Origin of the sequence: Pseudoruegeria sp. SHC-113 (assembly GCF_025376885.1) — a bacterium.
Classification (GTDB): Bacteria; Pseudomonadota; Alphaproteobacteria; order Rhodobacterales; family Rhodobacteraceae; genus Pseudoruegeria.
Genome location: NZ_JAHUBR010000001.1, coordinates 1,834,251 through 1,947,112 on the forward strand (window position 1 = coordinate 1,834,251; position 112,862 = coordinate 1,947,112).

Annotated in this window: 101 protein-coding genes and 4 tRNA genes (1 of these 105 only partly in view); 65 read left to right on the forward strand and 40 right to left on the reverse strand. The window is 64.5% G+C overall.

What is annotated here, in order from left to right:
* The first annotated feature begins 111 nt into the window (after positions 1 to 111).
* The 5 genes from KVX96_RS09135 (at position 112) to ureC (ending at position 4,096) form a co-directional block, all read left to right on the forward strand.
* Positions 112 to 933, forward strand: coding sequence for an urease accessory protein UreD (locus tag KVX96_RS09135; protein ID WP_261194088.1), 822 nt, complete (start codon positions 112 to 114; stop codon positions 931 to 933).
* 10 nt (positions 934 to 943) lie between these two features.
* Positions 944 to 1,246: an urease subunit gamma gene (locus tag KVX96_RS09140; RefSeq protein WP_261194089.1), complete on the forward strand. Its 303-nt coding sequence runs from the start codon at positions 944 to 946 to the stop codon at positions 1,244 to 1,246.
* Positions 1,247 to 1,348: 102 nt separating this feature from the next.
* Positions 1,349 to 1,654 carry an urease subunit beta gene (locus KVX96_RS09145; RefSeq protein WP_261194090.1) on the forward strand — a complete coding sequence of 102 codons (306 nt, stop codon included), beginning with the start codon at positions 1,349 to 1,351 and terminating at the stop codon, positions 1,652 to 1,654.
* A gap of 36 nt (positions 1,655 to 1,690) precedes the next feature.
* Entirely contained in the window at positions 1,691 to 2,275 is a 585-nt protein-coding gene (locus tag KVX96_RS09150; RefSeq protein ID WP_261194092.1) for a hypothetical protein, read from the forward strand.
* A gap of 111 nt (positions 2,276 to 2,386) precedes the next feature.
* Positions 2,387 to 4,096 carry an urease subunit alpha gene (gene ureC, locus KVX96_RS09155; protein ID WP_261194093.1) on the forward strand — a complete coding sequence of 570 codons (1,710 nt, stop codon included), beginning with the start codon at positions 2,387 to 2,389 and terminating at the stop codon, positions 4,094 to 4,096.
* Positions 4,097 to 4,221: 125 nt separating this feature from the next.
* Here the strand turns inward: ureC and KVX96_RS09160 are convergent, their stop codons facing one another.
* Entirely contained in the window at positions 4,222 to 6,147 is a 1,926-nt protein-coding gene (locus KVX96_RS09160) for a DUF3604 domain-containing protein (RefSeq protein ID WP_261194094.1), read from the reverse strand.
* A gap of 233 nt (positions 6,148 to 6,380) precedes the next feature.
* Here KVX96_RS09160 and KVX96_RS09165 point away from each other — a divergent pair, with 233 nt between their 5' ends.
* From KVX96_RS09165 to ureG, 5 genes are all read left to right on the forward strand, one after another.
* Entirely contained in the window at positions 6,381 to 6,605 is a 225-nt protein-coding gene (locus KVX96_RS09165) for a hypothetical protein (RefSeq protein ID WP_261194095.1), read from the forward strand.
* Positions 6,606 to 6,742: 137 nt separating this feature from the next.
* Positions 6,743 to 6,964, forward strand: coding sequence for a hypothetical protein (locus KVX96_RS09170; protein ID WP_261194096.1), 222 nt, complete (start codon positions 6,743 to 6,745; stop codon positions 6,962 to 6,964).
* A 188-nt stretch (positions 6,965 to 7,152) separates the two neighbouring features.
* Complete coding sequence (locus tag KVX96_RS09175; protein WP_261194097.1) at positions 7,153 to 7,644, forward strand: urease accessory protein UreE; 492 nt, start codon at positions 7,153 to 7,155, stop codon at positions 7,642 to 7,644.
* 13 nt (positions 7,645 to 7,657) lie between these two features.
* Positions 7,658 to 8,281, forward strand: coding sequence for an urease accessory protein UreF (locus KVX96_RS09180; RefSeq protein ID WP_261195415.1), 624 nt, complete (start codon positions 7,658 to 7,660; stop codon positions 8,279 to 8,281).
* A gap of 35 nt (positions 8,282 to 8,316) precedes the next feature.
* Positions 8,317 to 8,928 carry an urease accessory protein UreG gene (ureG, locus tag KVX96_RS09185; protein WP_261194098.1) on the forward strand — a complete coding sequence of 204 codons (612 nt, stop codon included), beginning with the start codon at positions 8,317 to 8,319 and terminating at the stop codon, positions 8,926 to 8,928.
* A 185-nt stretch (positions 8,929 to 9,113) separates the two neighbouring features.
* Here ureG and KVX96_RS09190 read toward each other — a convergent pair whose 3' ends face one another.
* Together KVX96_RS09190 and KVX96_RS09195 are read right to left on the reverse strand one after the other, a co-directional pair.
* Positions 9,114 to 10,079, reverse strand: coding sequence for a phosphoadenosine phosphosulfate reductase (locus KVX96_RS09190; RefSeq protein ID WP_261194099.1), 966 nt, complete (start codon positions 10,077 to 10,079; stop codon positions 9,114 to 9,116).
* Positions 10,080 to 10,285: 206 nt separating this feature from the next.
* Complete coding sequence (locus KVX96_RS09195) at positions 10,286 to 11,353, reverse strand: glycosyltransferase family 2 protein (protein WP_261194100.1); 1,068 nt, start codon at positions 11,351 to 11,353, stop codon at positions 10,286 to 10,288.
* Between the two features lie 128 nt (positions 11,354 to 11,481).
* Between KVX96_RS09195 and KVX96_RS09200 the strand changes: the two genes are divergently transcribed.
* The 7 genes from KVX96_RS09200 (at position 11,482) to KVX96_RS09230 (ending at position 19,724) form a co-directional block, all read left to right on the forward strand.
* Positions 11,482 to 12,393 (forward strand): AAA family ATPase, encoded by a 912-nt coding sequence (locus tag KVX96_RS09200; RefSeq protein WP_261194102.1) that lies wholly within the window; start codon positions 11,482 to 11,484, stop codon positions 12,391 to 12,393.
* A gap of 3 nt (positions 12,394 to 12,396) precedes the next feature.
* Positions 12,397 to 13,656: a vWA domain-containing protein gene (locus KVX96_RS09205; RefSeq protein ID WP_261194103.1), complete on the forward strand. Its 1,260-nt coding sequence runs from the start codon at positions 12,397 to 12,399 to the stop codon at positions 13,654 to 13,656.
* 12 nt (positions 13,657 to 13,668) lie between these two features.
* Entirely contained in the window at positions 13,669 to 14,661 is a 993-nt protein-coding gene (locus KVX96_RS09210) for an XdhC family protein (protein ID WP_261194105.1), read from the forward strand.
* The gene (locus tag KVX96_RS09215; protein WP_261194106.1) at positions 14,658 to 15,659 is read left to right on the forward strand and encodes a molybdopterin-binding protein; all 1,002 of its coding nucleotides are present in this window, start codon (positions 14,658 to 14,660) and stop codon (positions 15,657 to 15,659) included. The genes KVX96_RS09210 and KVX96_RS09215 overlap by 4 nt, the downstream gene beginning before the upstream one ends.
* A gap of 220 nt (positions 15,660 to 15,879) precedes the next feature.
* Positions 15,880 to 16,365 (forward strand): (2Fe-2S)-binding protein, encoded by a 486-nt coding sequence (locus KVX96_RS09220; protein ID WP_261194108.1) that lies wholly within the window; start codon positions 15,880 to 15,882, stop codon positions 16,363 to 16,365.
* Between the two features lie 95 nt (positions 16,366 to 16,460).
* The gene (locus tag KVX96_RS09225; protein ID WP_261194109.1) at positions 16,461 to 18,824 is read left to right on the forward strand and encodes a xanthine dehydrogenase family protein molybdopterin-binding subunit; all 2,364 of its coding nucleotides are present in this window, start codon (positions 16,461 to 16,463) and stop codon (positions 18,822 to 18,824) included.
* Positions 18,825 to 18,929: 105 nt separating this feature from the next.
* The gene (locus KVX96_RS09230) at positions 18,930 to 19,724 is read left to right on the forward strand and encodes an FAD binding domain-containing protein (protein ID WP_261194110.1); all 795 of its coding nucleotides are present in this window, start codon (positions 18,930 to 18,932) and stop codon (positions 19,722 to 19,724) included.
* A gap of 73 nt (positions 19,725 to 19,797) precedes the next feature.
* Here KVX96_RS09230 and infC read toward each other — a convergent pair whose 3' ends face one another.
* On the reverse strand, positions 19,798 to 20,343 hold the full coding sequence (gene infC, locus KVX96_RS09235) for a translation initiation factor IF-3 (protein WP_261195416.1): 546 nt from the start codon (positions 20,341 to 20,343) through the stop codon (positions 19,798 to 19,800).
* Positions 20,344 to 20,555: 212 nt separating this feature from the next.
* Between infC and KVX96_RS09240 the strand changes: the two genes are divergently transcribed.
* Entirely contained in the window at positions 20,556 to 21,248 is a 693-nt protein-coding gene (locus KVX96_RS09240; protein ID WP_261194111.1) for a hypothetical protein, read from the forward strand.
* Between the two features lie 150 nt (positions 21,249 to 21,398).
* Here the strand turns inward: KVX96_RS09240 and KVX96_RS09245 are convergent, their stop codons facing one another.
* From KVX96_RS09245 to cysG, 6 genes are all read right to left on the reverse strand, one after another.
* Complete coding sequence (locus tag KVX96_RS09245) at positions 21,399 to 22,247, reverse strand: ferredoxin--NADP reductase (protein ID WP_261194112.1); 849 nt, start codon at positions 22,245 to 22,247, stop codon at positions 21,399 to 21,401.
* Between the two features lie 76 nt (positions 22,248 to 22,323).
* Positions 22,324 to 22,743 carry a DUF934 domain-containing protein gene (locus tag KVX96_RS09250; protein ID WP_261194113.1) on the reverse strand — a complete coding sequence of 140 codons (420 nt, stop codon included), beginning with the start codon at positions 22,741 to 22,743 and terminating at the stop codon, positions 22,324 to 22,326.
* Complete coding sequence (locus KVX96_RS09255) at positions 22,740 to 23,495, reverse strand: phosphoadenylyl-sulfate reductase (RefSeq protein WP_261194114.1); 756 nt, start codon at positions 23,493 to 23,495, stop codon at positions 22,740 to 22,742. The genes KVX96_RS09250 and KVX96_RS09255 overlap by 4 nt, the downstream gene beginning before the upstream one ends.
* Positions 23,485 to 25,155, reverse strand: a complete 1,671-nt coding sequence (locus KVX96_RS09260) for a nitrite/sulfite reductase (protein ID WP_261194115.1) — start codon at positions 25,153 to 25,155, stop codon at positions 23,485 to 23,487. The genes KVX96_RS09255 and KVX96_RS09260 overlap by 11 nt, the downstream gene beginning before the upstream one ends.
* Positions 25,155 to 25,463: a DUF2849 domain-containing protein gene (locus KVX96_RS09265; RefSeq protein ID WP_261194116.1), complete on the reverse strand. Its 309-nt coding sequence runs from the start codon at positions 25,461 to 25,463 to the stop codon at positions 25,155 to 25,157. The genes KVX96_RS09260 and KVX96_RS09265 overlap by 1 nt, the downstream gene beginning before the upstream one ends.
* Complete coding sequence (gene cysG, locus KVX96_RS09270) at positions 25,463 to 26,860, reverse strand: siroheme synthase CysG (protein ID WP_261195417.1); 1,398 nt, start codon at positions 26,858 to 26,860, stop codon at positions 25,463 to 25,465. The genes KVX96_RS09265 and cysG overlap by 1 nt, the downstream gene beginning before the upstream one ends.
* Positions 26,861 to 27,002: 142 nt before the next feature.
* Here cysG and KVX96_RS09275 point away from each other — a divergent pair, with 142 nt between their 5' ends.
* Positions 27,003 to 27,464, forward strand: coding sequence for an Lrp/AsnC family transcriptional regulator (locus tag KVX96_RS09275; protein ID WP_261194117.1), 462 nt, complete (start codon positions 27,003 to 27,005; stop codon positions 27,462 to 27,464).
* A 96-nt stretch (positions 27,465 to 27,560) separates the two neighbouring features.
* Here KVX96_RS09275 and KVX96_RS09280 read toward each other — a convergent pair whose 3' ends face one another.
* Positions 27,561 to 28,733, reverse strand: a complete 1,173-nt coding sequence (locus KVX96_RS09280; protein ID WP_261195419.1) for a cytochrome P450 — start codon at positions 28,731 to 28,733, stop codon at positions 27,561 to 27,563.
* A gap of 79 nt (positions 28,734 to 28,812) precedes the next feature.
* On the opposite strand from KVX96_RS09280, the gene KVX96_RS09285 reads away from it, so the two are divergent.
* From KVX96_RS09285 to KVX96_RS09310, 6 genes are all read left to right on the forward strand, one after another.
* Positions 28,813 to 30,600, forward strand: a complete 1,788-nt coding sequence (locus KVX96_RS09285) for a sensor histidine kinase (RefSeq protein ID WP_261194119.1) — start codon at positions 28,813 to 28,815, stop codon at positions 30,598 to 30,600.
* Complete coding sequence (locus KVX96_RS09290) at positions 30,597 to 31,820, forward strand: sigma-54-dependent transcriptional regulator (RefSeq protein WP_261194120.1); 1,224 nt, start codon at positions 30,597 to 30,599, stop codon at positions 31,818 to 31,820. The genes KVX96_RS09285 and KVX96_RS09290 overlap by 4 nt, the downstream gene beginning before the upstream one ends.
* 275 nt (positions 31,821 to 32,095) lie before the next feature.
* Positions 32,096 to 33,103, forward strand: coding sequence for a DctP family TRAP transporter solute-binding subunit (locus KVX96_RS09295; RefSeq protein ID WP_261194122.1), 1,008 nt, complete (start codon positions 32,096 to 32,098; stop codon positions 33,101 to 33,103).
* A gap of 85 nt (positions 33,104 to 33,188) precedes the next feature.
* Positions 33,189 to 33,875 (forward strand): TRAP transporter small permease, encoded by a 687-nt coding sequence (locus KVX96_RS09300; protein WP_261194124.1) that lies wholly within the window; start codon positions 33,189 to 33,191, stop codon positions 33,873 to 33,875.
* A 3-nt stretch (positions 33,876 to 33,878) separates the two neighbouring features.
* Complete coding sequence (locus KVX96_RS09305) at positions 33,879 to 35,273, forward strand: TRAP transporter large permease (protein WP_261194125.1); 1,395 nt, start codon at positions 33,879 to 33,881, stop codon at positions 35,271 to 35,273.
* Between the two features lie 144 nt (positions 35,274 to 35,417).
* A complete protein-coding gene (locus KVX96_RS09310) occupies positions 35,418 to 37,304 on the forward strand; it encodes an SLC13 family permease (RefSeq protein ID WP_261194127.1) in 1,887 nt (628 codons plus the stop codon).
* A 138-nt stretch (positions 37,305 to 37,442) separates the two neighbouring features.
* On the opposite strand, the gene tpiA is transcribed toward KVX96_RS09310, so the two are convergent.
* The 5 genes from tpiA to KVX96_RS09335 form a co-directional block, all read right to left on the reverse strand.
* A complete protein-coding gene (gene tpiA / locus KVX96_RS09315; protein WP_261194129.1) occupies positions 37,443 to 38,192 on the reverse strand; it encodes a triose-phosphate isomerase in 750 nt (249 codons plus the stop codon).
* Positions 38,193 to 38,254: 62 nt separating this feature from the next.
* Positions 38,255 to 38,641, reverse strand: a complete 387-nt coding sequence (locus tag KVX96_RS09320; protein ID WP_261195420.1) for a HesB/IscA family protein — start codon at positions 38,639 to 38,641, stop codon at positions 38,255 to 38,257.
* 35 nt (positions 38,642 to 38,676) lie between these two features.
* Positions 38,677 to 39,399, reverse strand: a complete 723-nt coding sequence (locus KVX96_RS09325) for a DUF3307 domain-containing protein (RefSeq protein ID WP_261194130.1) — start codon at positions 39,397 to 39,399, stop codon at positions 38,677 to 38,679.
* A 139-nt stretch (positions 39,400 to 39,538) separates the two neighbouring features.
* Positions 39,539 to 40,177, reverse strand: coding sequence for a hypothetical protein (locus tag KVX96_RS09330; RefSeq protein ID WP_261194131.1), 639 nt, complete (start codon positions 40,175 to 40,177; stop codon positions 39,539 to 39,541).
* Between the two features lie 58 nt (positions 40,178 to 40,235).
* Complete coding sequence (locus tag KVX96_RS09335; RefSeq protein WP_261194132.1) at positions 40,236 to 40,598, reverse strand: SUF system Fe-S cluster assembly protein; 363 nt, start codon at positions 40,596 to 40,598, stop codon at positions 40,236 to 40,238.
* Between the two features lie 138 nt (positions 40,599 to 40,736).
* On the opposite strand from KVX96_RS09335, the gene tgt reads away from it, so the two are divergent.
* Positions 40,737 to 41,864: a tRNA guanosine(34) transglycosylase Tgt gene (gene tgt, locus KVX96_RS09340; protein ID WP_261194133.1), complete on the forward strand. Its 1,128-nt coding sequence runs from the start codon at positions 40,737 to 40,739 to the stop codon at positions 41,862 to 41,864.
* Between the two features lie 37 nt (positions 41,865 to 41,901).
* On the opposite strand, the gene KVX96_RS09345 is transcribed toward tgt, so the two are convergent.
* The gene (locus KVX96_RS09345; protein ID WP_261194134.1) at positions 41,902 to 42,936 is read right to left on the reverse strand and encodes a Hint domain-containing protein; all 1,035 of its coding nucleotides are present in this window, start codon (positions 42,934 to 42,936) and stop codon (positions 41,902 to 41,904) included.
* Between the two features lie 272 nt (positions 42,937 to 43,208).
* Here KVX96_RS09345 and lon point away from each other — a divergent pair, with 272 nt between their 5' ends.
* The 3 genes from lon (at position 43,209) to KVX96_RS09360 (ending at position 46,180) form a co-directional block, all read left to right on the forward strand.
* Positions 43,209 to 45,614 carry an endopeptidase La gene (lon, locus tag KVX96_RS09350; RefSeq protein ID WP_261194135.1) on the forward strand — a complete coding sequence of 802 codons (2,406 nt, stop codon included), beginning with the start codon at positions 43,209 to 43,211 and terminating at the stop codon, positions 45,612 to 45,614.
* A gap of 163 nt (positions 45,615 to 45,777) precedes the next feature.
* Entirely contained in the window at positions 45,778 to 46,086 is a 309-nt protein-coding gene (locus KVX96_RS09355; RefSeq protein ID WP_261194136.1) for an HU family DNA-binding protein, read from the forward strand.
* A gap of 19 nt (positions 46,087 to 46,105) precedes the next feature.
* A tRNA-Val gene (locus tag KVX96_RS09360) sits at positions 46,106 to 46,180 on the forward strand.
* Positions 46,181 to 46,261: 81 nt separating this feature from the next.
* Here KVX96_RS09360 and KVX96_RS09365 read toward each other — a convergent pair.
* On the reverse strand, positions 46,262 to 47,299 hold the full coding sequence (locus tag KVX96_RS09365) for an ACP S-malonyltransferase (RefSeq protein ID WP_261194137.1): 1,038 nt from the start codon (positions 47,297 to 47,299) through the stop codon (positions 46,262 to 46,264).
* Between the two features lies 1 nt (position 47,300).
* On the reverse strand, positions 47,301 to 49,481 hold the full coding sequence (locus KVX96_RS09370; RefSeq protein ID WP_261194138.1) for a thiamine pyrophosphate-dependent enzyme: 2,181 nt from the start codon (positions 49,479 to 49,481) through the stop codon (positions 47,301 to 47,303).
* A gap of 174 nt (positions 49,482 to 49,655) precedes the next feature.
* Here KVX96_RS09370 and KVX96_RS09375 point away from each other — a divergent pair.
* Positions 49,656 to 49,731: transfer RNA gene (locus tag KVX96_RS09375), tRNA-Val, on the forward strand.
* Between the two features lie 55 nt (positions 49,732 to 49,786).
* Here KVX96_RS09375 and KVX96_RS09380 read toward each other — a convergent pair.
* Positions 49,787 to 50,008: a hypothetical protein gene (locus tag KVX96_RS09380; protein ID WP_261194139.1), complete on the reverse strand. Its 222-nt coding sequence runs from the start codon at positions 50,006 to 50,008 to the stop codon at positions 49,787 to 49,789.
* Positions 50,009 to 50,277: 269 nt separating this feature from the next.
* Between KVX96_RS09380 and KVX96_RS09385 the strand changes: the two genes are divergently transcribed.
* The 5 genes from KVX96_RS09385 to KVX96_RS09405 all read left to right on the forward strand — a co-directional run bounded on the left by KVX96_RS09385 (position 50,278) and on the right by KVX96_RS09405 (position 52,438).
* Positions 50,278 to 51,234, forward strand: coding sequence for a pirin family protein (locus KVX96_RS09385; protein WP_261194140.1), 957 nt, complete (start codon positions 50,278 to 50,280; stop codon positions 51,232 to 51,234).
* 154 nt (positions 51,235 to 51,388) lie between these two features.
* Positions 51,389 to 51,465, forward strand: a tRNA-Asp gene (locus KVX96_RS09390).
* 35 nt (positions 51,466 to 51,500) lie between these two features.
* Positions 51,501 to 51,577 (forward strand) — tRNA-Asp (locus KVX96_RS09395).
* A gap of 155 nt (positions 51,578 to 51,732) precedes the next feature.
* Complete coding sequence (locus KVX96_RS09400; RefSeq protein ID WP_409977121.1) at positions 51,733 to 52,068, forward strand: acyl-CoA thioesterase; 336 nt, start codon at positions 51,733 to 51,735, stop codon at positions 52,066 to 52,068.
* Between the two features lie 127 nt (positions 52,069 to 52,195).
* Positions 52,196 to 52,438 (forward strand): GlsB/YeaQ/YmgE family stress response membrane protein, encoded by a 243-nt coding sequence (locus KVX96_RS09405; RefSeq protein WP_261194142.1) that lies wholly within the window; start codon positions 52,196 to 52,198, stop codon positions 52,436 to 52,438.
* Between the two features lie 69 nt (positions 52,439 to 52,507).
* Here the strand turns inward: KVX96_RS09405 and KVX96_RS09410 are convergent, their stop codons facing one another.
* Complete coding sequence (locus KVX96_RS09410; RefSeq protein ID WP_261194144.1) at positions 52,508 to 53,881, reverse strand: dipeptidase; 1,374 nt, start codon at positions 53,879 to 53,881, stop codon at positions 52,508 to 52,510.
* Positions 53,882 to 54,034: 153 nt separating this feature from the next.
* Between KVX96_RS09410 and KVX96_RS09415 the strand changes: the two genes are divergently transcribed.
* From KVX96_RS09415 to KVX96_RS09435, 5 genes are all read left to right on the forward strand, one after another.
* Complete coding sequence (locus KVX96_RS09415) at positions 54,035 to 54,625, forward strand: 5-aminolevulic acid synthase (RefSeq protein WP_261194145.1); 591 nt, start codon at positions 54,035 to 54,037, stop codon at positions 54,623 to 54,625.
* A gap of 108 nt (positions 54,626 to 54,733) precedes the next feature.
* Complete coding sequence (gene hemA / locus KVX96_RS09420; protein ID WP_261194147.1) at positions 54,734 to 55,957, forward strand: 5-aminolevulinate synthase; 1,224 nt, start codon at positions 54,734 to 54,736, stop codon at positions 55,955 to 55,957.
* Between the two features lie 108 nt (positions 55,958 to 56,065).
* Positions 56,066 to 57,301, forward strand: coding sequence for a helix-turn-helix domain-containing protein (locus KVX96_RS09425; protein ID WP_261194149.1), 1,236 nt, complete (start codon positions 56,066 to 56,068; stop codon positions 57,299 to 57,301).
* A 102-nt stretch (positions 57,302 to 57,403) separates the two neighbouring features.
* A complete protein-coding gene (gene ispG, locus KVX96_RS09430) occupies positions 57,404 to 58,540 on the forward strand; it encodes a flavodoxin-dependent (E)-4-hydroxy-3-methylbut-2-enyl-diphosphate synthase (protein ID WP_261194150.1) in 1,137 nt (378 codons plus the stop codon).
* Between the two features lie 79 nt (positions 58,541 to 58,619).
* Positions 58,620 to 60,284 (forward strand): alpha/beta hydrolase, encoded by a 1,665-nt coding sequence (locus KVX96_RS09435; RefSeq protein ID WP_261194151.1) that lies wholly within the window; start codon positions 58,620 to 58,622, stop codon positions 60,282 to 60,284.
* 56 nt (positions 60,285 to 60,340) lie between these two features.
* Here KVX96_RS09435 and KVX96_RS09440 read toward each other — a convergent pair whose 3' ends face one another.
* Both KVX96_RS09440 and KVX96_RS09445 read right to left on the reverse strand, forming a co-directional pair.
* Positions 60,341 to 61,105, reverse strand: coding sequence for a DsbA family protein (locus KVX96_RS09440; RefSeq protein ID WP_261194152.1), 765 nt, complete (start codon positions 61,103 to 61,105; stop codon positions 60,341 to 60,343).
* A gap of 4 nt (positions 61,106 to 61,109) precedes the next feature.
* Positions 61,110 to 62,462, reverse strand: a complete 1,353-nt coding sequence (locus KVX96_RS09445; protein WP_261194153.1) for a M48 family metalloprotease — start codon at positions 62,460 to 62,462, stop codon at positions 61,110 to 61,112.
* 65 nt (positions 62,463 to 62,527) lie between these two features.
* Between KVX96_RS09445 and KVX96_RS09450 the strand changes: the two genes are divergently transcribed.
* The 6 genes from KVX96_RS09450 to KVX96_RS09475 all read left to right on the forward strand — a co-directional run bounded on the left by KVX96_RS09450 (position 62,528) and on the right by KVX96_RS09475 (position 70,790).
* Entirely contained in the window at positions 62,528 to 63,679 is a 1,152-nt protein-coding gene (locus KVX96_RS09450) for a pyridoxal phosphate-dependent aminotransferase (protein WP_261194154.1), read from the forward strand.
* A gap of 36 nt (positions 63,680 to 63,715) precedes the next feature.
* Positions 63,716 to 64,963 carry an N-acetylmuramoyl-L-alanine amidase gene (locus KVX96_RS09455; RefSeq protein ID WP_409977099.1) on the forward strand — a complete coding sequence of 416 codons (1,248 nt, stop codon included), beginning with the start codon at positions 63,716 to 63,718 and terminating at the stop codon, positions 64,961 to 64,963.
* A gap of 168 nt (positions 64,964 to 65,131) precedes the next feature.
* Positions 65,132 to 67,693 carry a penicillin-binding protein 1A gene (locus KVX96_RS09460; protein WP_409977100.1) on the forward strand — a complete coding sequence of 854 codons (2,562 nt, stop codon included), beginning with the start codon at positions 65,132 to 65,134 and terminating at the stop codon, positions 67,691 to 67,693.
* 77 nt (positions 67,694 to 67,770) lie between these two features.
* Positions 67,771 to 68,895 carry a peptide chain release factor 2 gene (gene prfB / locus KVX96_RS09465; RefSeq protein ID WP_261194155.1) on the forward strand — a complete coding sequence of 375 codons (1,125 nt, stop codon included), beginning with the start codon at positions 67,771 to 67,773 and terminating at the stop codon, positions 68,893 to 68,895.
* Positions 68,896 to 68,979: 84 nt separating this feature from the next.
* Entirely contained in the window at positions 68,980 to 69,762 is a 783-nt protein-coding gene (locus tag KVX96_RS09470) for a DUF2189 domain-containing protein (RefSeq protein ID WP_261194156.1), read from the forward strand.
* Between the two features lie 122 nt (positions 69,763 to 69,884).
* Positions 69,885 to 70,790, forward strand: a complete 906-nt coding sequence (locus KVX96_RS09475) for a LysR family transcriptional regulator (protein ID WP_261194157.1) — start codon at positions 69,885 to 69,887, stop codon at positions 70,788 to 70,790.
* Positions 70,791 to 70,973: 183 nt separating this feature from the next.
* Here KVX96_RS09475 and KVX96_RS09480 read toward each other — a convergent pair whose 3' ends face one another.
* From KVX96_RS09480 to bcp, 4 genes are all read right to left on the reverse strand, one after another.
* Positions 70,974 to 71,459 (reverse strand): polymer-forming cytoskeletal protein, encoded by a 486-nt coding sequence (locus KVX96_RS09480; protein WP_261194158.1) that lies wholly within the window; start codon positions 71,457 to 71,459, stop codon positions 70,974 to 70,976.
* A complete protein-coding gene (locus KVX96_RS09485; RefSeq protein ID WP_261194160.1) occupies positions 71,449 to 72,771 on the reverse strand; it encodes a M23 family metallopeptidase in 1,323 nt (440 codons plus the stop codon). Before KVX96_RS09485 ends, KVX96_RS09480 begins: the two co-directional genes overlap by 11 nt.
* Positions 72,772 to 72,984: 213 nt before the next feature.
* The gene (locus KVX96_RS09490; protein ID WP_261194161.1) at positions 72,985 to 73,818 is read right to left on the reverse strand and encodes a ferritin-like domain-containing protein; all 834 of its coding nucleotides are present in this window, start codon (positions 73,816 to 73,818) and stop codon (positions 72,985 to 72,987) included.
* A complete protein-coding gene (bcp, locus tag KVX96_RS09495; protein WP_261194162.1) occupies positions 73,815 to 74,276 on the reverse strand; it encodes a thioredoxin-dependent thiol peroxidase in 462 nt (153 codons plus the stop codon). The genes KVX96_RS09490 and bcp overlap by 4 nt, the downstream gene beginning before the upstream one ends.
* Before the next feature lie 89 nt (positions 74,277 to 74,365).
* Here bcp and KVX96_RS09500 point away from each other — a divergent pair, with 89 nt between their 5' ends.
* From KVX96_RS09500 to KVX96_RS09525, 6 genes are all read left to right on the forward strand, one after another.
* Positions 74,366 to 77,659, forward strand: a complete 3,294-nt coding sequence (locus tag KVX96_RS09500) for a DUF3971 domain-containing protein (RefSeq protein ID WP_261194163.1) — start codon at positions 74,366 to 74,368, stop codon at positions 77,657 to 77,659.
* A gap of 8 nt (positions 77,660 to 77,667) precedes the next feature.
* Positions 77,668 to 78,726 (forward strand): tRNA preQ1(34) S-adenosylmethionine ribosyltransferase-isomerase QueA, encoded by a 1,059-nt coding sequence (queA, locus tag KVX96_RS09505; protein ID WP_261195426.1) that lies wholly within the window; start codon positions 77,668 to 77,670, stop codon positions 78,724 to 78,726.
* A gap of 81 nt (positions 78,727 to 78,807) precedes the next feature.
* Positions 78,808 to 80,091 (forward strand): MFS transporter, encoded by a 1,284-nt coding sequence (locus tag KVX96_RS09510; protein ID WP_261194164.1) that lies wholly within the window; start codon positions 78,808 to 78,810, stop codon positions 80,089 to 80,091.
* A gap of 76 nt (positions 80,092 to 80,167) precedes the next feature.
* On the forward strand, positions 80,168 to 80,740 hold the full coding sequence (locus KVX96_RS09515; RefSeq protein WP_261194165.1) for a DUF924 family protein: 573 nt from the start codon (positions 80,168 to 80,170) through the stop codon (positions 80,738 to 80,740).
* A 119-nt stretch (positions 80,741 to 80,859) separates the two neighbouring features.
* Complete coding sequence (gene lpdA, locus KVX96_RS09520; RefSeq protein ID WP_261194166.1) at positions 80,860 to 82,254, forward strand: dihydrolipoyl dehydrogenase; 1,395 nt, start codon at positions 80,860 to 80,862, stop codon at positions 82,252 to 82,254.
* 193 nt (positions 82,255 to 82,447) lie between these two features.
* Positions 82,448 to 82,882: a hypothetical protein gene (locus KVX96_RS09525; RefSeq protein WP_261194167.1), complete on the forward strand. Its 435-nt coding sequence runs from the start codon at positions 82,448 to 82,450 to the stop codon at positions 82,880 to 82,882.
* Between the two features lie 179 nt (positions 82,883 to 83,061).
* On the opposite strand, the gene KVX96_RS09530 is transcribed toward KVX96_RS09525, so the two are convergent.
* Positions 83,062 to 85,248 carry a VWA domain-containing protein gene (locus KVX96_RS09530; protein WP_261194168.1) on the reverse strand — a complete coding sequence of 729 codons (2,187 nt, stop codon included), beginning with the start codon at positions 85,246 to 85,248 and terminating at the stop codon, positions 83,062 to 83,064.
* A 273-nt stretch (positions 85,249 to 85,521) separates the two neighbouring features.
* Between KVX96_RS09530 and uvrA the strand changes: the two genes are divergently transcribed.
* Entirely contained in the window at positions 85,522 to 88,389 is a 2,868-nt protein-coding gene (gene uvrA / locus KVX96_RS09535; RefSeq protein WP_261194169.1) for an excinuclease ABC subunit UvrA, read from the forward strand.
* A 1-nt stretch (position 88,390) separates the two neighbouring features.
* On the opposite strand, the gene KVX96_RS09540 is transcribed toward uvrA, so the two are convergent.
* The 6 genes from KVX96_RS09540 to KVX96_RS09565 form a co-directional block, all read right to left on the reverse strand.
* Entirely contained in the window at positions 88,391 to 89,977 is a 1,587-nt protein-coding gene (locus KVX96_RS09540) for a Hint domain-containing protein (protein ID WP_261194170.1), read from the reverse strand.
* 230 nt (positions 89,978 to 90,207) lie between these two features.
* Positions 90,208 to 91,080, reverse strand: coding sequence for a 3-hydroxyisobutyrate dehydrogenase (mmsB, locus tag KVX96_RS09545; RefSeq protein ID WP_261194171.1), 873 nt, complete (start codon positions 91,078 to 91,080; stop codon positions 90,208 to 90,210).
* Positions 91,081 to 92,112: a 3-hydroxyisobutyryl-CoA hydrolase gene (locus tag KVX96_RS09550; RefSeq protein ID WP_261194172.1), complete on the reverse strand. Its 1,032-nt coding sequence runs from the start codon at positions 92,110 to 92,112 to the stop codon at positions 91,081 to 91,083. It abuts the gene before it with no gap.
* Positions 92,109 to 93,254, reverse strand: coding sequence for an acyl-CoA dehydrogenase family protein (locus KVX96_RS09555; RefSeq protein WP_261194173.1), 1,146 nt, complete (start codon positions 93,252 to 93,254; stop codon positions 92,109 to 92,111). The genes KVX96_RS09550 and KVX96_RS09555 overlap by 4 nt, the downstream gene beginning before the upstream one ends.
* 60 nt (positions 93,255 to 93,314) lie before the next feature.
* The gene (locus tag KVX96_RS09560) at positions 93,315 to 94,451 is read right to left on the reverse strand and encodes a carboxylate-amine ligase (protein ID WP_261194174.1); all 1,137 of its coding nucleotides are present in this window, start codon (positions 94,449 to 94,451) and stop codon (positions 93,315 to 93,317) included.
* Positions 94,452 to 94,657: 206 nt separating this feature from the next.
* The gene (locus KVX96_RS09565; protein ID WP_261194175.1) at positions 94,658 to 96,160 is read right to left on the reverse strand and encodes a CoA-acylating methylmalonate-semialdehyde dehydrogenase; all 1,503 of its coding nucleotides are present in this window, start codon (positions 96,158 to 96,160) and stop codon (positions 94,658 to 94,660) included.
* A 116-nt stretch (positions 96,161 to 96,276) separates the two neighbouring features.
* Here KVX96_RS09565 and KVX96_RS09570 point away from each other — a divergent pair, with 116 nt between their 5' ends.
* From KVX96_RS09570 to coaD, 3 genes are all read left to right on the forward strand, one after another.
* On the forward strand, positions 96,277 to 97,167 hold the full coding sequence (locus tag KVX96_RS09570; protein ID WP_261195428.1) for a LysR family transcriptional regulator: 891 nt from the start codon (positions 96,277 to 96,279) through the stop codon (positions 97,165 to 97,167).
* 63 nt (positions 97,168 to 97,230) lie between these two features.
* Positions 97,231 to 97,668, forward strand: a complete 438-nt coding sequence (locus KVX96_RS09575) for a CBS domain-containing protein (RefSeq protein ID WP_261194176.1) — start codon at positions 97,231 to 97,233, stop codon at positions 97,666 to 97,668.
* Positions 97,669 to 97,766: 98 nt separating this feature from the next.
* Positions 97,767 to 98,261 carry a pantetheine-phosphate adenylyltransferase gene (coaD, locus tag KVX96_RS09580; RefSeq protein WP_261194177.1) on the forward strand — a complete coding sequence of 165 codons (495 nt, stop codon included), beginning with the start codon at positions 97,767 to 97,769 and terminating at the stop codon, positions 98,259 to 98,261.
* Between the two features lie 78 nt (positions 98,262 to 98,339).
* Here the strand turns inward: coaD and KVX96_RS09585 are convergent, their stop codons facing one another.
* From KVX96_RS09585 to KVX96_RS09595, 3 genes are read right to left on the reverse strand one after another with little or no spacing between them, the layout of a single operon-like run.
* Positions 98,340 to 98,984 (reverse strand): DUF1638 domain-containing protein, encoded by a 645-nt coding sequence (locus tag KVX96_RS09585; protein WP_261194179.1) that lies wholly within the window; start codon positions 98,982 to 98,984, stop codon positions 98,340 to 98,342.
* Complete coding sequence (locus tag KVX96_RS09590; protein ID WP_261194180.1) at positions 98,965 to 99,174, reverse strand: hypothetical protein; 210 nt, start codon at positions 99,172 to 99,174, stop codon at positions 98,965 to 98,967. Before KVX96_RS09590 ends, KVX96_RS09585 begins: the two co-directional genes overlap by 20 nt.
* 59 nt (positions 99,175 to 99,233) lie before the next feature.
* On the reverse strand, positions 99,234 to 99,938 hold the full coding sequence (locus KVX96_RS09595; protein ID WP_261194181.1) for a corrinoid protein: 705 nt from the start codon (positions 99,936 to 99,938) through the stop codon (positions 99,234 to 99,236).
* A 184-nt stretch (positions 99,939 to 100,122) separates the two neighbouring features.
* Here KVX96_RS09595 and KVX96_RS09600 point away from each other — a divergent pair, with 184 nt between their 5' ends.
* Positions 100,123 to 101,232 (forward strand): PA0069 family radical SAM protein, encoded by a 1,110-nt coding sequence (locus tag KVX96_RS09600; protein WP_261194182.1) that lies wholly within the window; start codon positions 100,123 to 100,125, stop codon positions 101,230 to 101,232.
* A gap of 5 nt (positions 101,233 to 101,237) precedes the next feature.
* Here KVX96_RS09600 and bmt read toward each other — a convergent pair whose 3' ends face one another.
* Together bmt and KVX96_RS09610 are read right to left on the reverse strand one after the other, a co-directional pair.
* Positions 101,238 to 102,254, reverse strand: coding sequence for a betaine--homocysteine S-methyltransferase (gene bmt / locus KVX96_RS09605; protein ID WP_261194183.1), 1,017 nt, complete (start codon positions 102,252 to 102,254; stop codon positions 101,238 to 101,240).
* Between the two features lie 197 nt (positions 102,255 to 102,451).
* A complete protein-coding gene (locus tag KVX96_RS09610) occupies positions 102,452 to 102,766 on the reverse strand; it encodes a DUF1476 domain-containing protein (protein WP_261194184.1) in 315 nt (104 codons plus the stop codon).
* A gap of 164 nt (positions 102,767 to 102,930) precedes the next feature.
* Between KVX96_RS09610 and purC the strand changes: the two genes are divergently transcribed.
* The 7 genes from purC (at position 102,931) to KVX96_RS09645 (ending at position 112,044) form a co-directional block, all read left to right on the forward strand.
* The gene (purC, locus tag KVX96_RS09615) at positions 102,931 to 103,692 is read left to right on the forward strand and encodes a phosphoribosylaminoimidazolesuccinocarboxamide synthase (RefSeq protein ID WP_261194185.1); all 762 of its coding nucleotides are present in this window, start codon (positions 102,931 to 102,933) and stop codon (positions 103,690 to 103,692) included.
* 71 nt (positions 103,693 to 103,763) lie between these two features.
* Complete coding sequence (gene purS / locus KVX96_RS09620; protein WP_261194186.1) at positions 103,764 to 104,003, forward strand: phosphoribosylformylglycinamidine synthase subunit PurS; 240 nt, start codon at positions 103,764 to 103,766, stop codon at positions 104,001 to 104,003.
* Positions 104,003 to 105,040 carry a zinc-dependent alcohol dehydrogenase family protein gene (locus KVX96_RS09625; RefSeq protein ID WP_261194187.1) on the forward strand — a complete coding sequence of 346 codons (1,038 nt, stop codon included), beginning with the start codon at positions 104,003 to 104,005 and terminating at the stop codon, positions 105,038 to 105,040. The genes purS and KVX96_RS09625 overlap by 1 nt, the downstream gene beginning before the upstream one ends.
* A gap of 68 nt (positions 105,041 to 105,108) precedes the next feature.
* A complete protein-coding gene (purQ, locus tag KVX96_RS09630; RefSeq protein WP_261194188.1) occupies positions 105,109 to 105,777 on the forward strand; it encodes a phosphoribosylformylglycinamidine synthase subunit PurQ in 669 nt (222 codons plus the stop codon).
* A gap of 45 nt (positions 105,778 to 105,822) precedes the next feature.
* Positions 105,823 to 107,580 carry an ATP-binding protein gene (locus KVX96_RS09635; protein ID WP_261194189.1) on the forward strand — a complete coding sequence of 586 codons (1,758 nt, stop codon included), beginning with the start codon at positions 105,823 to 105,825 and terminating at the stop codon, positions 107,578 to 107,580.
* 6 nt (positions 107,581 to 107,586) lie between these two features.
* The gene (locus KVX96_RS09640) at positions 107,587 to 108,918 is read left to right on the forward strand and encodes a sigma-54-dependent transcriptional regulator (RefSeq protein WP_261194190.1); all 1,332 of its coding nucleotides are present in this window, start codon (positions 107,587 to 107,589) and stop codon (positions 108,916 to 108,918) included.
* Between the two features lie 441 nt (positions 108,919 to 109,359).
* Positions 109,360 to 112,044: a ribonuclease E/G gene (locus KVX96_RS09645; RefSeq protein WP_261194191.1), complete on the forward strand. Its 2,685-nt coding sequence runs from the start codon at positions 109,360 to 109,362 to the stop codon at positions 112,042 to 112,044.
* An 86-nt stretch (positions 112,045 to 112,130) separates the two neighbouring features.
* Here KVX96_RS09645 and KVX96_RS09650 read toward each other — a convergent pair whose 3' ends face one another.
* A complete protein-coding gene (locus KVX96_RS09650) occupies positions 112,131 to 112,358 on the reverse strand; it encodes a sulfurtransferase TusA family protein (protein ID WP_261194192.1) in 228 nt (75 codons plus the stop codon).
* 114 nt (positions 112,359 to 112,472) lie between these two features.
* On the opposite strand from KVX96_RS09650, the gene KVX96_RS09655 reads away from it, so the two are divergent.
* On the forward strand, positions 112,473 to 112,862 hold the 5' portion of the coding sequence (locus KVX96_RS09655) for a cytochrome c biogenesis CcdA family protein (protein ID WP_261194193.1). The gene runs 363 nt beyond the window's last position; only the first 390 of its 753 coding nucleotides appear in the window; it begins with the start codon at positions 112,473 to 112,475; its stop codon lies beyond the right edge, outside the window.

Sequence of the window (112,862 nt, forward strand, 5' to 3'; positions counted from 1 at the left end):
CAATGGCGCAGATTTTCCGCATGCTGCGTCGCGGCAGTGTCACATTGGCCTTGTTTCCTGTGCCTCGGCAAGCCTAGCTTGCAGGCGAACCGGGGAGATGAGGCGAAAGCCATGCTCGATAGCAGCCAGATCCGAATGCAGCGCGCGGCGGGCCGTGCGGAGGTGGCGATTGCCGCCAAGGGCGGGCGCAATGCGCTGTGCCGCCTGCATCAGTCCGGCTCGGCCAAGGCGTTTCTGCCCAAGGTCCATGCGCCCGTGCCCGAGGTGGTGTTCCTGAACACGTCCGGCGGCGTCACCGGCGGCGATCGGATCGGCTACCGGCTGGAAGTTGGCGCGGGCGCGCAGGTGATTGCCACCACGCAGACCGCCGAACGCGCCTACCAGAGCAGCGCCGACGTGGGCGAGGTGACGGTGGAGCTTTCCGTCGGCGCAGGCGGCACGCTGGAGTGGCTGCCGCAGGAAACCATCCTGTTTGACCGCTCCGCCATGACCCGCCGCACCACGGTGGATCTGGCCGCGGACGCGCGCTTTTTGATGCTGGAAACCGTGGTGCTGGGCCGTACGGCCATGGGCGAGGTGATCGAGGATTTGAGCTTCTTCGATCTGCGCCACATCCGCCGTGAGGGCCGCCCGGTGCTGGTGGAGCCCGTCCAGATCGATGCCGCAGCCCTGGGGATGCGCAACCACCCGGCAGTGTTTGGCGGCGCGGTGGTACTGGCCTCTCTGATCTATGTCGGCGAAGGTGCCGAGGATATGCTGGGCCGGATCGGCCCCTTGCCCGAAAGTGCGGAAGTTGCGATTGCGGCCTCCGCCTGGGAGGGCAAATGCGTGCTGCGCTTTCTCGCCAGCGACGCCTGGCCCTTGCGCCGGGCGCTGGCGGATGTGCTCAATCGGATCCGGGGCAGGGCGTTGCCGCGGGTCTGGCAAATGTGAAGGAACGGAAATGAACCTGACGCCGAGAGAGAAAGACAAGCTTCTGGTGAGCCTTGCGGCCATGGTGGCGCGCGGGCGGCTCGCGCGCGGCGTGAAGCTGAACCACCCCGAGGCCATCGCGCTGATCACCGACTACGTGGTGGAAGGCGCGCGGGATGGCCGCTCGGTGGCCGATCTCATGGAGGCCGGGGCCGAGGTGGTGCGCGCGGAGCAATGCATGGACGGGATCGCCGAGATGATCCACGACGTACAGGTCGAGGCGACCTTTCCCGACGGCACCAAGCTTGTCACCGTTCACCATCCGATCCGCTAGGAGGCCCCGCATGTTCAAACTTTTCGCCACGGTCCACGCCTTCTTCGCGCCGCTGCCCGCGCTGCACCCGATCCCCGTTGAAACCAAACGGGAGCCGCGCCGATGATCCCCGGAGAAGTCTTCACCGCGCAGGGCGATATCCTCCTGAACGAAGGGGCTGAGGCGATCACGCTGACGGTCGCAAACACCGGCGACCGCCCGGTGCAGGTGGGCAGCCACTACCATTTTGCCGAGACAAACAGCGGGCTGTCGTTTGATCGCGACGCGGCGCGCGGGATGCGGCTTGATATTGCCGCCGGCACCGCGGTGCGGTTTGAGCCCGGCCAGACGCGTGAGGTGCAGTTGGTGCCCTTCGGCGGTGCGCGCAAAGTTTACGGCTTTAATCAGAAGGTTATGGGCGCGCTTTAAAGCGGCGCGGTCCCGGTTTTTGAAGAGGAGAGCAAAATGTCCCGAATGATGACCCCGGTCGAGTTCTGGAAGAACAGCGTGGATCTGTGGTGCATTGCCACCGAAGCCCAGATCGAGATCGCGCGGCAGATGATGCAGGTGACGGGGCTTTGGTCGCCCTCGTTCGGACAGGGCGAAAGCCTTGCCAAGAGCCTCTCGCGCAAGCCCGCACGGGCCAAACCTGCGCCCGTTAAGGCTCCTGCGAAAGCGGCGGTGAAAGCGCCGAAGCCGGTGGTTGCAGCGGCTCCGGTTGTCGCCAAGGCCCCGGCGGCACAGGTCGCGTCGCCTAAGGCCGAAGCCCCTGCGCAATCGCCCAAGGTTGCGCCCTTTCCGGAAGCCGAACTGAAGCCGACGCCCAAGCGCCGCGCCAAGCCCAAGGCAGAGGCCAAACCGGCCGCGCCTGCTCAGGTCGCAACGCCTGTTGAGGCAAAGCCTGCCGCTCCTGCCGCTCCGGCACCTGCCGCGCCCGCGCCCAAAGCCGAGGCGAAACCGGCGGCCAAACCGGCCCCCGTGAGGGCGCGCAAACGCAAGACCCCAGCGAAGGCCGCCAAAGCCCCGGCGAAGCCGGCCCCGAAAGGCTGAACCAGCCGCACCCGGAACGGCGCGCCTTTGGCCCGGCGCGCTTTCTGGCTCTAAAATACCCCGCCGCCCGGCTCGCTCCGGGCGGTGTCATGCAAGAACACAGGTCTAACCATGCCCACCAGAATTTCCCGCGACGCCTATGCCGACATGTATGGCCCCACCACCGGCGACCGCCTGCGCCTTGCGGATACCGATCTGATCATCGAGGTGGAGCGCGATCTGACCACCTATGGCGAAGAGGTGAAATTCGGCGGCGGCAAGGTGATCCGCGACGGCATGGGTCAGGCGCAGACGACACGCGCGGAAGGCGTGGTGGACACCGTCATCACCAACGCGCTGATCCTTGACACAACCGGCATCTACAAGGCCGATGTGGGCCTGAAGGATGGCCGCATCGCCGCCATCGGCAAAGCGGGCAACCCGGATACGCAGCCCGGCGTGGACATCATCGTCGGCCCCGGCACCGAGGCCATTGCGGGCGAAGGGCGGATCCTGACAGCGGGCGGGTTTGACAGCCATATCCATTACATCTGCCCGCAGCAGATCGAGGACGCGCTGCATTCGGGCCTCACCACGATGCTGGGCGGCGGCACCGGCCCGGCCCATGGCACGCTGGCCACCACCTGCACGCCCGGCCCGTGGCACACGATGCGGATGATGCAGGCGGCGGATGCCTTCCCGATGAACCTCGCCTTCGCGGGCAAGGGCAACGCGAGCCTGCCCGCGGCGCTGGAAGAGCAGATCAAGGCCGGGGCCTGTGCGTTGAAGCTGCACGAGGATTGGGGCACCACGCCGGGCGCGATCGATTGCTGCCTGTCGGTGGCCGATGCGATGGATGTGCAGGTGATGATCCACACCGACACGCTCAACGAAAGCGGCTTCGTGGAGAACACCGTGGCCGCCATGAAGGGGCGCACCATCCACGCCTTCCACACCGAAGGGGCAGGGGGCGGCCATGCGCCCGACATCATCAAGGTGGTGGGCGAAAACCACGTGTTGCCGTCGTCCACCAACCCGACGCGCCCCTATACGGTGAACACCATTGAAGAGCATCTGGACATGCTCATGGTTTGCCATCACCTCGACAAGGCGATCCCCGAGGATGTTGCTTTCGCCGAGAGCCGTATCCGGCGCGAGACCATCGCCGCGGAAGACATCCTGCACGACATGGGCGCGTTTTCGATCATCGCATCCGACAGCCAGGCCATGGGCCGGGTCGGCGAGGTGATCATCCGCACCTGGCAGACGGCGCATAAGATGAAGGTGCAGCGGGGCCGGCTTTCGGAGGAGAGCGGCAATAACGACAACGTCCGCGTGAAGCGCTACGTGGCGAAATACACGATCAACCCGGCGATTGCCCACGGGATCAGCCGCCATATCGGCTCCATCGAAGTGGGGAAACGCGCGGATCTGGTGATGTGGAACCCGGCCTTCTTCGGCGTGAAACCCGAGATGGTGCTGCTGGGCGGCACGATTGCTTGCGCCCAGATGGGCGATCCCAACGCCTCGATCCCCACGCCGCAGCCGGTTTACTCGCGGCCCATGTGGGGCGCGTTCGGGCGCTCGGTGGAGCAGTCGGCGGTGATCTTCACCTCGGCGGCGGCTGTGGCAGAAGGGGTGCGTGGGGCCTACGGGCTCGCCAAGCAGACATTGGCGGTGGAGAACACGCGCAACATCGGCAAGGCGGATATGGTGATGAACAGCGCCACGCCGGAGATCGAGGTGAATCCGGAAACCTACGAAGTGCGCGCCAACGGGGAACTGCTGGTCTGTGAACCGGCGAGCGAACTGCCAATGGCGCAGCGGTATTTCATGTTCTGATTTGCGCCCGCGAGGCACGTGCAACCTTAGAACTGGCGTTGCGCCCGCACCGGGGCGGGAAGCGAAGCGCCCGCCCATGGGGCGGGGCGGGCGCTGCCAAAACTTCGTTTTGGCTTTTTATCTTCTTACCCTTCCGGCGCGTACCAGATTGGCGAGGTATAGGCGCGTTCCTGACCGATGGTCACCGCCTCTTCCGGGATCTCCGCGCCAAGGCGCACCTTGTCATAAAGCACCCAGCGCGGGGTCGGGATTTCGAGGATCCGCGCGTAATAGAAGGCGTGCTGGCTGGCATCGAACTCCGGGTCCGTCCAGACTGTTGCCAGCTCCGAAGCGCCGATGGTGTTGGTGTAATTGGCGGCCTCTTCATCTACGGTATTGCCCACGGCGGGCAGCTTGCCATCGGTATCCGGCGCGCGGTCGCCGGACCACGCCACGTCGTACACCTTCTCATGCAACTCGCCTTCGCTGTCCATCCAGCCTTTCACGATCTGGATGCGATCAAGGTTCGCCCCGATGGGATCGCGCAGGGCGTAGACCATGAAGCTCGGCGCGTCCGAGGTCGCGCTGCGCAGATCGGCCCCCATCGGCACGCCCTTCTCATAGCCCGCGAAGGCCGGCGCGCGGGAGCGCAGATCGTTGTCGGTAAACTCCCAGCCGCCGAAGAAGCGCACCGTGATGCGCGGGCCCGTGGTGGCGTAAACCTCTCGCCGCCACATCGCGTCCCAGATCGCCTCACGTGTGTTCTCCGTGGCCCAGACACCGGTATATCCCGATGCCACCAGCGACCAGCCGGGAAACTCGCCCTGATCGGTCTTGGAGAATGGGTGTTCGATCCGCGTCTTGCTGGGCTCAACGGAGGCCGATTTGCTCCAGAAGTTGTCGCTGTCGGCGGTGGTGAGCGAGGTATGGCTGTCCGTCGCGCCGGAGAAGCCGAAGCGGTAAGGGTTGATGCCCAGCTTTTCCTGCAGCTTGAAGCCCACTTTCAACGCCTCGCGGGCATATTCGCGGGGTAGCATCTCTTCGGTTTTTGCGGCTGACAGATCGAGGTTGCCGGCGTCCCATGTCTCGTAGTCGGCGAATTCATCGTCCGGGCTCAGCACCGGGTGGGTCTCACCGTCGCCCTTGATCTGGGTGATTTCGTAGAGCGGCTCCCAGCGGGCGCGCAGCATGGCGTAGTTTTCGTCGACCTTGCCACCGGCGTAGGTGTCCTCCGTGGGGAACATCCAGCCGTTGGAGAGGTTGCCGTTGTGGGCCAGCGCCAGCGCCTTGCCGCCGGTCTTGTCTTCATAATCCTGCATCCACTGGTAGAGATCCAGCGGATCGGTGGAGCCGACGGGCGGCAGGGTGACCATGGGCACCACCTGCTCGGCGCGACGTCCGCTGTCGCGCAGGATGACATTGCGGTGCAGGTTGTTGCCCTGCGGCACGCTTGTCCACTCATAGGCGATGAAGGCGGTGAAGGCGCCGGGCTCATTGTAGCGCTCTGCGGCGTCGATCACCTGCTGCCAGACATTGGCAAAGGCGGTGGAGCCGGGCGAATAGGCGGTCACAAGCTCTTCGTCGATCGTCATCTGGCTGAAGTTTGTGATCAGATCGAGCGCCGCATTTGCGGCCGCCTCGCCACCCTTCTGGAACTCGGTGTACCAGCCGTTGCCCTGTTCGTTCTCCACGATGGCCGGGGCGCCGGCCTGCAGATCGGTGGCGAACCCCATGAAATCGGAGTGATCGGTGAGCGCCATCCAATCCAGCGGACGGCTCAGGCGCACGGGCAGGCCGGTGGAGGAGGTGACTTCCTCGCCGCGCGCAAAGCGCCAGGCCTCATCGGGGCCGAGCGTGTTGCCGAAGAGGCCCGCATCCGGCGAAAGCGCGGTGTGCAGGTGGGTGTCGCCCCAGAACACCTGCGACGGAAAGCTGCGCTGCGCGTAAGGCGAATAGGCTTTGCCGGGATAGAGCCCTTCCAGCGATTCCTTGGTGGGTTTGAACTGCGCCTGCACCGCCGGGGCAAGGGCGAGCAGGATTGCCGCAAGGGCGGTTGTGCGATGGTAATTCATGGCAGGCTCCCGGTTGTTAATATTCACATTTTTGAAGAGCCTAGCGCAGGATTGGCAAATCTCCAAATCTGGTTTCCGGGTCATCTGGTAAGCTGATCTATCCGTTCGGTTAGGGGGTGCCGGTGGTGAAGCCTTGCGTGGCCTGCATGGCGGCCTTGCAAAACTGGCCGTTGCCTCATTTTTAGGCGGAAATATAACCGCCGTAGTTTTGAAAAGTACGCAAGGTGCGCCGCATGGCCTACGCAAACACCACCCAAGCCTCCGTGGGCACCGCGCCCGCCACCGTTTTCGGCGTGATCGCCGATGCCATCTCGGCCTTCTTCCTGCGCGCCGAGGCCTTCGCCGACGAGGCCGATGCAGAGCGCCGGATCCACCTGCTCAACAGCGTGTCCGACGAAACGCTGGGCCGCATGGGCCTGGAGCGCGGCGACATCCGAGCCTACGTGCTGGGCCACTGAGCCCGGTTTAGGCTGACGCCGCGACAGCCTTGCGCGCCGTGCAAGGCAGCCTTGCTGACCTATTCGTTGTGGTGGCGCTAACAGCGTGCCAGAGTGGGGGCAGGGGAGGAAACAACGTATCCTGCGAGGTTTCCAACATGGCACACGCCGCAACACATTCCGACACCGCTTCCTTTGCCGCTGGCCTTTCCGCGCTGTTCAGCCGTCTGGGCGCTGCCCTGATGCGCGCCGCCGAGAACCGCTCCCGCGTGGAGCAGATGGAGCGTCTGAACGCGAAATCCGACGAAGAGCTTGCCGCCCTCGGCCTGCGCCGCGAAGACATCGCCCGCTATGTCTTCCGCGATATGATGTTTATCTGAGCATCTGCACGAAAACGCGCCCCGAGCCGCTGGCTCCGGGCGCTTTACGCTGGCCCTTGGCCGAAAATGCTGCCTAGACTGCGCCCGAATTTAAGGCGCTGGCTCAATTAGGCAGCGCTTGGCACGGCAAGAAGGGGCAGCGGCATGGGCAAATTCGAGACAGGCGCACGCGCGGGGGCGGCACGGCCATGAGCCTTCCGGTTGCCCAGGGCCACAGCCACCCGCCGCTCAAAGCCGCTCCCTTTGCCACGGTCGCGCTGACCTATGAGGGCCGCCTGCTGCGCCGCCGCCGCCTTGAGGCCGATGACGGCACCGCCTTCCTTGTCGATTTCCCCTCCACCGCCAGCCTGAACGCAGGCGATGCTTTCGTGCTGGAGGATGGCCGGATGATCGAGGTGCAGGCCGCGCCGGAATCACTGCTGGAAGTGCGCGGCGATCTTGTGCGGCTGGCCTGGCACATCGGCAACCGCCACACCCCTTGCGAGATCGGCAGCGAATGCTTGTGGATTCAAGACGATCACGTGCTCGCCAAGATGCTGGAGACGCTCGGCGCCGAAGTGAAACCGGTGTCGCGCGCGTTTTGCCCGGAAGGCGGGGCCTATGGCCACGGGCGCACCTTCGGCCACAGCCACGGGCCGGACGGGGCGCATGATCACAGCCACAGTCATTCCCACGGGTAAGCCCGCGCCACCGATGACCCCGGATCTTCTGAAACTCACGCAATGGCTCTCCCCGGCGTTTCCGGTGGGGGGCTTTGCCTATTCTCACGGGCTGGAGCAGGCCATCGAGGCAGGCCATGTACGCGATGCGGCGAGCTTGCAGAGCTGGCTGCTGGCGCTTCTGCGCCTTGGCACCGGGCGGATGGATGCGGCTCTGATCGGGCGCGCCATGGTGGGCGAAGACGTGGCCGATCTGGCCCGCGCACTGGCGGCCTCGAAAGAGCGGCTGGAGGAGGCCGAGGCGCAAGGCACGGCTTTTGCGCAGACGGTCTCGGCGCTTCTTCCCAGTGCCGTCGCGCCCGCGTCCCTGCCGGTAGCCGTGGGCGTGGCCGCGCGCCAGTTGAGCCTGCCGCCCGAGCAGGTCGCCGCGCTTTACCTGCACGCCTTCACGGCCAATCTGGTCAGCGCGGGCGTGCGCTTCATCCCCCTTGGGCAGACGGCCGGCCAGCAGGTGCTGGCGGCGCTCCATGAGGAGATCACGCGCATCGCGACTGAGGCCGTCACGCGCGATCCTTTGAGCTTTGGTAGCGCAGTACAGGGCGCGGACATGGCGGCGATGAAACATGAAACACAAGAGGTGCGGCTGTTCAAATCCTGAACGGCGCGCCCGAAGACGAGAAGAAGGCAGCAGACATGGCCAGCAAGAACGGACCTCTCCGCGTCGGCATCGGCGGCCCCGTGGGCGCGGGAAAGACCACCCTCACCGAGCAGCTCTGCCGGGCGCTGAGCGCGGAGTACTCCGTGGCGGTGATCACCAATGACATCTACACCCGCGAGGACGCCGAATACCTGATGCGCGCACAGGCGCTCCCCTTGGAACGGATCCGGGGCGTGGAAACCGGCGGCTGCCCCCATACGGCGATCCGCGAGGATGCCTCGATCAACCTCGCCGCCGTGGCCGAACTGAGCGCGGAATTTCCCGATCTGGATGTGGTGCTGATCGAGAGCGGCGGCGACAATCTGGCCGCAACCTTCAGCCCCGAGCTGGCCGATCTGACGCTCTACGTGATCGACACCGCCGCCGGGCAGGACATCCCGCGCAAGAAAGGGCCGGGGCTGGCGCGCTCCGATCTGTTGATCATCAACAAGACCGATCTCGCGCCCTATGTGGGCGTGGACGTGGCGCAGCTGGAAAGCGACGCCCGCACCGCGCGCGGGCCACGCCCCTTCGTGATGGGGGCGCTGAAGAGCGGCAAGGGCGTTTCACAGGTGGTGGATTTCCTGAAGGAACAGGGCGGGCTTTAGGCGCTGTTACTAGAGGCCCTACCTCGACTCTGCCTTTTGCCCAACAGGTACTGTTGGGCCGCGCCGTCCCGCCTCGTCAAACCGCAGGTTTGCCTCCGGCAAAACGGGGCGGCGCGATTGCGCCACCCCTCGGGACGGCGCTACCGTTCCAAATCGTTCCAAGCAAATGCTCTTCTGAAGCCCGTTCAAGCCTCTTCGGGCTGCTCCAGCGAGCGGCCAGAGGCGGCCAGCACGTTGCGCGCCCAGCGGTAGTGCTTGCGCACCGCGTCCACGCTGCCGGTGGCCTCCTTCATGGCTTCCGCCGCATAGGCCGTCATCAGGGGCTTGTCGCCCCGGCGTGCGGCCTCGGTGAGCTTTTCGAGGTAAGGCCCATGGGCGCGGCGGGCGCGCAGCAGGCGGTGGATGCTGTCGGCGCTGAAATCGCCTTTCGCGGCGGCGCGGATCATCGGGGTGAGGATCTCCATCGCCTGCAGGCTCTCCTGCACGTCGGGGCCCATGTGGCGGCAACGGATCTGCTGCACATGGGGCCGTGTGAACAGCGCCGCATGCATCGCATCGAAGGGCTGCGCCGGATCATGCATCACGAAGACCTTCCCAGCCCCTTCCACCATATCCGGCGCGTAGCCGTAGCGATCGGTGAAGGAGAGCCGGCGCTGCGCCTTGAAGCGCGTGTCCCAGGCGGTGACCTGCGGATCCAGCGTCGCCTGCGGCTGCAGGCTGATCACCGTGGCCCCCGGCGCTGCCACCGAGAAGGCCGCCGCCGCATAGCCGCAGGCCCCGGCGCCATAAAAGATCACGCGGTCGAAATCCTCGAAGAAGCCATCGTCCACCAGCCGATCAAAATAGCCGTAGACATAGCGATCCCGGAACCATGTTTCCTCATGGGCGAGGATGCAGAGCTGCGACCAGTCGGTGCCTTCCACGAGGTGGAAGCCCAAGGGCTGCGCGTCCGGCGATGTTTTCGCGATCGACTCGATGGTTTCGAACGTCACCAGCAAGGTGGGGGATTCATCGGTAAAAATGGCCGAATGCTTCGGCCCAAGCGGCTGAAAATAGCCGCGCTCCTCGCCGATATCGTCGATGCGTTCGAGCCACGCATCCCGATCGGCGAGCGAAAGGTTTTCGCTCATACTCACAGTTTCATCGTCCATAGGTTCAACGCCCTAAACTCGTAAAATCCCAACAGTCACTAAATTGCACATCCCTATCCTTACCACGTATTGGGGCGAAAATGGGATGGCGTGCGCCCGTTCTCATGTCGGTGTTTCGCCTCGGGAAACAACCGGCGGCGTAGGGGGCGAAAATCACAGGCCTCGGGGGCAATTAACCTTTTGGCAGACCGGCAGCTGCCCAAAGCCTATGCGCTGGCCTCGCCCTGTGCGGCGCGGGCCAGGGCGGCGCGGTGCAGGTTGTAGATCGATTCGGCATCTGCGCGCGGCAGCACGGGCGTGTCGGGCGCGAGCAGCAGACGGGAGAAGAAATAGATCACGTCCTGCGTCTGCAGGTGCGTGGCGATCTTGGCGCGATGGGCCGCCACGCAAGCGGCGTGCGCGGCCTCGACACCGGGCAGGGCGGCCAGTTCGCCCCGCGCCGTGCGCGTTGCCGGGGCCATGCGCTGGATGCGCGTATCTTCCTCGGTGTTGAAATTGCGCTCCACCCAATAGGCGAGGTCGATGTCGCGGTCGGTGTGGTTGGGCAGGCCCCGCGCGCGTTTCACCAGGAAGCTTTCCGCCGAGCGCAGGGAGTAGTGGTTGAGCCGCGCCAGAGCGCCCGTCCCGGTGAGCGGATGCAGCGAAATGCGGGATTCCGCCTTGGCATAGAGCGCGGGCAGGGGCTTTGCTCCGCCGTCGCACCAATTCGCCGCGGCGTGCTGTTTGGATTTGCGGAATTTCGGGCGGTGCACGCCGAGCTTCTGCACCTTGGGCGCGTTGCGCAGCAGGGTTTTGAAATAGGTGGCGTTGAGCGGAAAGGGGCAGGACTCCGGCGCGGCGCGCTGGAATTGCTCGGTGACCGGGCGGTCCTCAAACGCGCGCACGCCGTTGTTGCCGAAAAAGCGCCACGGAAGGGCGATGGCGTCGGTGCTGTCCGGGCAGGCGCGGGTCAGATCGGGCAGGCCGTTGAGCGGCTCGGCAAGACTCACGTATTCGTCGCAGTCGGACACGAGGATCCAGTCGGCGGCCTCCCGCAGCGGGTGATCCCAGGCCGCTTTCAGCGCCTGCCACTGGGGCGTTTTCTTGCCCGTCACCTCTTGCGGCACATGCACCACGCCCGCAGGCGCGAGGCTGTCGAGCAGCGCTTCGGTGCCATCGGAGCAATCGTTGCTGTAGATCAGGAAATCCGTGACCCCGGCAGCGCGGTGATGGGCGATCCAGTCCAGCAGGAAGGGGCCTTCGTCGCGGACGGTGGTGATGATCAGGATGCGCACGGTGGGGAATGATCCGGTTCCTGTTGGCTTTCCATAGGGGTAGCGGCTGGTGTGCCGGCACGCAATGGCGGCCTGCACGCTTGACGTGGGCGGGGCGAAGTGCAGCTATGAGCGGTGAGGAGGCAGTCATGGCGGCAGATATTTCATCCATCGACGCGGTTCAGGCCGCGCTTGGCAGTCAGGAGTACGTCTGCGGGCGGGATCTGGCCACGGTGGCCTTCCTTGCACTCAAGCTGGGGCGGCCCCTGTTTCTGGAAGGCGAGGCGGGCGTGGGCAAGACGGAGATCGCCAAGGCGCTTTCGGCCGCGCTGGGGCGCAAGCTGATCCGGCTGCAATGCTACGAGGGGCTGGATGCGGCGAGCGCGGTTTACGAGTGGAACTTCCCGGCCCAGATGGTGGCGATCCGCACGGCGGAGGCCTCCGGTGGGGCCGAGCGCAACGCGCTGCAGGCCGAGCTGTTTTCTTCCGACTATCTGATCGAACGCCCGCTGCTGCAGGCCATGCGCCCGCAGGAGGGTGGCGCGCCTGTACTGCTGATCGATGAACTGGACCGTACTGATGAGCCTTTCGAGGCCTTCCTGCTCGAAGCGCTTTCCGACTTTCAGGTCACGATCCCCGAGCTTGGCACCATCGCGGCAGCTGAGCCGCCCATCGTCATCCTCACCTCCAACCGCACCCGCGAAGTGCACGACGCGCTCAAGCGCCGCTGCCTCTATCACTGGGTGGATTACCCGGATTTCGAGCGCGAACTCGCGATCCTGAAAGCCCGTGCGCCGGAGGCCACCGAGACCTTAAGCCGTGAGATCGTCGCCTTCGTGCAGCGCCTGCGCACCGAGGATCTGTTCAAGAAGCCCGGCGTGGCCGAAACCATCGACTGGGCCAAATGCCTTCTTGCGCTGGACGTGATCTCGCTCAGCCCCGAGGTGATCGCCGACACGCTAGGCGCGATCCTGAAGTATCAGGACGACATCCAGAAGCTGCAGGGCTCCGAGGCCAAGCGGCTGCTGGAGGAAACCCGCGCCGCGCTGGAGCCCGCGTAAGCCTTGGCCGAGCATATCCCGCTTGAGATCCCCGAGGAGGGGCGGCTGGCGGAAAACATCCTCTGGTTCGCGCGCGCCTTGCGCAAGGCGGGCCTGCCTGTCGGCCCCGGGCGCACGGTGGATGCGGTCCGCGCGGTGGAGGCGGCGGGCTTCACCGACAAACGCGATTTCTACTGGGTGCTGCACGCATGCTTCGTCTCCCGCCCCGAACACCGCGCCACCTTCGCGCAGGTCTTCCGCCTGTTCTGGCGTGATCCGCGCTTCATGGAGCACATGATGGCGATGATGCTGCCCGCCATTCGCGGCGTGCAGGAGGAACGCAGCGCCCGCTCGGCCGAGAAACGCGCCGCCGAGGCGCTTCTGGACGGGATGCAGCCTGAGATCGAGACGCCTGAAAACGAGGGCGGCGAAGAGATCGAAATCGATGCGCGGGTGACGATGTCGGCGCAGGAACGGCTGCGCACGCTGGATTTTGAGCAGATGTCCACCGCCGAGATGGCCGAAGCCAAACGCATGATTGCCCGGCTCAAGCTGCCGGTGCAGCCCATCGCTTCGCGCCGCACGCAGGCTGCGCTGCACGGGCGGCGAGCGGATTGGCGCGGGACCATGCGGCAGGCCATGCGCAAGGGTGGGGAGATCCAGCGGCTTTCGCTGAAAGAGCCGCGCATCCGCTGGCCCAACCTCGTGGTGCTCTGTGATATTTCCGGCAGCATGTCGTCCTACTCCCGCGCGGTGCTGCATTTCCTGCATGCGGTGTCGAACCAGAAGGGCGCGGGCTGGGCGAAGGTTCATGCCTTCACCTTCGGCACGCGGCTCACCAACATCACCCGCCATCTGGCCACGCGCGACGTGGATGCTGGGCTGAAAGCGGCCGGCGCGGAAGCGCAGGATTGGGAAGGCGGCACCCGCATCGGGGCCTGTCTGCATGACTTCAACCGCGATTGGTCCCGCCGGGTGATGGGGCAGGGCGCGGTGGTGCTGCTGATCACCGATGGGCTGGACCGGGACGATCCGGAGGCTTTGGCTAAAGAGATGGAGCGGCTGCAACTTTCGGCGCGGCGGCTGATCTGGCTCAACCCGCTGCTGCGCTGGGAGGGCTTTGCGCCCAAGGCGCGCGGGATCGCCGCCATGCTGCCGCGGGTGGATAGTTTCCGCGCCGGGCACAACATTGCCTCGCTGGAGGCCCTTGGCGAAGCGCTCAGCCGGAGCGATGATACCGGGGAGAAAGCGCGGCTGATGGCCCTGTTGCAGGGCCGCGCGTAAGGAGGGGGCGCCATGAGCAAGACAGAGACATTCGACGATATCCCCGAAACTGCCCTGCGCTGGCATCGGGACGGCCGCCGCGCCGCTTTGGCCACGGTGGTGGAAACATGGGGCAGCGCGCCGCGCCCCGTGGGCAGCCAGCTGGCGATCAGCGGTGAAGGGGAGATCGCGGGATCGGTCTCGGGCGGCTGCGTGGAAGGGGCCGTGGTGGTGGAGGCGCTGGAAGCGCTGGACACCGGCGAGACGCTGCTGCTGGAATACGGCGTGAGCGATGATGAGGCCTTCGCCGTGGGGCTGGCCTGCGGCGGGCGCATCCGGGTGATGGTGGAGCCCATTGGCGCAGCCTTGCCTGAAAGCCTGCTGGCGGATCTGGTCGCCGCCCGCGCCGCGCGCCGACCGGTGGCCTATGCCGTGAACACCGCCGATTGGGGCCGGGGGCTGTCTGATGCCAGCGACGCGAGCTTGGGCGAGGCCATCGCGGCGCGCTTCCGCTCGGATAAATCGGGCTTTGAGGAAGAGGTCTTCCTTGCCATCCACAACCCGCCCCTGCGTATGGTGGTGGTTGGCGCGGTGCATATCGCCCAGCCGCTGATGGTGATGGCGCGGCTTGCGGGCTATGACGCGGTGCTGGTGGATCCGCGCCCCGCCTTCGGAGCGCAAGCCCGCTTCCCCGGCGAGGTGATCCTTGATGACTGGCCCGATGAAGCCCTCACAGCCCACGGGCTCGATGCCCGCACCGCCGTGGTGACGCTGACCCATGATCCCAAGCTCGATGACCCGGCCATCCGCGTGGCGCTGGCCTCAAACGTCTTCTATCTGGGCTGCCTCGGCTCCACCCGCACCCACGCCAAACGCGTGGCGCGGCTGACCGAAGAGGGCTTCACCGAAGCGCAGATCGCCCGTATCCACGCCCCCGTCGGGCTCAACATCGGCGCGAAATCCCCGGCCGAGATTGCCATATCGATCATGGCCGAGATCACCGCCCGCCTGAGGCAGGTGCCATGAAGTTTGGCACGGTTCCTCTGTCCGAGGCCGAGGGCGCGATCCTGTCGCATTCGCTGGCCGGAGCCACCCGCCGTTTGCGAAAAGGGGTGACGCTCACTGCGGACGACATCGCGGAGCTTGCCGGGGCCGGCCACAGCGAGATCACCGTGGCCCGGCTGGAGCCCGGCGATCTGCATGAAGACGCCGCCGCCGAGCGCTTCGCCGCCGCGCTGGTGCCAGACCCGGAGGCAGCGCGTCTGCGGCTGGCCAAGCCATTCACGGGCCGTGTGAACATCTACGCCACGCAGAACGGTGTAGCCGAGATCGATGAGGCTTCTATCCATCGGGCCAACGCGGTGGACCCGATGATTTCCGTGGCCACCGTCGCGCCTTGGGCGCGGATGCGCGAAGGCGGCATGGTGGCGACGGTGAAGATCATCTCCTACGCCGTGCCGGAGAAAGCGCTGCGGCAGGCGGCGCTGCAATCCATCGCCGCCCTGCGCCTGAGGCCTCCGGCTTACACAACGGCGAGCTTGATTGTTACCGAAACCACGCCGGGGCAGGCGGAGGGCGAGCAGAAGGGCGTGGAGGCGATCCGCGCGCGGCTGTCCGCCTTGGACGTGGAATTGATTGAAGTGATCCCGGCCGCCCACGAAACGCAAGCCATTGCCGGGGCTTTGCGGGCAGCGACGGGGGAGAGCCTGTTCATCCTCACGGCCTCCGCCACCTCTGATCCGCGCGATGTGGCCCCGGAAGGGCTGCGGCAGGCGGGCGGGCAGGTGGAGCGCTTCGGGATGCCGGTGGATCCGGGCAACCTGTTGTTTCTTGGGGCACTTTCCGGTCGGCCCGTGGTGGGACTGCCGGGCTGCGTACGCTCTCCGGTGCTGAATGGCGCGGATTGGGTGATGGAGCGGCTGCTGTGCGGTGTGCCGGTGAGCAGCGCCGATATTGCGCGCATGGGCGTGGGTGGCCTGCTGAAGGAAATCCCCAGTCGCCCGCAGCCGCGCGAGCGGAAATAGGCAAAAACGGACCGCCCGGCGGGAACCGCCGGGCATCGCCCGTCCGCCCCGTCAAACCGGAGGTTTGCCTTCGGCAAAACGGACGGGCGATACCCGGCTTGCTGTTCTGCACAGCCTGAAAACCTTCCCATGCTACCACCCTGAATAGAAACGGTTCTCAAACCGCTCTCCCCGTGCTTTACTCGCCGCAGCCAAGTGAATTTTCTGGGAGGATTATTTCATGCCAAAGGTCTCCATGACCGTGAACGGAAAGGCTGTTTCTGCTGAGGCAGAGGGCCGCACGCTTCTTTCAAACTATTTGCGCGAAGGGCTGGGGCTGACCGGCACCCATGTCGGCTGCGACACCTCGCAATGCGGGGCCTGTGTTGTCCATGTGGACGGCAAGGCGGTGAAATCCTGCACCATGTTCGCCGCCGAGGCGGAAGGGTCTGAGGTGACGACCATCGAAGGCATGGCCGCGCCCGACGGCACGCTGAACGCGATCCAGCAGGCGTTTCAGGATCACCACGGCCTGCAATGCGGCTTCTGCACGCCGGGCATGGTGATGAGCGCCGCCGCCCTTCTGGAAGAGAACCCGACGCCCACAGAGGCCGAGGTGCGCCACTATCTGGAAGGCAATATCTGCCGCTGCACCGGCTACCACAACATCGTGAAAGCCATTCTGGCCGCGTCCGGTCAGGACGTCTCCACGATCGCCGCCGAATAAGTTTCAACCGTTTCGCGCGTCGGCCTGGCGGTACGGGGAGGAGGAGCCCCAAGCCGCATAAAGAGCCAGCCGCGCACCATCTGGGAGGATTGAAGATGCCGAAAGACGGAGGCATTGGCGCCAGCACCAAGCGGCGCGAAGACGTCCGGTTCCTGACCGGTCAAGGCAATTACACCGACGACATCAACGTGAACGGCCAGGCCTACGTGCATTTCCTGCGCGCCGACATGGCCCATGGCACGATCAACAGCATCGACACCGCCGCCGCCGCCGCGATGCCGGGCGTTGTACGCATCTTTACCGGTGCCGATTTCGAAGGCGTCGGAAGCATCCCCTGCGGCTGGCAGGTGACGGACCGCCATGGCGAACCGATGCAGGAGCCAGCCCACCCGGTGCTCGCCCAAGGCAAGGTGCGCCACGTGGGCGATCCCATTGCCGCCGTGGTGGCGGAAACACCCGAGCAGGCGCGCGACGCCGCCGAGGCCATCGTAGCCGACATCACCGAGCTTCCGGCCGTGGTGGACATGCGCGCGGCGCTGGCCGAGGGCGCGACCAAGGTCCATGACGATCTGACAAGCAACCTCTGCTATGATTGGGGCTTCGTGGAGGACAACCGCGAGGCGGTCGATGCCGCGATCAAGGGCGCCCATCACGTCACCACGCTGGAACTGGTCAACAACCGGCTGGTGGCCAACCCGATGGAGCCGCGTGTGGCGGTGGGCGATTACAACCGTGGTACCGATGAGCACACGCTCTACACCACGAGCCAGAACCCCCATGTGATCCGCCTGCTGATGGGCGCTTTCGTGCTGGGCATCCCCGAGCACAAGCTGCGCGTTGTCGCGCCGGATGTCGGCGGGGGCTTCGGCTCCAAGATCTTCCACTACGCCGAGGAAGCCTTCTGCACCTTCGCCGCCAAGGCGGTGAACCGCCCGGTGAAATGGACGGCCAGCCGCTCGGAAGCCTTCATCACCGACGCCCATGGGCGCGACCATGTGACGAAAATCGAGCTGGCGCTCGACGCAGAAGGCAATTTCCTGGCTCTGCGGACCGAAACCCTTGCGAATATGGGGGCTTACCTCTCGACCTTCGCGCCCTCGGTGCCGACCTGGCTGCACGGCACGCTGATGGCGGGCAACTACAAGACGCCGCTGATCTATGTGAACGTGAAGGCGGTGTTCACCAACACCGTGCCGGTGGACGCCTATCGCGGCGCCGGCCGGCCCGAGGCGACCTACCAGTTGGAGCGCGTGATCGACAAGGCCGCGCGCGAGCTGGGCATGGACCCGATCGCCCTGCGCCGGAAGAACTTCGTCACCGAGTTCCCCTATGCCACGCCTGTGGCGGTGGAATATGACACCGGCGACTACGTGGCCACGATGGACAAGCTCGAAGAGATTGCCGACATCGCGGGCTTCGCCGATCGCTGGGAGAAGAGCCAGGACGACGGCAAGCTGCGCGGGCTCGGCGTGAACTGCTACATCGAGGCCTGCGGCATCGCGCCCTCCAACCTCGTGGGCCAGCTTGGCGCGCGGGCGGGGCTCTATGATGCTGCCACGGTGCGGGTGAACGCCACCGGCTCGATTTCGGTGATGGTGGGTGCCCACAGCCACGGGCAGGGACATGAAACCGCCTTCCCGCAGGTGGTGGCCGAGATGATCGGCATCGATGCCTCGCAAGTGGACATCGTGCATGGCGACACCTCCAAAATCCCCTTCGGCATGGGCACCTATGGCTCCCGGTCGCTGGCGGTCTGCGGCTCCGCCATGGTACGGGCCACGGAGAAGATCATCAACAAGGCCAAGAAGATCGCCGCGCACCTGATGGAAGCGAGCGAGGCGGATATCGAGCTGAAGGACGGGCAGTTCACCGTCGCCGGCACCGATAAATCCGTGGCCTGGGGGGATGTGACGCTGGCCGCCTATGTGCCGCACAACTATCCGCTGGAGGACATCGAACCGGGGCTTGAGGAGACCGCCTTCTACGATCCGGCCAACTTCACCTACCCGGCGGGCGCCTATGCCTGCGAAGTGGAGGTGGACCCGGAGACGGGCAAGGTCACCATCTGCTCTTTCGCCGCGGCGGATGACTTTGGCAATATCATCAACCCGATGATCGTGGACGGGCAGGTGCATGGCGGCATCGGTCAGGGCATCGGCCAGGCGCTACTGGAAAACGCTGTTTACGACAGCAACGGCCAGCTCCTGAGCGGCAGCTACATGGATTACGCCATGCCGCGTGCCGATGATGTGCCCTTCTACGTGGTGGATCACTCCTGCCAGACGCCCTGTACCCACAACCCGCTCGGGGTGAAGGGCTGCGGCGAGGCCGGGGCTATTGGCTCGCCGCCTGCGGTGGTGAACGCGGTGATCGACGCGCTGCAGCGCGCCGGCAAGGACGTGACGCATATCGATATGCCGCTCTCGCCCGCGCGGGTCTGGGCGGCGATGAACGGATAGGCTTGACGGAAATGGAGAGGCCGGGGGGCCAGCCCCCCGGACCCCCCCGAGGTATTTGGAGCGAGAGGAAAGCAGGGCTTCCTCAAGCTTTGAGGAGAAAAGAGAATGTATAGTTTCGATATCGAGAGACCTTCGACGATTGCCGACGCCGTGGCGGCGCTTGGCAGCGATGAGGCCCAGGCGCTTGGGGGCGGGCAGACGCTGATTCCGACGCTCAAGCAGCGGCTGGCCTCGCCGGATAAGCTGGTGAGCCTGACGGGTATTACCGAGATGCAAGGGGTTTGCGTGGCCGATGATGGCGCACTCTGCATCGGTGGCGCGACGCCCCATGCGGTGGTGGCGCGCGAGGCAGCGGCCACCTATCCGGCGCTGGCGGCGCTGGCCGGGCAGATCGGCGATCCGGCGGTGCGCAACCGCGGCACCATCGGGGGCTCGCTGGCTAACAATGATCCGGCCGCCTGCTACCCGGCGGCGGTGCTGGCTTCTGGCGCGACCATCGTGACCAACAGCCGCTCCATCGCGGCGGATGACTATTTTGACGGCATGTTCGGCACCGCGCTGGACGAGGGCGAAATCATCGTGGAAGTGCGCTTCCCGGTGCCGGAAGCGGCGAGCTATCAGAAGTTCCTGCAGCCGGCTTCGCGCTTTGCGCTCACGGGTGCCTTCGTGGCAAAATACGCAGATGGCGTGCGCGTGGCCATCACCGGCGCCGGCGAGGAAGGCGTGTTCCGCTGGAGCGAGGCCGAAGCGGCGCTGAGCCATGAGTTCCGCCCGGATGCCTTGATGGATCTGACCATTCTGGCCGACAACATGATTGAGGATCTGCACGGCAGCCGCGCCTACCGCGCGCATCTGGTGAAGGTGATGACGGGCCGGGCCATCGCGGCGGCGATGGGCTGAGCGAGACGATCCGCTATGAGAACGAAAAACCCCGCCGGATGGCGGGGTTTTTGTTGGCCCGATGGGCGGCGGATTACTTGGTGATGGGGCCGATCATCATGATCATCTGGCGGCCTTCCATCTTCGGCATGTTCTCGACCTTGCCGATTTCCTTCACGTCCTCGGCGACGCGTTCCAGCAGATCGCGGCCCAGGTTCTGGTGCGCCATCTCGCGGCCGCGGAAGCGCAGGGAGACTTTCACCTTGTCGCCGTTGCCCAGGAATTTCAGCACGTTACGCATCTTGACGTCATAGTCATGCGTATCGGTGTTGGGCCGGAATTTGACTTCCTTGACCTCGATGATCTTCTGCTTCTTGCGCGCTTCGCTCTCGCGCTTCTGCTGTTCGTATTTGAACTTGCCGAAATCCATGATCTTGCAGACCGGCGGGGTCGCATTGGGGGAGATTTCGACCAGGTCCAGACCGGCTTCCGCGGCGAGGTCCATGGCCTTCGCGGGATGAATGACACCGATGTTTTCGCCGTCCGCACCGATCAGGCGAATCTCAGGCGCGCGGATGCGTTCATTGACGCGGGGGCCTGTGTCGCGTGTGGGCGGGGCATTGTGAGGTCTGCGGGCTATGGTCGTGTTCCTTGCATGGTGGATGGTTCGCGGTGAAAATATAGAGGGAGCGCGCGGCTTTCAACCGGATTCCCGATTGTTTCAGGGGGCGAGGGGTGTGGATTTTCCCCCTTGCGTGTTGTCCGCCACGCACCGATGTAACGCCTGCCGTCTCATGTATGGGCTCAGTGGGAGCCCGCATTTGAACATGAGACCCAACAAGGGAATTTGAGATGAACAAGAGCGTACTCGTATTGCTGCTGGTGATTGTCGCCGGTGCGGGGGGTTACCTCGTCTGGCAGAACCAGCAGCAGGATCCGACCGAAGCGGCCATCGAGGATGCCCGCGACGCGGCTTCTGACGCAAAAGAAGCTGTTCAGGAAGCTGTCGAGAAGGCTGCCGAGGCCGCCGCTGCCGCGACGGAAGATGCCAAGGCTGAAGCCGAGGCCGCCGTGGAACAGGCCGGCGAGGCCGTGCAGCAGGCCGCCGAAGACGTGAAGGCCGCCGCGGAAGAGGTGGCCGATCAGGCCACGGGCGCGGCTGCGGAAGCCGTGCAATCGGCCAGCGAAGCTGTGAAAGAGATGGCCGAAGAGGTCAGCACCCAGATCGATGCCGCGACTGAGGGCGCCAGCGCGGCCGCCACGGAGGCAAGCGAGGCTGCGACGGAAGCCGCCTCTGAGGCCACCGAGGCTGCCAGTGAGGCTGCCGACGCCGCATCCCAAGCGGGCTCCGATGCCATGGCCACGATGGGGGAGATCTTCACCGCAGACGGGTTTGACCAGGCCAAGGTGATCGAGCTGATCGAGGGCTCCTCGCTGGAGCAGGGCCAGAAAGACGTGCTGAAGACCACTGTCGAAAGCGCCGCTAACAACCCGGCGCTCTTGCAGGCCGCCCTGGATCAGGTGAAAGCCGCGCTCGGCCAGTAAGCCGGCCGTGCTCGAACCTGGTTTGGAAATGGCAAACGCCGCCCCGGGAGACCAGGGCGGCGTTTACAGTATTGTAGGGGGAGGGGGCGCTGCCCCCATCGCGCTTTCGCGCGATCCCCCCGAGGTATTTGGGGCGAGAGGAAGGGGGCCTTAGTCGAGGAAGGCTTTTTCCACCACGTATTGCGCTGGTTTGGAATTGGCGCCTTCTTCGAGCCCGTAGCCTTCGAGCAGCTCCTTGATGTCGAGGTTGAAGGCGAGGTTGCCGCAGACCATGGCGCGGTCGCTTTCCGGGTTGATCGGATCGACGCCCAGATCGGCAAAGACATCGCCGGAGCGCATCAGATCAGTGATGCGGCCCATCTTGGGGCTCTCTTCGCGGGTCGTTGTGGGGTAGTAGCGGATCTTGTCGGCGAAACCTTCGCCCATCAGCTCGGCGAGCAACTCGTCGTTGCGGATGTCCTCGATCAGCTGTTTGCCATATTCCAGCTCGCCCACCTCGCGGCAGGTATGGGTTATGATGACCTCGTCGTAGTCCTCGTAGGTCTGCGGTTCGCGCAGCAGCGAGGCGAAGGGGGCAAAGCCCGTGCCGGTGGCGAAGAACCAGATGCGCTTGCCGGGCAGCAGCGCGTCATGCACCAGCGTGCCGACGGGCTTGGGGCGCAGGATGATCTCATCGCCCGGCTTGATGTGCTGCAGGCGGGAGGTCAGCGGGCCGTCGGGCACCTTGATCGAGTAGAATTCCATTTCCTCGTCCCAGCTGGGCGAGGCGATGGAATAGGCGCGCAGGAGCGGCTTCTGCTTGCCGGTTTTCGGATCGGGATCGCCCATCAGGCCGATCATCACGAATTCACCGGAGCGGAACCGCAGCGAAGCGGGCCGGGTGCAGCGGAAGGAGAACAGCCGATCCGTCCAGTGTTTGACCTCGGTCACTGTCTGGGCGTCGGGCAGGGCGGGAACGGCTTTTGCGGGGGCGTCTTTCACGGGGGTCTGATCTGTCATGGCTTCAGCGGGGGACACTCCCCCGCCCTTCTGTTGATGTCTGTCTAAGGAAGGTTTTCGCGAAACGCGATGCGGCCTAGGCCCGCAGGCGCGTTTGGTAATCGTTGGCTTGCCAATCGGCGCGGAACTGCCATTCGCCTTCGGGCTGGCGAGTGGCGAGATCCTCGCTGATCTCCACCTCGTCAAAGCCCACGCGGCGGGCCATGGCGTATTGATCGGAGATCACATGGCCCTTGGCGCGCAGGCGGCCCTGAAAACCCATCTGGCGCAGGCGCTTGGCGATGGTGAAGCCGCGGCCATCGGCGAAAGAGGGGAAATCAATGCGGATCATGTCGATATCATCGAGCCGGCCAGCAAGGGCAGCGGGATCGGAAACGGAGGCGAGATCCACCGCCAGTGCGGGGCTGGCGTCATTGGCGGCGAGATCGGTCAGCGGGGTGAAGCCCGCCGTCCAATCCTCAGAGGTGAAGCCCGTATCGGTTACGATGACACTCATTGCGTTGCTCCTTGCGGCAGCGGGCCGCGCACCATGCGCCCATCCACGAAATGGATGCCGCATTCGGTTTTCTCGGTGTTGCGCCAGCGACCGGCGCGCTCGTCTTCGCCCGCTTCCACGGGCGAGGTGCAGGGGGCACAGCCGATGGAGGGGTAGCCCTTCGACACCAGCGGGTGGCGCGGCAGGCGGTTTTCTTCCATGTACTCGCGCACGGCGTCCTTCGTCCAGTGGGCCAGCGGATTGACCTTGATGCGTTTGTTTTCCTCGTTCTCGAAGAAATCGAGCGCGGCGCGCTGGCCGGACTGGAAGCGCTTGCGGCCGGTGATCCAGGCGTCGAAATCCGCCAGCGCGGCGTTCAGAGGCGCGGTTTTGCGCAGGGCGCAGCAGGCGTTGTTGTCGGACTGGTGCAGCAGGCCTTCATTATCCTTCAGGAAGACTTCCTCACGGTTGGGGCGGATCACCCGCACATCCGTCAGCCGCAGGCGCTCGGCAACCTCTTCCTGATAGGAGAGCGTCTCGGGGAAAAGCATCTCGGTATCGAGAAACAGCACGGGCGTCTTGCGATCCATCAGCGAGATCATGTGCAGAAGCACGACCGATTCCGCGCCGAAGGAGGAGACAAGGGCGACCTTGCCGACCTGGCTGTCGTTCAATGCGCGTTCCAGCACAGCCGTAGCGCTGTGGTGGCGGTAGCGATCATTGAGGGCGTTGACCCGGGTTTGCACCGGGCCCAAGGGGGTATCAAGCGGCATTTTTCGTCTTTGCCTCCGGATAAAGGACCGCCTTGAAGGGCTCAGCACCCAGGCGGCGGTAGGCTTGCAGGAAAGTCTCGTCGGCGCTTTCGCGCAGATCGAGATAGCCGAGCACGAGGCGCTCGATGGCCGGGACGATTTCGTCATAGGCGAAGCCGGGGCCTGCGCGCTCGCCGATAGCGGCGTTCTCAGAGCCGTCGCCGCCCAGCGTGATCTGGTAGTTCTCCACGCCAGCGCGATCGAGCCCGAGGATGCCGATATGGCCCACATGGTGGTGGCCACAGGCGTTGATGCAGCCGGAGATCTTGATCTTCAGCTCACCGATCTCGTGCTCGAGCTTCAGTTCGTCAAAGCGCAGTGCGATCTGCTGGGCCACGGGGATGGAGCGGGCCGTGGCCAGCGCGCAGTAGTCCATGCCGGGGCAGGCGATGATATCCGAGACCAGCCCGATGTTCGCCGTGGCCAGCCCCACCGCTTTCAGACGGGCGTGGATGGCCGGGAGGTGGCTCTTGTGCACATGGGGCAGGATCACGTTCTGCTCATGGCTGATGCGCAGCTCGTCATGGGCGAATTCCTCGGCCAGATCGGCCATCACGCGCATCTGCTCGCTGGTGGCATCGCCCGGCGTGTCACCATGCTTCTTGATCGAGATCGTGGCGATGGCGTAGCTCGGGTTCTTGTGCTCTGCGAGGTTGGTGTCGGCCCAGCTACGGAAGACGGGATCGTTTTCGTAAGCCGTTTCAAAGGCATCAAGCGGCGCGTTCACGTAGGCCGGTGCCGGGAAATGGGCGCGGATCTCTTCGAGGAATGCCTGATCGTAGCCCGAGAAGGTGGGGCGAATGAGGGCGAATTGTTCGTCAACGAGGCTGCGGATTTCGTCGATCCCGTTCTCATGCACGGTGATCTTGATGCGCGCCTTGTACTTGTTATCGCGGCGGCCGAGCGTGTTGTAGACGGTCAGCACGGCCTCGACGTAGGGCAGCAGATCTTCGCGCGGCAGGAAGGGGTGCAGCACCTTGCCGATCATTGGCGTGCGGCCAAGGCCACCGCCCACGAGGATTTCGTAGCCCACTTCACCGGCTTCGTTTTTCACGATGCGCACGGCCAGATCATGGGCTTTCAGCACTGCGCGGTCATGTTCGGACGCGCCCACGGCGATCTTGAACTTGCGGCCCAGGAACTGGAATTCCGGGTGATCGGTGGACCATTGACGCAGCAGCTCGGCCACGGGGCGCGGATCCTCGATCTCGTCCACGGCGGCACCGGCAAAGTGATCGGACGTCACGTTGCGGATGGTGTTGCCCGAGGTCTGGTTGGCGTGCATTTCCACATCGGCCAGCGCATCGAGGATGTCCGGCACATCCGTCAGCTTGGGCCAGTTGTACTGGATGTTCTGACGGGTTGTGAAATGGCCATACCCGCGATCCCACTTATCGGCGATATAGGCAAGCTGGCGCATTTGGCCAGCGTTGAGCGTGCCGTAGGGGATGGCGACGCGCAGCATATAGGCGTGCAGCTGCAGGTAGAGCCCGTTCATCAGGCGCAGCGGGCGGAATTCCTCTTCCGTCAGGTTGCCGGCCACGCGGCGCTCCACCTGCTTGCGGAACTGCGCGGTGCGGGCGCGGATGAAGGCTTCGTCGAAGTCGTTATACTTGTACATCAGGCTTGCTCCGCTGCTTCTTGCTTGCCGTGGAAGTAGTTGGAGGGGCCGATGGCGCGGAACTCCTCGCGGAAATGGGTGGGGACGGGGCCCGCGTCACCGGCCACGGCATCGGCGAGATAGGCGCCGACGGTTTTGTGGGTTTGCGCGGCCGCGTAGGAGAGGCGCTCGTCGGCCTCTTCGGGGATGGTGAAGAGCGCGGCCTCGGCGTGCTTGCGGGTCCAGCCGCCGTCTTCGGTCAGGTAGATGACATCGCCTTCGATCAGGTCATTGGCGGTCACGATTTTGGGCGTGAACTTGCGGGCCATCAGGCGAATTCCTTCTTCTTCAGTGTGTTGGTTGCGGCCAGGGCTGCGCGGGGCGCGAGGCCGTAAAAGGTGAGGGCCGGGCCGGTCATGTCGGCGGCGGCCAGATCCTGAGGCAGGGCGGCGAGCGTGGTGGCGATCACCCGCTGGTTGGCCTGCGAAATGTTCTCGATCACGGTGACGGGCGTTTCACCGGCGGCGCCATGCATCAGCAGGCGGCCCTGCAGGAAGCGCGCGGCACGTTTGCCCATGTAGATGGCAGCCACTTCACCGGCGCGGGCCAGCGCGGCCCAGTCCTGCTCGGCGAAGCCTTCCATATCGTGGCCCGTCAGCAGGCGCACCGAGGCGTTGCGGCCCCGTTGCGTCAGGCTCTGGCCGATGGCGGCGACGCCGGCAGAGGCGGCGGTGATGCCGGGCACGATGCGGTAGGAGAGGCCGGCCTTGGTGACGGCTTCAAGCTCTTCATCCAGACGGCCAAAGACGGTGGCATCGCCGGATTTCAGCCGCACCACCTGCGCGCCAGCTGCGGCGTGGGCCACGATCAGCGCGTTGATCTCGGCCTGCGGCATGGAATCGCCGAAGCCGGTTTTGCCCGTCTCGATGATGGTCGCTTCGCGGCGGGCCAGTTCGAGGATTTCCACTGGCACAAGACGGTCGTGCAGCACCACGTCGGCGGCGTCCAGCGCCTTGCGGGCCTTCAGCGTGAGCAATTCGGGATCGCCGGGGCCAGCGCCCACGAAATCCACATGGCCCTTGCGGGGCGTGGCGGAGAGGTGCTTTTCCAAGAGGCCCTCAAGCGCGGCCTGCGCGCCATCTTCTCCGGCGTCTTCCAGCGCAGACGGGCCCGCGCCGAAGTAATAATCGGCCCAGAAATCGCGGCGCTTGCGGCCAAAGGGCAGGCTTTCCACTTGCGCGCGGAAGGCCTTGCCGATGCGGGCCAGCGTGCCGAGGCGGGCGGGCAGCGCGGCTTCCAGATCGCGCTTGATGGCGCGGGCCAGCACGGGGGCAGCGCCTTCGGTGCCGATGGCCACGGTGACAGGGTCACGGTCCACTATGGCGGGCGTGATGAAGGCGCTCTCTTCCAGATTGTCCACAATGTTGACGAGCGCGCCATCGGCCTGCGCCAGCTTCGCCGCGCGGGCGTCCTCGGCGTCATCCTCGTTGGCGGCGTAAAACAGCGCGGCGCAGAGCGCATCGCCGGCTTCCAGCGGGCGGCGGATCAGGGTAAGGCGGCCCTCGGCGGCCCAGCCTTCGATCTCCGGCGCTGCGTCTTGCGCGAATACGCTGAGGCGAGCTTCGGTTTTGAGCAGCAGGCGCAGCTTGGCCAGCGCAGCCGCGCCACCGCCCGAAAGGACGATGCGGCGGCCCGAGACGGCCAGGAAGATCGGAAAATGCTGCACAGCTTTGCTCACATGATGGGTTTCTACAGCTCAATATAGGATATTTTCCCATGTTTGCGCCATTAGGGCTTGTGAATAAGGATGATTGTTCCGATATTGCGCGGCGAGAAAGCACATATTCCAAAATATCGGGGAAAAAGGGATGTCCGTCCGGCTGGATGAAATAGACAGGAAAATTCTCGGCGAGCTGCAGCGTGATGCGAGCCAGTCGTTGGATGAAATCGCCAAGAAAGTCGGCTCCTCCAAGACGCCGGTCTGGAACCGGATCCGCAAGCTGAAAGAGGGCGGAATCATCCGTCAGCAAACGGTTTTTCTGGACGCGGAGGCGCTTGGCTTCGAGGCCTGTTTCTTCGTGCTGATCCGAACCAGCGAGCATGAGGCGGAGTGGCAGCAGAAGTTCCTGAAGGCGCTGAAGGAGCGCCCCGAGGTGCAGGAAGCGCATCGGCTGGCGGGCGACATCGATTACATCCTGAAAGTGCGGGTGAAAAACGCGCGCGCCTACGATGAGTTCTATCAGGCGCTGATCAGCGAGGTGCGGATCTACAACGTCACCGCGCTGCTATCGATGGAAGAGCTGAAATCGACGACGATGCTGCCGTTGTAGCTAAGCGGTGAGGGCAGCATAGACCCGCGGGGTGGCGCGAAAGCGCCGCCCCATGGGGGCGGGTCGGCGCTGCCCGGCGTGCCGCCGGGCACTAGTTCAGGTTTTGACCCGCAGCGCTTTTAGCCCATGGAAGTGATACACATTCGCGTATTCGGGCGCAGCCGCCAGCCGCAGGTTGGGGCAGCGCTCCCAGAGGATCGGCAGGGCGATCTGCAGCTCCAGCCGCGCCAAGGGCGCGCCGACGCAGAAATGCGCGCCTGCGCCGAAGCTCGTGTTGGCCACCAGCGGGCGGCCCGGGTTGAACCTGGCGGGATCCTGATACGCGGCAGGATCGCGATTGGCCGCCGCCAGCAGGCAGGCGACCTGATCGCCGGGCTCGATCACATGGCCCGAAATCTCCACCGGCTCATAGGCCCAGCGGGTGAACATATGCAGCGGCGGATCATAGCGCAGGATCTCTTCAGTGAGCGCCTCAACACTTTCGGAAGTCGGCGCAATCCCTTCTTCCAGAAGCGTTTTCACGCCATTGCCCAGGCTGTGCACCGTGGCCTCGTGGCCGGCGTTCAGAAGCAGGATGCAGGTGGTGATCAGCTCGTCGGTGGTGAGCGTTTCCCCGTCTTCCTCTGCCGCGATCAGGTGGCTGATCAGATCATCCGCAGGCCGCCCGCGCCGCGCCTCCACATAGCCGCGCATGAAGGCCACGAAGGCCTCCGTGGCAGCCACGGCCACGGCCTCATCCTCCGCCGTGCGTCCCGCCTGATACATCTTCACCATGGCGTTGGACCAGACCAGAAGATCCTCCTTGCGCTCTTCCGGCACCCCCAGAAGCCGCGCGATGATGATCACCGGCACCTGCGTCGCATAGGCCGACAGAAGCTCCACCTCACCGGCGGGAAAATCGTCGATCAACTGATGGCAGAGCGCGGCAATCTCCGGCCCCAGCGCCTTGATCCGGCGCGAGGTGAAGGCGCGCAGCACGAGGCGGCGCAGGCGGGTGTGGCGCGGGGCCTCAAGCTCCAGCATGGAGTGGGCCTCCACGTCGTAGAAGGGCTGCAGATGCGCCGGGATCGGGTTCCGCTGGCCTTCCGGCACCTCGCGCCCCAGCCGCCGATCGCGCAGCAGCATGTTCACCGCGGCGTGGCCGGTGGCGCAGACCATGCGGTACTCTTCCCAGTAAAACAGATCCCCCCCGGCGCGGGCGCGCTCATAGAAGGGGTAGGGGTTCTGGACGAAGGCGGGATCGGTGGGGGATTGGTGCAGCTTTTCCATCGCGGGCACGTAAGCCCAAAGACGCTTCCCAATGCAAGCGGCGATCCTTACGCTAGCCTGCCAAGAGGGGGGGAATTCCATGGTTCGGCGGCCTTTCGCCATACTGATGTTCGTGATCGCCGTGGCGCTGCTGTCGGGCGGCGTCTGGTGGTTCAGCTTCACCTCCGCGCTGCAGCCCATCGCCGATCGGGGCCGGGCGGACCTCTCGCTCGCCGCCGACAGGCTGGCGGGCGCGCTGCAGCGCTACCGTCAGGTGGGCGTGCTGCTGGCCGATCATCTGGATCTTGCCCTTCTGCTCACCGAAGGCGAGGGGCGCCAGCGCGCGCAGGAACTGCTGCTGGCCACCTCTGACAAGGTCGGCACGCTGGAGATCGCCGTGGTGGACATCGACGGGGCCGTGCTGGCCTCCTCACGGGGGGCAGAGGCCGCAAGCCGCACCGGACAGCCGCATTTTCATCGGGCGATGCAGGGGGCCATCGGCAGCTACCACACCTCGCTGCCCGAGACAGGCCAGCGGATCTTCTACTTCGCGGTGCCCGTCTTCGTTGAGGGCGCGGTTGAGGGGGCCGTGGTGGTGGAAGTGGATATGGAAGAGGTGGAGGAAAGCGATTGGCACGGCGATCCTCAGGCGATCTATTTCACCGATGAGGCGGGCGTTGTCTTCGTGTCCAACCGCTCCGAGCTGCTCTTGCGCCGCCGCGCGGAGGAGGGGGCCTTGCCGCCTGCCTCTCTGGGCTATCTGCCCGCAACGCTTCAGCCCTTCTTCGCCTACCGCGCCTTCATGGTGAGCGGGCTTGAACTGTGGTTCGTGGATGCGGGCAAGTATATCCCCGCCCGCGCGCTGCATTTCACCCAGCCGATGCCGGTGATCGGCATGACGGGCGAGGTACTGATCGGCACCGCGCTGGCCGAGCGCATCGCCTGGCTGCAGGCGGCCTTTGCCGCCGCGCTGAGCCTTGCCTTTGGGGCCTTCCTCTTCCTCGCCGCCGAGCGCCGCCGGGCGCTCTCTGACAAGCTCACCATCGAGGCCCGCGCCAATGCAGTGCTGGAGGCCCGCGTCGAGGCCCGCACGCGGGAGCTTTCGGGCGTCAACCGCTCCCTGCGCCGCGAAATCGCGGAGCGCGAGGAGGCCGAGGCGGCGCTCAAGAAAGCGCAGGCCGATTTGGTGCAGGCGGGCAAGCTTTCGGCCCTTGGCAAGATGAGCGCAGGGATCAGCCACGAGCTGAACCAGCCGTTGATGGCGATCCAGAATTTTGCCGCCAATGCCGAGACGTTTCTGGAACGCGGCAAGGTGGATGTGGCGGCCGGGAACCTTGCCCGCATTTCCGATCTGGCCCGGCGCATGGGGCGCATCATCAAGAACCTGCGCGCCTTTGCGCGGCAGGAAAGCGAACCGATCACCGATGTGGATATCGTCGCCGTTGTGGAGGCCGCGCTGGAGGTGGCCGACGCGCGGCTGCATCAGGCCAGCGTACAGGTGGATTGGGCCCCGCCGGAGGCGCCCGTGATGGTGCGCGGGGGCGAGGTGCGGTTGCAGCAGGTGGTGCTGAACCTCGTGACCAATGCCGCCGATGCAATGGAGCGGGCGCAGGAGAAGCGGCTCTCCATCGGGCTCACGTCCGAAGCGGGCCGCGTGCGCCTGTCGGTGCGCGATACCGGCCCCGGCATCGACGATCCGGGCAAGATCTTCGATCCGTTCTACTCCACCAAGGAGGTTGGCCATTCCGAAGGCATGGGGCTGGGGCTTTCCATCTCTTACGGGTTGGTCCAAAGCTTCGGCGGGGAGATCCGGGGCCGCAACCACGAAGAGGGCGGCGCGATCTTCACGGTGGATCTGACAGCAAGCGGGATGGAGCAGGCGGCATGATCGAGCGGGTGTTGCTGGTGGATGATGACGCCTCGGTGCGCGAAGCCTTGGGCCAGACGCTGGAACTGGCGGATCTGCGCCCGACGCTGGCGGGCAGCTATATCGAGGCCAAGGACCATTTGGTGCCCGGGTTTGAGGGCATCGTGATTTCCGATATCCGCATGCCCGGAAAGGACGGGTTCGCCCTGCTGGAACAGGCCCGCAAGGTGGATCCCGATCTGCCGGTGATCCTGCTCACAGGCGAAGGCGATATTCCCATGGCCGTGCGCGGCATGAGCGCGGGGGCGTTCGGGTTTCTGGAAAAACCCTGCGCGCCCAAGGAGCTGCTGGCCGTTGTCGAGAAGGCGCTGAAAACCCGCGCGCTCGTTTTGGAGAACCGCCGCTTGCGCCAACAGCTGCAGGCGGGCGATGCCGCCTCGCGCATGCTCTTTGGCGAGTCGCCTCAGGCCGAGGATCTGCGCGCGCGGGTGCGGGCGGCGGCGTCTGCCCATGCGGCCGTGCTGGTGACAGGCGAGCATGGCGCGGGCACGTCGAAAGTGGCCGAGGTCGTCCACCTGCTGTCGCGCCGGGCCACGGGGCCGTTTCGCAAGCACGCCGCCGCCTCGCTGGGCCCCAAGGCCCTGCAGGAGGCGTTCTCGGCCGCCGATGCGGGCTCTGTCTTTCTTGATGAGGTGGCCGCGCTGCCGCCGGAAAGCCAGTTTGCCCTGCTGGAACTGCTGGAAGAGCCCGAGGCTCCGCGCCTGATCGCGGGCACCTACAAGGATCTGGCCGAGGAAGTGCGGGCAGGGCGGTTCAACCCGGATCTCTTCTACCGGCTCGATCTGCTGAAAGTGCGCATCCCGGCCCTGCGGGAGCGGCCCGAGGATATTCCGGTGATCTTCCGCCATTACGTGGCCATTGCCTGCGAACAGGCCGCGCTGCCGCATCCCGAGGTCCCGCAAGAGCTGCTCTCACGCCTCATGGCGCAGGATTGGCCCGGCAATGCGCGCGCGCTGATGAACGCGGCGATGCGCTTTGCCATGGGGCTGGGCGATGAGGAGGCCGAGGCCGATCTGGGCCTGTCGGACCGCATGGCGAAGGTGGAGCGCTCCTTCCTGATCGACGCGCTGAGGCGCGCCGAAGGCAATGCCTCGGGCGCGGCCAAGGCGCTGAAACTGCCGCGCAAGACCTTCTACGACAAGCTCACCAAACACGGGATTCGCCCGGAAGAGTATCGCTAGCGCTAACAGTGCGAATCGCGATTCGAGCCATCTGTGCGGAAATCCGCACAGTGGGCGATTGCGCCTGTGTGGATTTTCGCCACTCCGGTCTGCGCACCGCTTGGGCAGCTTGCCGTAATTTCAAGCAAGCATATGAAAATATGCATTTATTCAGCCCGATCCTCGCGGGGTGAAGTTTTTCTTGAGCGGTGCCGCCCGCCGCCGCTTGATGGCGTCAGCGCCCCGGACCCAACGGAAAGGGGCCGCCATCAAATTGATCCTTGGGAGGAAAACCGATGAAATTTCTGACTGCTGCCGCCGCCGCCGTGGCGCTGAGCTTCTCCGCCGGTGCCGTTGCCGCGTCCGACGCCTGTGACGACGGCGAAATCGTCATCAAGTTCAGCCACGTGACCAACACCGACAAGCACCCCAAGGGCATCGCTGCCACCCTGCTTGCCGAGCGCGTGAACGAAGAGATGAACGGCAAGGCCTGCATGGAAGTTTTCCCGAACTCCACGCTCTACACGGACGAGAAAGTGCTCGAAGCCATGCTGCAGGGCGACGTGCAACTCGCCGCGCCGTCGCTGTCGCTCTTTGAGCCGATCACCAAGCAGTTCCGCCTGTTCGACCTGCCGTTCATGTTCAAGAACATCGCCGCCGTGGACGAGTTCCAGACGTCTGAAATCGGCGAGAAGATGAAGCAGTCCATGACCCGCCGCGGCGTGCTGGGCCTTGGCTTCTGGCACAACGGCATGAAGCAGATCTCCGCCAACAAGCCGCTGCTGGATCCCTCTGACGCCAACGGCCTGAAGTTCCGCGTGCAGCCCTCCGACGTGCTCGTCGCCCAGATGAACGCCCTTGGTGCCACCGCCCAGCCGATGGCCTTCGCCGAGGTCTACGGCGCGCTGCAGACCGGCGTTGTGGACGGTCAGGAAAACACCTGGTCCAACATCTACGGCCAGAAGTTCTTCGAGGTGCAGGACGGCATCACCGAAACCAACCACGGCATCATCGACTACCTGCTGGTGACCAGCGTCGACTTCTGGGACTCGCTTCCGGATGACGTGCGCGATCAGCTGAAAACGATCATCGATGAGGTGACGGCCACCCGGAACGCGGAATCCACCCGCGTGAACGAAGAAGCCAAGAACGCCATCATCGCCGCCGGCGGCACCGTGCGCCAGCTCGACGACGCGCAGCGCGCCGCCTGGGTGGAAGCGATGAAGCCGGTCTGGTCGCAGTTCGAAGAAGAAGTGGGCGCCGACAACATCGCCGCCGCTCAAGACGTGAACACCCGCCACTAAGCGCGGATAAAGCGAGGGGCGGCGCGGGCCAGACGCCAAGCGCCGCCCTTTTTGTATCAACGCCATGCCAAGAGGGGAGGAGGCCATGTCCGGTCATTCCACCTACCAGCCCAAAGGGCCGATCGGGCGGATCGTGAATTCCTTCGAGGAAAACGTGATCGCCATCCTGCTGGGGCTGATGACGCTGCTGACGTTCGTCAACGTCGTGCTGCGCTATGTGTTCAATTCAATGGTGATCTGGGGCCTTGAGGTGGTGCTGATCCTCTTCGCCTGGCTTGTGCTGTTCGGCATCGCCTACGGGTTCAAGATCACCGCCCACCTTGGCGTGGACGCGATCACCAACATGTGCAGTGCGAAATCGCGCCGCGTGCTGGCGCTGATCTCCTGCGCCGCCTGCCTGATCTATGCCTTCCTGCTGCTCAAGGGCGCGTGGGACTACTGGGCCCCCTTCGCCGGGATGATGGAAACGACGGGCCGCTGGTTCCCGACGGGTTTCAACGACGCCACCCGCGACCGCGCCTTCTTTGAGACCGATCAGGTGCCGATGCTCTCGATGTTTCGCTTCCTTGAGGATGCGATCAACCAGGGCGAAACCTACTCCAAGCTGCCGCGCGTGGTGCCCTACACCATGCTGCCGGTGGCTGCGCTCCTGATCCTGTACCGGCTGATCCAGGCCACCATCGCCATCGTCCGTGGCGAGCGTGAAAGCCTGATCGTGAGCCACGAAGCCGAAGACGCCGTGGCCGACGCGCGCGTGAATTACGAGGAATAACCCATGGAAGTCGTTGTCCTTTTCTCGCTCGTTATCGGGCTGCTTCTGATCGGCGTTCCCATTGCCGTATCGCTGGGCCTGTCCTCCATGGTCGTGCTTCTGGCCTTCTCGGACACCTCGCTCGCCTCTATCGCGGCGCAGCTTTATAACGCCATGGCGGGCCACTACACGCTTCTGGCCATTCCCTTCTTCGTGCTGGCCTCAAGCTTCATGAGCACCGGCGGTGTGGCCAAGCGGATCATCCGCTTCTCTATAGCCTGCGTGGGCCACCTGCGCGGCGGCCTCGCCATCGCTGGCGTGTTTGCCTGTATGCTCTTTGCCGCCCTCTCGGGTTCGTCGCCGGCCACGGTTGTGGCCATCGGCTCGATCGTGATCGCGGCCATGGTGAAGGCGGGCTACACGAAGGAATTCGCCGCAGGCGTGATCTGTAACGCCGGCACGCTCGGCATCCTGATCCCGCCCTCGATCGTGATGGTGGTCTACGCCTCCGCCACCGATGTGTCGGTGGGCCGGATGTTCCTTGCGGGCGTCATTCCGGGCATCATGGCCGGCCTGATGCTGATGATCACCATCTACATCATGGCCCGTATCCGCAACATGCCCGCTGGCGAATGGCAGGGCTGGGGCGAGATCGGCTCAAGCTTCGCCGACGCCTTCTGGGGGCTGATGCTGATCGTGATCATCATGGTCGGGATCTACGGCATCCCCGGTGTCACCGGCGCGATCTTCACGCCGACCGAAGCCGCCGCCGTGGCCGCCGTCTACGCCTGCCTCATCGCACTCTTCGTCTACCGCGACATGGGCCCGCTGAAGGGCGAGAACGGCGCCGCACCCCAAAGCCTGCTGCGCAAACCCTATGTGCTGGTGACGGCCTTCTTCCACCGCGACACCCGCAACACGCTGCTGGAAGCGGGCAAGCTGACGATCATGCTGATGTTCATCATCGCCAACGCGCTGATCCTGAAGCACGTGCTGACCGACGAGCAGATCCCGCAGAAGATCGCGGCCTTCATGCTCGATCAGGGCTTCGGCAAGATCATGTTCCTCGTGATCGTGAACGTCATCCTGCTGATCGGTGGGCAGTTCATGGAGCCCTCGGGCCTCATCGTGATCGTCGCGCCGCTGGTGTTCCCGATTGCCATCGAACTGGGCGTCGATCCGATCCACCTCGGCATCATCATGGTGGTGAACATGGAGATCGGGATGATCACGCCGCCGGTGGGGCTCAACCTCTTCGTCACCTCCGGCGTGGCCGGGATGCCGATGATGAAAGTGGTGCGCGCCGCACTGCCCTTCCTCGCCGTGCTCTTCGTGTTCCTGATCATGGTGACGTACATCCCGGCGCTTTCGACCTTCCTGCCAACATCCCTGATGGGGCCGGAGATCATAACCAACTAGCGCCACTCCAGCGCTTTTGGGACAGGCGGGCCTTCGGGCTCGCCTTTTTCATTTGTTGCGTGGGGGTGCGGTTTGCGGAAATAAACCGTTGCCGCTCGCCTGCGTGCCCACCTAGGATCAAGGCAGGGAAGAGGAGGGGCAGCAATGGAGCCGGTGGCGCTGACGACGGAGATGATCGTGGTGCTGGCCATGCTCGGCCTTACCGTTCTGCTCTTCGTGACGGAAATCTTCCGCATCGATTTCTCCGCCATCCTGATCATGGTGCTGCTGGGCCTTCTGGCGCAGATCCCCGGGTTGGGCGGGCTGGCCGATGCCAGCCATCTGTTTGACGGGTTTGCCTCCAACGCGGTGATTTCCATCATCGCGGTGATGGTGATCGGCGCGGGGCTCGATCGCACCGGGCTGATGAGCAAGGTCGCCGCAACGATCCTGAAATACGGCGGCAGCACGGAAAAGCGCATCATCCCGATCATCTCCGGGACCGTGGGCGTGATTTCCTCCTTCATGCAGAACGTCGGCGCGGCGGCGCTGTTTCTGCCCGTCGTCAGCCGTATCTCGGTGCGCACCGAGATCCCGATGAGCCGCCTTCTGATGCCCATGGGCTTCTGCGCGATCCTTGGCGGCACGATGACGATGGTCGGCTCCTCGCCGCTGATCCTGCTCAACGATCTGATCCTGACTGCCAACCGCCAGCTGCCCGCAGAGCAGAAGATGCAGACCTATGATCTGTTCTCCGTCACACCCGTGGGCGTCTGCCTCGTGGTGACGGGGATCCTTTATTTCATGCTGTTCGGCCGTTGGGTGCTGCCCAGCACCGCCCAGCGGGACGAAGGCGCGAGCGGGCAATCGGTGAAGGAATATCTCAAGCGGCTCTACGGGCTGAAAACCGATCTGGTGGAGGTCATCATCCCCGCCGGCAGCCCGCTGCAGGGGGTCGAATTCGCCGATCTGATGTTTGAGGCCAACCTCACGGTGATCGGCTCCTATCACAAGGGGCAAAAGTGGTTCTCGCCGCTGGTGACGACCGAGATCGAAACGCCGTGCCGGCTGGCGCTGATCGGGCGGCGCAAGGTGATCTGCGCTTGGGCCGAGGCCAATGGGGTGAAGGTGCTGCCCGCGCTCGATCTTTTCGCCGAGGATTACGCCGCCACCAATGCGGGCATAAGCGAGATCGTGGTGCCGCCGGATTCAGAGCTGATCGGCCAATGCGCCCGCGAGATCCGGATGCGCGGTACCTATGGGATCAACCTCCTAGCCATCCATCGGGGCGGCGAGACCCTGAGCCTTGTGAAAACCGACGAGCACGAGGCCACCGCCATCGGCCTTGAGCCCTTCCGCGCAGGCGATACGCTGGTGTCCTTTTCCAAATGGGACGCGCTGGCCCGCCTGACGCGGGATCGCAATTTCGTGGTGGTCACCAGCAATTTCCCCATGCAGGAGCTGCGCCCGGAAAAGCTGCTCTGGGCGCTTTTCTTCTTCGTCATCTCGGTGGGGATGATCCTGTTCACCGACGTGAAGCTCTCGCTTTGCCTCTTCACCGGCGCGGCCGGGATGATCCTGACGCAGGTGGTGCGCATCGACGAAGCCTATGAGGCTGTGAGTTGGAGCACAGTGTTTTTGCTGGCAAGCCTCATTCCCCTTGGGCTTGCGGTGCAGAACACCGGCACGGCGAACTGGATCGCGCAGCAGATCCTGACCCTGCTGGACGGCTGGCCGATCTGGGCGCTGCAGGCCGGGGTGGCGGTGCTTGCGACGGTCTTTACGCTGGTGATGTCCAACGTCGGGGCCACGGTGTTGCTGGTGCCGCTGGCGGTCTCCATCGCGGTGGCGGCGGGGGCCGATCCGGCGATCTTTGCGCTTACGGTGGCGATTTCCACCTCCAACTCCTTCCTGATCCCGACGCATCAGGTCAACGCGCTGATCATGGGGCCGGGGGGCTACAAGGTGGTGGATTTCGTCAAAAGCGGCGGCGTGATGACGCTGCTGTTCCTCGTGGTTTCACTGGTGATGATGAATGTGGTGTTTGGGTAAGGGGCTTGCACGAACACGAACGCATGACGTGCCTAACCAAATCCCAACGGCTGAGCAAAGCGCAAGCGCCAGCCCGGGCGGGCGCGTCGCCACCGCTTGCGCGGCGGCGGATCTTAGTGACGAAGTACCTACTTGGGATCAGGCCGCAGCCAGCGCGGTGATGATCGCGCCGAAGTCGGCGGCCTTCAGAGAGGCCCCACCCACGAGTGCGCCGTCCACGTTCTCCACGGCGAAAATCTCTTGCGCGTTGGAGGGTTTCACGGAGCCGCCATAAAGGATGCGGACCGCGCCCCCGGCGGTTTCGCCAAAGCGCTGCACAAGGGCGTCACGCAGGAAATCATGCACTTCCGCGATTTGTTCAATGGTGGGCACCTTGCCGGTGCCGATGGCCCAGACGGGCTCATAGGCCACCACGAGCCGATGGCCCGTGGCCCCATTGGGCACGGAGCCCTCTAGCTGGCCGCCGATGACGGCAAGCGTGGTGCCGGCATCGCGTTCGGCTTCGGTTTCACCGATGCAGACAACCGCAGTCAGCCCGGCCGCCCAGGCGGCGGAGGTTTTGGCGCGCACGTCGGCGTCGCTCTCGCCATGGTCGGTGCGGCGCTCGGAGTGGCCAAGGATCACGTGGCTCGCGCCCGCGTCCGCCAGCATGGCGGCGGAGACATCGCCCGTATGCGCGCCGGTTTCAGCCGCGTGGCAATCCTGCCCGCCGGTGGCAATCGCGCTGCCGTCACAGGCGGAGCTCATCCGGTGCAGAAGCGTGGCCGGGGGGCAGAGCAGCACATCCACCGCTTCACCGGGCAGGGCGGCTTTCAACGCCTCCACCTCGGCCAGCGCGCCGCCGGTGCCGTTCATCTTCCAATTGCCTGCTGCCAGTTTGCGCCGCATGGGCTGCCCTCCGCTGATGCTGAAATGCGTTGGCGGGGACAATGGCGATCAGCGCCGTAACGTCAAGCCGAACCTGCGCCGCGCTCGGCTTCCAGCTCGCTCACATCCTTGAACTTGATCGATTCCCCGCAACCGCAGGCGTCTGTCACATTGGGGTTACGGAACTTGAAGCCCGCTTCCAGCAGCGAGATTTCATAGTCGATCTCGGTGCCGAAAAGGAACATCTGCGCCATCGGGGCAATCATCACCCGCGCGCCGTCCTGTTCCACCACCTCGTCCATCGGATCCACGGAATTCACATATTCCATCGTGTACTCCATCCCCGCACAGCCGCCCTTCTTGATGCCGATGCGCAGCCCTTGCGAGCCGTCCTTCGCCATCAGTTTCGAGATCTGCTTGATGGCCGCCGGGGTCATGGTGACGGCCTGTTTGCCGGGAATGCCGAACATGGAAATATCCACCTGTTTCGCTCTGTCTTTCCTATCTAGGGCAGGATGGGGCCGATCTCAAGCGGTGGCATGTGGTCAAGCAGCGCCTGCATGGCCAGGGAAAGCACCAGCGCCCAGCCGAAACTGGCCAATGTGCCGATGATCACATATTCGCTGGCCTTGCGGTCTGCGGCCACGGTGGAGAAGCGCAGGATGGATTTCGCTCCGATCAGCAGCGCGATGGAACCGAGTTGCCCGGCCATTACCAGCGCGAAGATCAGGCTGCGCTCAAGGTTGCCGATCACCCTTCCTGCGCCGGGCAGGCCATCTTCGGGTACATGGGCCAGATAGGGCGCGCAGAGCAGCCCCACAGCGTAACCGCCCACCACGATGGTCAGGATCAGCCCGCAGGCCAGCGCCATCCATGTGAGCGCCTGCGGCGGCGCATCGGCCCAGATCCCCGTGGCCCAGAGATCGGGCGCAAGCCGCGTGGCGATCACCAGCGTGGCCAGATGCAGGGCCTGATCCAGCGTGAAGGCGCGCAGGCCCTGCCGGGGCAGGCGGACCTTGACGAAATCGATCACCAGATGCGCCAGCGCCACGGCAATCACTGCGGGGTGCGCGAGGTGCCCCGTGGTGGCCAGCATGCAGATCAGCACCAGCGCGGCATGCATCATCAGCACGTCGATACGGCGCTTGTTCTTCACCATCCAGCCCGATTGCAGCAGGAAATCCGCGATCAGATGGCCAAGCAGCAGGGCGAGGAAGGTGGCAGTCATCTGCTTTGGCCCTTGGCTGGATGTGGTGAGCAACCTGAAACAGTTGCATTGATAAATAGCAACTGAAATTGGTTGCTTTTTGGGGCGATGCAAACAACCATTTTGGGTAGTAATTCTGAATTACACCGAAATTTGGTTGTCATTCAGGGGCCTCCCGGGCCTCGACGGCCTCCAGCGCGGCAAGCAAGCTGTCTGTATGCGTGGCGCTCAGGGTCTTTTGAACATTCTGACGGGATTGCCCGAGGGCCTGGGCCAGCTCATCCTGCGTGGGCGCTTCAGGCTGCAAGGCGTCTTTCAGCACGCGCGCCTGCGCTGCTGTCCAACCCCGCGCCAGCGCATCGGCTAGTAGGAAGGCAGCTTGCGCGCCGGGGTGCACGTCACCAGACAACCCGAAGGCCTGCCGCCGCCCGAAGGCCTCAAGCCCACGGCCTGAGGCAATGAACGCGGGGCCGGACGCTGCGCCAAGATCGCCCGAGGCGGGCAGGCTGCCCGCGCCGATCCCCGCGGCGATCCGCGTGGCAAGCCCAAGATCGGCGGCGCGCAGGGCCGCACGCAAGGCGAGGCTGGCACGCAAGGCAAGGGTAGGGCGCATCAGCACCAGCTGCCAACCGTCGCCGCGCGCGCGGGTGAAACGGGTCGAGGCCCCTTGCCAGCCGCCGATGGCCTCAGCGGCCCCGGCCAACACGCCCATGGCGGCATCCACCACGTCTGGCGGATGCTCCGTGGAGCGGATCAAATCGCCCGTTAGGACGGCAATCGGCGTGGTGGGCGGTGTCAAGGCGCAGGCCTCCTGCTTTTGCGTCAGTCTCGCAAAAACAGGGGCTTACAGGCAAGCCTTACATGAAGCCAAGCTCAAGCCGGGCTTCGTCGCTCATCATTTCCATGCCCCAAGGCGGCTCCCATGTGAGCGCGACGTTCACATGCTTCACACCGGGCAGCGGCTCCACGGCCTCGGCGACCCACCCCGGCATCTCACCAGCCACGGGGCAGCCCGGCGCGGTGAGCGTCATAATGATGTCCACCTCGTTCTCGGCGTTGATTTCCACCGTGTAGACGAGGCCCAGATCGTAGATGTTGACCGGGATCTCCGGGTCGTAAACGGACCGGCAGGCCTCAACAACCGCCTCATGCAGCGGGTGATCCGTGGAGGAGGGTTTGATCAGAGGGGTGCCCTCAAGCTGTTCGCCGGTCTGGTTCATGTCTGTCTCACTGGCAATATCCGACCAAAGATATAGGGAATGGTGCGGCGAAGGTAAAGGCGCGCCCCGCGTACAACCTGACGCAGGCCGTTCTTGCACACTCTTGCACAGGGCAAGGCGCAGGAGTATCCGAGGCAAATGACCAAGTTTTCCTTTGCCCTGCACAAAACCGACGGCGCTGCGCGCACCGGCTTGATCTCCACCCCGCGCGGCGAGATCCGCACGCCGGCCTTCATGCCCGTGGGCACGGCGGCGACGGTGAAGGCGATGATGCCCGAAAGCGTGCGTGCCACCGGGGCCGACATCCTGCTGGGCAACACCTACCACCTCATGCTGCGCCCCACGGCGGAGCGGATCGACCGCCTCGGGGGCCTGCACAAGTTCATGAACTGGGAGCGCCCGATCCTCACCGATTCCGGCGGTTTTCAGGTGATGAGCCTGTCGGATCTGCGCAATCTCACCGAAGACGGCGTGACCTTCCGCTCCCATATCGACGGCAGCAAGCATTTCCTCTCGCCCGAACGCTCGATGGAAATCCAGCGCCTTCTGGGCAGCGACATCGTGATGTGTTTTGACGAATGCCCCGCACTGCCCGCCGACCGCAAACGCATCGAGGAGTCCATGCGGCTGTCCATGCGGTGGGCGCAGCGCTCGCGCGACGCTTTCGGCGATCGCCCGGGCCACGCGCTCTTCGGCATCCAGCAGGGCGGGCTGGAGGAAGACCTGCGCGGCGAAAGCGCCGAAGCACTGAAAGGCATCGGCTTTGACGGCTACGCCATCGGCGGGCTTGCGGTGGGCGAGGGGCAGGAGGCGATGTTCTCCGTGCTCGATTTCGCGCCCGGCCAGCTGCCGGTGGACAAGCCGCGCTACCTGATGGGGGTGGGCAAACCCGATGACATCCTTGGCGCGGTGAAGCGCGGGGTGGACATGATGGATTGCGTGCTGCCCTCACGCTCGGGCCGCACCGGGCAAGCCTGGACCCGGCGCGGGCAGATCAACATCAAGAACGTCCGCCACCAGGACGACCCGCGCCCGCTGGATGAAGACTGCACCTGCCCGACCTGCCAGAACTACTCCCGCGCCTACTTGCACCACGTCTACCGCGCGAAGGAGATGATCTCGGGCATGCTGCTGACATGGCACAATCTGCACTACTTTCAGGAGCTAATGCAGGGCATGCGCGAGGCCATCATGGCCGGGGAGTTCGCCAGTTTTGAGGCGGCCTTCCATGCCAAGCGGGCCGAGGGCGATATCCCTCCGCTGTAGCGGATGCTCACGCGATAGCCGACGGACGGCCCCGGTTTCAGGCGCAGATGGCGACGTCTTCCTTGAAGGCCGGCGCGGTCATATGGGCAACGCATGCTGCTTCGAAACCACGCAGCGTGGCGTGGGAATCGGGGCGGGTGCAGAGCGTGTTCTGGGTGTCCGGGCAGAAGATCTGGGAGAAGTCCGCCCGCGCGGTCTCCGACAGCCAGGCCAGGTTGCGACGGCTCGGTTGGAAGGATTCCGCTGCGAGCCCCTCCGCGACGAGCACGGCATGGGAATCGCACAGCACGTGGAAATATTCGACCCTGTCCCGTTTTTCCCTGTATCCGCAGTGATCGGCGAGGATATGGGCGGGCACGAAGGCGGCAGACACGCCTGCAAACAGTTCGACGGCAGACCCTTCGAGCAGAATCTTGTGCGGCGGTGACACGCGCAGGTCGCGGTGTGGCAGGCCCGCGCCCAAGGCGTGGGCGGGAATGACGACGGGTTGAACCGACGGATGCAGCGCGGTGTCGTTTCCACCGTGCACGGAACACCCGACCCAGAGCACGGTCGCCGTTTTGCCGTCCGCCGTGGACACGAGGGTTCCGGGTGTCAGGGCTTCGATCGCGACCTCGCCTGATGGTGTCTGTATCATCGTGCCGCGGCCGAAGCAGACACTCGCGGTCGTCGTGACATCCACGCCCTCGATGGCATGGGCCCCGTTGGGGAAAGCATCCATCGTGGCAAAACTGGCGGAACCGTCGAGCAGGAAGAAGAAGCGCTGCCCCGTCTCTGTGGTGATCACCATGATAGGTTCACCGCGCAGATCCTCGCCGTTCACATTCGAAAGCTTGTTGGTGCTGGGCAAAAGGCCGGAGAACTCGACCGTGAAGGTCATTTCCACACCATCCACGAGCACCACCGTGTCCGGGTCCGGCTGGCCACTGTTGTAATCGAGGCTGAGGTCGCCGCCATCCGTGGGCTGGAACTCAAGCTGCACGACAGGCTGTTTCGACGTGCCTTGTGCGTTGAGCTCGGAATTGTTGGCCGAACTGCTGTCCCCGCGGGCATAGAAAACGTTGTTGGTCATGTCGGGTGCGCTGCCTCGGAGCCAAGTGTTTCATTTTGCTTTGGATCCCTCGTTAGCGGGACACTGTGGCGAATCTTGGGCTTTCGTTTCTTGCCCGGGGTGAAACGCATTCAGCCCTTGCTCCTGTGAAACCCAAAGGGCATTGTGAACGCCAAGCCGGAGCCGCGTGCCTTGAAACGCGCGCGTTTACTCCCAGTTAAATAAGCCTGACAGGAGAGGGCATCGGTTGCCGCCATGCGGGGCCTCGCCCTCTTGCCAAAAAAGGAAAATACATGCCCGAGCAATCGATTCAGACCTTCCCCGTTCTGCCGCTGCGCGACATCGTGGTCTTTCCCCACATGATCGTTCCGCTCTTCGTTGGGCGCGAGAAAAGCGTGCGGGCGCTGGAAGAGGTCATGCAGGATGACAAACAGATCCTGCTTTCCAGCCAGATTGACCCGGCGGAGGATGATCCGGCCGCCGATGGCATCTACAAGGTCGGCGTGCTGGCCAATGTGCTGCAGCTGCTGAAGCTGCCCGATGGCACCGTGAAGGTGCTTGTGGAGGGCCGTTCGCGCGTGCAGATCACCGGCTTCGTGGAAAACCCCGATTTCTTCGAGGCCAGCGCCGAAGTGCTGCCCGAGGAACTGGGCGACGAGACCACGATCACCGCGCTGCTGCGTTCGGTGGCCGAGGAATTCGAACGCTACGCCAAGGTGCGGAAGAATATCCCCGAAGAGGCGCTCGCCGCCGTGGCCGAGACCCGCGAGGCTGACAAGCTGGCCGATCTGGTGTCGGGCCATCTCGGGATCGAGGTGGACCAGAAGCAGGAGCTGCTGGAGACGCTTTCCGTGGCCGAGCGGCTGGAGAAGGTCTTTGGCCTGATGCAGGGCGAAATGAGCGTTCTGCAGGTCGAGAAAAAGATCAAGACGCGCGTCAAATCTCAGATGGAGCGCACCCAGCGCGAATATTACCTGAATGAGCAGATGAAGGCCATTCAGAAGGAGCTGGGCGATGGCGAGGACGGCGAAGGCGAGATTGCCGAGCTGGAAGCCAAGATCGCCGAAACCAAGCTCTCCAAGGAAGCGCGCGAGAAGGTCGAGGGCGAGCTGAAGAAGCTCAAGAACATGTCCCCGATGAGCGCCGAGGCCACCGTGGTGCGCAACTATCTGGATTGGATCCTCTCCATCCCGTGGGGCGACAAATCGCGGGTGAAGAAGGATCTCGGCCGCGCGCAGGAAATCCTCGATACCGATCACTACGGGCTTGAGAAGGTCAAGGAACGCATCGTCGAATATCTCGCCGTGCAGCAGCGCTCCAAGAAGCTGAAGGGGCCGATCCTCTGCCTCGTCGGCCCTCCGGGTGTGGGTAAAACCTCGCTCGGCAAGAGTGTGGCCAAGGCGACGGGGCGTGAGTTCATCCGTATTTCGCTGGGCGGCGTGCGCGATGAGAGCGAGATCCGTGGCCACCGCCGCACCTATATCGGCTCCATGCCCGGCAAGATCATCCAGGCGCTGAAGAAAGCCAAAACGACGAACCCGCTGATCCTGCTCGATGAAATCGACAAGATGGGCCAGGATTTCCGCGGCGATCCCGCCTCGGCGATGCTGGAAGTGCTCGACCCGGAACAGAACGGCACCTTCGTGGACCACTACCTTGAGGTGGAATACGATCTCTCCAACGTCATGTTCCTGACGACGGCGAACTCCTACAACATGCCCGGCCCGCTGCTGGACCGGATGGAGATCATTTCGCTGGCCGGGTACACCGAGGACGAAAAGCGCGAGATCGCCAAGCAGCACCTGATCGACAAACAGGTCAAGAACCACGGGTTGCGCAAGTCCGAGTTCGCGATTTCCGATGAGGCCCTGCAGGAGATCATCCGCACCTACACCCGCGAGGCGGGCGTGCGGAATCTTGAGCGCGAGCTCGCGAAGCTCACGCGCAAGGCGGTGACGAAGATCGTCAAGAAGGAAGTCGATCAGGTGGAAGTCTCCGAGGACAATCTGGAAGATTTCCTCGGTGTGAAGAAGTTCCGCTATGGGCTTGCTGAGAAGGACGATCAGGTCGGCGTGGTGACGGGCCTTGCCTGGACCTCCGTGGGCGGTGATCTGCTCTCGATCGAGGCGCTGAAGCTGCCCGGCAAGGGGCGGATGAAGACCACCGGCAAGCTGGGCGAAGTGATGAAGGAATCCATCGATGCCGCGGCAAGCTACGTGCGTTCCATCAGCCCGGAGATCGGGGTGAAGCCGCCGGAGTTCGAAAAAATCGACATCCACGTGCACGTGCCGGATGGCGCAACGCCCAAGGATGGCCCCTCTGCCGGCCTTGCCATGGTGACCTCCATCGTCTCCGTGCTCACCGGCATCCCGGTGCGCAAGGATATCGCGATGACGGGTGAGGTCTCGCTGCGCGGCAACGCGATGCCCATCGGCGGGCTGAAAGAGAAGCTTCTGGCGGCCCTGCGTGGCGGCATCAAGACGGTGCTGATCCCGGAAGAAAACGCCAAGGATCTGGCCGAGATCCCGGACAATGTGAAGGACGGGCTCGAGATCGTGCCGGTCACGCATGTTTCGGAAGTTCTCAAGCGCGCGCTGGTACGGATGCCGGAAGCCGTGGAATGGGATGAGGCCGCCGAGGCCGCCAAGGCGGCGGCGCTCTCGGAGGCCGGCAAGGCCGGTGCGGCAACCGCCCATTGAGCTGATCCCTGTAAGACTGGTGAGAATGGCGCCTTCGGGCGCCATTTTCTTTGGCACCGGCGCCCTGATTGGCGCTGCCTCCCATGACATTTCGTGACCTGCTCCGTGGCCTGTGGTATCCAAGGCCCGAAGGGAAGTTCCCTTTGCAAACAGGAGACAAAACATGTCTGACGAGGAAGAGCAGGGCGCGGCACAGGCAGGGGCCGTTCTGAACCGCAAGGAGCTGCTGGAGCGCGTGGCCGCAGAGGCTGACACCCGCAAGCAGATCGCGCGCCCCATCGTAGAAGCGATGCTCACGGTGCTCGGCAAGGCGCTGGCCAATGGCGAGGAGATCAACCTTCCGCCGATGGGTAATATCAAGGTCAAACGCACCGACGACAACGAGAAAGCCCTCGTGGTTCACGCCCGAATCCGGCAATCGAAATCTTCCGAAGAAAATGTGGATTCGGAGGTTGCAGAAGCTTCCGAGTAGCGCTAAATAGCGCGTCACCGGGTGATTAGCTCAGTGGTAGAGCGCTTCGTTCACATCGAAGATGTCAGGAGTTCAAATCTCTTATCACCCACCACTATTCGGTAAAAAAGGCGCTCCCCCAACGGGTTGAGCGCCTTTTTTCATGTGTGTTTGGGCCATGGTTGCAGGCGCAGCCTCAGGAGGCGGCCACCTGCCGTCGGTCGGCTTCCACACCCATCGCGTAGAGAACGGGCGCTTTGCCCTGCCGGGCTTTGAAGCTCGCCTTGTCGCCCATCCCGCGCCAGGTCAGCCCGCAGAGGCTTTGACCGATGGCCCCTCCCAGCGTGGTGCCGGGGCCGAGCAGGATGAAGCAATCGGGCATGACCTCCCGCGCGCCCGTGCGCAGGGCGTTGGTGAGGCTGTAGGGCTCCAGCACCTGCGTGCCGAGTGTGTAGCGGCGCAGGGCGTCCAGATCGCAATGGGGCGGCTGCCAGAGCGCGCCGCGCCCGTCGATCAGAGGCAGGGCAGGCTGCTGGTAGGGCAGATCGGCGAGCGCCTGCTGGCCTTCCTGCGCCACGGGGGCCTGTAGAGGGCTGTGAAAGGCGGCGTGGTTGGGCAGGCGCATCGGGAACTTGCCCTGCCGGGGCGGGGCTTCGGCTTCAAACCGGGCAAGGCCATCCTCATTGCCTGCGACAACGAGCATCCCGCCCAGATCGATCGACACGCAGAGCCGCGCGCCGCCGCGCCCGTCAACCGCCGCGATCAGATCCAGAAGCCGCGCTTTCTCGCCGGGAATCGCCTGCCAGTCCTCGTCAACGAAAGGGGTGATCAGCTGCCCGCCGATCAAGTGGCGCTGCATCAGGCGGCCCATGGTGTCGGCGAGCCGGAAGCCCTCAGGGGCGGGCAGCGCGCCGGCGCAGGTGAGCGCGATGTACCAACCCATGGAATTGCCGGTGACGGCTAGGATCTCTGTCTGGCGCTGGTCGATGTCGAGGAAATCGAGGTAGGCGCAGGCGTGGATCAGCGCGGAGGCGTGATCGCCGCGCGTGTGCAGGTTTGCGGAGAATCCGGTGCCGGAATCAAGTTCGGTGAGTGTGGGCAGGCCCGCCGCCCGGCGCTGCGCGTCAAAGCCTGCGATGATCCCGGCCTTGTCCGCGTGGTGGCGGGCCAAATAGCCGTGTTCGGGCCGGTTGTAGGTGCCGCGCCCCGGCGCGATGACGATGGCGCTCCGCATCTCACGCGCCCTCCCAGAGCTTGCGCGCTGCCGCCACGATGGAGGCGCGCGACGGCATGGTGGCGGCATAGGCCGGGCCGGTGGCGATGAAACTGTCCTCCGCGGCGATGCGGGCGTGGGGCAGGGCGCTGTGTTCGGACAGCAAGGCCATCAGCGCTTCCGACAGGCTACCTATCTGGCGGCACTCATCCACGATCAGCACCTTCTCGGCCCCTTCCAGTGCGGCGAGGATGCCCTCCACGGGCAGGGGCGCGAGCCAGCGCAGATCGATCACGCGGGCCGCGATGCCCTGCTCTCGCAGATCCACCTGCGCCTGACGGCTCAGGTAGCGCCCGTTGCCATAGGTGAGGATCGCCAGCGGTCCGTCGCCCTCCACACCTACCTCGCCAAGCGCGATGCGCTGATCCGGCGCGGGGGAGGGGCGCAGCCAGCCGCCGTCTTTCTCGGCCAGCAGATCGCGCATCGGGTAGAGAGCGATGGGCTCCAGAAACACCACCACGCGCTGCTCTTCGCGCGCCAGCCGCAGGCATTCGCGCAGCATCATCGCGGCGTCATCCCCTGCCGAGGGGCAGGCGATGATCACGCCGGGAATGTCGCGCAGCACGGCGAATGAATTGTCGTTGTGGAAATGGCCGCCAAAGCCCTTCTGATAGCCCAACCCCGCGATGCGCAGCACCATCGGGTTGGTGAACTGCCCATTGGAGAAGAAGGGCAGCGTGGCGGCCTCGCCCCGGATCTGATCCTCGGCGTTGTGCAGATAGGCGAGGAACTGGATTTCCGGCACCGGGATAAACCCGTTGTGCGCCATGCCGATGGCAAGGCCGAGGATGGACTGCTCATCCAGCAGCGTGTCGATCACGCGGTCGGGGCCGAAGCGCTCAGTGAGCTTCTGGCTCACGCCGTAGACACCGCCCTTCCGGCCCACATCCTCCCCCATCATTACGATCTCATCGTGGCTGAGCATGGCATCGGTGAGCGCCCAGTTGATCAGCTTGGCCATCGGCTGCGGGCTGTCCATCGCCTTGAGATCACTGCCAAAAGTCTGCGCGCGAGCTTCGGGCGTGGGGCCGTTTCCAGGCGGGCAGACACGCCCCGCCGGGATCAGGCTCGCCATCACTTGCTCTGCGGTTTGCAGACGGGGGCGGGTGATCACCTCGGCGGCGACGCGGGCGCATTGGGCCTCGGTGTTCTCGTAGATCGCCAGTACGCCCGCCGCATCCAGCGCGCCGCTTTCGATCAGGTGGCGGGCGGAGTGCAGCAGGGGATCGTCGGCCTCCCAGCCCTCAAACACCTCCTTGGGCAGGTAGGCCTGCTGCAGATCGCTGCCGGCATGGCCGTAGAGGCGTACGGTGGAGAGATGCAGGAAGGCGGGCTTGCGCCGCGCGCGCACATAGGCGGCGGCTTCTCTTGCGGCGGCATGGGCCTCGGCCATGTCGAGCCCTGAAGCCGCGAAATACTTCAGGCCCGGGCGCTGCGCGAAATTCGCCTTGATCCAGCCTGCGGGCGTGCGGGTCGAAATGCCGATGCCGTTGTCTTCGCAAACAAAAAGCAGGGGCAGGGGGATCGACTGGTAGCTCGTCCAGGCGGCGGTATTGAAGGCCCCTTGCGCGGTGGAGTGGTTGGCCGAGGCATCCCCGAAGGAGCACACCACCAGCCCGTCGTCGGCCAGCACGCGGTGGGCGGGCGCGTGGCGGCGGGCAAGGCCAATGGAATAGGCCGCGCCCACGGCCTTGGGCAGGTGGCTGGCGATCGTAGAGGTCTGCGGCGGGATCATCAGCGCCTTGGAGCCCAGCACCTTGTGCCGCCCGCCGGAGATCGGATCCTCCACGGAGGTGGCAAAGCTCAGAAGCATATCCCAGGCCGGGGTGCTGCCCGGCACCTGACTCGCGCGCATCGTCTGGAAGGCGCCGTCGCGGTAGTGCAGGAAGGCCATGTCGTCGGGGCGCAGGGCGGCGGCCACGGCGGCCATGCCCTCGTGGCCGGACGAGCCGATGGTGTAATAGCCTTGCCCTTCCGCCTGCATCTTGCGGGAGCGGCGATCGAGGTTGCGCGACAGGCATTGCGCGCGGAAGATCGCCACCGCCTGCTGCGGCGACAGCTTGGCCGTGCCCGCGGCTTGAGGGAAATCGCCCGCCATCACCCGCCTGCGAAAGGTGGCATCCACCACGTCTGCCCGGTCCATCCCGATCCTGCCTGTTCCCGCGCTGAAACTTGTCCTGTCAGGCTAGGGCAGGGCCGTGGCCCGCGCCATCGCTATTGCGGAATGGCACCATGACAAAGCGGCAGAGCCCCGCCGCGCGACGGGGCATTTTTTCGGTTGCACAGGCTTTCGCGCCGCACTAAACAGCGGCGCATCGGGTCGTTAGCTCAGTTGGTAGAGCGCTTCGTTTACACCGAAGATGTCGGGAGTTCGAGCCTCTCACGACCCACCATTCCCCCTTCGATATCTTGCCGAACGCGCCCTATTCGCCAGGGCTGATGTGCCTGTCAGGGCAGCAGCAGATCCGCGCCTGCGGGGCCGAGGTTGGGCTGGGCCGCCGCGACATTCGGGGCCACGTAGCGCGCGGGCTGGGCCGGGGCGTTCTGCACGGCGCTCTGCCCGGCAAACATGGTGGCTGCCCCTTGCGAGGAGGGCACCGTGAGCGTCGTCGTCGGCCCGCCGCAAGCGGCCAGCAGGCAGGTGGTGGCAAGTGCAATCCGGATCTTCATGGTGAAATTCCCCAACTCAAACAACAGGGTCCAGTATCGCGCTTGTCGAAATTCAGTCAATGAAATGCCACGAAATCGCCCCAATTCGAGGCGCTCGGGGCCTGTAAGGTGGACAAAGCCGCTCAACGGGCCGGATTGTTTCCTGCGCCAAGCGCCCGCCCATGAGTCTGCACTGTGCAGGGCCACACAGCGCCTGTGTCTGCATCGGGCTTTCAACGCAGCGCCCGCGCCGTACATGATAAAGTACGAAAAGCAGATAGGAGCACGCCATGAGCTGGAACCCGGCCCTTGATCCAGATTGCCCCACAGGCGATGCGGTGGATGCCATCGACACGCTGATCGTGCCCCGCGCGCGTGATCTAGGCGGCTTTGAAGTGCGCCGGGCGCTGCCCGCGCCGGAGCGCCAGATGGTGGGGCCTTTCATTTTCTTCGACCAGATGGGCCCGGCGGAGTTTCTGTCGGGGCAGGGGATCGACGTGCGCCCGCATCCCCATATTGGGCTAGCGACGGTCACCTATCTGTTCTCCGGCAAGATCCACCACCGGGATTCGCTGGGCACCAACCAGTGGATCGAGGAGGGTGCGGTGAACTGGATGGTGGCCGGAAACGGCATCACCCATTCCGAGCGCATCGACGAGGAGGTGCGCAAGCAGCCGCAGCTGCTCTCCGGCATTCAGACATGGGTGGCGCTGCCTGAAGATCGCGAGGATGATCCAGCCGCCTTCGTTCATGCGCCGAAGGCCGAACTTCCGGAACTCGAAGGCGAAGGCAAGCAGGTGCGGCTGATCCTAGGCACCGCCTGGGGCGAAACCGCGCCTGTGCCGGTGGCGAGCGAGATGTTCTATGCCGACGCGGTGCTGGCCGCCGGGGCCTCCATTCCTCTGCCCGATGATCACGAGGATCGCGGCGTTTACGTGCTTGAAGGCGAGGTCGAGGTGGCCGGAGCCCGCTATGCGGCGGGGAGGATGATGATCTTCCGCCCCGGAGATCGCATTTCCTTGCGGGCTGGCGCGCAAGGGGCGCGGGTGATGTTGCTGGGCGGTGAAACCTTGAACGGGCCGCGCTATATCTGGTGGAATTTCGTCTCATCTTCGAAGGAGAAGATCGAAGCCGCCAAGGAGGCCTGGCGCGCGGGCGATTGGCAAAATGGCCGCTTCCAGCTGCCCCCCGACGACGCCGGAGAGTTCATTCCCCTGCCCGAACAGGTGGGCCGGATTCGAGGCTAGCGCCGCCCGCCCCGGTGGTGCTGCCGGGGCCTTGCCGCAGGGGCAGGGAAAAAACCGCGAGAGCGGCGATTTTTTTGCCAATAGGCCGCTTGACGCCGCCCAGCACCACGCATAAAACCCCCCTCACGCCGGGCGATGCCCGGGGCACAGAGGAGCGGTTGTAGCTCAGTTGGTTAGAGTACCGGCCTGTCACGCCGGGGGTCGCGGGTTCGAGCCCCGTCAACCGCGCCACCTCTGATTTGCCCCGAATTGCCCATGCGAGATGCGCGGTTGTAGCTCAGTTGGTTAGAGTACCGGCCTGTCACGCCGGGGGTCGCGGGTTCGAGCCCCGTCAACCGCGCCACTTCGCAAAGGCGGATCAAGAAGCGCTCCCTCGGGGGCGCTTTTTTGTTTTGATACGGGCGTTTGGGGGCTATTCTGAAGCCGTCCAGCCCGGAGAACACCGTGACCCAGCCCAGCCTGCCGCCCGACACCCAGCCCACGATCCGCGTGATTGCCATGCCCACCGACACCAACCCGGCGGGCGATATTTTCGGCGGCTGGCTGATGAGCCAGATGGACCTTGCCGCCGGCACCGTTGCGGCGCGCGTCTCCAAGGGGCGGGCCTCGACGGTGAGCGTGGAGGAGATCCAGTTTCACCGCCCGGTTCTGGTGGGCGACGAGGTGAGCCTCTATGCCGAGCTTGAAAAGGTGGGCCGTACCTCGATGCGCATCAAAGTGCGCGCGTGGCGCCGCGCGCGACATCAGGAGGAAAGCCAGCAGGTGACTCAGGCCGTCTTTACCTTCGTGGCGCTCGATGAGCACGCTCGGCCTCGGGCAGTCTATCGCGATTGATCGCCGGCGCAGGTCATTCCTACGTATCGCGCTGCCATCTTCGCGTCGTTTGGCTTGATCTAGCGAATGTGTGCATGTTTGCCGCAAGATGTGGTAGGCTTTTGCCGTGCAACAAAGGGAGGCACATATGGGACTTTTGGTTTCACTGTTTATCGGCGCAGTTGCGGGCTGGTTGGCCGGTTTGATCGTGAAGGGGGACGGCAACGGGCTTTTGATGAACATCATTGTCGGCATCATCGGCGGCGCGATCGCGGGATGGTTGTTTCCGACGCTTGGGATCAGCATCGGCGGCGCAACGATAGGCGCGATCATCAATGCCACCGTTGGCGCGATTCTGCTTCTGCTGGTGGTCAATCTGGTCCGGCGTTGAGCGGAGCATTGGGCAAAAAGAAACGGCGCCTTTGCGGGGCGCCGTTCTCGTTTTTCGCGGGTAAAGGGCTCAGCCCTGCAGGGCGGCGAGCACGCGGGCCCAGCTGCGGATGCCCTTGTGGAAGCTCTGCACGTCGTATTTCTCGTTCGGGGAATGGATGGCGTCATCTTCATTGGCAAAGCCGATCAGCATCGATTCCATGCCGAGGATTTCCTTGAAGAAGCCCGCGATCGGGATCGAGCCGCCCATGCCGCAGAACACCGCCTCGCGCTGCCATTCATCGGTGAGCGCGCCGCGGGCCTTTTCGAACTCGGGCCGGGTGATGTCCATCACGGACGCCGGCGAGCCGTCCAGATCCTGATCCCAGACCACTTTGGCGTCCGGCGAGAGGCGCTCTTCCACGTGTTTGCGGATCTTCTGGCGCAGGGCGGCCGGATCCATGTCGCCGACGAGGCGGCAGGTGATCTTGCAATGGGCTTCCGACGGGATCACCGTTTTGGTGCCCGCGCCCATATAGCCACCCCAGAGGCCGTTGACCTCCAGCGTGGGGCGCGCCCATTGCTGCTCCAGCGTGGAATAGCCCGCTTCGCCGCTGGACTGCGTGTAGCCCGCGTTTTCCAGATAGGCATTCTCGTCAAAGCCCGAGGCCTCCCATTGGCGGCGCAGCTCGTCGGAGATCTCATGCACGCCTTCATAGAAGCCTTCCACGGCCACGCGGCCCTCATCGTCGTGGAACGAGGCGATGAGGCGGGAGATTTCCTTGAGCGGGTTCAGGCCGGGGCCGCCGTAATGGCCGGAGTGAAGATCGATCTTGGGGCCGATGATCGTGAATTCGTCCTTCAACATGCCGCGCAGTTGGCTGGCAATCGAGGGCACGCCGGGGGCGACCATGGAAGTGTCGCAGATCAGCGCGATCTCGCTTTTCAGCTCGGCGGCGTTTTCTTCCATGAAGGGGATCAGCGAGGGGGAGCCCGACTCCTCTTCGCCTTCGAAGAACAGGGTGAGGCCCGCCGGCAGGCTGCCGTGCACCGCATTCCAGGCGCGGCAGGCCTCCACGAAAGTCATCAGCTGGCCCTTGTCATCCGACGCCCCGCGCGCGCGGATCACTTGCCCGTTGGGGGTGTCCTGCAGTTCGGGTTCAAAGGGCGGCGTCTTCCAAAGTTCAAGCGGATCAACCGGTTGCACGTCGTAATGGCCATAAAACAGCAGCCCGTTTGCGCCGCCGCTTTTCGCCACCACCATCGGGTGGCCCTTGGTGGGGCGTTTGGCGGCGTCAAAGCCGAGGGCGGTGAGATCCGCCACCAGCCAGTCGGCGGCCTTGTCGCAGTCCGCTTTGTAGGCCGGATCTGTGGAGATCGAAGGGATGCGCAGGAAGGCCATCAGGCGCTCCAGGCTTTCAGGCAGGTCTGCGTCGATACGGTTCAGGACGGCGTCCAGCGACATTTGGGCCTCACGGGTTGGTAATGCGGGATTGACGATTTCGCGGCGAGCCTATCAGGCCGCGCGGAAGTGTCCAGACGGTGCGCGCGCTTCCACCCTTTGCAGGGGCGGCCGCAGGCGATACTCTGCCCGGCAAACGCCCTCAGGAGGATCCCCATGCGCAAGACGCTTTCGCTCGTTCTCGGCCTTTGTGGCCTGGCCGCCGGTGCCGCTTCGGCCCAGGTGTTTTCCGAGAAGGAAGCGCGCTCGATGCTGTTTGACGAGAAAGGGATCGGGGTGGCGATCTCGCAGGCGTCCTTCCTGTCGGAGACGGATCGCGCGCTGCTGCAGGAAGTCGCCAAGACGCAGAATTATTACGCCGCCGTCGCCGTGCCGCCGGAAGAGGGGATGTTTTCCAACGCGGCCTCCTCCGCGGCCAATTTCCACAAGATGGAAGCCGCCGAGGCGGCGGCCTTGAGCACTTGCAACAGCCGCAAGATCAGCGGTGCTGGGTGTCAGATCGTACTGCGCGTTTACCCGAAAAGCTGGAAGGCCATGCCCCTGCAGCTGAGCCGCGACGCCACGGAAGGCTTTCGCAAGGAATACCGCCGTGCCAGAGCGCCCAAGGTGATGGCGATTTCCCCCTCCACGGGCGAATGGGCCGTGGGCAGTGGCGGCAGCGCCCAGACCTCGGCCATCTCCGCCTGCAACGGCAAGGCCAAACGCCGTGGGGTGACGGATTGTTTGATCGTGATCAAAGATGACTGAGGCAAAGAGCGGCAAATTGTAACCTGTCAGAGCTCAGGCTGACGCATTAGAACTTTCATCAGGAAACGCCCGCCAGGCACCGAGAAGACCAAAAAGGACGCCAAGCGAATGGACTACACCGCGAAGCTGGATGCAGCGCTCAGCACGCTGCATGAGGAAGGCCGCTACCGCACCTTTATCGATATCGAGCGCCGCAAGGGGCATTTCCCCCATGCGATCTGGCGGCACCCTTCGGGTGAGGAACGCCCCGTAACCGTATGGTGCGGCAACGATTACCTCGGCATGGGGCAGCACCCGGCCGTTCTGGAGGCCATGCACGAGGCCGTTGATGCGGCCGGGGCGGGCTCCGGCGGGACGCGCAACATTTCCGGCACCACCGTTTACCACAACCGCCTTGAGGCGGAGCTTGCTGATCTGCACGGCAAGGAAGCGGCGCTGCTGTTCACCTCGGCCTATATCGCCAATGACGCCACGCTTTCCACGCTGCCCAAGCTGTTTCCCGGCCTGATCATCTATTCGGACGCGCTCAACCACGCCTCCATGATCGAGGGCGTGCGCCGCAATGGCGGGGCCAAACGCATCTTCCGCCACAACGACGTGGCCCATCTGCGCGAACTTCTGGAGGCCGACGATCCCGCCGCGCCCAAGCTGATTGCGTTTGAGTCCGTCTATTCGATGGATGGCGATTTCGGCCCCATCGAGGCGATCTGCGATCTGGCCGATGAATTCGGCGCGCTCACCTATATCGACGAGGTGCATGCCGTCGGCATGTATGGCCCTCGGGGCGCGGGCGTGGCCGAGCGCGATCACCTGATGCACCGGCTCGACATCATCAACGGCACGCTGGCCAAGGCCTATGGCGTGATGGGCGGCTATATCGCGGCGTCGGCCAAGATGGTGGATGCGATCCGCTCCTATGCGCCGGGTTTCATCTTCACCACCTCGCTGCCGCCGGCGGTGGCCGCAGGGGCGGCGGCCTCGGTAAAACACCTAAAATCCGATCAATCCCTGCGCGAAAAACACCAGACGCAGGCGAAGATCCTCAAGACCCGCCTCAAAGGGCTGGGCCTGCCGCTGATCGACCACGGCAGCCACATCGTTCCGGTCATCGTGGGCAACCCGGTGCACTGCAAGATGATGTCGGACATGTTGTTGGAAGATCACGGGATTTACGTGCAACCGATCAACTTCCCCACCGTGCCGCGCGGTACCGAGCGGCTGCGCTTCACACCCTCGCCGGTGCATGGGCCGAAGGAGATGGACGCGCTTGTGCATGCGTTGGACGCGCTCTGGTCCCATTGTGCGCTGAATCGTGCCGACATGGCGGGCTGACGCGAGGAATCCTGTCGAATCGATTGTCCTGTGCTATCGTTGAGGTAATAGGGTGGCGCGGGAAGAATCGCTGCCCAAGGGGCAAAGCGTAGGCATGGGGACAGCTGAATGATCGGGCGGAGAGATCTCCGAAAGGGTGACGCACAGCCGGAGGAAACTCCGCAGGGCTTCGATTCTTACGATCTGAGGCTCGGGGATGTCATGCGCGGCGAACGCGCAACGCTCGGCAAATCCCTGCTGGATGTGCAGCGCGAGCTGAAGATCAAGGCCGCCTATATTTCCGCCATCGAAAACTGCGATCCGTCGGGTTTTGAAACGCCGGGCTTCGTGGCCGGTTACGTGCGCTCCTATGCGCGCTACCTCGGGCTCGATCCCGATTGGGCCTACACCACCTTCTGCCGCGAAAGCGATTTCCAGATCGTGGACGGGCTGGCCTCCAAGGGCGGCTACAAGCCCGTGGCCAAGCGCAAAGCGCCTGCCGAGAAGGGCAAGCGCGACACGAACGATCTCTTTGCCAACCCCAACACGCCCTTCGTGCCGCGCAATCAGGCGGTGTTTTCCGGTGTCGAGCCGGGGGCCGTGGGCTCCATCCTCGTGCTGCTGAGCCTCGTGGCCGCCATCGGCTATGGCGGCTGGTTCGTGCTGCAGGAAGTGCAGAAAGTGCAATTCGCCCCAGTGGAGCAATCGCCGGGGCTGGTGTCGGAAGTGGATCCGCTGGCGGAATCCCCGATCGACGTGGCCGAGATCGGCGCGGCACCCGGCTTCACGCCGCCCTCCGCCGAAGCGCTGGATCGCCTCTATCGCCCGCAGGCGCTGGATGTGCCGGTGCTGGAAGCGCGCGACGGGCCGATTGCCGCCGTGGATCCGGCGAATTTCGGCGTGCTCGCGCCGATGACGCTCCCCGTGGAAGCGCCCGTTGCCGTGGCAGAGGCCGCAAATCAGGCGGACGCCATCGAAGACGCGCTGATCAAGGTCGTGGAAGACGAAGCGCCGGAAGTGGTGATGTTTGCCGTGCGCCCGGCTTGGGTGCGCGTGCGCGCCGCCGATGGCACCGTGCTCTTTGAGAAAATCCTCGACGCCGGTGAAGAATACGTGCTGCCCACCACGGAAGAAGCGCCGCGCCTGCGGGCAGGCAACTCCGGCTCCGTTTATTTCCGCGTCAACGGCGAAACCTATGGCCCCGCTGGCCCGGGCACCTCGGTGGCCAAGCAGGTGGCGCTCTCCTCTGAAGCGCTGAAAGAGGCTTATCAGGTGGCCGATCTGGAGCAGGATCGCGATCTGGCCCGCATCGTGGCTGAACTGGCCGCCGCGCCCGTCACGCCTGCGGCACCGGCGTCGGAATAGTCCAGTCTGAATAGCTCGGCCTGAATAACCTGCGCCCCGTTGCCTCTGGCCGGGGGCTTCTCTATCTAGTCAGGTAACCGAAGCCGATTGCAGGGGGTGGGCATGTCGCTCAACCACGTGCGCCCGTGGCGCAACATCTACCGCCGGAAATCCCGTCAGATCCACGTGGGCACTGTGCCCGTGGGTGGCGATGCGCCCATCGCGGTGCAGACGATGACGAACACCGACACCTCCGATGCCGCCGCCACCATCAAACAGGTGCTGGCCTGTGCCGAGGTGGGGGCCGACATCGTGCGTGTCTCCACGCCGGATCAGGCCTCCACGCAGGCGCTGCGCGAGATCGTGAAGGAAAGCCCGGTTCCGATCGTGGCCGATATCCACTTCCACTACAAACGCGCCATCGAAGCCGCGGAAGCGGGCGCGGCCTGCCTGCGGATCAACCCGGGCAACATCGGCGATGAGAGCCGCGTGAAGGAAGTGATCAAGGCCGCCAAGGATCACGGCTGCTCAATCCGCATCGGCGTGAACGCCGGATCGCTGGAAAAGCACCTTCTGGAAAAATACGCCGAGCCCTGCCCGGAAGCCATGGTCGAAAGCGGGCTTGAGCATATCAAGATATTGGAAGACAACGATTTTCACGAGTTCAAGATCTCGGTGAAAGCCTCCGACGTCTTCCTCTCCGCCGCCGCCTATCAAGCGCTGGCGGAGGCCACCGACGCGCCGATCCACCTTGGTATCACCGAGGCCGGGGGCCTGATGTCGGGCACGATCAAATCCGCGATTGGCCTTGGCAACCTCCTGTGGATGGGCATCGGCGACACGCTGCGCGTTTCGCTTTCGGCCGATCCGGTGGAAGAGGTGAAGGTCGGCTACGACATCCTGAAATCGCTGGGCCTGCGCCATCGCGGCGTCAACATCATCTCTTGCCCCTCTTGCGCGCGGCAGGGGTTTGACGTGATCAAAACCGTGGAAACACTGGAAAAACGCCTTGAACACATCAAGACACCGATGAGCCTTTCGATCATCGGCTGCGTGGTCAACGGCCCCGGCGAGGCGCTGATGACGGATATCGGCTTCACCGGCGGTGGGGCTGGCTCGGGCATGGTCTATCTGGCGGGCAAGCAGAGCCACAAGCTGAGCAACGATCAGATGGTGGATCACATCGTCGAGCAGGTGGAAAAGAAAGCCGCTGAGATCGAGGCAGTTGAAGCTGCCGCAAGCGAACAAGCCGCCGAGTAACCCAACCCGGCGTTTTGCCTTTGGCCCGGGCGTGCTATGCAGGCGTTAACCTGCAATCCCCCACGCCCGGAGCCGTGACGTGCCATCCTCCAGACGCGCCGATTTCCCGCCCCCGCGCTACCGTTTCCACCCGCTGCCGCTCTTGCTGGCCACGGCCTGCTTCTGCGCCGCGCTCACCCCCTCCATGGTGCCGCGCGATGCGATGCTTCTGGGGCTGCTGGCCGGGCTGGTGGCGGGCATCGGCTATGAAATCGGAAATCAGATCAGGCGCTTGTGGAACGGTTTTGAACTGCCGCACCTGCCCGCAACACCCGCGCGACTGCTGCGCCGTGGTGCCTATGGGATCAGCCTTGCGGCCATCGTCTATTGCCTGTTTCGCGCCGCCGATTGGCAAAACGCAACCCGTGCCGTGATGAGCCTTGCGCCGGTGGATGAAACCCACCCCCTGACGGTGGCCACTTACGGCGCGGTGGCCTTTCTTGGGCTCTGGCTGCTCTGCCGCCTTCTGGGCACGGCCTTTGACGTGGTGGAGCGCCTGTTGCGCCCCATCGTGCCGGCGCGCGTTGGCGTGGTGCTGGCGCTCATTGCGGTGGGCTGGCTGGCGTGGTCACTGGCCTCGGGCGTGCTGATCACCCGCGCGTTTCAAGCGGCAGACGCCACGTTCGAGGCCGCCGACCTGCTGATTGAACCGGCCTTTCCCCGGCCTGACGATCCGCAGAAAACCGGCAGCGATGCCTCGCTTCTGCGGTGGGAAGAGCTGGGCCGCCGCGGGCGGGAGTTCGTGGCCTCAGCACCCAGCCCGCAGGAGATTTCCGCCTTTTCGGGAAGCCCCGCGGTTGCGCCCTTGCGCGTCTACGTGGGCCGCCGCGCCGCCGAGACGCCACAGGAACGCGCCGACATCGCGCTGCAGGAGCTGATCCGGCAGGGCGGGTTTGAGCGCGGCACGCTTGTTGTCATGGTTCCCACCGGCACCGGCTGGATGGACCCCGGCAGCCATGATGCGCTGGATTTCATGCTTGGCGGCGATGTGGCGACGGTCTCGGTGCAGTATTCCTACCTCTCCAGCGTGCTCTCGCTTCTGAGCAATGCGGACTACGGGCTGGATCAGGCCGAGGCGCTGTTTCACACGATCTATGAACATTGGACGCAGCTACCTAAGGAGTCCCGCCCGCGCCTTTACGTGCATGGGCTCAGCCAGGGGGCCTTCAATTCGCAATCCACGCTGCCGATCCTCGATCTGCTGGCCGATCCGATCGACGGCGCGCTCTGGGTGGGCTCGCCCTTCCTGAGCCCCTTCTGGCAATATGTGCGCAACGAGCGGGTGGCCGAAAGCCCGGCCTGGCGGCCCACTTTGGGGAACTCCTCGCTTGTGCGGGTGATGACGCAGAACGGCGCGATGAACGAGATCGACGCGCCCTGGGGCCCGATGCGCCTTGTGTTCCTGCACTATGGCTCTGATCCCATTGTCTTCTTCAGTTTCCGCACCGCCTTTGAGCGGCCCGACTGGATGGAGGCCCCCCGCGCGCCGGATGTGGCGCCGGAATTTCGCTGGTATCCGCTGGTGACGCTGTTCCAGTTGGCGCTGGACATGGGCATCTCGCTGGATGTGGAGGGCTATGGCCACCTCTACATTGCGCGCGATTACGTGGATGGCTGGGCCGAAGTGCTGGCCCCGGAGGGCTGGACGGCAGGTCGTTCGGAAGCGCTGAAAGCCACTTTGGCCGCGCGCGGGTCGGCCTACTAAGACCCCCCCGCCGCAAGGTGCGACGGGGGCGTTCGGGTGCCTGGTTTTGAAGCGCGTTACTGGGTGCGGATCTCGTCCACGACCTCGCGCATCGCGTCCAGCGGCAGGTAGCCGCGCAGCATCACGTCGCCCATCACGAAGCCCGGCGTGCCGGAAATGTTGAGCCGCGCAGCCAGCGCGCGGTTCTCGGCAATCACGGCGGTGACGTCATCATTGCTCATGTGATCCAGCACAGCCTGCACATCCTCAATCCCGGCCTTCACGCCGATCTTGGCAAGGTTGCCCTCGCTGACCTGCCCACGCATCGTCATCAGCTGATCATGCACCGATTTATAAGCGTCTGGGCCCGCCAGTTGCAGCGTGGCGATGGCGAAACGGGCGGCCAACTCGCTCTCCTCGCCAAGGATTGGGAATTCCTTCAGCACGAAGCGGATGTTGCCATCGCTCTCCACCAGCGCCTCGACCTCTTCAAAGGCCTTTTTGCAATAGCCGCAGCGGTAATCCATGAACTCCACGAGGGTCACATCGCCCTCCGGGTTACCGCCCACCCAGCTGTTGGCATCGGCAAAAAGCGCCTCGGCGTTCGTGGCCACGAGCTGCTGATCGCCGCTGGCCTGCGCCTCGGCCTGCTGCGCTTCGAGCTTGGCGATGACCTCCAGCAGAAGCTCGGGGTTTTCGAGCAGGTAGCTGCGGACTTCTTCACGGAAGGCGCTGCGCTCCGCTTCGGTCATGGCCGAGAGATCAAGGGCAGAGGCGGGGGCGGCGGCGAGCGCCATGGCGGAGGTGGCGGCCAGAAGGCCAGCCTTGAGGAGACGGTTCATCGGATCAGTTCCTTTTCGCTTTCGCTGCGAGCTCGCTGGCTCGTATCACATCCTGTGCGCGGTTCCAGCCGGAAGTACCGCGCGGCAATTGCCCGGCGGCGCGGTTGGCGTGGACACCGGCGTCTTTCAGCCGGCCCACGAGCGCGTAGCGCTCTGCGGTCGCCAGCGAGGCCTGCCCGTTGTTGCCCGCCCGTGCATAGGCCACGGCCAGATCGCGCAGCATGCGCGGATCCTGGCTGTCGCGGCTGCGGGCTTTCTCCAGCACCTGCAGGGCCTTGCGGTTGCTCTCGGCGGTGTCCTGCGCCAAGAGGGCGCGGCCGTAGCCCGCAAGGATCAGGGGCTGATCCGGGGCGAGGTTCACCGCCTGCGCATAGGCCTGCGCGGCGGCCGGGGCATTGCCGTTTTCCAGCAGGATCTGGCCCCGCAGTTCGCGGTAATAGGGATCATTGGGCCGCTTGGCCACCAGCGCATCGATATTGGCGTAGGCCTGTTTCTGGTTCGGCTGCCGGTGGTAGGCAATGGATTTGGTGAGCAGGGCGATTTCAGAGGTGTCGCCCTTCTTCACCCGCCGCAGCACGCTCGCGGGGTTGCGCAGGAAGCCCTGCATCTTGGCCTGTGTGCGCGCAAACCAATAGGCGGAGGCCGCATCGTCGCCGTCTCGGGGCTTGGCCCCGGCGGCATAGCCGCGCACGGCCCGCAGGCGGTCATTGGTGAGCGGGTGCGAAGACGCCCAGGGATCGCGCCGCCCGGCGGAGATCGCCTCCTGCCCGCGGAAGATGTTGAGCACATCGACCATGGCGTTCGGATCCACCCCGGCGGCCACCATGAAGCGCAGGGCGCTCTGATCGGCAGAGGCCTCCTCGGCGCGGGTGTGCTTGAGGAAGACGCGCAGCGCGCTTTGCTGGCTGCCTAGCGCGATCCCCGTCGCGGCTTCTGGCGAACCGGCGGCGGCGGCGGCGGCGGAGAGCAGCAGGCCCATCATTCCGGCGGTGCGGGCATTGCCGATGTTCAGCGCGCGGCTGGTGAGATGGCCGTTGGCGATATGGGCCAGCTCATGGGCGATCACCGCCTGCAGCTCCGCGGGCTTTTGCATGCGCATGATCAGGCCCGAATGCAGGAACACGTGCTGCGTGTCGATCACGAAGGCGTTGAGCGAGGAATCATTGATCACCATGATCTTGATCCGCCCCGGCGAGAGCCCTGCGGCGGTGATCAGCGGGCGGGCAAGCTCTTTCAGCGAGCGCTCGATCTCGGCATCCCGGATCAGCGACTGCGCGCGGGCGGGCAGCGGCGCGAAGGCCAGCGCGCAGACAAGAAGCGCCGCCGTAAAGCGGAGGAGTTGAACGCTCGATCTCATGCCTGCCATTGACCTCCCGCGCGGGCGCTGTGAAAACCCGTGCAACGGGCAGTATGGAGGGAAAGATGAAGAGTTCAACCCGAAGCCAGGTCGATCCCTTCATTGTGATGGACGTGATGGAACAGGCGCGCCGGGCCGAGGAAGCGGGCCGCCATGTGATCCATATGGAGGTGGGCCAGCCGGGCACGCCCGCGCCCGAAGGCGCACGTGCGGCGCTGTCCAAGGGCATGGACGCAGGCGCGCTTGGCTACACGGTGGCGCTAGGCCTGCCGGAACTGCGCGCGGGCATCGCGCGGCTTTACGGCGAATGGTATGGCGTGGATCTGGATCCGGCGCGCGTTGTTGTCACCTCCGGCTCTTCGGGGGCCTTCCTGCTGGCCTTCACCGCGCTTTTTGATGCGGGCGATCGCGTCGGGCTCGGCCTGCCGGGCTATCCGAGCTACCGGCAGATCCTCAAGGCGCTCTCGCTTGAGGCTATTGGCCTGCAGACCGCACCGGAGAACCGCTTCCAGCCGGTGGCGGGTGATCTGGCGGGGCAGGGGCTTGATGGGCTGATCGTGGCCTCGCCCGCCAACCCGTCCGGCACGATGCTGGGCAAGCAGGCGCTTGGCGATCTGATCGGGGCTTGCGCTGATCAGGGCATCTCCTTCGTCTCAGATGAGATTTACCACGGTATCCAGTACGGCGAACGCGCCGTCTCGGCGCTTGAGATCAGCGACGATGTTTACGTGATCAATTCCTTCTCCAAGTATTTCTCAATGACGGGCTGGCGCGTGGGCTGGATGGTGGTGCCCGAGGATCACGTGCGCACGGTGGAGCGGCTGGCGCAGAACATGTTCATCTGCGCGCCGCACGCCTCGCAGGTGGCCGCCCTTGGCGCGCTTGAAAGCCGGGCGGAGCTTGAGGCCAACATGGGCGTCTACACCGCCAACCGCGCGCTTATGGTGGAAGGCCTGAAGGCGGCGGGATTCACCCGGTTCGCGCCGCCGGACGGGGCCTTCTATATCTATGCCGACGTGAGCGCCTACACAAATGACAGCCTCGCCTTCTGCGAAGAGATTCTGCAGGAAGCAGGCGTGGCGGTGACTCCGGGGCTCGATTTCGACCCCGCACGCGGCGGGCAGTGGATCCGCTTCTCCTATGCGCGCGCCACCGCCGACATCGAAGAGGGGCTTTCGCGCCTTGCCGCTTACATGGCGCGGCGCGGAGCGGTATAAGGGGCGCAAAGCACCTAAGAAGCACGGGCAGGGCAGATGCATCGGGCACTCACACGGATAAGCGCGGTGGCTTTGGCCGCTATGCTCTGGATCGCAGCAGCGCCTCTGGCCGCACAGGCGCAGGATTTCAGCGCGCTGGCGCGGCTGGAGTCGGCGCGCAGCGGGCTTACCGATGCGGGCAAGGGCGGCATCGAGCTGCGCCTGCTGCTGAGCCAGCCCGTGCCCTACCGCGTGTTCACGCTGGATGATCCGCGCCGGGTGGTGTTGGATTTCCGCGAGGTGGATTTCACCGGGGCGACGCCGGAAAGCCTTCTGAAGGGCGAAAACGCAACCGGTTTGCGCTTTGGCGTTTTCCGGCCTGGCTGGTCGCGCATGGTGATCGATCTGGCCGGGCCGCAGGCCGTGGTGGAGGCGGGCATGCGCACCGATCCGGCCACGGGCCGCGCTGCCATCATCCTGCGCACGCAAGCCAGCGATGCCGAAAGCTACGCCGCCAAGGCCGGCGCGCCTGAAGGGGCCGGCTGGGAGCGCCCCGAGGCCGCCGACGTGCCGCCGCGCGTGTCTCGTCAGGACGGCAGCCGGCCTCTGCGCGTGGTGCTCGATCCCGGCCATGGCGGCATCGATCCGGGCGCGGAACGTGACGGCCACCGCGAGGCGGACCTGATGCTGACTTTCGCGCTTGAGTTGAAGGAAAAACTCCTGCGGTCAGGTGGTTACGAGGTGATGCTCACGCGGGAGGCCGATGTCTTTGTGCCGCTGGAAACCCGCGTCGCCGTGGCGCGGGCCTTTGGGGCGGATGTGTTCCTGTCGCTCCATGCCGACGCTCTGGCGGAAGGGCGCGCCACTGGCACCACCCTCTACACGCTCTCTGACAGCGCCACGGATCGCGCCTCCGCCTTGCTGGCAGAACGCCACGACCGCGACCAGCTTCTGGCGGGCGTCGATCTGACCGAACAGGACGATGTGATCGCCACCGTGCTGATGGACATGGTGCGCCGCGATACCATGCCGCGCTCCGACAAGCTCGCCACCGCCTTGCTCGACGGCTTCCGCGCCAATGACGTGACGCTCTACAAGAAACCCAAGCTCTCGGCGGGCTTCTCGGTGCTGAAATCGCCCGACATCCCTTCGGTTCTGATCGAACTGGGCTTTCTGTCGAGCCCCAGCGATCTGGATCGGCTGAAAGACCCGGAGTGGCGGGAAAAAGCCGCCTCGGCCATCGCGGAAGGGCTGCAGGGTTGGGCCAAGGCGGATGCAGCAGAGGCGCGGCTTCTGCGCAAGTAAGGCGGCTGGCTGCATCGTGATCAGCACGGCGTGCATTTGCCATGGGCGGGCCTGCCTGCCTTTGGTAGGATGGCCGAAAGGTGCGAAGGGATCAGGCAAGAAACAGCCGAAAGGCCGCAACGGCGGTTTTGACGCTGCGCCAAGGCTCCCATATATACGCGCCACGCAATGAACTTCGGGAGCAGCGCCGTGATCCGGGCTATTCTATCCTTCTTCGGTGGCATCTTTTCGGTGATCACCATTGGCGCGGTGGCCGTGGCCCTGACGATCGGCGCGATCTTCTGGATCTATGGCCGCGATCTGCCCAACCACGAGCAGCTGGCGCAATACACCCCGAAGACGATCTCCCGCATCTATTCCGGCGAGGGGCGCATCATCGACGAATTCGCCCGCGAACGCCGCCTGTTTGCGCCGTCCGAGGAAATCCCCGATCTGGTGAAACAGGCGTTTATCTCGGCGGAAGACAAGAATTTCTACAGCCACAAGGGCTATGATCCGCTCGGCATGGTCAAGGCCGGGCTGGACGCGCTGCAGGGCGGCCGCCTGCGCGGGGCCTCCACGATCACCCAGCAGGTGATGAAGAACTTCCTGCTTTCCTCGGATCGCTCCGCCGAACGCAAGATCAAGGAATTGATCCTCGCCGCCCGTCTGGAAGAAACCCTGAGCAAGGACAAGATCCTTGAGCTGTACCTGAACGAGATCTTCCTTGGCCAGAACAGCTTCGGCGTGGCTGCCGCCTCGCAGACCTATTTCAACAAGCCGCTGGAGCAGCTGAACGCGCAGGAGGCGGCCTATCTGGCGGCCCTGCCCAAGGCGCCCTCCAACTATCACCCCGTGCGCGACACTGAGGCCGCCCTTGAGCGGCGCAATTTCGTGCTGCGGGAGATGAATGAAAACGGCTACCTGACGGAGGCCGAATACGAAGAAGCCCGCGCCGCGCCGCTCGATACGGTGCAGGGTGGCCAGATCGCCAGCTTCCGCTCGGCCCTGCCGCCGCGGGACTATTTCACCGACGAGATCCGCCGCCAGCTGAGCCGCGATTTCGGCGAGGAGGAGTTCTTCTCCGGCGGGCTCGCCATCCGCGCCACCATCGATCGCGAGATGCAGAACGAAGCGGCCGCCGCGCTGCGGGGCGGGCTTGAGAAATACGACCGTGGCCTTGGCATCTGGCGCGGCACCGGCAAAGAGGTGGACGCAGCGCTTCTCGGCAGCGAGGAAAGCTGGCGCGAGGCGCTCGCGGGCGTCGACGTGGCCCGCGACATCGAGGGCTGGTTCCCGGCCGTGGTGCTGGAAGTGGGCAGCACCCATGCGCGCATCGGTATCGAGGGCGTCGAGGAAGACAGCGACGGCCACTGGATCGCCCCGGAAGACGTGACATGGGCCCGCAAGCGGCTTGGGAACGGCTCGCTCGGGCCATCCGCCAAGAAAGCCGGGGATCTGCTCGCGGTGGGCGAGGTTGTCCATGTGCGCGCCATGACGCGCGACGAGGACGGCTCCTTCATCCGCTGGACGCTGCGGCAGGTGCCGGAGGTCGAGGGCGGCTTCATGGCGATGGACGTGAACACCGGCCGCGTGATCGCGATGCAGGGCGGCTTCTCCTACCAGCATTCGGTGTTCAACCGCGCCACGCAGGCCACGCGCCAGCCGGGCTCTTCCTTCAAACCTTTCGTCTATGCCGCGGCGCTGGATTCGGGCTACTCGCCCGCCACCATCGTGATCGACGCGCCGATCGAGATCTATTCCGGCAACGAGGTCTGGCGCCCCAAGAACGCCTCCAACAAATTCTACGGCCCGACGCCGCTGCGCACCGGGATCGAACGCTCGCGGAACCTGATGACGGTCCGGCTTGCGCAGGAGGTGGGTATGGAAACCGTCGCCGCCTATGCGGAGCGCTTCGGCGTCTATGACAACATGGGCACCTACCTGCCCAACTCGCTCGGCTCCGAGGAAACCACACTTTACAAGATGGTCGCGGCCTATGCGATGTTTGCCAATGGCGGCGAGCGCGTGGAGCCGACGCTGGTGGACCGGGTGCAGGACCGCTGGGGGCAGACAGTTTACCGCCACGATCAGCGCAAATGTGAGGATTGCCAGCTGGCGTCGCTGGATCCCGGCTTCGCCCCGCGCATCACCTCCAACCGCGAGCGCGTGATGAATGCCGTCACCGCCTACCAGCTCACCTCGATGATGACGGGCGTTGTGCAGCGCGGCACAGCTGCGGGCCGCGTGGATGTGGGCGTGCCAGTGGCCGGCAAGACGGGCACCACCAACGAAGCGAAAGACGTGTGGTTCGTGGGCTTCACCTCCAATATCGTCGCGGGCTGCTACATCGGCTACGACCAGCCCAAGCCGCTGGGCCGTGGTGCCGGTGGTGGCACGATGTGTGCGCCCGTGTTCAACGAATTCATGCAGGAAGCCGTCAAGAAATACGGTGGCGGCCAGTTCCGCATTCCGCCGGGCGGCCATTTCATCAAGATCGACCGCTACACCGGCGCGCGCCTGCCGGATAACGCCGTGGGCGAGCATGTGGTGGCCGAATACTTCCGCGATGGCTTTGAGCCGATGTTCGGCGTGGCCTTCGACGGAGGCTTCGCGATGGGCTCCAACCTGCCGCTCTATTCGCGCGGCGAGCAGGAGGTGGAGCAGGAGATCACCACCTCGACCGGCGAGAAGCGCACCATTGGCGGCAAGGCCAGTTTCGGCACCCTCTCTTCGGGCGGGCTCTACTGATCTTGCCCGCCCCTTCGCGGGTTGCTATCACCCCGGCCTGAAGCACCTATCGCCCCACCCATCGCCAAGGAATCCCTATGCGCGCCGAAACGCAGAACATCATCGAGGCCATCGAGAAATCGCTGGAGCTGCTGCGCCAGCGCATGGATTGGGAAACCGCCGCGCATCGGCTTGAGGAATTCAACGCCCGCACCGAAGATCCGGACCTCTGGAACGATCCGGCCAAGGCGCAAGGGCTGATGCGCGAACGCCAGATGCTGGTGGACAAGATCGAGACGGTGAAAAGCATCCAGCAGGATCTTTCTGACAACGTCGAGCTGATCGAACTGGGCGAGATGGAAGACGACGCCGAAGTCGTCGCCGAAGCCGAGAAGGCGCTGGCCGCCCTGGAAGAGAGCGCCGCCAAGAAAGAGCTCGAAGCGTTGCTGAACGGCGAGACGGACCCCAACGATGCCTTCCTTGAGATCAAGGCCGGGGCAGGGGGCACGGAAGCCTGCGACTGGGCCTCGATGCTGGCGCGGATGTATGTCCGCTGGGCCGAGAAGCGCGGCTTCGAGGTGGATCTGCAGGAAGAACAGGCCGGGGCCGAGGCCGGGATCAAATCCGTCACCTACCAGATCAAGGGCCACAACGCCTATGGCTGGCTGAAGAGCGAAAGTGGCACCCACCGGCTGGTGCGGATCTCGCCCTTCGGCAAGGGCACCCGCGAGACCTCTTTCGCCGCCGTCGGCGCTTACCCAGTGATCGACGACAACATCGAAGTGGAGGTGAACCCCGCCGACATCCGCATCGACACCTACCGCTCGTCCGGGGCTGGTGGACAGCACGTGAACACCACGGATTCGGCCGTGCGGATCACTCACATGCCCACCGGCATCGTGGTGACGAGCTCTGAGAAATCCCAGCACCAGAACCGCGACATCGCCATGAAGGCCCTGAAATCGCGCCTGTATCAGATGGAGCTGGATCGCCGGAACGCCGAAGTCAACGCGCTGCACGAAGCCAAGGGCGATGCGGGCTGGGGCAACCAGATCCGCTCCTACGTGCTGCAACCCTACCAGATGGTGAAGGATCTGCGCACCAACTTCGAGACCGCCGATACCAAAGGCGTTCTGGATGGCGATCTGGACGCATTCATGGCCGCGACACTGGCGATGGATGTGGCAGGCAAGAGCCGTGCGGACGCCAACGCCGAAGACTGACATTCGAACTTGGGCATGCGGGATTGAGCCCGCCGCCGCGCTTGGCTAACCTCCTGCCTTGAGGCAAGGAGGAGCACCCAACACATGACAACAGCCGTCCCCGCGCAGGCCAGTGAGGTGCCGGAGTTCCGGCCCGTGACACCCGCCATGATCCGTCAGGCGCTTGCGCTCGGCTGGGCCGATTTCCGCAAGGCGCCTGCTTTCGGGATCTTCTTCGGCTCTTTCTATACGCTGGGCGGGCTTTTGATGTGGTGGATCACCATGGCCACCGGCCAAAGCTACTGGCTGGGGCTTGCCGCCTTCGGCTTCCCGCTGATCGGGCCTTTCGCCGCCGTGGGGCTCTACGAGGTCAGCCGCCGCCTGGAAGCGGGCGAGCCGCTGAACTGGGGGGAGATCCTCGGCGTCGTCGTGACCCAGCGCAACCGGCAGATCCCGTCGATCTGCGTGACGATCATCATGATCTTCCTGTTCTGGTTCTTCATCGCGCACATGATCTTTGCGCTGTTCCTCGGCAAGATGACGATGGTGAACGTCTCCTCGTCCTACGATCTCTACCTGACGGGTGAGGGGCTCGCGATGCTCGCCTTCGGCACCGCCGTGGGGGCGGTGTTCGCCTTCATCACCTTCGCGCTCGTCGTCTTCGGCTTGCCGATGCTGCTGGAGCGCGAGTTGGACGTGATCACCGCGATGATCACCTCGTTCCGCGAGGTGACGGCGAACCCGGTTGTGATGATCGGCTGGGGGATCGTGATCTCGGCGCTGTTGTTCGTGGGGATGTTTCCCTATTTTTTCGGCCTGCTGATCGTGCTGCCACTCTTGGGCCACGCGAGCTGGCATCTTTATCGGCTGACCACCAGCGCGGCTTAGGCGCTGCCCTGCCGCTGCGGGAGGCGGCGCATTGAAGCTGCCCCGGTGCGCCCCTATATCAGCCCGAACAACAAGAAGAGGCGGTCTGCGATTTCAGGCCGTGGGCGTAAAGGGCATGATTTATGGCGCATGATTGGGATGATTTCCGGTATTTCCTCGCACTTTCTCGGGCCTCCTCCACGGTCGAGGCCGCGCGCAAGCTTGAGGTGACGCACCAGACGGTCTCCCGGCGGATTGCGGCGCTGGAAACGCGGCTGAACATGCGGCTCGTGGATCGCGACGGGCTGGCCCTGCGGCTCACCCCGCGCGGGCGGGATCTGGCTGAGCGTGTGGCGGAGATGGAGACGCTCTCGCATTCCATCGCCCAAATGGCGCGCCATGCCAATGAGAAGGTCGAGGGTCGGGTGCGGATCACCACGGCGGACGGGCCGCTCAAGATCATGGTGATGCCGGTGCTCGAAAAGCTGATGGACGCTTTTCCCGACATCACGCTCGACATCATCGCCGATACCGAATTGGTGGACGTGGGCTCGGGCTTTGTCGATTTCGCGATCCGCTATACGTCGAACCCCGATGAGGATCTGATTGGCCAGAAGGTCGCTCCCGTGGCGATCATGCCCGTGGGCAGCCCGGCTTTGATGGAAGCCTTTGACGCCGGCGCACGGGGCGAGCGCAGCCTGCCGCGCGTGCCGGTGGTGACGTTTCTGAGCAATGGCGAGGGCCTGCCGGATTGGGCCTGCGATAAGGTCCACCCCGAAAGCCCGGTGCATCGTGTGAGCAACATCGACGCGCTGATCACCTTCGTGCAGGCCGGGCGCGCTGTGGGCCTGTTGCCGTGGTTCGTGGCCACGCAGATTCCGGGTGTGCAGCGCAGCCGGGCGGTGGCGACGCAGTTTCCCATCGATCTCTGGTTGCTGACCAACGCCGAAGTGCGCCGCAGCGAGAAGCTGCGCGCCATCCGGCAGGTGCTCTTTCGCGAGCTATCCGCACTGGCCCCGCTGGTGTCGGGCGAGGCGAAAGCGGCCTGACGGTTTTCGAACCTACATTGTTCAAAGGTCACGCCCGGCGTTGAGCCGGGCAGCCCCCGGCCGCCCCCACGGGCGGGGGCTTTCAGCCCGCCACCCGCGGCCGGGAACCGCCCTTCGTGCATAGTCCGAACGAAAAAAGGCGCCTCAAGGGCGCCTTTCTCAATTCTGAACCGAGCTTGTGGCTTAAGCCTGCGGAGCCGCCGGCTTCTTCGGCGCGCCGCCACCCAGCGGATCGTCCTGCCGCTGCACGGAGCCTTCGAAATGCGCGCCGCTCTCGATGGCGATCGTCTTGTGGATGATGTCGCCTTCCACACGCGCGGTGGAGGTCAGGCGCACTTTCAGGCCGCGCACGCGGCCGATGATGCGGCCATGCACCACGACGTCATCGGCAACCACTTCACCCTTCACGGTGGCGGATTCGCCCACGGTGAGCAGATGCGCGCGGATATCGCCCTCGACAGTGCCTTCGACATTGATGTCGCCGGTCGTCTTGAGGTTGCCGACCACGGTCAGGTCAGCGGACAGCGAAGAGGCGGGCGGCTTGGCTTTGGGCGGCGCGGCCTTCACATCGGTGGTCGGTTTGGTCACCGGGGCTTCCGGTGCCTTCGGCTTTTCAGCCTCCGCGCCGGGCTTCGCGCCGGCCTCATTGATCCTGCTTTTAGAAAACATCTCTGGCTGCCTTGATATAATTCATCGGGTTGACCGGCTTGCCGCCCACACGGACTTCGTAGTGCAGATGGGTGCCGGTAGAACGTCCGGAGTTCCCCATGTCGCCGATGCGATCACCGCGGGAGACTCTTTGGCCCTTAGACACGCGTATTTTTGCCATATGGGCGTAACGGGTTTCAATGCCAAACTCGTGTTGGATCTTCACGAGCCGCCCATAACCGGACTGCCAGCCGGCGTGAATCACCACACCATCGCCCGTGGCGTAGATCGGCGTGCCGTAGGAGGCGGCGAAATCGGTGCCGTTGTGCATCCGGCCCCAGCGCGGGCCGAAGCCCGAGGTGAAGCGGAAGGCCGATTTCACCGGTACGTCAAACGGCGCCTTGGAGGCGGCGATGCGGTAGATGTTCATCTCGTCCAGCCGCTCAAGGATCGAATTGGCGCGCATGCCTTCGGCCACGTCCTCTTCGCCGTCGGTCACGGTGAACTCCAGCGGGGTGAGCGGGCCGCCCTGGCCCGAGTAGCCGCGGCGCACCTGATCGATCAGGTTGTCCACGTTCAGCCCGGCGTTGCGGAACATCTTGTCCATCGGCGCGATGGAGACGGTCATCGCCTCTTCAAGCTTGGAGAAGATCAGATCGTTGCGCTCATCCTTGAGGCGGGATTCCAGACGCAGCTCGGCGATGTAATCATCCGCGTCGGTGGCATAAGCCTGCATGTGATCGCGTTCCGAAGCCGTATCGCGCAGCGCTTCGGAGAGGAAAGCCACGGTGTTCTCCACCTCGGCCAGACGGTGCGTCTCGGGCTCGGCGGCCTCGGTCTCAGCGAGTGCGAGTTGCAGCTCTTCGGCGGCCTTGCGCGCCAGATCGCGTTCCTTGATCGCGTCGCGCAGGGTGGTCTGCACCACCTCAAGCCCGGTTTCCACCTCGCGCCGCTTGTCTTCACTCGCCAGCAGGCGCTCCTGCATGTCGGAGATCTCTTCCAGCGCCACGCTGAAGCGCATGTGCGCGCTGGCGGCTTCCTGGGCGCGCATGTCACGCTCGGCGGAGAGCTTGTTGAGCTGGGCTTCATACATGAACTGATCGCGTTTGACCTGTTCGCGGATGTTGCCCGAACTAAGCGAGTCCATCAGCAGGATCGAGGTGGCTACCAAAGTCCAGGCACCCACGGCGGTGACACCGACAAGGGCGATCAACTGGGTGCTAGAGCGCAGCCGGATGAAGCGTGTTTCCGTATCAGAGCGCAGAAAGAGACGCCGCTCGGGCAGCCGCTTTTCCAACGCCAAGTGAAGCTTGTGCAAAAGTGCAGACGCCAATGGTCCGTTAGCCCCTGTGTTATCCCCGTTTTCGACCGGCGCCATGTCCCCAGCGCGCGTGGTCAAGGGATGCTTAACGGGGGGCTTTCCATGCTGCAAACTTTTTTGGCGAAAGGTGGCGGAGGAGCGCGTAAGCCTTGCCGGTGTCGGCGAAAAACCGCCGAAAGGCTCGCTAGGCTCGTGCTTAATCGCTGGGCAAGGCCGCTGTGCGGCCTAGCCGGGCCTGCGGTCCCAGCTGTTGTCGGCCAGTGGCCAGTAGAAATCCGGCGGCAAGCCCGCGTCCGCGCGTTTTTCCTCGTTGAAGGGCGGCTTCAGCGCGCCGTGGAAATAGGTCTGCACGAGGCGGTGAAACTCTTCCTTCGGGTCCAGCTCATGGCGGCCACAAAGGAAATGGAACCACTTCGAGCCATAGGCCACATGGCTCACTTCCTCGGCGTAGATCACCTCCAGCGCGGCGACGGCATCTGCAGCCTTGGCAGTGCGGAAAATCTCGATCATGCCGGGCGTCACGTCGAGCCCGCGCGCCTCCAGAACCATCGGCACCACCGCCAGCCGTCCCATCAGATCCTCGGCCGTGTCCTCGGCTGCGCGCCACATGCCCGCATGGGCGGGCAGCGCACCGTAATGGCTGCCTATTGCTTCAAGACAGTCGCACATCAGGTTGAAATGCTTGGATTCCTCATCCGCTGCCGCCACCCAGTCGTCGAAGAAGCCGATGGGCATCGGCACATGGGAAAACCGGGCGATGATGTCCCAGTGCAGATCGACGGCGTTCAGCTCGATATGGGCCACAGCATGCAAAAGCGCCTGCCGCCCGGCCTCACTGCCGGGGCGGCGGCGCGGTACGTCGCGCGGGGAAAGCAGCTCGGGCTTTTCGGGCCGTGCGGGCTGCAGGGGCGGCGTGGCGGTGCCGATCTCAAGTGGCGTGCCCGCCTTGCGCGCGGCGAACCACGCGGCGGCATGGGCCCGGCTCAGGGCTGTCTTCTCGCGCCCGTCGGCGGTGGTCAGAACCTCCACCGCCCGCTGCGCCAGGGAAAGCCCGCTCACAGCGCCTTGACCGCCTCGAGCACCGCCTCCACATGGCCGGGCACTTTCACCTTCGGCCAGACCTGCCGGATCACGCCGTCGCCATCGATCAGGAAGGTGGTGCGCACGATGCCGAAGTACGTCTTGCCGTACATCTGCTTTTCCTGCCAGACGCCGTAGGTCTCACAGACATCGCCTTCCGCATCCGATAGCAGCGTCACCGAAAGCCCGTGTTTGGCAGCGAATTTCGCGTGTTTGGCCACGGTATCCTTGGAGACGCCCAGCACCTTTGCGCCGGCGGCCTCGAATTCGGCCTCCGCCTCGGTGAAGCCGATCGCTTGCTTGGTGCAGCCTGAGGTGTCGTCCTTGGGGTAGAAATAGAGCACCACGGGCTGGCCCTTGAGGTCTGACAGCGTGACCTCGCTGCCTGTGCCGTCGGGAAGGGTGAAATTGGGTGCCTTTTCGCCGATATCGGGCATGGGATTGCGCTCCTGCTGGTGTTGCTCAGGGGAATGGTTTTAGTGCAATCCTAGGGAAGATAAAGCACTCTGGCGCAAAGCCAGCGGGAATGGCGCATGTCACGGGGCGGGCAGGGATGACGGAAACAGACGGCCAGACGCGCCGAAGCCGCAGGCGGGGGCTTGTGCTCAGCCTGCTGGGCGGTTGCGTTTTGCTGCTTGCGGGGGCTGTGATTTTGATCACCGTTCTGGCCAGCAGCCATCAGGCGCTCACCGCGCCGGGCTGGCTGAAATCCCGCATCGAGGCCCGCATCAACGGGGTAACAGAGCGCATCGATCTTGGCTTTGAGGGCGTCGGCGTGCTGATCAATGCCCGTGGCGAACCCACGGCGCTGCTGCGCGAGGTGACGCTGCGCGACACTGCCGGCACCGAGATCGCGCAGGTCGGGCGGATCGCGCTATCCATCGCGCCGCGTGCCGCGCTTTCAGGGAGCGTTGTGCCCACGGGGCTGGTGATCGAAGACACGCGGCTTCTGCTGCAACGGGGCGCGGATGGGCGCTTCAACCTCGATTTCGGCGCGCCCGGCGGGCAGGCGCTGGTGTTTGACGATCTGCCCGGCATGGTGGACGCGCTGGAAGCGCTGCTGGACACGCAGGGGCTGGCCCGTGTGGAGCGCGCCGAGGCGAAAGGCATTTCCCTGCGCTTCGAGGACGCCCTGCGCGGCGTCATCAGCGAGGCGGACGCCGGCCGCGTGGCGCTTAACCGGGGCGCGGAAGGCCTTGAGGCCGAGGCCAGCCTGAAGCTGCCCGGCTACGGCGGCGCTCAGGCGGATCTGGCGCTGACCGCGCGCACGAAATCCGACAGCGCCGAGGCCGCTTTCACCCTCGCGCTCTCCAATGTGGACGCCCGCTTTCTGGCCGCCCATGAGCCCATCGCGGCCTTCCTCACCGGCGTGGATGCGCCGGTGTCCCTCACCGCCGCCATCGGCTTCACGCCGGAGGGGGCCTTCACCGATCTCTCCGGCACGCTGGAGATCGGCGCGGGCAAGCTGCAGCCCAACCCGGCCACGGCGCCTGTCAGCCTGCAGGCCGCCCGCGCCGAGCTGCGCTATGATTTCGCCCGCGCGATGTTTGCCGTGGAGGCGCTGCAGCTGCGCTCCGACGCGCTTAAGGCCTCCGGTGCGGGCAAGGCCTACCTGAAAGACTGGGAGAATGGCGTGCCAAAGGCGCTCGTGGCCCAGCTTGCGCTCACCGGCGTGGAGAGCCCCGGCGGCGATCTCTTTGCTGAACCGCTGGCCTTCGCCGATGCCTCTGTGGATCTGCATTTCCGCTTCTCGCCTTTCCTGATCCGCGTCGGGCAGGCCACGCTGTTTGACGGCGAAACCCGCCTGCAGGCCAAGGGGCGCGCCGAGGCCAAGGCGGACGGCTGGCATGTGGCGCTGGATGCGCAGGCCGACAGGCTCTCGACCGATGCGCTCGTGCGCTACTGGCCGCTGTCGCTGCGTGCCAAGACGCGCAACTGGATGGTGAACAACCTGCGCGGCGGCACGGGCTTCAATGGCCGCGTCGCCCTGCGTCTTGCGCCCGGCACGGATCCGGTGGCGAGCCTTGCGTTCGAATATGAAGGGGCGGAGGTGAATTTCCTGCCCAACTACCCGCCGATTTCTGCCGCGCGCGGCTATGGGCAGATCGACGGGCCGAGCTTTGCCATCCATATCACCGAGGGCGAGGTGCGCGAGGGGGCGCGTGTGGCCGATGTCTCGGGCAGCAGTTTTCGCATCAGAGATATGCGCATTCGGCCCAGCATCGGGCAGGTGGATCTGAAGGCCGAGGCCGATCTGGGCGATCTTCTGCACCTGCTGGATCTGCGCCCCCTGCGCCTGATCTCCCGCGCCGGGCGGCAGCCGGATCTGGCCGAGGGGCTGGCCCATGCCGAGGCGCAGCTTGTCTTGCCGCTCAGCAAGGAGACGCGCGGGCCGGACGTGGATTTCACCGTGACGGGCCAGATCGAAGAGGTCCGCAGCGAGGCTCTGGTGCCGGGGCGCGTGCTCTCGGCCCCGGTGATGGATGTGGCCGTGGACGCAGACTCGATCCGCATCGGCGGCGCGGGCGATCTGGACGGCGTGGGGTTCAACGCGCTCTGGCGGCAGCCGCTGGGCGCGGCGTTCAAGGAAGGCAGCTCGGTCACCGGGGTGCTCGATCTCTCGCCGCAATTGGCCGAGAGCTTCCGCATCGGTCTGCCGCCCGAGGCGTTTTCCGGCAAGGCGCAGGGGCGGATGGAGATTGCCCTCCGTCCGGAAGAGCCGCCAAGTTTTGCGCTGGAGGCCGATCTGGCCGGGCTTGGCCTGAACATCGCCGCCCTTGGCTGGCGCAAGGCTCCCGGCGCGGACGGCCAGCTTCGGATGGAAGGGGCCTTCTCCACGCCACCCGCCATTGACCTGATCGCGCTGGATGCAGCGGGGCTATCGCTGTCCGGCAACGTTGCCTTACGCCCGGACGGCAGCCTCAGCCGCGCTGTTTTCGACGAGCTCAGCCTTGGCAACTGGCTGAAAACACGCGCGGAACTGCGCGGGCGGGATCAGGGGCAGACCCCGGCACTCTCCCTCACCGGGAGCCTCTTGGATCTGCGCCGCGCGGCCTTGCCTGAAGGCAGCGGCAACGGCGGCGGCGCGCCCGTGAACGTGGCGATGGACCGGCTACAGATCGCGGGCGATATCTACCTGAGCGCGTTCCGCGGCCAGTTCGGCGCGGGCGAGGGGGCAGGGCGCTTCACCGGGCGGCTCAACGGCGTCGCGCCTGTCACCGGCCAGCAGATCACCACGCCTGCCGGGGTGGGCTATGATCTTGTGGCGGCGGATGGCGGCGCGGTGCTGGCCGCGCTTGGCGTGCTGAAGAACGCCAATTCCGACGGGCTGGAAATCCGCCTGCGCTCGCGTGCGCAAGCGGGCCACTATGACGGCACGCTGCGCATGGGCAAGCTGCGCCTGCGTGGCGCGCCGGCGCTGGCCGAGATGCTGGGCGCGGTCAGCGTGGTGGGCCTGCTGGATCAACTCAACGGCAATGGCATCGTCTTTGACGAGGTGGAGGGGGAATTCGTCTTGACGCCGGAGCGGCTGGTGATCACACGGGGCAGCGCGGTTGGGGCCTCGATGGGGATCTCGATCGATGGCACCTATGCGTTTGCGGAGAAACAGATGGATTTCCAAGGGGTTGTCTCGCCCGTCTATCTTGTCAACTCGGTCGGTGCGGCGCTGACGCGTCGTGGCGAGGGGCTGTTTGGCTTCTCCTACCGGCTCATCGGCCCGGTCAGCGCACCGCGCACGCAGGTGAACCCGCTGTCGCTGCTCACGCCGGGCATGTTCCGCGATATTTTCCGCCGCCCGCCGCCGGAGGTGTCCGAATGACCCAGAGCCTGAAGCTGAGCGATTTCGATTTCGATCTGCCGGACGATCTGATCGCCACACGGCCCGCCGTGCCACGCACCTCTGCGCGGCTGCTGCAGGCCACGGCCAGCCAGACGCTGGACCGCCACGTCTTTGATCTGCCCAGGATCCTGCGCCCCGGCGACAGGCTGGTGCTGAACGACACCAAGGTGATCCCGGCGCGGCTCGAAGGCCTGCGCCACCGCGACAGCGCGCAAGGGCCGGTGGCGGCGCGCATCTCGGTGACGCTGCTGGAGCCGCGCGCCGATGGCACATGGCTGGCGCTGATCAAGCCGCTCAAGAAACTCGCCGTGGGCGAAAGCATCCTGTTCGGCGATCTGCTCGCCGCGCGGCTGGTGGAGAAGAGCGAGGGCGAAGCGCTTCTGGCCTTTGATCGCACCGGCGAGGATTTCGACGCTGCACTGCAGGCCGTCGGCGCCATGCCGCTGCCGCCCTATATCGCCGCGAAACGCGCAGCCGACGCGCAGGACAAGGTGGATTACCAGACGGTCTGGGCGAAGAACTCAGGGGCCGTGGCCGCGCCCACAGCCTCGCTCCACTTTGATGATGCGCTGCTGGCCGACCTCGCGGCGATCGGCGTGGGCTTCACCCATGTCACGCTGCATGTGGGCGCGGGCACTTTCCTGCCGGTGAAGGTCGATGACGTGAGTCAGCACAAGATGCATTCCGAATGGGGCGCGGTTTCGGAGCAGGCTGCGAGCGAGATCGCCGAGACCCGCGCGCAAGGCGGCCGCGTGATCCCCGTGGGCACCACCGCGCTGCGCCTGATCGAAACGGCGGCGCGCGACGCGGGCGAAGTGCGCGCTTGGGAGGGGCCGACGGATATTTTCATCACGCCGGGCTTTGCCTTCAAGGCCACGGATGCGCTGATGACGAACTTCCACCTGCCCAAATCCACGCTGATGATGCTCGTCTCTGCCCTGATGGGGATGGAGCGCATGAAAGCGATTTACAGCCACGCCATTTCCCATCACTACCGCTTTTTCTCCTACGGCGATTCGTCGCTGTTGTGCCCCAACGAGCCCTGAACCCAAAATTTTCCGTCGTTTTCAGGCGGTAGACGTGACAGTCTGGATGCCATCCTGAAGGCGACGAAAGGATAAACGATCATGCTACAGGTCCTCAGCCACTCCTGGGCGCTGCTGCTCGGGATGCTCCTCCTGATGGTCGGCAACGGCCTGCAGGGCACGCTTCTGGGTGTGCGCGGCGCGATCGAGGGGTTCTCGACCTTCGAGATGTCGATCGTGATGTCGGCCTACTTCCTTGGCTTTCTTGGCGGCTCCAAGCTGGCGCCGCAATGGATCCGCAGGGTGGGCCACGTGCGCGTCTTCGCCGCCCTCGGTTCGATGATCTCCGCCGTGCTGATCCTGTATCCGACCTTCGCCCACCCCTGGGCCTGGACGCTGGGCCGCGTGGTGATCGGCTTCTGTTTCTGCGGCGTGTACGTGACGGCAGAAAGCTGGCTCAACAACGCCGCCAGCAATGAAAACCGCGGAAAGGCGCTGTCGCTCTACATGATCGTGCAGATGGCGGGCATCGTCACCGCACAGGCCCTGCTGGCCTTTGGCGATCCGGCGGGCTTCATCCTCTTCATCATCCCGTCCGTGCTCGTGTCGATCTCATTCGCGCCGATCCTGCTCTCGATCAGCCCGACGCCGGCGTTTGAGACCACGAAAGGCATGTCGCTCAAGGAGCTCTACGGCATCTCACCCCTAGGCTGCGTGGGTATGGCGCTGCTGGGCGGCGTGTTCTCGGCGCAGTTCGGTATGTCCGCCGTCTACGGCACCGAGGCCGGTCTGACGGTGAAACAGATCTCGCTCTTCGTCTCCGCCATCTACATCGGCGCACTTTTGCTGCAGTTTCCCATCGGCTGGATCTCGGACCGGATGGACCGCCGTACATTGATCATGATCGTCGCCGCCGTGGGCGGGGCAGGGGCCGTGCTTGGGGTGCTCTCCGGGGGCAACTTCATCTTGCTGCTGGCCAGCGGCTTCCTGATCGGCGGCACGTCAAACCCGCTGTATGCTCTGCTCATCGCCTATACCAACGACTTCCTTGAAGTGGAGGACATGGCGGCGGCCTCCGGCGGGTTGCTCTTCATCAACGGTCTGGGCGCGATCATCGGCCCGATCACCACCGGCTGGGTGATGTCCACCGTCGGCCCCTGGGGCTACTGGGGCATCCTCGCAGGCCTGATGCTGGGCCTCGCAGGCTACGCCGTCTACCGGATGACACAGCGCCCGGCACCTTCCCAAAGCGAAGACAACGTCTCTTACGCGCCGGTCATGCCGAGCGCCTCGCCCGTGGCCGTTGGCGTGGCGCAGGAGATGTTCATCGAAAGCGCGCAGGAAGAGGAAAACCACAGCGCGCAAGCCGATGCACCGAAAGGTTAACGCAAGCCTTGCTAAAGTATGAATAATTTGTAACGATTCCCTTGTCTGGGGGAGACACGGCAAATGGAGGCCGCACATGCTACGCCCTGAAGACGTCCTTGCCTTCTGGCTGGACGAGATAGGCCCCGAAGGCTGGTATGCCGGCGGGGAGGAGTTGGACGAACGCGTCCGGGCTCTGGCGGAACCCACCTGGAATATGGCGATGAAAGGCGGCTGTGGCCTTTGGCTCACGTATCCGAGCGGTGCGCTGGCCTATATCATCCTCATGGACCAATTCCCCCGGAACATGTTTCGCAACACCGGCAAGGCGTTTTCGTCGGATTTCGCGGCCCGCGCGGCGGCGAAGATCTCGATCAAGAAGGATTGGGACATGCGCATCGACGAGCCTGCGCGCCAGTTCTTCTACCTGCCGCTGATGCATTCCGAATGTCTTGACGATCAGGAACGCTGCGTGCGCCTGATGCTGACGCGGATGCCGGAAAGCGGCGAGGCGAACCTGTTCCATGCCAAGGCGCACCGCGAGGTGATCCGCATGTTCGGGCGATTCCCCTACCGCAACGAGGCGCTGGAACGGGCCACCACCGCACCCGAATGCGCCTTTCTGGATCAGGGCGGCTACAGCGCCGCGATGGAAGCGGTGCGCGCCTGAAACTGGCCCGCGATTTCAAAAGCTTGCGCTCCGCCGCCTGAACCGGCGGCGCGGCGCGATTGCCCCGCTGCGCGGGATTGTTTAACGTCAAACCAATTCAACTTCTGCAAGGGTTTGACATGGCTGCCTCCTCTTTCGACATGATCGTGATCGGTGCCGGGCCAGGCGGCTACGTGGCCGCCATCCGGGGCGCGCAACTCGGGCTGAAGGTGGCCGTCGTCGAACGAGAGCATCTGGGCGGGATCTGTCTGAACTGGGGCTGCATCCCCACCAAGGCCATGCTGCGCTCTGCCGAGGTGTTCCATCTGATGGAGCGCGCCAAGGAGTTTGGCCTTTCCGCCGACAAGATCGGCTATGATCTGGACGCTGTGGTGCAACGCTCGCGTGGGGTGGCCAAGCAGCTGTCGGGCGGCGTCGGCCATCTGCTGAAGAAGAACAAGGTCACCGTGGTGATGGGCGCGGCCAGCATCCCCGCGCTGGGTAAAGTCAGCGTGAAAACCGAAAAGGGCAGCGAGGAACTGACGGCCAAGAACATCGTTCTGGCCACCGGCGCGCGCGCCCGCGAACTGCCGGGGCTGGAGGCCGACGGCGATCTCGTCTGGACGTATAAACACGCGCTCACCCCGCCGCGCATGCCCAAGAAACTGCTGGTGATCGGCTCCGGTGCCATCGGCATCGAATTTGCGAGCTTCTTCAACACGCTGGGCGCTGATACCACGGTTGTGGAAGTGATGGACCGCGTGCTGCCCGTCGAGGATGCGGAGATTTCCGCCTTCGCCAAGAAGCAATTCGTGAAACAGGGCATGACGATCATGGAGAAAGCCATGGTCAAGCAGCTGGACCGCGCCAAGGGCAGCGTCACCGCCCATATCGAGACCGGCGGCAAGGTGGAGAAACACACGTTCGATACGGTGATCTCCGCCGTGGGTATCGTTGGCAATGTGGAGGGGCTGGGGCTGGAAGCGCTCGGCGTGAAAATCGACCGCACCCATGTGGTGACGGACGCCCATTGCCGCACCGGTGTCAACGGGCTCTATGCCATCGGCGACATCGCCGGCGCGCCCTGGCTGGCCCATAAGGCGAGCCACGAGGGCGTCATGGTCGCCGAGCTGATCGCGGGCCAGCACGCGCATCCCGTCAAGCCCGAAAGTATTGCGGGCTGCACCTATTGCCAGCCGCAGGTCGCCAGCGTCGGCTATACCGAGGCGAAGGCGACGGAACTGGGCTACGAGATCAAGGTGGGGCGCTTCCCCTTCATCGGCAACGGCAAGGCCATCGCGCTTGGTGAGCCGGAAGGCATGATCAAAACGGTGTTTGACGCCAAGACGGGCGAACTTCTGGGCGCGCATATGGTCGGCGCGGAAGTCACCGAACTGATCCAGGGCTACGTGGTGGGCCGCCAGCTGGAAACCACCGAGGAGGACCTGATGCACACCGTCTTCCCCCATCCGACGCTCTCGGAAATGATGCATGAAAGCGTGCTGGACGCTTACGGGAAGGCGATCCACTTTTAATCGATAAGGCAGGGGCGCGAAAAAGTGGGAGGCATGCGATCTGCCTCTCGAAGCTTTTGTGCTCTTCTTTCAATACCGGAAGGCGAGTTTAGCCTAATTCCAGACCTTCCTACTTTTTGCATGCTTTCTCAATGCCGCAAAGCTATAGGCTGCAATCTGATTTGATGGAGAGCAGCGAAGGTTTGACCAATTCATGGAAGGGAAGACCAGCCAATTTCTGCGCCAGTTACTGAATCAGATTTTTTGCTGCCTGTGCGCAATAGAGGCTGGCGCGGTTGTTGTCATTGTTGGACTGATTTTGTCGACTCGCGAAGCCATTACAATCAAAGAAATTTTAGACTCTTGGCTGCTTGGCCAGATTTTCATCCTTCCAGTGTTTCTTGTTTCGGCGCCCTTTCTTATTCTATTGCGCTGGGTTTTGCGCGTCCTGTTCCGGAGCACACGTCGCCTCTGTCTGCTGACCGGGGTCGCAGTCGGCCTTGCGCTCTCTTTCAAGTACGCCACCGACGAGTGGCATGATTGGTTTGAATGGGCTTATATTTTTTCCGTTGGAATGATGGCCGGCTTCGCTGGGGGATTGGCGTGGTGGGCTGTAGAAAGCCCCATCTTGTATGATGACTCCCGATAGAGAAGGCGTATTGGAAGCTCGCGCTTCATCGGCTTACTGAAAACTGTTCCAAAAGGTGCCAAAGCCGGTGAGCAGCCGCGAAAGCTGCCCAGCCATCGGCAAGCCCCTCCGTGGCCTCGTGCCGCCTCTGACATCGCCGTTGAGACGCGCGGCCCCGTGCCGGGGCCGCGCGTTTCCTTTTACTCGACCAGCAAGGGCAGGGTGGCCAGCACCTTGCCGTCCTGATCCATGATGTAGCGGATCTCGTAAGCCCCCGGCTCTTCGGGAACGTTCAGCTGGAGCGGATTGCCATCCCGGGTGTAGCTGTAGGTGATATAGGCGCGTTCGGCATCGCCCACGGCGATGTAATCCGAGGGCGCGTCCGGGCCGTCCCACGTGACGGCAACCGTCGCCCCCGCAGCCGCCGTCGCCGGGGCGCTCAGGCTGACATTTGCCGCCTCTACCGTCAGCGGCACGCGGGCCAGCACGGCGAGCGGCTTGGTGTCGGCCACGTAGCGCAGCTCATAGGCACCCGGCTCCGTGGGGGCGGTGATCTCAAGCGGGCTGCCGTCGCGGGTGTAGCTGTAATTTCCATAGTCGCCCTCCGCCGCGTCGATAGGCACGATCGTCAGGTAATCGCCCTCACCGTTCGGCCCCTGCCAATCCACGGCAAAACGGGTGCCGATTACCACCGAGGCCGGGCTTTGGAGCGCGGCGCTCACCGCCGTCACCTCGATCGGCGCGCGGGCCTGAACAGAGGTGTTCTGCCCCTGCACGTAGCGCACCTCATAGGCCCCCGGCGTGCCGGGCATGGTGAGCCGCGCCGGGTTGCCGTCACGCATGTAGGCATAGGTGATCCACGCGCCATCTTCCGCGTCGGGTGCCGTGATGGCCACGTAATCATCGGCGTGCCCGGGCCCCGTCCAGGGGATGTCGATCACCGATCCGGCCGCCGCCGTGGCCGGCAAGTCGAGCCCGAAGCGCGCCGCGGCCACGGTGATGGGCACGCGCGCGATGATCTTCGCGTCGCGATCCATCGTGTAGACGATCTCATAAGCGCCCGGCTCGGCGGGCATGCGCAGATCCAGCGGCGCGCCGTCACGTGTGTAGCTGTAGGTGATCCAGCCGTCTTCACCGGGGGGCACGACGGCAAGGTAGTCGCCGCTGTAATCCGGGCCCGTCCACTCCACCGGCACAACGGCCCCCGCAAGCGGTGCCTGCGGCGCGGTGATCGTGGCGGTGACAGGAGACACCGTCAGCGTTCGGCGGGCCAAGGCGAAACCGCCCTCCATCACGTAGCGCAGCTCGTAAGCGCCTTCCGTGGCGGGCAGGGGGACGGCCACCGGGTTGCCATCGCGCACATAGGCGTAGGTCTCCCAGGCGGCCTCCTCGGCATCGGGCAGGGCGAGGGCAATGTAATCCTCACCGCCGCCCGGCCCGGTCCAAGCCACATCCACAGAGCCCCCCGCCATCGCGCTTTCGGGGGCCTCAAGGCTGGCCTCAGGCAGGGCGGTTGGCAAGTCCAACGTGACCGTCAGCGGCGCCTGCGCCACCGTGAAGCGGGCTTCCGCCGTCGCCTCGTCCGAGGGGCGCAGCACGGTGACCACATAACTCCCGGGCAACAGGACCTGCGCAAACCCGGCCGCCTCATGGCCCTCCTTGAGTGGCTCTGTTCCCGTCAGGCTCCAAATCAGCGGATCGGTGATGTCGCCGCCCTCGGGCATCTCGATCGCCCGGAAATTCACGGTCACCGGCACCTCAGGCTCTGGCGCAATGGCCACGGCCTGCAAGGCGCTCACCAATTCGTCAGCATTTGCTGCGGTGCGGAAGGTGCCGCCGGTCTCCTCGGCAAGGCATTGCATCTGCGCCAGCGCTTTCGGATCGGTGACATCAAAGCCCACCACATGGGCGGTGAAATCGACGCCGGTCTCCTCCAGAAGCCGCGCCGCCGCGCAAGGATCGGGGTTGCAGGTCTCGATCCCGTCGGAGATCAGGATTACCGTCGCCTTCTCCTCGGTGAACCGCAGCGCCTCGGCGGCGGCCTTCACCGCATCCGTCATCGGCGTCTTGCCCTTGGGCTTCACCGCGCGCACGGCGGCTTCCACCTCGCTTCGGGCAGCACCGGGGGCGATTACCGTTTCGATATCGGCGCAATCGCCCTTACGGCGGTGGCCATAGAGCGTGAGCCCCACGGCATGGCTTGCGGGCAGATCCCCAAGAAGCCCAGCCACCACCTCCTGTGCGATGGTGATCTTGGCGGTGCCGTCAATCTGGCCCCACATGGAGCCTGAGGCATCTAGTACAAGAATGCTGTTTTCCGCTTCCTGTGCCGTGGCCCCCTGTGCCACGGCACAGATGGCGGCGCATGTGGCCAAAATCCGTTTCATGAAAAAACCCTGTGTTCAAATCAATGGCGCAAGGCTAGCGGCACAGGCAGTTTCAGGTAAAGCTCCGGTGGCGGGACATGGCGGGGAATTTTCAGCGGATTTCGGCAGGTCGGGCGCCAAACCCTTCTCTGCGCGGCGAATTTGATTGACAGGCCCGAACGCAACGGCAGGACGTGTCGGCAATCTCACGCATGTTCACACAATGTTCGCATTTTCTCATTGGAGACTCGCCCCACATCGCCTATCTGTTACCCGTCTGGTAAGAGGTGGGGCATGCCCGAGCTGAAGAAGATCGAAGTGCGCGGCGCGCGCGAGCACAATCTGAAATCCATCGACGTGGACATCCCGCGCGATGAGCTTGTGGTGATCACCGGGCTTTCGGGCTCCGGCAAATCCTCACTCGCTTTTGATACGATCTACGCCGAAGGCCAGCGCCGCTACGTCGAAAGCCTCTCGGCCTATGCGCGCCAGTTCCTCGACATGATGGAAAAGCCCGACGTGGATCACATCTCGGGCCTCTCGCCCGCGATTTCCATCGAACAGAAGACGACCTCGAAAAACCCGCGCTCCACCGTGGGCACGGTGACGGAGATCTACGACTACCTCCGCCTGCTCTTCGCCCGCGTCGGCACGCCCTATTCGCCCGCCACCGGCCTGCCCATTGAGGCGCAGCAGGTCCAGGATATGGTCGATCGCGTCATGGGGATGGAGGAGGGCACCCGCGCCTTCCTGCTCGCCCCCATCGTGCGCGACCGCAAAGGCGAATACCGCAAGGAATTCCTCGAGTTGCGCAAGCAGGGCTTCCAGCGTGTGAAGGTGGACGGCGATTTCTACGAGCTTGACGAGCCGCCCACGCTCGACAAGAAATACCGCCACGACATCGACGTCGTGGTGGACCGCATCGTCGTGCGCGAGGGGCTGGAAACCCGGCTGGCCGACAGCCTGCGCACCGCGCTGGATCTGGCCGACGGCATCGCCATCCTCGAAACCGCGCCGAAAGAGGGCGAGCCCGAGCGCTTTACCTTCTCCGAGAAATTCGCCTGCCCCGTGTCTGGCTTCACTATTCCCGAGATCGAGCCGCGGCTCTTCTCCTTCAACGCACCCTTCGGGGCCTGCCCCTCCTGCGACGGGCTGGGGATGGAGCTGTTCTTCGACGAACGCCTCGTGGTGCCCGACGCCACGCTCAAGCTCTACGACGGCGCGCTGGCCCCGTGGCGGAAGGGCAAATCGCCCTATTTCCTGCAGACTATTGAGGCCATCGCCCGCCATTACGAATTCAACAAGAACACCCCCTGGAAGGATCTGCCCGCCCATGTGCAGCAGGTCTTCCTGCATGGCTCCGGCGAGGATGAGATCCGTTTCCGCTACGATGAAGGCGGCCGCGTCTACGAGGTGACGCGCAGCTTCGAAGGCGTCATTCCCAACATGGAGCGCCGCTACCGGGAAACGGATTCCAACTGGATCCGCGAGGAATTCGAGCGCTACCAGAACAACCGCCCCTGTGGCGATTGCGGCGGCTATCGCCTGCGCGAGGAAGCGCTCGCGGTGAAGATCGCCGGGCTGCACATCGGGCAGGTGGTGCAGATGTCGATCCGCGAGGCATACGAATGGTGCCAGACGGTGCCCGAAAGCCTGACGAACCAGAAGAACGAAATCGCCCGCGCCATTCTGAAGGAAATTCGCGAACGCCTTGGATTCCTGAACAATGTCGGCCTTGAGTACCTGACGCTCTCGCGCTCCGCCGGCACACTGTCCGGCGGCGAAAGCCAGCGGATCCGGCTTGCGAGCCAGATCGGCTCCGGCCTGACAGGCGTGCTCTACGTGCTCGATGAGCCCTCCATCGGCCTGCACCAGCGCGACAATGACCGTCTGCTCGGCACGCTGAAAAACCTGCGCGATCAAGGCAATACGGTGATCGTGGTGGAACATGACGAGGAAGCCATCCGCGAGGCTGACTACGTGTTCGACATCGGCCCTGGCGCCGGGGTGCATGGTGGGCAAGTCGTCTCGCAAGGCACGCCGCAGCAGATCGCCGCCGATCCGGCCTCGCTCACGGGGCAGTATCTCTCCGGGGAACGCGCCATTGACGTGCCCGCCGAACGGCGCAAGGGGAACAAGAAAAAGATAAAGGTTGTAAAGGCTTGCGGCAACAACCTGAAAGACGTGACGGTGGAGTTCCCGCTTGGGAAATTCGTCTGTGTCACCGGCGTTTCGGGGGGCGGGAAATCCACGCTCACCATCGAAACCCTGTTCAAAACAGCCTCGATGCGCCTGAACGGCGCGCGGCAGACGCCGGCCCCTTGCGAAACGATCAAGGGGCTTGAGCATCTGGACAAGGTGATCGACATCGACCAGCGCCCCATCGGCCGGACTCCACGTTCCAATCCAGCCACTTACACCGGGGCCTTCACGCCGATCCGCGATTGGTTTGCCGGTCTGCCGGAGGCGAAAACCCGCGGCTACAAGCCGGGGCGGTTTTCCTTCAACGTGAAGGGCGGGCGCTGCGAGGCCTGTCAGGGCGATGGGGTTATCAAGATCGAGATGCACTTCCTGCCTGATGTCTACGTGACCTGCGAGACCTGCAACGGCGCGCGCTACAACCGCGAGACCCTGGAGATCAAGTTCAAGGGCAAGAGCATCGCCGATGTGCTTGATATGACAGTGGAAGATGCTCGCGAGTTCTTCCAGGCGGTGCCCGCGATCCGCGACAAGATGGAAGCGCTTTCCCGCGTGGGGCTCGACTATATCAAGGTCGGCCAGCAGGCCACGACGCTTTCCGGCGGCGAGGCGCAGCGGGTGAAGCTGTCCAAGGAACTGGCCAAGCGCTCTACGGGCCGCACGCTCTATATTCTGGATGAGCCCACCACCGGGCTGCATTTCGAAGACGTTCGTAAGCTCTTGGAAGTGCTGCATGAATTGGTAGAGCAGGGCAACACTGTGGTGGTGATCGAACACAATCTCGACGTGGTGAAAACCGCTGATTGGGTGATCGACATCGGCCCCGAGGGTGGTGATGGCGGCGGCGAGGTCGTGGCCGTGGGCACGCCTGAGGACATCGTGAAGGAGCCGCGCAGCCATACGGGGCATTACCTGAAGGATCTGCTGGAAGCCGGGGTCAAGCGGCGGATGGCGGCAGAGTAGATTAAGCCGCGAGCGCGCTGATTAGGGTTGCCGCCTCGAAAGAGCGGAGCGAGCGGCGCGCGGCGGGGCTGTAGCCGCGCCCCGTACCCACATCAAGTTCGGGAAACAAGCGCATGATTTCGCTTTGGGTTTCCGGGTCAAACCCTCTCATCGTCTGCGGCCCGGGGTGATAGCTCTCGCTCAACAGCCCGCTGGCCGAGATGATCTCGTGCCTGTCAAACAACAGGTGAAAATAGGTGATCGTCTCGCGGGAGCGATCCACGCACACCGTGGCATCGTTCACCAGATCCTTGGCCTTCACCAGCACCTCGTCCTCGCCGAACAGAAGTTCGGCCCAGACGCCGCCCACGAGCACCCTGTGCTGCGGTGAAACGCGCACGTCCTTCTGCGCGTCGTAGCTTCCGGCACGGATCAGGATCGGGGCGTCCTTGCCCGTCGCGTCCACGCAGCGGCTGCCGATCCATCGGACGGTCTGAAAGCCGGAGTCCCGTGTCCAGACCTTCATGCCAGCGGTGATTGCGTCCACTGGCACCGGCCCTTTGTCGGTGAGCAACGCGGTGCCCTCCGCGAAGCAAGGGGCTTCCTGAATGATCTCAACGATGGCGGTATCTGTATTGCCATCAACATCTTGCACTTCATAGTTGAAGTAGACGGTCTCTGTGTCATTGTCGCGCTCGATGAAGAACGTGCCATCGTCGTTGAGCGTGATGAATTGCCCGGTGGCCAGTTCTACACGCTGGCCCGCGACAACGGCAGTGCCGTTGATATGGGTGACTGTGAGCACGCCACCGGCGGAGGTCGTGTCATTGCCGAGCACGTCCAGCGTGGCGCTGCGGCCGCCGGGGATGGTGACACTGTCATCCTGCGCCACGATGCTCGATTGCACCGAGCCGCCCGCGATCAGCAGGTTGGTGTCGTAGCTCGAATCCGCCACATCCGCGACGCCAATCTTGAGCGTGTTGAATTCCCCCGCGTTCACCGGCGCGACAAAGGTCAGCGTGATGGTGAAGCCGTCCATTTCGGTGTTGTACTGATCGCCGGTGTTGTCGACGTAGAGGTTCTGGGTGTCGTCGCCGTTGATGTTGCCGATGGAGGCGGAGCCATCGCCGATGGTGACTTGGGCAAGCTGATCGTTCACCCAGACGCCGACAACATCGTTGAACTGACTGTTAACGTATTCCGGGTATTCCTCGGAAGAGATGACGAAATCGATGGTGATGAAATCGCCCTGCGGCACGAAGGAGATTTCAAGGAAGGAGGCATCGCGTGTCGTTGCGCCGGCAAGCGCGTCGAAATCACTGTCCCGGTTCACGCCGCTTGTGTTGGTCGACGTGCCGGCCGACTGGTTGGTGTTGGTGCTGCCATCACTGTTGGTGAAATCGCGCACGTATCCAGTGGAGAGGATGACACCGGTATCGCCCGGCGCTACGCCTGCGACGGTGGTGTCCGCGCCAGAGTAGATCCCGGAGGAGAGCGCATCGCCGGAGTAGCTGGCTGTCCAGACGGCGACGCCGTCGCCGAAAATGGCGTTGGCCATATCCTCGGCCGTGGCGTTCGTGTTGATCGACAGTTCCTGTGCCGTCGGCATCTGCTCTTACCCCAACATGCGCAGGGGATTGGCCCGGCGCAGCCTTTGTTTCTCTGCGGATCGGCTTGATGCCGTTGTTCTCGCACGGGAAACGATTAACCACGCCAGAGGGGCGCAAGTTGGCTGCAAATGTGGTATTTTGGAGCGAGTTAGGGCGGAAAGAAGGCGGATAAAAATTAAGGGCCACAGGGGGTTGCCCCGTGGCCTTGATGTTTTGAAGCAGGCTTTTTCTAGCCGCGGCTGCGTTTCTCAAAGCGCGGCAGCATGGCGGAGAAATCCATGCCTTTGCCGCCTTCCTCTTCCACGAAGGCGTGGTAGAGCGCAGCCGCCGCCGCGCCCATGGGCGTGTCGGCGTCGGCGGCTTCAGCAGCCTGTTGCGACAGCAGCAGATCCTTCAGCATCAGCTCGGCGGCGAAACCGGGCTTGTATCCGTTGTCCGCCGGGCTCTGCGGGCCGACGCCGGGCGCGGGGCAATAGGCGTTCATGCTCCAACTGTAGCCGGAGGAGGTGGAGACGACATCGAACATCTTCTGTCGATCGAGCCCCAGCTTGTCGGCCAGCGCGAAGGCTTCGCAGGTGCCGATCATAGTGATGCCGAGGATCATGTTGTTGCAGATCTTCGCCGCCTGACCGGCCCCGGAAGCCCCGCAATGCACGGCTTTCTGGCCCATCACCTCCAGCAGCGGTTCGATCTTTGCGAAGGCCTCATCCGAGCCGCCGACCATGAAGGTGAGCGTGCCCGCCGCCGCGCCGCCGATGCCCCCCGAGACCGGGCCATCGGCGGCCAGAACCCCCGCCGCTTGCGCCTGCTCGGCCACCGCGCGGGCGCTTTCCACGTCCACGGTGGAGCAATCCAGCAGTACGGATCCGGCCTGCATCGCGGGAAGAACCTCGGCCGCGACGGCGCGCAGGATCGCGCCGTTGGGCAGCATGGTGATCACAACATCCTGCCCCTTGGCCGCATCAGAGGCAGAGCCGGCAGCGCTCACGCCCTCGGGCATGGGGGCGGCCAAGTCAAAGCCGGTGACGGCATGGCCCGCCGCCGCGAGATTGGCTGCCATGGGCGCACCCATATTGCCAAGGCCGATAAAGCCGATCTTCATTTACGTCTCCTCCTCGAATATCAGTTTCTCCGCCCCCAGCGGCATCAGCAGCGCGGTGACCTCGGCCCCGGTGCCCGCAAAACGCCATTGCGGATTGCGATCCTTGTCGATGATCTGGGCACGCACGCCTTCCAGAAAATCACTCTTCTCCACCGCGCGGTGGGTGTAGCGATATTCCAGCTCCAGCGATTTGCGGATGTCGTTCGTGCCGCGCAGGCGGTGGATCAGCTCGACCGCGCAGGCCATGGAGAGGGGGGAATTGCGGCCCAGCGTTTTCAGCGCCACGGCTGCGAAATCGCCACCCGCGGCCTCCAGCGCGCGCTGAATGTCGCCCATGGTTTCGCCGCCAAAACAGGCATCGATCTCAGCCTGTTGCTCGGCGAGCGGACTTTCGGGGGCGGGCAGGGCGGCGGCGTCGATCAGGCTGTGATCCCCGCTCTCGGCCAGCGCGGCGATCAGATCGGGCCAGGCGCTTTCAGGGATGTAGTAATCGGCAAAGCCGCAGTGCAACGCGTCGCCCGGGCCCATGCGGCCCGCGGTGGTGGCAAGATATTCACCGAGCCGCCCCGGGGCCTGCGCCAGCAGAAGGCTGCCGCCCACGTCCGGGATCAGGCCGATCACGGATTCGGGCATGGAGATGCGGGTGCTGTCGCCCACGACCCGGTGCGAGCCGTGGCAGCCCACGCCCACGCCGCCGCCCATCACGAAGCCTTGCATGAAGGTGGCCACAGGCTTGGGGAACTCGAAGAGCCGCGCGTTCATGCGGTATTCCTCGCGCCAGAAGGCGCGGCCGAACTCAAGGTTCCCGGCGCGGCTTTCGGTGTAGAGCTGGGCGATGTCGCCCCCGGCGCAGAAGGCTTTTTCGCCTTCCGCGTCGATCACCAGCAGGGCCACCTCGGGATCGTCGCGCCACGCCAGAAGGGCGGCGTCGATGGCGCGCACCATCCCGTGGGAGAGCGCGTTGAGCGCCTTGGGGCGGGTCAGGGTGATCCGCCCGATGCGACCCTCTTTGCGGCAGGTGATCTCGCTCATGAGCGGCCCGCCAGCAGGCTGCGCGAGGTGATCAAGCGCATGATTTCATTGGTGCCTTCGAGGATCTGGTGGACCCGGAGATCGCGCACGATCTTCTCGATGCCGTAGTCGGCCAGATAACCATAGCCGCCGTGCATCTGCAGGCAATCATTGGCCACGGCGCTTGCGGCTTCCGTCACATAGGCTTTGGCCATGGCGCAATGGGTGGAGGCATCATGGGCGCCGGTATCGTATTTCCACGCCGCCTGCCGCAGGAAGATGCGCGCCGATTGCAGCTTGATCTCCATATCGGCGAGCCGGAACTGCAGCGCCTGGAACTGGTCGATGGGTTTGCCGAAGGCCTTGCGCTCGCCCATGTAGGTGAGCGTGGCATCCAGCGCGGATTGGGCGGCCCCCAGCGCACAGGCGGCGATGTTGAGCCGCCCGCCATCAAGCCCCGCCATGGCGTAGGCAAAGCCACGTCCCTCCTCGCCGAGCAGGTTCTCCGAGGGCACGGCGCAATCATCCAGTTGCACCTGCCGCGTGGGCTGGCTCTTCCAGCCCATTTTCGCTTCCAGCCCGCCGAAAGAGAGCCCCGGCGTGCCGTCCTCCACGAGGATCGCGGAGATGCCCTTGGGCCCGTCCTCGCCGGTGCGCGACATCACGATATAGGCGTCCGAATAGCCGCCACCGGAGATGAAGGCCTTGGTGCCGGTGAGCCGGTAGCCCTCGTTTGTTTTCACCGCTTTTGTTTTCAACGCGGCGGCATCGGAGCCCGAGCCGGGCTCGGTGAGGCAATAGGAGAGGATCGTCTCCATCGCGATGGCGCGGGGCAGCACATCGGCCTTCATCGCCTCGGAACCGAACTTGTCGATCATCGCCGCGCACATGTTGTGGATGGAGAGAAAGGCCGCCACGGAGGGGCAGGCCATGGAGAGCGCCTCGAACACCAGCGTGGCATCAAGGCGCGAAAGCCCGGCACCGCCGCTTTCCTCGCGCACGTAGAGCCCGCCGAAACCCAGCTCCGCCAGCTGCGGCCAAAGCTCTTTCGGGATGGTGCCGGCAGCCTCCCAATCGCGCGCATGAGGCGCGATCTGGGCCGCGCCGAACTCGCGCGCCATGTCGAAGATGAGCTGCTGCTCTTCGCTTAAGCCAAAGTCCATTTGGGTCTTCTCCTTCAGGTGCCGCGTAAGGCGCCCGTGGGCCGGGGCGCGCGGCGGGTGTTACAGATCGGCGTGGTACTCTTCGATGAGATGCTCCACGACGGATTTCAATGCGTCTTCATGGCTTTGGCCGGCGTCCTTGCTGCGCTTATAAGCGGCGCGCTGGCGCTCGGAACTGGTGCCATCGATGATGATGCGGCGCAGGCCTTCGATCTCGGGTGTGCAGCCAAGGGCGGCGGCGTCTTCTTCCAGCAGATCGATCAGTTCCTCCACCAGCGTGGCCATGGGAATGATCTCGCGCTTGCCGAAATCGATCAGCCCCGCGCCCGTGGCCCCGTAGCGCTGCGCGCGCCAGCGGTTTTCACCGACGAGGAAGTTTTCATAGATCCGCCAGCGCTGGTTGTCGCGCGAGAGGCGGTAGAGCATCCGGGTGATGCATTGAACGGCGGCCGCGAGCGAGAGTGCGTTCTCCAGCCGGGGCGAGACATCGCAGATGCGGGTTTCCAGCGTGGGGAAGTGGCTTGAGGGGCGCAGATCCCACCAGATCTTGCTGGCGTCCTCGATCAGCCCCATCTCCACGAGCGCCTGCACGGAGCGTTCGTATTCGGCAAAGCTCGCGAGTCGTGGCGGCAGGCCGGTGCGGGGCAGGTTGTCGAACACGGTGAGCCGGTAGGAGGCGAGGCCGGTGTCCTGCCCGTTCCAGTAGGGCGATGAGGTGGAGAGCGCCAGCAGATGCGGCAGGAAATAGGTGAGCTGGTTCATCAGGTCGATGCGCAGGTCGGGGTTCTCGACGCAGACATGCACATGCATCCCGCAGATCAGCATCCGCCGCACCACACCCGCCAGATCGCGCTCCAGATCGTTGTAACGCTCTTTGTTGGTGTGGTGCTGCTGCTTCCAATCCGCAAACGGGTGGCAGGAGGCCGCGATGGGGGCGAGCCCGTGGCGGGCGGCGATCTTGAACACCGTGCTGCGCAGGCGTTTGAGATCCTCACGTGCAGCCCGAACATCGCCGCAGACCTTGGTGCCGATCTCGATCTGGCATTGCAGGAACTCGGGGCTGACCTGCCCCTCAAGCGCCGAGACACACTCCGCCATCATCGCTTCCGGCGCTTCGGCGAGGCTCAAGGTCTCGCGGTCCACCAGCAGGTATTCTTCCTCGACACCGATGGTGAAGGATGGGGGTGTCTGCGCCATGGTCTCCTCCCTGAGCTAGCGCCTCCATGCTGGGCGTGAAGTGCCGCATCTGGCAAGCGCCTTGGCCTCCTCCGGCCCGACGCACGCCATTCTGTCCCACAATCGTGCAGAGGGCAGCCCCAGCCCGAGGCGGGGCGAAAGCCCCCGCCCTGTGCTGAAAGCACGCCTCTGGCGTGACGGGGCGGGCGGGGGCTGCCCTTTGCTACTTAGTCCATCGCTTTGAAGTTAAACTCGCCGCCTTCCTTGATGCCGGAGGGCCAGCGCGCCGTCACCGTCTTGGTGCGGGTGTAGAACTTGAAGGAGTCCGGCCCGTGCTGGTTCAGATCGCCGAAGCCGGATTTCTTCCAGCCGCCGAAGGTGTGATAGGCCAGCGGCACCGGGATCGGCACGTTCACGCCCACCATGCCGATGTTGATCCGGTTGGCGAAATCGCGCGCCGTATCGCCATCGCGGGTGAAAATCGCGGTGCCGTTGCCGTATTCATGGTCCAGCGCAAGGCCGATGGCCTCTTCATAGGAGCCCGCGCGCACGGTGGAAAGAACGGGGCCGAAGATCTCTTTCTTGTAGATGTCCATGTCCGGCGTCACGCGGTCAAAGAGGTGCGGGCCCACGAAGAAACCGTCCTCATAGCCCTGCAGGCTGAAATCGCGTCCGTCGACCACGAGCTCCGCGCCCTGATCAATGCCCGATTGCACGAGGCCGAGGATGTTCTGCTTGGCCGCGCCGGTAACGACAGGGCCGTAATCCACATCATTTCCGGCAGTATAGGGGCCAACTTTCAGCTTCTCGATGCGCGGCACGAGCTTCTCGATCAGCGCATCCGCCGTGGCTTCCCCCACCGGCACAGCCACCGAGATCGCCATGCAGCGCTCGCCTGCAGCGCCGTAGCCCGCGCCCACCAACGCGTCTGCCGCCTGATCCAGATCGGCGTCGGGCATGATGATCATGTGGTTTTTCGCACCACCGAAACACTGCACGCGTTTGCCGTTCGCACAGCCGCGGCTGTAGATATACTCGGCGATCGGGGTGGAGCCGACAAAGCCCACCGCCTGCACGGTGTCGTTGTCGAGGATGCCGTCCACGGCCTCCTTGTCGCCGTTCACCACCTGCAGGATGCCATCGGGCAGGCCGGCTTCCTTGAAAATCTCGGCGATCATCAGCGGCACGGAAGGGTCGCGCTCGCTGGGCTTCAGGATCATCGCGTTGCCGCAGGAGAGCGCCGGGCCGATCTTCCACAGCGGGATCATGGCCGGGAAGTTGAACGGTGTGATGCCCGCCACCACGCCCAGCGGCTGGCGCATGGAGTACATGTCGATGCCGGGGCCAGCGCTGTCGGTGTATTCGCCCTTCAGCAGATGCGGTGCGCCGATGCAGAACTCGATCACCTCAAGGCCACGCTGCACGTCGCCCTTGGCGTCGGGGATCGTCTTGCCGTGCTCGCGCGAAAGCGCCTCGGCCAGCTTGTCCATGTCGCGGTTGAGCAGGGCGACGACATTCATCATCACGCGCGCGCGTTTCTGCGGGTTGGTCGCGCCCCAGGCGGGCTGGGCAGCGGCGGCCGATGCGATGGCGGCGTCCAGCTCGGCTTTGCTGGCGAGCGGCACCCTAGCCTGCACCTCGCCCGTGGCGGGGTTGAACACATCGGCAAAGCGGCCCGAGGTGCCCTTCACATGCTGGCCATTGATGAAATGGGTGAGTTCGACGGTCATGACAGCCTCCCGGAAATGTCGATTTGGCGGCACAATAGGCTTGCAGAAATGGCCGGAAAAGGGGCAGTTTCCCAAAAGCGTTTTGCAAAAATGCAATGATGGGGGCCGGAATGGACATTCAATGGGACGATCTGCGCATTTTCCTCGCCGTGGCGCGGCATGAAAGCCTCTCGGGCGCAGGAAAGGCGCTCAAGCTCGATCCGGCCACCGTGGGCCGCCGCATCGCGAGGCTTGAGGAAGGCGTGGGCGCGGTGCTGTTCGCGAAAAGCCCGCAAGGCTACAGCCTGACGGATGAGGGCCAGAACCTGCGCGTTCGCACGGCGGAAGCCGAGCAGAGCATCATCGGCGGGCTCGAGCAGGTGCGCGGCCAGACGGGCCAGCTCACCGGCATCGTGCGGATCGGCGCTCCGGACGGGGCGGCGAACTACCTGCTGCCGCAGGTCTGCGCCCAGATCTGCGAGGCCAACCCCGGCCTTGAGGTGCAGATCGTCGCGCTGCCCCGCGTCTTCAACTTGTCGCGCCGGGAGGCCGATATGGCGATAGCCGTCTCGCCGCCGTCGTCGGGCCGGCTCGTGGTGCAGAAGATCACCGACTACCGCCTGCACCTCGCCGGCTCCGTGCGCTACCTGGCGCGCGCGGGCACGCCGCAGAGCCTTGACGATCTGAAGCACCACAAGCTGATCGGCTACATCCCCGACATGATCTTCGACAAGGAGCTGGAGTACCTCGCCGAAGTGGGGGTACGCCACGTGGATTTCTCCTCCAACTCGGTGGCGGTGCAGCTCAACTGGGCACGGCAGGGAGCGGGGCTCACCGTGGCCCATGATTTCGCCCTGCCAAGCGCGCCGGAGCTGCGCAAGGTGCTCACGTCGCAGGCTGCGCTCACCCGCAGCTTCTACCTGATCCGCCACGCCACCGACCGCCGTGTGCCGCGCCTCAATCGCTTTGCCGAGGCGCTCACCCTCGGCCTGCGCAAGGAAGTTGCGCGGCTGGAAGCGCTGACTTGACAGAAGTTGCCGCCCAAAGCAGGCTGCCTATATATTTAAGGCACATAGGTAGGGAGGCCCCAGATGCTCGTTCAGCAGATCCTCACACTCAAAGGCGATGATGGCGTGGTCACGGTGGCCCCGTCCTCCAGCCTCTCGGAAGCCGCCGCGCTGCTCTCCAGCCGCCGGATCGGCACCGTGGTGATCAGCACCGATGGGCATCAGGCCGAAGGGATCCTGTCGGAGCGCGACATCGTGCGCGAGCTGGGCAAGCGCGGCGTTGCATGCATGACCGATAGCGTCGAGGCGGTGATGACGCGCAAGCTCACCACCTGCGAGCCCGGCGAAACCGCCGAAAGCGTGATGGAAAAGATGACGGACGGGCGCTTCCGTCACATGCCGGTGGTGGATGAGGCGGGCCAGATGGTCGGGCTGATCTCGCTGGGCGACGTTGTGAAGGCGCGGCTGTCGGAACTGGCGATGGAGAAAGAAGCCCTGCAAGGCATGATCATGGGCCATTGAGCCAACATGCCTGCGGCCTTTTCCGGCAGGCGTGGAAAAGCGGCTTGCATTGTTGCGCGCAATAATGTTGCGTGCGCGCAGGCAACAGGAGGCGTGACATGCGCGTAGGGCTCTACCCCGGAACATTCGACCCGATCACGCACGGCCATATCGACATCATCCGCCGCAGCGCCACGCTGGTGGACAAGCTGGTGATCGGCGTCGCCATCAACCGCGACAAGGGGCCGATGTTCTCGCTAGAAGAACGCGTTGCGATGATCGAGGCCGAATGCGCCTCGCTTTCCACGGAGACGGGGACCGAAATCATCGCCCATCCGTTTGAAAACCTGCTGATCGACTGCGCCCGCGACGTGGGCGCCCAGATCATCGTGCGCGGCCTGCGCGCGGTGGCGGATTTCGAATATGAATACCAGATGGTCGGGATGAACCGGGCAATGGATTCCTCGGTCGAAACCGTCTTCCTGATGGCCGAAGCCCGCCATCAGGCCATCGCCTCCAAGCTGGTCAAAGAAATCGCCCGCCTTGGCGGCGACATCAGCAAATTCGTTCCCCCCGCGGTGCGCGACGCGCTTTACACGCGTCTTGGACGCTAGGCAGCCCATCTTTTGACCGGAAATATCCCGGGGGTGCGGGGGCTGGCCCCCGCTCTGACCTGCGTGCGAGGGCTGGTGTCAGGCTTTTGTTTGGAGCGCGCTTTTCAAGTCGCCGTAGCCGGTGAAACGGCGCTCGAACGCGAGGCCGAGGCGTTCGGCACAGGCCTGCGCTTTTTCGGTGAGCGCAGGGTCCTCCGTCTGGGCCTGATAGACGAGTTTGGTGTAGTTGCCGAAATACATGTCGCGTAGTTCCGGGTGGCGGTCGAGTCCCATGGGTTTCCAGACGAAAGCGTCGAACTGGCGCACGAGGAAATCGGTCAGGTAGAAGGCGGTGAATTCCTCTTCCGCAAGCTCAGCGAAACGGTCGTTGCCTTCGAAAAACGCGTAACAATGCGGCCCCGCGACCATCTCCACGCCGAGCTCGGCACATTTGGCCTGCAACAGCCCGCCGGTGCCGCAATCGGCGTAGACCACTAAGATCTCGTCGAAATCGGCGCGGTGCTTTTGAACGGCCGCCTCCACGGCGGCCGGGATTTTCTGCGGCTGGATGTGGTAGATCGCGGGCAGGCAGGTGAGCGCCATGTGATCCCAGCCGTTGGCCTCTTTCAGGGCGAGGATCTCCCGCGCGAGCGCGCCGCAGGCCAGCAGCAGGATCTTGCCTTGCCGCCTGTCCGGCGCGAGCCCGTCGCGGGTCAGTGCGTCGTCACTTGGATTTACGCTCATGGCCGGGCTTGCGCGCAAAAAGCAGGAGCCGTGCCACCAGCGCCACCGCCAGCAGCCCACCCACGGGGGCAACGGTGCGCATCTGATCGCCCGCGCTGAAGGCCACGCCCACGGTGATCAGCGCGGCCAGGATCACGATCGCCAGCAGGGCGGCGAAGCGGGCGGTGTGGTTGGGTTTTGGCTCTGTCATGCATCACAGATGGGGGCGCGGGCGGGCCTTGCCAAGGCGTGGCCGCCCGCGTCAGCGGATCAGCCCGCGGCCATCTGGTTGTGCTTGCGGGCCATGAAGGCCTTGGCCGTTTCCACGGCAACCGCGGCATCGCGGCAATAGGCGTCCGCCCCAATGGCGCGGCCGAATTCCTCGTTCAGCGGCGCGCCACCCACGAGCACGATGTAGTCGTCGCGCAGGCCTTTCTCGACCAGCGTGTCGATCACCACCTTCATGTAGGGCATCGTCGTCGTCAGTAGGGCCGACATGCCGAGGATGTCCGGGCCTTCGGTTTCCAGCGCTTCGAGATAGGCTTCCACGGCGTTGTTGATGCCCAGATCCACCACTTCGAAGCCCGCGCCTTCCATCATCATGGAGACGAGGTTCTTGCCGATGTCGTGGATGTCGCCCTTCACAGTGCCGATCACCATCTTGCCCACGCGGGGCGCGCCGGTTTCGGCCAGGAGCGGCTTCAGGATCGCCATGCCGCCCTTCATGGCGTTGGCAGCCAGAAGCACTTCGGGCACGAAAAGGATGCCATCGCGGAAATCATTGCCCACGATCGTCATGCCACCCACAAGCGCTTCGGTGAGAACGCGGTAGGGCTCCCAGCCGCGATCGAGCAGGATATGCACCCCTTCCTCGATCTCTTCCTTCAGCCCGTCGTAGAGGTCGTCAAACATCTGTTGGACAAGCTCGTCGTCCGGAAGTTCGGACAGGATGATATCGTCGTCTTCGTCAGACATGTCATGCGCTCCACTTGCAGGCCGGGGCCCGTCTGATGCCAGTTAGCGCAAAACAGGCTCTGCCAACTTGGCAAATAGCGACATCGGCGCAATCGCAACCGACGCGGGGGCAGGGTGGCAGGCCGTGCGTGGGGCGTTGCGGAGAGGGGTTTTGAATGTTCTCCAAACGTTCTATCATTTAGTGATGGAGAGCAGGCAACGAAATAGCACAGAGAGGGAGGCGCAGGCCTTTGCCGGGCGGCAGGCACGGGGGCGCGGGGCCGCGAGCAATGAAACGGGACGCTATGAGCGCTTCCAGCACACGCTGGAGCCTGACGGCTGGGACATCACGGAAGAGCCGCGCGTGCTGCGCACACAGGTGAGCGAGGAGCGCCCGCGCAGCGTCATCACTTACAACAGCTCACCCGATCTGCCCTTTGACCGGTCGATCAACCCCTACAGGGGCTGCGAGCATGGCTGCATCTATTGCTTCGCCCGCCCCACGCACGCCTACCTCGGCCTGTCGCCGGGGCTCGATTTCGAAACCCGCCTCGTGGCGCGCCCGGACGCGCCTGCGGTGTTGGAGCGGGAGTTGCGCCGCAAGGGCTATGCCTGCGCGCCGGTGGCGATTGGCACCAACACTGACCCCTACCAGCCCATCGAGGCCGAGCGCGGGATCATGCGCCGTATTCTGGAGGTGCTGCAGGCCTTCAACCACCCGGTGGGTGTGGTGACGAAGGGCAGTCTCGTGGAGCGCGACGCCGATGTTCTGGGCGCGATGGGGCAGGCGGGGCTGGCCCGCGTGGGGATCTCGATCACAACGCTGGACGCAGGCTTGAGCCGCCGGATGGAACCGCGCGCGCCAGCACCGGCGCGCAGGCTCGCGATGATCCGTAAGTTGGCCGAAACGGGTTGCGAGGTGCGCGTGATGGTGGCGCCGCTTATCCCGGGCCTGACGGATCACGAACTGGAGGCCATTCTTGACGCGGCGCGCGAGGCAGGTGCCGCGGCGGCCAGCTTTATCATGCTGCGCCTGCCGCTGGAGGTCGCGCCCCTGTGGGAGGCCTGGCTTCATGAGCATGTGCCGAACCGGGCCGAGAAGATCCTGCGGCGGCTGCGGGAGATGCACGGCGGGGCGGTATACGACGCGCGCTTCGGCCACCGCATGCGCGGCGAAGGGCTGCATGCCGAGCTGACGCAAGCGCGCTTTCGGGCGGCCTGCAAAAGGCTCGGTCTGGCCGAACGGCTGCCGCCCCTGCGTAGCGACCTGTTCGCCGCGCCGCCCCGGGCCGGGGATCAGCTTTCGCTGTTTTGAAAAGCCTAAGTCCGGCGGCGGCGGCGCGGGCGGGCAGGGGCCGCATTGGCGTCCTCCCCGGTGCCGTCTGACGCGGAGGAGAAGCCACCGAGTGCGGTCGCGATCGCGTCGAGCGAAGGGCGCTCGCCGCGCGGGCGGGTTTCCAGCGCCTCCCGCATGGCCTTCAGATGCGCCGGCGTCGTGCCGCAGCAGCCGCCGATGATCGTCGCGCCGCTGTCACGCGCGAGGCAGGCGTAGTCGGCCATCAGCTCGGGCGTGCCATCGTAGTGGATGTGGCCGTCGTGGTACTTCGGAATGCCCGCATTGCCCTTGGAAATCAGCGGCGTTTCGGTGCCCCGCGCAGAGAAGCCAAGGATCGTGCGCAGAAGATCAGACGCGCCCACGCCGCAATTCGCCCCATAGGCCAGCGGCTGGTAGGCGAGCTTGGCGACATTATCGACCATGTCCGAGGAGGTGATGCCCATCATCGTGCGCCCGGCGGTGTCAAAGCTCATCGTGCCGCACCAGGGCATGTCGGCGAGCCGGAAGGCTTCGGCGGCGGCGCGGAATTCCTCCGCAGCAGATATCGTCTCGACCCAGAGCACATCGGCCCCGCCCGCTTTCAGCCCTTCGGCCTGCTCGTGGAACATCTCCACGGCGCGTGCGAAAGTCAAAGTGCCCATCGGTTCCATGATCTCGCCGGTGGGGCCCACCGAGCCCGCAACGATAACCGGACGCCCGGCGGCATCGGCCACTTCGCGGCCCAGCTCGGCCCCGATCCGGTTCAACTCATGCACGCGGCCTTGCGCGTCATGCAGCTTCAGCCGCGAGGCGTTGCCCCCGAAGGTGTTCGTGAGGAAGAGGTCCGAGCCAGCCTCCACAGCGCCTCGGTACAAGGCACGGATCTTTTCCGGCTCATCAACATTCCAAAGCTCCGGCGCATCGCCCGAGGTCAGCCCCATGTTGAACAGATTGGTGCCCGTGGCGCCATCGGCCAGGATCCAGTCGCGCTCGGCGAGCATGCGGGAAAGGGCGTTTGTCATCGTCTCGGGCCTCACCAAAGCAAAAGCGGCCACCGCCGGAGGCGCAGCCAGTCACGGCGTGCTGGTGACAGGTTTTGGCCGCAAGTGCAATTTCATATCGCGCATGAAGATCATGAGCCTTGGATGAAACGCCTTTCCCAAATGAAAAAAGCGCGGCTGGTGGGCCGCGCCTTTTCTTTTTAGTCCAAACGGAAGCCTCAGGCTTCGTCGGCCAACTGGGCCTTGGCCACTGACAGCAGCTCGGCCATCTTGGCGCGGATCTCGTCGGCGCTGGCCTTGCCGTCCAGATCGGCGGTGACCTTGCGCACCACGTCCTCGTGGCCGGCTTCCTCGAAATCGGCGAGGATCACTTCCTTGGCATAGGCATCGGCGGCGTCGCCTTCCTTGCCCATCAAGCCCGCGGCCCAGAGGCCCAGCAGCTTGTTGCGGCGGGCGCCGGCCTTGAAGAGCATCTCTTCATCATGGGCAAATTTGTTCTCGAAGGCGCTTTCGCGATCGTCGAAAGTGGTCATGTCGCGTCCTCTCGGCACTTATGAATATGTTTCAAGGTACCATATGGCCCCGCCGCGCAGGGGCCGCAAGGAAATAGCGCCTTCTTGCGACAATTCTCGCCATGGCTTATAGGGCGGCTGAAACGGGAGGACACCTCGGCCACCCAACCCGCATCGGAGATCCCATGGCACGGCGCAAGAAGCTATACGAAGGCAAGGCAAAGATCCTGTACGAAGGCCCCGAGCCGGGCACGATCGTGCAGTATTTCAAGGATGACGCCACCGCCTTCAACGCCGAGAAACGCGACGTGATCGAAGGCAAGGGCGTGCTCAACAACCGCCTGAGCGAGTTCTTCATGAAGGGGCTCAACAACATCGGCGTGCCGACCCATTTCATCCGCCGCCTCAACATGCGCGAGCAATTGGTGCGCGCCGTTGAGATCGTGCCGCTGGAAATCATCGTGCGCAACTTCGCCGCAGGCTCCATGGCCAAGCGCCTCGGCCTTGAAGAGGGCACGCAACTGCCGCGCCCGATCGTGGAATTCTCCTACAAGAACGACGCGCTCGGCGATCCGCTGGTGCCGGAAGAATACATCATCGCCTTCGGCTGGGCCTCCCAGCAGGATCTGGACGACATCGTGGCGCTGGCGCTGCGGGTGAACGATTTCATGTCCGGCATGATGATGGGCGTCGGCATCAAGCTGATCGATTTCAAGATCGAAGTGGGCCGCGTTTGGGAAGGCGACTACCAGCGCCTGCTCGTGGCCGACGAGATCAGCCCCGACTCCTGCCGCCTCTGGGACATCGAGACCGGCCAGAAGCTCGACAAGGACGTGTTCCGCCGCGATCTGGGTAGCCTGACGGATGCCTACACCGAGGTGGCCCGCCGCCTTGGCGTGATGCCCGGCAATGTCAGCCCCGCCGCCAAGCCGACCCTGATCAATTGAAAGCACCGGGCGGGGCTGCCCTCAGCCACCGTCCTTATGTTCGTTCCAAGACCTGCAAGGAAACTGACCCCATGAAAGCCCGCGTACATGTCATGCTGAAAAACGGCGTTCTGGACCCGCAAGGCGAGGCCGTGCGCCATGCGCTTGGCACGCTCGGCTTCGACGGGGTGCAGGGCGTGCGTCAGGGCAAGGTGATCGAGCTGGATCTGGCCGAAACCGATGCCACCGCCGCCGAGGCTTCCGTCACCGCCATGTGCGAAAAGCTGCTCGCGAACACGGTGATCGAGAGCTACAGCGTCGAGCTGATCTGATGCGCGCCGCCGTCCTTCGGGAATACAACGCCGATCTGTCGCTGGAGCAAGTGGCAGACCCGGCGTGCCCCGAGGATGGTGTCGTGCTCAAGGTGGAGGCCTGTGGCGTCTGCCGTTCGGATTGGCACGGCTGGGTGGGGGAACATCCCCGCGTGAAGCCGGGCCAGATTCCGGGCCATGAATACTGCGGCACTGTCGTGGAGGCGGGCCCGCGTGCAACCTACAAGGTGGGCGATCAGGTGGTGGCCCCCTTCATTCTGGCCTGCGGCAGCTGCCCGTCGTGCCAGTCCGGCCACCAGAACACCTGCCCGAACCAGCGCCTGCCCGGCTTCATCGAGCCTGGCGCCTTTGCCGAATATGTGGCGGTGCCCTTCGATCACAACCTCGCGCGCCTGCCCGATAGCCTCTCCACCACGGTGGCGGCGGGGCTTGGCTGCCGAGTGACCACGAGCTGGCACGCGCTCACCGACCGCGCCGCGCTGAAGGCGGGCGAATGGCTCGCCGTGCATGGCACCGGCGGCATCGGGCTTTCTGCCATGCTGCTGGGCAAGGCGCTCGGTGCACGGGTCGTGGTGGTGGACATCGTGCAGGAGAAGCTTGATCACGCCCTGTCGCTGGGGGCCGATGCGGCAGTCAATGCCGGAGACGGCCATGTGGCCGAGGCCGTGCGCGAAATCACCGGAGGCGGGGCCCATGTGAGCGTCGAGGCGCTCGGCATCCCGGCCACCACCAATGCCTCCATCGAATGCCTGCGCCCGCTGGGCCGCCATGTGCAGGTGGGCATGCCCGTCGGCCACACCGCGCGGATGGAGATCAACATGAACGCCGTCTACATGGGCAACCTTGCCCTTTACGGCACCCGCGGCATGCCCTCGTGGCGCTACCCGAGCCTGCTGTCGCTGATCGAAAGCGGCGCGGTCGATATGCGCCCGCTGATTGCCCGCGAGATCCCGCTTTCGGGCGCAAGCGACGAACTGCGCGCCTTCAACGGCCCCACGCCGCCGGGCGTGGCCGTGATCACGGATTTTACACGCTGACGGGGCACGGGGGCCTTTCCCCGCGCCGCGCAATAGGCTAGAGCGCCGCCAAGCAAGGAGATGCCCCCATGAAAGCCGCTGTCGTCGTATTCCCCGGTTCCAACTGCGATCGTGACCTCGCCGTCGCGCTGAAGGACGTCGGAGCCGATGTCACCATGGTGTGGCACAAGGATACAAGCTTGCCCGAGGGGCTGGATTTCGTCGGCGTGCCGGGGGGCTTTTCCTTTGGCGATTACCTGCGCTGCGGGGCCATCGCGGCGCAATCGCCGATCTGCCGCTCCGTGGTGGAGTTCGCAAACAAGGGCGGCTACGTCTTTGGCGTCTGCAACGGCTTCCAGATCCTCACCGAAACCGGCCTGCTGCCGGGCGCGCTGCTGCGCAATGCCGGTCTGAAATACATCTGCCGCACGGTGCCGCTCACCGTCCAGACCACCGACAGCGCCTTCACCTCCGCCTATTCCAAGGGGCAGGAGATCCAGATCCCCATCGCCCACCACGACGGAAACTACACCGCCGATGAGGCCATCGTGGCCCGCCTGCAGGGCGAGGACCGCGTGGCTTTCACCTATGGCGACAACCCCAACGGCTCCACCGCCGACATCGCCGGGATCCTCTCTGAGAACCGCCGCGTGCTGGGCATGATGCCCCACCCGGAGCGGGCGGCGGATGCCGGCCACGGCGGCACCGAAGGGGCGGCGCTTTTCCGCTCGCTTTTCGACCAGATGGCAATGGCTTAACCGCCACCGCTTGCCGCCTCTCGCCCACGGGCGTAGATTCGGCCCATGTCCCAAGGCCAGAGCCCAGTGCCCATCCGAGAAGAAACCACGACATGGCGCGTGCGCCTTGCCGTGGTTGTTTTCGTGCTCGTGGCGGTGTCTGTCGTCTGGGTCACCAACCTGTTCCTCACAGAACGCTATACCGAAACCACCCGCAACACCGCGCAGGTGCGGCAGGCGCTTTACTCCGGCAACCTGCTGAGCGAGCTGCGCCGCAACGCCATCGTGCCCCAGCTTCTGGCGCGCGATCCGGCCCTGATCGGTGCGCTTAACACCGGTGACTACACCCAAAGCTCCCAGCGCCTGATCTCGCTGGTGGAGCAGATCGCTGCCGGCTCGCTGATGCTGTTGGACGAAGACGGGCGTGTGGTGGCGGCCTCCGACCGAAATCTGCTTGGCAAGAACCTCCGCTCCGAGCCCTATTTCATCGAGGCCGTGCGCGCGAACGATACGGTGTTTTCCGCGATCCGGCTGGAAACCGGCGCGACGGATTTCTTCTATTCCCGTAAGATGGAAGGCGTGCTCGACACGCAGGGCGTGATCGTCGTTGGTGTGGATCTGCGCAAGTTCGAAAGCACGTGGTCTTCCATCTCCGACGCCGTGCTGGTGACCGACAGCGAAGGCGTGATCATTCTGGCCACCGAGCCACGCTGGCGCGGACGCACCGAGGCCGAGGCGCTTTCGGAGCTTCCCGCGCCTTCGGCCATCGCCCGCGCGCTGCGCGCCACGGCGGATTGGCCGGCGCTGCCTGTCGATGCCTACCTGCAGGGCGACAGCCTGATGCGGCTTGAAAGCCGGATCCCGTTTCAGGGCTGGAAGATGGCCTCTTTCACCACCTACAACTCGGTGCGCGAGCGGGTGAACGGCGTGCTGGCGCTGGAGATCATGGGCTTTGCCATGCTGCTCGCGATGGCCTTTTACCTGCTGTCGCGCAAGGCGCAGCTGCGCTCGCTCATCTTCCAGCGCGAAAGTGCGGAACTGCGCGAGCTGAACCAGCGCCTGCGGCGCGAGATCAGCGAACGTCAGCGGGTGGAGAAGAGCCTGCAGGTCGCCGAACAAACGCTGGCGCAATCCTCCAAGCTCGCCGCCCTTGGCGAGATGAGCGCGGCCGTCAGCCACGAGCTGAACCAGCCGCTTGCCGCGATGAAAACCTATCTGGCCGGATCCAAGCTGCTGCTGCAACGCAAGCGCCCGGATGAGGCGATTTCCTCTTTCCAGCGCATCGACGATCTGATCGAACGCATGGGCGCGATCACCAAGCAACTCAAGAGCTACGCGCGCAAGGGCGGCGATGAATTCGTACCCGTCGACACCCGCGAGGCGGTGCTGTCGGCGCTTTCGATGATGGAGCCGCAGCTGCGCCGCCGGCAGGTGCGGATCACCAAATCCATCCCGCCGGAGCCGGTGCTGATCATGGGCGATCGGGTGCGGCTGGAGCAGGTGATCATCAACCTCTTCCGCAACGCGCTCGATGCCACGCGCACGGTAAAGGATCCCGAAATCGAGATCCTGCTTTCTGCGGGCGAGACGGTGACGCTCTCCGTGCGTGACAACGGCACCGGGATCGAGGATCTGGACTCGCTCTTTGAGCCTTTCTACACCACCAAGCAGCCCGGCGATGGCGTCGGCCTTGGCCTCGCCATCTCTTCGGGCATCGTGAAGGATCTGGGCGGCCGCCTGACCGCACGCAACGGTGAGGGCGGGGGGGCTGTATTCCAGGTGAGGCTCCCCATATTGACCGATGAAATTGAAGCAGCCGAGTGAGGCCAGATGGCGCAAGCTATGAAAATCGCGATCGTGGATGACGAACAGGATATGCGGCAGTCGATCAGCCAGTGGCTGGCGCTGTCGGGGTTCGACACCGAAACCTTCGCTAGCGCGGAAGACGCGCTCAAGGCGCTGGGGCCGGATTATCCCGGCGTGGTGGTCTCCGATATCCGCATGCCCGGCATGGACGGGATGCAGTTCCTCAAACGCCTCATGGGCAATGACAGCGCGCTTCCGGTGATCATGATCACTGGCCATGGCGATGTGCCGATGGCGGTGGAAGCGATGCGGATGGGGGCTTACGACTTTCTGGAAAAGCCCTTCAACCCCGACCGCATGACGGAACTGGCCAAGAAGGCCACGCAGGCCCGCCGCCTGACGCTCGACAGCCGCGCGCTGCGCAAGGAGCTGGGCGATGGCGATGCGGTGATGCGCAAGCTGATTGGCGCCTCGCCCGTGATGGAGCGGCTGCGCGAGGACATTCTCGATCTGGGGCAGGCCGACGGCCATGTGCTGATCGAGGGCGAAACTGGCACCGGCAAAACGCTGGTGGCCCATGCACTCCATGCGGTTGGCTCCCGTGCGGGCAAGAAATTCACCGTGCAAAGCTGCGCCGCGCTTGAGGATGAAGCCCTTGGGCGCAGGCTCTTTGGCCCCGTCGATGACGATGGCGCGCTGCCGCTCGTGGAAGCCACGCGGGGCGGCACGCTGGTGCTGGAAGACATCGAGGCGCTGAACGAGGTCAATCAAGCGCGGCTGCTGAGCTACATCAACGAGCAGGGCACGCCGGCCGAGACGCGGATCGTGGCGATCTGCAACCTGCAGGAGCAGGGCAAGACCTGCGAAAGCGTGCTGCGCCCCGATCTCTACTACAGGCTCGCGGCGCTCAAGATCACCCTTCCGCCGCTGCGCCAGCGCGGCGAGGACATCCTGACGCTCTTCACCCGCCTCGCCGAGCAATTCGCCGAGGAATACGGCTGCGAAACGCCGGAAGTCTCCGCGCAAGAGGCCGCGCAGCTTTTGCAGGCCCCGTGGCCCGGCAACGTGCGCCAGCTGATCAACCTCGTCGAGCGCGCCGTGCTGCAGAACCGCCGCGGCTCCGGCTCCATCACCTCGCTGCTCATGGCCGACACCGACGACGTGCAGCCGGTGATGACAACCGAAGGCAAGCCGCTGAAGGAATATGTGGAAGCCTTCGAGCGCATGCTGATCGACAACACCATGCGCCGCCACAAGGGCTCGATCGTCAACGTGATGGACGAGCTCTGCCTGCCCCGGCGTACCTTGAACGAGAAGATGGCCAAATACGGGCTGCAGCGCTCCGATTACCTCTAGGGAAGGGGCGCTCTGGCCGGCATTTGCGGCCTGTGGATAATTTTGCCCATTGTAATTTTCCGGACAGTGGCATTAATGTCATTTTACGGCGATCCGTCCCGTTTTCAGGCCAACTGTAGGCGGGCCCTGGATCGCTTTTGAGTTTTTCCGGCACCCTTGCCAGCCCTCGGGAAGGAGCGGCAAGACCGGACCGTGGAGCCAAGCGCTCCGAAAGCTTTCGCCCGTGACGCCTCAAGCGCCGGGCCATCAATTGGCGCCTAGATCCCCTTGGCGTCGGAGAAGAAACGCGATGAGACGCGCAGTTGAAAACAGGCAGGCAGCTGGGGCCCAAAGGGCCGCCGCGCTTGCCGTTGCAGCGTCCGAATTCGCCCCTACCAGACAGCATCCGCAATCCGAGGCCCCTCCGGGGGGTGGCGCGCTTGCGCGGTGTAAAGAGTTACAATGGCTAAGAAAATGCTCATCGATGCCACCCACGCGGAAGAAACCCGCGTTGTGGTGGTGGACGGAAACAAGGTCGAGGAATTTGACTTTGAGTCCGAAAACAAACGCCAGCTTGCTGGCAACATCTACCTGGCAAAAGTCACCCGCGTAGAGCCTTCGCTCCAGGCGGCCTTCGTTGACTATGGCGGAAACCGTCACGGCTTTCTGGCGTTTTCGGAAATCCACCCGGATTACTACCAGATCCCCGTGGCCGACCGCGAAGCGCTGCTCGCCGAGGAGCGTGCCTATGCCGCCTCCCTGAACGAGGACGACGACGAGAAGCCGGCGAAGAAATCTCGCTCCCGGTCGCGCTCGCGCAGCAGCAGCAGCAAGGCCGCCGCTGCCAAGAAGGATGCCGTTGTCTCGCAAGACGTTGAGTCCGAGATCGAGACGGAAGATGGCACCAGCATTCCCGGCATGGATGTTGTTGACGTCAGTGATGACGAAGATGACGTCGAGGGCAGCAGCCCGATGGAGCTTGTCGGCGACACGCCGGTTGAGACTCCTTCCGCTGAGGACAGCGCCGATGAGAGCGACGATGACGAGACGCTGGAGCCTGCCGACAAGGACAGCGAAATCGAAAGCGTCGCCGAAGAGGATGTGACGGAAGAGATCCGCCAGCCGCGCAAACCGCGTCCGCGCCGCTACAAGATCCAGGAAGTGATCAAGGTGCGCCAGATCCTGCTGGTGCAGGTCGTCAAGGAAGAGCGTGGCAACAAGGGCGCGGCCCTCACCACCTACCTCTCGCTGGCGGGCCGCTACTGCGTGCTGATGCCCAACACCGCCCGTGGCGGCGGCATCTCCCGCAAGATCACCAACGCGGTGGACCGCAAGAAGCTCAAGGAAATCGCCAATGAGATCGACGTGCCCGAAGGGGCCGGCCTGATCATCCGCACCGCGGGCGCCAAGCGCACCAAGTCGGAAATCAAGCGCGATTACGAATACCTGCAGCGCCTCTGGGAGCAGATCCGTGAGCTGACGCTGAAAAGCATCGCGCCTGCGCCGATCTATGAAGAAGGCAACCTGATCAAACGCTCGATCCGCGATCTCTACAACCGCGAGATCGACGAAGTTATCGTCGAGGGGCCGGAAGGCTACCGTACGGCGAAGGACTTCATGAAAATGATCATGCCGTCCCACGCCAAGAACGTGAAGCAATACACCGATCCGCTGCCGCTCTTCGCGCGCTACCAGGTGGAAAGTTACCTTGGCGCGATGTTCAACCCGACGGTGCAGTTGAAATCCGGTGGCTACATCGTGATCGGCGTCACCGAGGCCCTCGTGGCCATCGATGTGAACTCCGGCCGCGCCACGAAGGAAGGCAGCATCGAGGAAACCGCGCTCAAGACGAACCTTGAAGCGGCCGAAGAAGTCGCACGCCAGCTGCGCCTGCGCGACCTGGCCGGGCTCATCGTGATCGATTTCATCGACATGGAAGAGCGCCGCAACAACGCCGCCGTCGAAAAGCGCATGAAGGACAAGCTGAAGACCGATCGCGCCCGCATTCAGGTGGGCCGGATTTCGGGCTTTGGCCTGATGGAGATGAGCCGTCAGCGCCTGCGCCCCGGCATGATCGAGGCCACGACGCAGCCGTGTACGGCCTGCCATGGCACCGGTTTGATCCGCTCGGACGACAACCTTGCGCTGTCGATCCTGCGTCAGCTCGAAGAGGAAGGCGTGCGTGGCCGGTCCCGCGAGGTTCTGCTGAAAGCGCCGATCGGCATCGTGAACTTCATCATGAACCAGAAGCGCGAGCACATCGCCCAGATCGAAAGCCGCTACGGGCTGTCGGTTCGGGTCGAGGCCGATCCGCATCTGGTGAGCCCGGATTTCACCATCGAACGGTTCAAGACGGCCACCCGCGCCGTGGTGCAGACGGCGCAAGTCGTCTCTGTCGATACCTCCGCCATCATGAAAGAGGTGGATGAGGAAGAGGAGATCGTGGAAGAGGCCGAAGAGGTCGAAGCCACCGAGGAGGCCGCGGAAGAGCAGCAGCCGAAGAAACGCCGCCGTCGTCGTCGTCGCCGTCGCTCGAAGTCGGGTGAGAACGGTGAGAACGGTAACAGCTCCAACGAGGACAATGGCGACTCCGATGAGGAGTCTTCGGAAGGCAAAGCCGATGCCGCGTCCGAGGAAACAGCTGACAAGCCGTCCGAGGAAAGCGCTGACGACAAGCCCGAAGGCGAAGAAAAGCCCAAGCGCCGCCGCAGCCGTTCGCGCAAGAAGAAGGTGACGGAGGACGAAGCCGCAGCGGCGGAGGCTCCTGCGGACGCTGACACTGCCACCGAAGAGACCGTGACCGAAGCGCCAGTGGCGGACGCCAGCGAGGCGGAGGCCGAGGTGGAAACGGAAGCTCCTGTCGAAGCTGAAGCCGAAGCTCCGGTGGAAGCCGAAGCGCCTGCGGAGCCTGTGTCAGAAGAAGCCCCGGCACCTGCGGAAGATCCGGCGCCGGAAGCCTCCGAAACCACCGAGGCGGAAGAGGCTTCGGAAGAGGCTGCTGAGGAAACCGCCGCCGAGGCGGAAGCCGAAGCCGCGCCGGAACCGGCTGAGGAACCCGTGCTGGAAATGGCCGAAACCGCCGAAGCCGCACCTGAGGAAGAAAACACCTCCGACAAGCCTAAGCGGCGCGGCTGGTGGTCCGTCTGATCCGGGCCTGATCGCCAAGAAACGAAAACGCCGGGCAGTGCCCGGCGTTTTTCGTTTGGGGTGGTGATGCGAAAGGCGCGCGGGGCCTAGCCTTTGCGCACGTAGAAGGCCATGTGCCCGTCGGCCTCCACCATCTCAAGGAAGGCGTTGCCGGATTCGTTGCAGAAATGGGGAACGTCCACGATGGCGGCGGGATCATCCGCCCGAAGGCAGGCCACTTGCCCCGGTGCGAGCGCAGCCATGCGTTTGCGCAGCCGCAGAACGGGCAGGGGGCACAGCAGGCCGATGGCGTCGATGTCGAGATCGGTGTTCATGCTCTAGGAGTTAGCCACCGCCCGCGATCTTGTCCACGGCAATGTGACCTTCTGTGCGCGTGACCTTCCCGGCGCACTCGGCTAGACCGGTCCCAAAGCACCAAGGAAGGCCCCATGTTCGGAATCGAGATCATCGACGCAGCGTTGCTGCCGGCCATGTTCGTGGCCTTGCTGGCGGGGCTTCTGTCCTTCCTGTCGCCCTGCGTGCTGCCTATCGTGCCACCCTATCTGGCCTATATGAGCGGCATGAGCATGGGCGAGATGACGAGCCGCGAGCAAGGGCGCAACAAGGCGCTCATCCCCGCGCTTTTCTTCGTGATGGGGTTGTCGACCGTCTTTCTGATCCTTGGCTTCACGGCCTCGGCCTTCGGGGCATTTTTCCTTCGAAATCAGGAGCTTTTCGCGCAAATCTCAGGTGTGGTGGTGATCCTTTTCGGGCTGCATTTCCTCTCGATCCTGCGCATCCCCTTTCTGGATCGCGAAGCCCGCCTTGATGCCGGGGAT

Bases quoted from the DNA above. Each gene is read 5' to 3' on its own strand.
- KVX96_RS09510 (WP_261194164.1), top strand. From the start codon at position 78,808: ATGCTACAGGTCCTCAGCCACTCCTGGGCGCTGCTGCTCGGGATGCTC.
- bcp (WP_261194162.1), bottom strand. From the start codon at position 74,276: ATGCCCGATATCGGCGAAAAGGCACCCAATTTCACCCTTCCCGACGGC.
- KVX96_RS09515 (WP_261194165.1), top strand. From the start codon at position 80,168: ATGCTACGCCCTGAAGACGTCCTTGCCTTCTGGCTGGACGAGATAGGC.
- KVX96_RS09500 (WP_261194163.1), top strand. From the start codon at position 74,366: ATGGCGCATGTCACGGGGCGGGCAGGGATGACGGAAACAGACGGCCAG.
- KVX96_RS09275 (WP_261194117.1), top strand. From the start codon at position 27,003: ATGTCCGTCCGGCTGGATGAAATAGACAGGAAAATTCTCGGCGAGCTG.
- KVX96_RS09345 (WP_261194134.1), bottom strand. From the start codon at position 42,936: ATGACCAACAACGTTTTCTATGCCCGCGGGGACAGCAGTTCGGCCAAC.
- KVX96_RS09180 (WP_261195415.1), top strand. From the start codon at position 7,658: ATGACCCCGGATCTTCTGAAACTCACGCAATGGCTCTCCCCGGCGTTT.
- KVX96_RS09225 (WP_261194109.1), top strand. From the start codon at position 16,461: ATGCCGAAAGACGGAGGCATTGGCGCCAGCACCAAGCGGCGCGAAGAC.
- KVX96_RS09260 (WP_261194115.1), bottom strand. From the start codon at position 25,155: ATGTACAAGTATAACGACTTCGACGAAGCCTTCATCCGCGCCCGCACC.
- KVX96_RS09585 (WP_261194179.1), bottom strand. From the start codon at position 98,984: ATGAGCGTAAATCCAAGTGACGACGCACTGACCCGCGACGGGCTCGCG.
- KVX96_RS09310 (WP_261194127.1), top strand. From the start codon at position 35,418: ATGGAGCCGGTGGCGCTGACGACGGAGATGATCGTGGTGCTGGCCATG.
- KVX96_RS09560 (WP_261194174.1), bottom strand. From the start codon at position 94,451: ATGGCGCAGACACCCCCATCCTTCACCATCGGTGTCGAGGAAGAATAC.
- KVX96_RS09635 (WP_261194189.1), top strand. From the start codon at position 105,823: ATGTCCCAAGGCCAGAGCCCAGTGCCCATCCGAGAAGAAACCACGACA.
- purS (WP_261194186.1), top strand. From the start codon at position 103,764: ATGAAAGCCCGCGTACATGTCATGCTGAAAAACGGCGTTCTGGACCCG.
- purC (WP_261194185.1), top strand. From the start codon at position 102,931: ATGGCACGGCGCAAGAAGCTATACGAAGGCAAGGCAAAGATCCTGTAC.
- KVX96_RS09455 (WP_409977099.1), top strand. From the start codon at position 63,716: ATGCATCGGGCACTCACACGGATAAGCGCGGTGGCTTTGGCCGCTATG.
- KVX96_RS09425 (WP_261194149.1), top strand. From the start codon at position 56,066: ATGATCGGGCGGAGAGATCTCCGAAAGGGTGACGCACAGCCGGAGGAA.
- lpdA (WP_261194166.1), top strand. From the start codon at position 80,860: ATGGCTGCCTCCTCTTTCGACATGATCGTGATCGGTGCCGGGCCAGGC.
- KVX96_RS09280 (WP_261195419.1), bottom strand. From the start codon at position 28,733: ATGGAAAAGCTGCACCAATCCCCCACCGATCCCGCCTTCGTCCAGAAC.
- KVX96_RS09135 (WP_261194088.1), top strand. From the start codon at position 112: ATGCTCGATAGCAGCCAGATCCGAATGCAGCGCGCGGCGGGCCGTGCG.
- tgt (WP_261194133.1), top strand. From the start codon at position 40,737: ATGACCAAGTTTTCCTTTGCCCTGCACAAAACCGACGGCGCTGCGCGC.
- KVX96_RS09565 (WP_261194175.1), bottom strand. From the start codon at position 96,160: ATGACCGTCGAACTCACCCATTTCATCAATGGCCAGCATGTGAAGGGC.
- KVX96_RS09400 (WP_409977121.1), top strand. From the start codon at position 51,733: ATGCCCACCGACACCAACCCGGCGGGCGATATTTTCGGCGGCTGGCTG.
- KVX96_RS09285 (WP_261194119.1), top strand. From the start codon at position 28,813: ATGGTTCGGCGGCCTTTCGCCATACTGATGTTCGTGATCGCCGTGGCG.
- KVX96_RS09215 (WP_261194106.1), top strand. From the start codon at position 14,658: ATGAAGTTTGGCACGGTTCCTCTGTCCGAGGCCGAGGGCGCGATCCTG.
- KVX96_RS09450 (WP_261194154.1), top strand. From the start codon at position 62,528: ATGAAGAGTTCAACCCGAAGCCAGGTCGATCCCTTCATTGTGATGGAC.
- KVX96_RS09220 (WP_261194108.1), top strand. From the start codon at position 15,880: ATGCCAAAGGTCTCCATGACCGTGAACGGAAAGGCTGTTTCTGCTGAG.
- KVX96_RS09550 (WP_261194172.1), bottom strand. From the start codon at position 92,112: ATGAGCGAGATCACCTGCCGCAAAGAGGGTCGCATCGGGCGGATCACC.
- KVX96_RS09410 (WP_261194144.1), bottom strand. From the start codon at position 53,881: ATGTCGCTGGACGCCGTCCTGAACCGTATCGACGCAGACCTGCCTGAA.
- KVX96_RS09170 (WP_261194096.1), top strand. From the start codon at position 6,743: ATGGCACACGCCGCAACACATTCCGACACCGCTTCCTTTGCCGCTGGC.
- KVX96_RS09640 (WP_261194190.1), top strand. From the start codon at position 107,587: ATGGCGCAAGCTATGAAAATCGCGATCGTGGATGACGAACAGGATATG.
- KVX96_RS09160 (WP_261194094.1), bottom strand. From the start codon at position 6,147: ATGAATTACCATCGCACAACCGCCCTTGCGGCAATCCTGCTCGCCCTT.
- KVX96_RS09240 (WP_261194111.1), top strand. From the start codon at position 20,556: ATGAACAAGAGCGTACTCGTATTGCTGCTGGTGATTGTCGCCGGTGCG.
- KVX96_RS09150 (WP_261194092.1), top strand. From the start codon at position 1,691: ATGTCCCGAATGATGACCCCGGTCGAGTTCTGGAAGAACAGCGTGGAT.
- KVX96_RS09355 (WP_261194136.1), top strand. From the start codon at position 45,778: ATGTCTGACGAGGAAGAGCAGGGCGCGGCACAGGCAGGGGCCGTTCTG.
- KVX96_RS09415 (WP_261194145.1), top strand. From the start codon at position 54,035: ATGCGCAAGACGCTTTCGCTCGTTCTCGGCCTTTGTGGCCTGGCCGCC.
- KVX96_RS09255 (WP_261194114.1), bottom strand. From the start codon at position 23,495: ATGCCGCTTGATACCCCCTTGGGCCCGGTGCAAACCCGGGTCAACGCC.
- KVX96_RS09200 (WP_261194102.1), top strand. From the start codon at position 11,482: ATGGCGGCAGATATTTCATCCATCGACGCGGTTCAGGCCGCGCTTGGC.
- KVX96_RS09540 (WP_261194170.1), bottom strand. From the start codon at position 89,977: ATGCCGACGGCACAGGAACTGTCGATCAACACGAACGCCACGGCCGAG.
- KVX96_RS09405 (WP_261194142.1), top strand. From the start codon at position 52,196: ATGGGACTTTTGGTTTCACTGTTTATCGGCGCAGTTGCGGGCTGGTTG.
- KVX96_RS09295 (WP_261194122.1), top strand. From the start codon at position 32,096: ATGAAATTTCTGACTGCTGCCGCCGCCGCCGTGGCGCTGAGCTTCTCC.
- KVX96_RS09230 (WP_261194110.1), top strand. From the start codon at position 18,930: ATGTATAGTTTCGATATCGAGAGACCTTCGACGATTGCCGACGCCGTG.
- KVX96_RS09380 (WP_261194139.1), bottom strand. From the start codon at position 50,008: ATGAAGATCCGGATTGCACTTGCCACCACCTGCCTGCTGGCCGCTTGC.
- uvrA (WP_261194169.1), top strand. From the start codon at position 85,522: ATGCCCGAGCTGAAGAAGATCGAAGTGCGCGGCGCGCGCGAGCACAAT.
- hemA (WP_261194147.1), top strand. From the start codon at position 54,734: ATGGACTACACCGCGAAGCTGGATGCAGCGCTCAGCACGCTGCATGAG.
- ureC (WP_261194093.1), top strand. From the start codon at position 2,387: ATGCCCACCAGAATTTCCCGCGACGCCTATGCCGACATGTATGGCCCC.
- coaD (WP_261194177.1), top strand. From the start codon at position 97,767: ATGCGCGTAGGGCTCTACCCCGGAACATTCGACCCGATCACGCACGGC.
- KVX96_RS09325 (WP_261194130.1), bottom strand. From the start codon at position 39,399: ATGACTGCCACCTTCCTCGCCCTGCTGCTTGGCCATCTGATCGCGGAT.
- KVX96_RS09305 (WP_261194125.1), top strand. From the start codon at position 33,879: ATGGAAGTCGTTGTCCTTTTCTCGCTCGTTATCGGGCTGCTTCTGATC.
- KVX96_RS09190 (WP_261194099.1), bottom strand. From the start codon at position 10,079: ATGGACGATGAAACTGTGAGTATGAGCGAAAACCTTTCGCTCGCCGAT.
- KVX96_RS09650 (WP_261194192.1), bottom strand. From the start codon at position 112,358: ATGAACACCGATCTCGACATCGACGCCATCGGCCTGCTGTGCCCCCTG.
- KVX96_RS09595 (WP_261194181.1), bottom strand. From the start codon at position 99,938: ATGTCTGACGAAGACGACGATATCATCCTGTCCGAACTTCCGGACGAC.
- KVX96_RS09610 (WP_261194184.1), bottom strand. From the start codon at position 102,766: ATGACCACTTTCGACGATCGCGAAAGCGCCTTCGAGAACAAATTTGCC.
- KVX96_RS09385 (WP_261194140.1), top strand. From the start codon at position 50,278: ATGAGCTGGAACCCGGCCCTTGATCCAGATTGCCCCACAGGCGATGCG.
- KVX96_RS09525 (WP_261194167.1), top strand. From the start codon at position 82,448: ATGGAAGGGAAGACCAGCCAATTTCTGCGCCAGTTACTGAATCAGATT.
- KVX96_RS09470 (WP_261194156.1), top strand. From the start codon at position 68,980: ATGACAACAGCCGTCCCCGCGCAGGCCAGTGAGGTGCCGGAGTTCCGG.
- KVX96_RS09145 (WP_261194090.1), top strand. From the start codon at position 1,349: ATGATCCCCGGAGAAGTCTTCACCGCGCAGGGCGATATCCTCCTGAAC.
- KVX96_RS09460 (WP_409977100.1), top strand. From the start codon at position 65,132: ATGAACTTCGGGAGCAGCGCCGTGATCCGGGCTATTCTATCCTTCTTC.
- KVX96_RS09370 (WP_261194138.1), bottom strand. From the start codon at position 49,481: ATGGACCGGGCAGACGTGGTGGATGCCACCTTTCGCAGGCGGGTGATG.
- KVX96_RS09250 (WP_261194113.1), bottom strand. From the start codon at position 22,743: ATGAGTGTCATCGTAACCGATACGGGCTTCACCTCTGAGGATTGGACG.
- KVX96_RS09645 (WP_261194191.1), top strand. From the start codon at position 109,360: ATGGCTAAGAAAATGCTCATCGATGCCACCCACGCGGAAGAAACCCGC.
- KVX96_RS09245 (WP_261194112.1), bottom strand. From the start codon at position 22,247: ATGACAGATCAGACCCCCGTGAAAGACGCCCCCGCAAAAGCCGTTCCC.
- KVX96_RS09165 (WP_261194095.1), top strand. From the start codon at position 6,381: ATGGCCTACGCAAACACCACCCAAGCCTCCGTGGGCACCGCGCCCGCC.
- KVX96_RS09365 (WP_261194137.1), bottom strand. From the start codon at position 47,299: ATGCGGAGCGCCATCGTCATCGCGCCGGGGCGCGGCACCTACAACCGG.
- KVX96_RS09440 (WP_261194152.1), bottom strand. From the start codon at position 61,105: ATGAACCGTCTCCTCAAGGCTGGCCTTCTGGCCGCCACCTCCGCCATG.
- KVX96_RS09555 (WP_261194173.1), bottom strand. From the start codon at position 93,254: ATGGACTTTGGCTTAAGCGAAGAGCAGCAGCTCATCTTCGACATGGCG.
- tpiA (WP_261194129.1), bottom strand. From the start codon at position 38,192: ATGCGGCGCAAACTGGCAGCAGGCAATTGGAAGATGAACGGCACCGGC.
- KVX96_RS09320 (WP_261195420.1), bottom strand. From the start codon at position 38,641: ATGTTCGGCATTCCCGGCAAACAGGCCGTCACCATGACCCCGGCGGCC.
- KVX96_RS09625 (WP_261194187.1), top strand. From the start codon at position 104,003: ATGCGCGCCGCCGTCCTTCGGGAATACAACGCCGATCTGTCGCTGGAG.
- KVX96_RS09530 (WP_261194168.1), bottom strand. From the start codon at position 85,248: ATGAAACGGATTTTGGCCACATGCGCCGCCATCTGTGCCGTGGCACAG.
- KVX96_RS09575 (WP_261194176.1), top strand. From the start codon at position 97,231: ATGCTCGTTCAGCAGATCCTCACACTCAAAGGCGATGATGGCGTGGTC.
- KVX96_RS09290 (WP_261194120.1), top strand. From the start codon at position 30,597: ATGATCGAGCGGGTGTTGCTGGTGGATGATGACGCCTCGGTGCGCGAA.
- ureG (WP_261194098.1), top strand. From the start codon at position 8,317: ATGGCCAGCAAGAACGGACCTCTCCGCGTCGGCATCGGCGGCCCCGTG.
- KVX96_RS09335 (WP_261194132.1), bottom strand. From the start codon at position 40,598: ATGAACCAGACCGGCGAACAGCTTGAGGGCACCCCTCTGATCAAACCC.
- KVX96_RS09265 (WP_261194116.1), bottom strand. From the start codon at position 25,463: ATGGCCCGCAAGTTCACGCCCAAAATCGTGACCGCCAATGACCTGATC.
- lon (WP_261194135.1), top strand. From the start codon at position 43,209: ATGCCCGAGCAATCGATTCAGACCTTCCCCGTTCTGCCGCTGCGCGAC.
- KVX96_RS09600 (WP_261194182.1), top strand. From the start codon at position 100,123: ATGGAGAGCAGGCAACGAAATAGCACAGAGAGGGAGGCGCAGGCCTTT.
- KVX96_RS09590 (WP_261194180.1), bottom strand. From the start codon at position 99,174: ATGACAGAGCCAAAACCCAACCACACCGCCCGCTTCGCCGCCCTGCTG.
- KVX96_RS09210 (WP_261194105.1), top strand. From the start codon at position 13,669: ATGAGCAAGACAGAGACATTCGACGATATCCCCGAAACTGCCCTGCGC.
- ispG (WP_261194150.1), top strand. From the start codon at position 57,404: ATGTCGCTCAACCACGTGCGCCCGTGGCGCAACATCTACCGCCGGAAA.
- KVX96_RS09175 (WP_261194097.1), top strand. From the start codon at position 7,153: ATGAGCCTTCCGGTTGCCCAGGGCCACAGCCACCCGCCGCTCAAAGCC.
- KVX96_RS09300 (WP_261194124.1), top strand. From the start codon at position 33,189: ATGTCCGGTCATTCCACCTACCAGCCCAAAGGGCCGATCGGGCGGATC.
- KVX96_RS09475 (WP_261194157.1), top strand. From the start codon at position 69,885: ATGGCGCATGATTGGGATGATTTCCGGTATTTCCTCGCACTTTCTCGG.
- purQ (WP_261194188.1), top strand. From the start codon at position 105,109: ATGAAAGCCGCTGTCGTCGTATTCCCCGGTTCCAACTGCGATCGTGAC.
- KVX96_RS09445 (WP_261194153.1), bottom strand. From the start codon at position 62,462: ATGAGATCGAGCGTTCAACTCCTCCGCTTTACGGCGGCGCTTCTTGTC.
- KVX96_RS09480 (WP_261194158.1), bottom strand. From the start codon at position 71,459: ATGTTTTCTAAAAGCAGGATCAATGAGGCCGGCGCGAAGCCCGGCGCG.
- KVX96_RS09140 (WP_261194089.1), top strand. From the start codon at position 944: ATGAACCTGACGCCGAGAGAGAAAGACAAGCTTCTGGTGAGCCTTGCG.
- mmsB (WP_261194171.1), bottom strand. From the start codon at position 91,080: ATGAAGATCGGCTTTATCGGCCTTGGCAATATGGGTGCGCCCATGGCA.
- prfB (WP_261194155.1), top strand. From the start codon at position 67,771: ATGCGCGCCGAAACGCAGAACATCATCGAGGCCATCGAGAAATCGCTG.
- bmt (WP_261194183.1), bottom strand. From the start codon at position 102,254: ATGACAAACGCCCTTTCCCGCATGCTCGCCGAGCGCGACTGGATCCTG.